The organism is Streptomyces sp. NPDC040405 (assembly GCF_055595765.1).
In genome coordinates, this window is the sequence record NZ_JBVIVI010000012.1 from 17,952 (window position 1) to 131,261 (window position 113,310).

Genomic DNA, 113,310 nt, shown 5'->3' on the forward strand with positions numbered 1-113,310 from the left:
CCCTCCCCTCCCCCCCTCCCCCCCCCCCCCCCCCCCCCCCCCCCCCCCCCCCCCCCCCCCCCCCCGCTCACCCGCCCCCCCCCCCCCCCCCCCCCCCCCGCGCAACGAATCGCCGTACCGCGCCGAAAACGCGTAACGGATCCACAGCGAGCGCGCAACGATCGCGGCTTGTCGGCCGTTCTCGGCGCAACGTACCGTTTTCTGCGTACGTCACGTCTCCCCAGAGGTCTCCATGCCGCCGCTGCGCACCGCCCTGCTCCAGAGCTCCGGTCACCCCGGCGACCCCGCCCGCAACCTCAAGGCCCTCGACGCCGCCGCCGAGCGCGCCGCCGCGGACGGGGCCGGGCTGCTGGTCACGTCCGAGATGTTCCTCACCGGCTACGCCATCGGCGACGGTGTGCACCGGATGGCCGAGCCCGCCGACGGGCCGAGCGGCCGGGCCGTCGCCGAGATCGCCGCCGAGCACGGCATCGCCGTCCTCTACGGCTACCCGGAGCGCGCCGGGGAGGCCGTCCACAACTCCGCCCGGCTGGTCGGCCCCGACGGCGCCCCGCTCGCCAACTACCGCAAGACCCATCTCTTCGGCTGCTTCGAGAACGACTGGTTCACCCCCGGCGACACCCCCGTCGTCCAGGCCGAGCTGGGCGGGCTCACGATCGGCATCATGATCTGCTACGACGTGGAGTTCCCGGAGAACGTCCGGGCCCACGCCCTGGCCGGGACCGATCTGCTGCTCGTGCCGACCGCGCAGATGCACCCCTTCCAGTTCGTCGCCGAATCCCTCGTCCCGGTACGGGCCTTCGAGAGCCAGATGTACATCGCGTACGTCAACCGCAGCGGCCCCGAGGGCGAGTTCGACTTCATCGGGCTGAGCTGTCTGGCCGGGCCCGACGGCACCATGCGCGCCCGGGCCGGGCGCTCCGAGGAACTGGTCCTCGGCGAAGCCGACCCCAGGCTGCTGGCCACCTCGCGCCGGATCAACACGTATCTGCGCGACCGCCGCCCCGGGCTGTACGGGTCCCTCGGCTGACCTTTTACGTCTTCCTCACCCTCACCCTCGCCCTCGCTCGATCCGCAAGGAGTCCGTACCCGATGACGTCCACGGTGCCCACCGCCGTCCACGACGAGCACGAGTCCGCGCACGCCGACACCCTCCCGCCCGTCACCATGTTCGGCCCGGACTTCCCGTACGCCTACGACGACTTCCTCGCCCACCCCGCGGGCCTCGGCCAGATACCGGCGACCGAGCACGGCGCCGAGGTCGCGGTCATCGGCGGCGGCCTGTCCGGCATCGTGACCGCGTACGAGCTGATGAAGATGGGCCTCAAGCCCGTCGTGTACGAGGCCGACCGGATCGGCGGGCGGCTGCGCACCGTCGGGTTCGAGGGCTGCGACGAGGAACTGACCGCCGAGATGGGCGCGATGCGGTTCCCGCCGTCCTCCACCGCGCTCCAGCACTACATCGACCTGGTCGGCCTCACCACCGAGCCGTTCCCCAACCCGCTGGCCCCGGACACCCCCTCCACCGTCGTCGACCTCAAGGGCGAGTCCCACTACGCCCGCACCATCGACGACCTGCCGCAGGTCTACCGCGAGGTCGCCGAGGCATGGAACGCCTGTCTGGAGGAGGGTGCCGACTTCTCCGACATGAACCAGGCCATCCGCGAACGCGACGTCCCGCGCATCCGCGAGATCTGGGCGCGGCTGGTGGAGAAGCTCGACAACCAGACGTTCTACGGCTTCCTCTGCGACTCCTCCGCCTTCACGTCCTTCCGCCACCGGGAGATCTTCGGCCAGGTCGGGTTCGGCACCGGCGGCTGGGACACCGACTTCCCCAACTCCATCCTGGAGATCCTCCGCGTCGTCTACACCGAGGCCGACGACCACCACCGCGGCATCGTCGGCGGCAGCCAGCAGCTTCCGCTGCGGCTGTGGGAGCGCGAGCCGGAGAAGATCGTCCACTGGGCGCAGGGCACCTCGCTGTCCTCCCTGCACGACGGCGCACCCCGCCCGGCCGTGACCCGGCTGCACCGCGCCGCGGGCGACCGGATCGTGGTGACGGACGCGGGCGGTGACATCCGCTCGTACCAGGCCGTCGTCTTCACCGCGCAGTCCTGGATGCTGCTCTCCAAGATCGACTGCGATGACTCGCTCTTCCCGATCGACCACTGGACGGCGATCGAGCGCACCCACTACATGGAGTCCAGCAAGCTCTTCGTCCCCGTCGACCGGCCGTTCTGGCTGGACACGGACGAGGAGACCGGCCGCGACACGATGAGCATGACGCTCACCGACCGGATGACCCGCGGTACGTACCTTCTGGACAACGGCCCGGACCGGCCCGCCGTCATCTGCCTCTCGTACACCTGGTGCGACGACAGCCTCAAGTGGCTGCCGCTGTCCGCGAACGAGCGGATGGAGGTCATGCTGAAGTCGCTGTCGGAGATCTATCCGAAGGTCGACATCCGCAAGCACATCATCGGCAGCCCGGTCACGGTGTCCTGGGAGAACGAGCCGTACTTCATGGGCGCGTTCAAGGCCAACCTGCCCGGCCACTACCGCTACCAGCGGCGGCTGTTCACCCACTTCATGCAGGACCGGCTGCCGGACGGCCAGCGCGGCATCTTCCTCGCGGGCGACGACATCTCCTGGACCGCGGGCTGGGCCGAGGGCGCCGTACAGACCGCGCTCAACGCGGTGTGGGGTGTGATGCACCGCTTCGGCGGCGCCACCGATCCGGGCAACCCGGGGCCGGGCGACGTGTACGACGAGATCGCGCCCGTCGAACTCCCCGAGGACTGAGGGTCCTCCTCAGCCGGAGGACGGCAGGGGAGTGAGCAGACAGCGCCCGACGAGCCCCACGCTCTTGTCGATCCGCTCCGCGAACTCCTCCACCAGCTCCGGCAGCGCCCGCAGCGCCCACAAGGCGCGGAACGCCGCCCATGCGGCGTCCCGCGCCTTGTCCAGGCTCCACGAGCTGACGAGATGGGTGAGCGGATCGGCCGCCTCCAGCACATCCGGGCCGGGCATCAGCTCCTCGCGGATCCGCTCCTCCATTCCGCCCAGCAGCGCCCCGACCCGCTCGAAGTCGCCTTCCATGGCGGCCGGTTCGGCGCCCCGGGCGCGGCAGGTGTCCACCAGCGCGAGCGCCAGGTCATGGCCGATGTGCGCGTTGATCCCGGCCATCGCGAACTGCACCGGGCGGACGGCGGGGTGGCCGCGCAGTTCGAACAGCGGCCGCCAGCAGGCCGGTGGCCGCCGCTGTTCGAGCTGAGCGTCGACCGCCGCCAGATAGCGGCAGGCGAACCGTACGTCCAACTCCTCGGTGGCGGCCGCGTCCTGGAAGTAGCCGGTGCCGAGGCGGCGGCCGACCTCCTCGGTGACCGACAGATACACCCGGTTGAAGACCGCCACCCCGTCCTCGGGCGGCAGCGCCGCGCCGAGCGCGCTCATGCGCGCCACGACGCTTCGTACGGTGCGCGGCGTCTCCAGCCGCTGGGCGGGCATCGTCATGGGGGACAGCGTGGCAGCGCGCACCCCGGCCCGGTAGTTGGTGTGCCGTCACATCCCCCGTACGGCCCAGCGGTTCATGAGGACTGCTACAGCACGCCCGCGTCCCGGGCCGTCCAGACCGTCGGGTACAGCGGACGCCAGCCCAGCTCCTCGCGCAGCCGCAGATTGGAGGTGCACCCGAACCAGGTGTCGCCGTCCGTCCGCTGGGTCATGCCCTCGGGCACGGGCACGCCGTTGAGCTGGTGCAATTCGACGGCGGTCACCGGGGCGTCGTCCACGATGTTGTACTTGCGGCCCGACGCGGAGCCGCCCGCCGAACCGCCCGGTGCGCGCAGCAGCCGCAGCAGCGCCTGCGTCACATCCGCGTGGTGGACCATGGCCAGCCGCTGGTTCCCCGGCCAGTTCGCGGTCAGCCGGAGCGCCTCGGCCAGATGCGGGTCGCCGTCCCCGTACACAAAGGACAGGCTGCCGATCCGCAGGTCCAGGCCGTGATCGCGGTGCAGCGCCAGCAACTCCCGCTCCGCCTCCGCCTTCGAGGCGGGGTACGCACCCCACAGCACGCCGCCGGGCACGCTCTCGTCGTCCTCCACCAGCGGTCGCCCGCGCGAGGCGCCGTACACGAGATTGGTGCTGACCTGGACGAACCGGCTCGTGCCCGCCTCGACCGCGGCCCGGCCGAGCGCCACCGCCGCGTCCCGGTTGACCGCCCACGCCTCCTCGTCCGGCACCCCGCGGAACGCCGCCGCGATGTTGACCACGGCGTGCGCACCCTCCATCGCCCTCCGCAGATCCTTCTCCTCGCGCAGATCCCCCACCGCGACCTGCGCGCCGAGCGCCGCGAACGGCGCGCCGCGCTCCTCGTCGCGGACCAGCACCCGCACCTCGGTACCGGACCGGGCCCCTTCCAGCAGCCGCTTCGCGAACCGCTGCCCCACCCGGCCCGTCACACCCGTCACCAGAATCAACGGCATTCGATCAGCCATCCTTCGTTGTCGATCGGTTGGCCGTAAGCCTGTGCCGCGTGGCGGCGAGCCGGGAGAGACCCGCGTATCCAGGGATCGGCAGACCCTGGATACGGAACGGCCGCGGCGCGACGATGGAGCCGTGCACCGTATGGAACTCGCGGACTTCCTGCGCCGCTGCCGCGCCCGCCTCGTCCCCGCCGACGTGGGGCTGACCTCCGGCCCGCGGCGGCGTACGCCCGGGTTGCGCCGGGAGGAGGTCGCCCAGCTCACCGGCATGTCCCCGGACTACTACACCCGGCTGGAACAGGCCCGCGGGCCGCGCCCCTCCCGTCACATGCTCACCGCGCTCGCGCGTGCGCTCCGGCTCACCGACGACGAGCGCGACCACCTCTTCCACCTGGCCGGCGAGGAGCCGCCGCGCGACCGGACCACGTCCGGGCATGTGCGCCCCGGCCTGCTGCGGGTTCTGGACCGGCTGTACGACACCCCGGCGCACGTGATCACCGACTGGGGCGAGGTGCTGGCCCAGAACGCGATGGCGGCCGCCCTGATCGGCGACATCACCGCACGCCCGCCGGGCGACCGCAACATCGTGCGCAGCTTCTTCACCCGGCGGCCGGAGGACTCCGGCATCTTCCCGCTGTCGGACATGGGCGAGCACGCCCGCACCCATGTCGCCAACCTCCGCGCCGTGGTCGCCGCCCGCCCCGACGACCCGGGCCCGGCGGCGCTGGTCGCCGAACTGCGCGCCGTCAGCGCGGAGTTCGCGGCGCTGTGGGAGGCCCACGAGGTCGCCTTGCGGCGCACGATGGTCAAGCGCTTCGTCCACCCCGTGGTGGGGGAGCTGGAGCTGGAGTGCGAGATCCTGCTGAGCGCGGAACACGCCCAGCGCCTGATCGTCCACACGGCCACCCCGGGCAGCGAGTCCGCCGAACGACTGGACCTGCTGCGCGTGGTGGGCCTCCAGCCCCTGACGCCCAGCGGCTGACCGCCGCCCCGGGCCCGTCCCGGGGCGGGGGAAGGCCCTACGGCGTGCGGCCGTCGTCGTCGTACGTGCTGGTCCCCGCGTCCAGCAGCGGCTCCCGCGACGGCTTCAGATGGGCCGGTGCCAGCGCCCGCAGCACGTGGTAGCCGACGATCACCACGATCGTCCCGAGCGCGATGCCGCTCAGCTCGAAGTTGTCGCTGATCTTCAGGTTCACGCCCCCGACGCCGATGACCACACCCGCCGCCACGGGCACCAGGTTCAGCGGGTTCCGCAGGTCCACGTCGTTGTGCACCCAGATCTGCGCGCCGAGCAGCCCGATCATGCCGTAAAGGATCACCGTGATGCCGCCCAGCACCCCGCCCGGCACCGCCGCCACGACCGCGCCGAACTTCGGGCACAGGCCGAAGAGGAGGGCGAATCCGGCCGCGGCCCAGTAGGCGGCGGTGGAGTAGACGCGGGTGGCGGCCATGACGCCGATGTTCTCGGAGTACGTGGTGGTGGCCGGGCCGCCGACCGCGGTCGACAGCACGGTCGCGGCGCCGTCCGCCGCGATCGCCGTGCCGAGCTGGTCGTCGAGCGGGTCGCCGACCATCTCGCCGACGGCCTTCACATGCCCGGCGTTCTCGGCGATCAGCGCGATGACGACCGGCAGCGCGACCAGGATCGCCGACCAGTGGAACTCGGGCGCGTGCAGGGACGGCAGGCCGACCCAGTCGGCCTCGGCGACGCCGGACAGGTCCAGCCGCCAGTGGTCGGTGACCCGCCCGCTGCCACCGATCGAGTGGATCTTGCCGAAGACGCGGTCGAAGATCCAGGAGATCGCGTAGCCGAAGAGGAGCCCGAGGAAGATCGCGATCCGCGACCAGAAGCCGCGCAGACAGACCACGGACGCCGCGGTGACCAGCATGGTCAGCAGCGCGGTCCACTGGTCGGCGGGCCAGTACGTCGTGGCGGTCACCGGCGCGAGGTTGAAGCCGATCAGCATGACCACCGCACCGGTCACCACGGGCGGCATCGCCGCGTGGATGATGCGCGCCCCGAAGCGCCGTACCGCGAGCCCGCTCAGCAGCAGCGCGGCGCCCACCACCAGGATCGCCCCGGTGACGGCGGCGCTGCCGCCGCCCTGCGCCCGGATCACCGCGGCCACGCCGACGAAGGACAGGCTGCACCCCAGATAGCTGGGCACCCGGCCGCGGGTGGCCAGCAGGAACAGCATGGTCGCGACCCCGGACATCATGATCGCGAGATTGGGGTCGAGGCCCATCAGCACGGGGGCGACGAAGCTGGCGCCGAACATGGCCACGACGTGCTGTGCGCCGAGGCCCGCCGTCCTCGGCCACGACAGCCGCTCATCCGGCCGGACGACGGCTCCCGGGGCGGGGGTGCGCCCGTCGCCGTGCAGGGTCCAGCGCACGCCGAGGCCCATGACTGCTCCACTTCATTTCCGCATACAGAGAATCGGAGCAATGTTAGTGGGGCGTGTTGGCCGGAATTACGTGGCTCGATCCGCGGCCGGGAGCCGAACCCGACGATTGATCGACAACTGGGCAACAGTCCCCCTGCCGCACTGGAGTTGGCGTCGCGCGGGGTGTGAGGGTGGCGCGCATGGCACTGCGATCCACCTCCCACGCCCTCGCCGTCGGCGCCGTCTGCCTGGCGCTCGTCCCGCTCACTGGATGCGGTCCGGACGGCGGCGAACCGTCCTCCTCCAAGGGGCAGCCCAGCGCTCCTGCCGAGAGCCGGGCGCCGGGCCATGGAAAGGGGTCGAAGGACCCGGACGACCTCAACGGGGACGGCCACCGTGACCTCGTGGTGCCCGCTCCCGCCCGGCGCGATCCGCAGAAGGTCAACCGCGATGAGCGGGTCGCGGTGATCTACGGCTCGGCGAAGGGCCTCGACCCCGCGACCCGCACCGTCCACGGCCGCCGCGATCTGGGCCTGCCCGCCACCGGCGTGGCCACCCCCGGCGCCGGGGGTGACCACGTCCCCACGGACGACGTGGTGACGGCCGATCTGGACGGCGACGGCTTCGCGGACGTCGTCACGACCGTGGAGGGGGAGATGGCGGAGGACGGGAACATCAGCGCCGCGCACACCGTCCCGCACATCTCCTGGGGCGGCCCCGGCGGGCCGGAGAAGGGGGCCGGGGCGGCCCCGGTGCGGCTGCCGGAGAGCGTGTCGAAGCTGGGCGTGACCTCGGTGGTGCGCGGCGACTTCGACGGGGACGGCCACCACGACCTCGCGGCGCTCGCCCAGAACCAGTCCTCCGCGGTGGTGCTGTACGGCCCGTTCACCCGCTCCGGCGAGCCGGAGCGCACCGACACCAGCCTGCCGTTCACGGACGGAGACCTGGCCGCGGACGACATCGACCCCTCCGGCAAGGCCCGCGCGACCTCCCTGCTGGTCCATGCCGTCAGCGACGGTGAGCAGTCCGCCAACACCCTCTACCCGGCCCGCCGCGGCACCGGCCTGTCCGCCGGGGGCAAGCGGCTGCGCGCCGGAAACGCCCACGCGTTCGGCGACTTCGACGGCGACGGGGCACGCGATGTGGCCATCGGGGACGACGGCTCCCGCAACGACGAACCCGGCAACGAGACCGAGCCGCCGGACGTCTCCGGCTCGCTGACCGTCTACCCCGGCAGCGGCGGCGCCCCGGTCAAGCACCGTTCACCCACGGCGTCCAAGGAGGGGGAAGGGTACGAAGGGGCGGGCGGCTACGCGGCCGCCGACCCGGACGGCGACGGCCGCGACGGCATCCTGGTCGCCACCTACGAGGGCGCCACGCTCGTCGACGGCGACCGGCGCACCCCGGTCCTGCGCAAGGGGCCCGCGAAGGCCGACGGCCGGAAGGTGCGCGCGAAGGACCGGCCCGCCCGGCCCGTGGGGGCGGCCGACTTCGATGGTGACGGAAAAGACGAACCCATCCTGAACTGGGGAACGGGCGACACCACCGGACCGTACGGCCCGCAGCCCACCCGCTGGTGGATCACCGACGGCACGACCGCCCGGGACAAGACCTCCTTCGCCACCACCACGTTCGTGACGGACCAAACGGACCAGGAAACGGACCAGGAAACGGACTAGGGGGACGTCGTATCGGGGGCGCGGTCCGCCCGGCGGGGGCCGGAAGTGCCGCCCGGGATCCCGGAAGCGGACCCGCGCAGCACCCCTGCCCCGGCCACCAGCCCCAGCGCCAACGCCGTGACCAGGCCGAACGACACGGTCAGCGAGGTCATGTCGGCGATCGAGCCGATCGCCGCCGGGGCGATCAGACCCGAGGTGTACGTGATCGTCGCGACGCCCGCGATCGCCTGGCTCGGGGCCGGGCCGCTGCGCCCGGCGGCGGCGAAGGCGAGCGGGACGACGACCGCGATGCCCAGGCCGATGAGGCCGAAACCGGCGATCGCGGTCACCGGACCGGCGGCCGTGACCACCAGCGCCCCGCCGAGCGTGGCCAGCACGCCGCTCGCCCGTACGGTCCGCACCGGGCCGATCCGGCCCACCACCGCGTCACCGGCGAACCGGGCCGCGGCCATGGTGCAGGAGAAGGCCGTGGTGCAGGCGGCGGCGACGCCGGGGGAGGAGCCGATGACCTCGCGCAGATAGACCGCCGACCAGTCCAGGCTCGCGCCCTCGGCGAACACCGCGCAGAACCCCACCGCGCCGATGACCAGCGCGGAACGGGGCGGCAGGGAGAAGCGGGGCGGCGGATGCTCCTCGGGCGCGCTGCGCAGGTCGAGGACCCAGCGGCAGGCGCCGGTGCCCAGCAGGATGAGCACGGCGGCGGCGATCGCGAGGTGCACCCGGGCGTCGGTCCCGGCGTGAGCGGCGACCGTGCCCGCCGCCGACCCGATTAGCGCTCCCGCGCTCCACATTCCGTGCAGCCCGGACATGATCGGGCGGCCGAGCCGTTTCTCGGTCTCCACGCCGAGGGCGTTCATGGCGACATCGGCCATCCCGGCGGTCGCGCCGTACACGAAGAGCGCCCCGCACAGCCAGGGCAGACCGGGGGAGAGCGGGGGCAGGACCAGGGCCAGGCACCACAGGGCGATCAGCCCGCGCAGCGCGGCGCGGGCGCCGAAGCGGTGGCTGATCGCCCCGGCCAGCGGCATCGCACACGAGGCGCCGATGGCGGGGAAGGCCAGCGCGAGCCCGAGCTGGCCCGCGCTGATGCCCAACTGCTCCTGCACCCAGGGGACACGGGTGGCGAAGTTGCCGGTGACCGCGCCGTGCACCGCGAACACCGTGGCGACGGCCATGCGGGCGCGCCGTACGTCACGCGTGGACGGTTCCGTACCGCTGCTCATCGCTGCTCGTCGCTGTTCATGTCCGTACTCTGCGCATGCCCCGCGGTCCGGCTCAAGGGTGATTTCCGTGCGATCTCTTGTCGTGGTCATGATCCCGCCCTACTCTGACCCTCAATCTTGATTCTGAATATGGTTCAGATATCTGATTGGAGTGCTCGATGATCGCTACTCCAGCGGACCGTGGGCGGTTGGCCCGCGCACTCATCGCCCTCGCCGTCCTGCTCGCCCTCCTGGCCATCCCGGCGGCGCCCTCCGCCCACGGCGCCGACCGCGCCCGGTGGTCCCGCCCGGTGCCGGACACGGTCGTGCTCGACGGCCCCCGACTCGCCGTCACCAAGCTGAAACTGCAGCTCGGAGACCGTGGGCTGAAGCGAACCCTGCGCGATCTGACCACCCAGGCCGACCAGTGGATGCCCCAGGGGCCGTGGACCGTCACCGACAAGGACCAGGTGCCGCCGAGCGGTGACAAGCACGACTACTTCAGCCAGGCCCCCTACTGGTGGCCGAGCAAGCCCAAGACCGACGACAATCCGTATGGCTGCCCCTATGTTCAGAAGGATGGCCAACGGAACCCCGATGTGGACAAGATGACGGACCGCCCCGAGGTCGGGAAGGTCTTCGAATCCGTCTACGAGCTGTCCCTCGCCTGGTACTACACCGGCAAGCGCGGCTACGCCGAACACGCCGCCGACATCCTGCGCACCTGGTTCGTCACCCCGGCGACCCGGATGAACCCCAGCCTGAACCACGCCCAGTTCATCCCCTGCAAGTACGACGGCCGCTCCATCGGCATCATCGACTTCTCCCAGGGCTTCACCAGCCTGCTGGACGCCGCCGCCATCCTCGACACCGGCGCCCCGGGCTGGACCAAGGGCGACCACGCGGGCTTCCGCACCTGGAACAAGCAGTTCCTGAACTGGCTGGTGAACAGCGACTTCGGCAAGGAGGAAAGCGCCGCCGACAACAACCACGGCACCTTCTCCGACATGCAGGTCGCCGCCATCGCCGCCGCCGTCGGCGACCGGGACCTGGCCCGCAAGGTGCTGCGCGAGGCCCGCGCCAAGCGCATCGACACCCAGATCGCGGCCGACGGCAGCCAGCCCCAGGAACTCGCCCGCACCCGCAGCTTCCACTACTCCACGTTCAACCTCGTCGCCTACACCCGGATGGCGGCCGTGGGGCGGCACGTCGGCGTCGACCTGTGGCGCTACACCGGTCCCACCGGCTCGAACCTCTTCAAGGCCGTCGACTTCCTGCTGCCCGCGGCCACCGGGGCGAAGCCATGGCCGTACCCCGATCTGGAGTTCAAGGCGTACGCCGCGAGCGACCTGGTGCACGCGGCGGCCGACGCGGGCGACCGCCGGGCCCGCGCGGCCCTCGGCAAGCTCCAGGCCCCGCCGGGCGGCGACCTCTGGGCGCTGCGCCCCGCGGTGGAACAGCTCGACAGCATCGCCCAGGGGTAGGCGGTTTCTCCCCCGCCCGTACGGGCGCGCCGGGCAGCGGGCCGCTGCCCGGCGATCGGCCCGGCGCCGAGGCCCGGGGCCGGGTGGGTGAGACAGCCCACATCGGCCCCGTCTCCCACCTGCGCTGATCGCCGTGGCACACTGGGTCCGTACCAGTGACGTCAGCGCACTCCGGGGTCGGTGAAAATCCGAACCGGCGGTTACAGTCCGCGACCCGTCCGCCGCCAGCGGTCGGTTGACCAGGTGAAATTCCTGGACCGACGGTTAAAGTCCGGATGGGAGGCAGTGCGCGGCGGTAGCGACATCACCGGTGCGCCGTCTTTGCGGCGGCCGCGCTCTCGGCGCGGGCCGTACGCAGCGATCCCGGCGCCCCGGCGAAGGCGTTCCCGTTCCATGTCGTTTCCGACAGCCCCGGAGTCCGTGCCCGAAGAGGCAGGAGGACCCGGTGGCCCCCGCAGCCGAAGCAGCGGCAACCGCAGCGGCGGAAGCCCGCGCCATGCGCCGCGCCGTCGCGCTCGCCGCCCGAGGTCTCGGCCACACCAGCCCCAACCCCGTCGTCGGCTGCGTCATCCTCGACGCCGCGGGACAGCCGGTGGGCGAGGGCTGGCACCGGCAGGCCGGGGGCCCGCACGCCGAGGTGCACGCCCTGCGCGAGGCGGGGGAGCGGGCCCGCGGCGGCACCGCGCTGGTCACCCTCGAACCCTGCAACCACACCGGCCGCACCGGACCCTGCGCCCGGGCGCTCGTCGACGCCGGGATCGCCCGCGTCCGCTACGCGGTCGCAGACCCCACCGCCCAGGCCCGCGGCGGCGCCGCGGCCCTCGCCGCGGCCGGAGTCGACGTCGCGGAAGGGCCGCTGGCGGAGGAGGCGGCGGCGGTCAACGAAGCCTGGCTGACCGCGATGCGCCGCGGCCGCCCCTTCGTGCTGTGGAAGTACGCAGCCACCCTGGACGGCCGCAGCGCCGCGGCCGACGGCACCAGCCGCTGGATCACCTCGTCCGCCGCCCGCGCCGATGTGCACCGGCTGCGCGCCGAGGCGGACGCCGTGCTCGTCGGCTCCGGCACCCTGCGCGCCGACGATCCGCACCTCGCCGTACGCGACCGGGACGGCGCCACCCAGCCGCTGCGGGTCGCCGTCGACACCGACGCGACCGCCCTCAAGCCGGACGCGCGCATCCTGGACGACGCCGCGCCCACGCTCATCGCCGTGGCCGAGGACGCCGACACCGGGCACCTCCCGAAGGGAGTGGCGACCGTACGGCTGCCCCGCGCGGCAGCGGGGCGCGGGCGCGGGCTCGACATCGCCGCGCTCCTCGCCGCCCTCCACGACCGCGGCGTCCGCTCCGTCCTGCTGGAGGGCGGGCCCACCCTCGCCGGGGCGTTCCTCGCCGCGGGCGCCGTCGACAAGGTCGTCGGCTATCTCGCCCCCGTACTGCTCGGCGCGGGCCCCGCGGTCCTCGCCGACGCCGGAATCACCACGATCGCGCAGGCGTTGCGCCTCGATACGGCCGACGTCACCCGGCTCGGCCCCGATCTGCGCATCACCGCCGTCCCCACCGCCCCCGTCGCACCCACCACCACCCTCGCCGAGGAGAACTGACGTGTTCACCGGAATTGTCGAAGAACTGGGTGAGATCGTCGCCGTCGAGAACCTGGGCGACGCGTCCCGCTTCCAGGTACGCGGCCCTGTCGTCACCGAGGGCGCGCGGCACGGCGACTCGATCGCCGTCAACGGTGTCTGTCTCACCGTCGTCGACACCGGGGAAGGCCAGTTCAGCGCCGATGTGATGGCGGAGACCCTGAACCGCTCCAGCCTCGGCGCGCTCACCGTCGGCTCCCGCGTCAACCTGGAGCGCCCCATGGCGCTCGGCGGGCGGCTCGGCGGCCACCTCGTACAGGGCCATGTGGACGGCACCGGCACCGTCGTCGAGCGCAAGCCGTCCGAGCACTGGGAGATCGTCACGATCTCGCTGCCGTCCGAACTCGCCCGCTATGTGGTCGAGAAGGGCTCGATCACGGTCGACGGCATCAGCCTGACCGTCGTGGACGCGGGCGCCGACCACTTCACCGTCAGCCTCATCCCGACGACGCTCGACCTCACCACCCTCGGGGTCAAGCAGTCCGGCGACCCGGTCAACCTCGAAGTGGACGTCCTCGCCAAATACGTCGAGCGCCTGCTCACCCACGGAGACCCCGGCACGGCCGTCGGTCCGTACACGGACACGGACAAGGAAGCGATCGAATGATCTCCCTCGACTGGCTGGGCGCCGAGGCCGGGCAGATATTCGGCCAGCACATCCTGTGGTCGGACGCGATCGGCAACACCATCGGCCTGGCCGCCCTCGCCCTCGGCCGCCGCCGCTCCCTGTGGACCTGGCCCGCCCAGCTCGCCTCCGGCGTCATCCTGGTCGCCGCCTACGCCTCCGCCCACCTCAGCGGTGGCGTCGGCAAGCAGCTCCTGGTCATCGGCGTCGCCGCCTGGGGCTGGCGGCAGTGGCGGCGGGGCCGCCGCGACGAGGGCGGCGCGGTCGCCGTCCGCTTCGCCACCGGCCGCGAGCGCGCGGCGCTCCTCACCGGCCTGGCGGTCGGCACGCTCGCCGTGGGCGCCCTGTTCGCCGCGGTTCCCCAGCTGTCCTGGAACCCCTGGCCCGACGCCTACATCTTCGTCGGCACCCTCGCCGCGATGGTCGCCCAGGCCCGCGGCCTGATCGAGTTCTGGTTCGCGTGGATGCTGGTCGACGTGGTCGGCGTCCCGCTCGCCTTCAGCAGCGGACTGGCCTTCTCCGGCCTCGTCTACGTCATCTACTTCGCGCTCGTCCTGTGGGGCGCGCGCGACTGGTGGCTGCGCTCCCGTACCGAGGCACCCCGCACCGAAAAGCCCCGGACGCCCCCGAGCGCGACCACACCCGCAATGGAAGGAGTGTCAGTGTCATGAGCGAGCCCTACGCGACGACGCAGCCGCGACCGGCGGCCGAGGACGACGCCCCCGCGGGCGCGTGGCCGCCCGACGAACTGGCGCTGGACACCGTCGAGCGGGCGATCGCCGACATCGCGGCGGGCCGCCCCGTCGTGGTCGTGGACGACGAGGACCGGGAGAACGAGGGCGACCTCATCGCCGCCGCCGAGACGATCACCCCGGAGATCGTCGCCTTCATGATGAACGAGTGCCGCGGACTGATCTGCGCCCCCATGGAGGCCGCCGACCTCGACCGGCTGCGGCTCCCGCAGATGGTCGAGGACAACACCGAGTCCATGGGGACCGCCTTCACCGTCTCCGTCGACGCCACCGCCGAACACGGCGTCAGCACCGGCATCTCCGCCGCCGACCGGGCCGCCACGCTGCGCCTGCTGGCCGACGCGGACACCACCCCCGGCGACTTCGTGCGCCCCGGCCACATCTTCCCGCTGCGCGCCCGCCCCGGCGGCGTGCTCGCCCGCGACGGCCACACCGAGGCCGGGGTCGACCTCGCCCGGCTGGCCGGACTCCGCCCGGCGGCCGTGATCTGCGAGATCGCGGGCGAGGACGGCGTGATGCTGCGCCTGCCCGAGCTGGTCGCCTTCGCCCACAAGCACGACCTCGCGATCATTTCCATCGACGACCTGATCGCGTACCGCAAGGCCGCCGAGCCCGCCGTCCGGCGCGAGGCCACCACCCGGCTGCCCACCGCCTTCGGCGACTTCCAGGCGTACGGCTACCGCGCGATCGCCGACGGCGTCGAGCACATCGCCCTCGTACAGGGCGACCTCGGCGACGGCGAGGACGTGCTGGTCCGGGTCCACTCCGAGTGCCTGACCGGCGACGTCTTCCACTCGCTGCGCTGCGACTGCGGCCCCCAGCTGCACGCCTCCCTGGAGCGGGTGACCGCCGAGGGCCGCGGCGTGGTGCTGTATCTGCGCGGCCACGAGGGGCGCGGCATCGGGCTGCTGTCCAAGCTGCGGGCGTACCAGCTCCAGGAGCTGGGCCGGGACACGCTGGACGCCAATCTGGAGCTGGGCCTGCCCGCCGACGCGCGCGACTACGCGGCGGGCGCCGAGATCCTGGCCGACCTGGGCGTGCACTCCGTGCGGCTGATGACCAACAACCCCGAGAAGACCACCGCCCTGGTCCGTCATGGGCTGCGGGTCACCGGCCGGGAGCCGATGCCCGTCCAGGCCGGGGAGCACAATCTGCGCTATCTGCGGACCAAGCGGGACCGGATGGGGCACGACCTGCCCTGGCTGGAGGGCGACCGCCGGGCGGAGAGCCCGGAGCCCGTGTCCGCCTGCGGCAACCAGTAGAACCACCCGTACGTACGAAAGACCTTGAGGAGTGACGTGAGCGGTAAGGGTGCCCCCGAACTGTCCGTGGAGAACTGCGGGGACCTGCGTGTGGCCGTCATCGCCGCGCAGTGGCACGAGAAGGTGATGGACGGCCTGGTCGACGGCGCCCGGCGGGCCCTCGGCGAGCTGGGCATCGCCGAGCCGACCGTGCTGCGGGTGCCCGGCAGCTTCGAGCTGCCGGTCGTCGCCAAGGTCCTCGCCGACCGCGGCTACGACGCGGTCGTGGCGCTGGGCGTCGTGATCCGGGGCGGCACGCCCCACTTCGACTATGTGTGCCAGGGCGTCACCCAGGGCCTCACCCAGGTCAGCGTGGACACCGGAGTCCCCATCGGCTTCGGCGTGCTGACCTGCGACACCGAGCAGCAGGCCCTGGACCGGGCCGGGATCGCCGGGTCCAGCGAGGACAAGGGGCACGAGGCGGTCACCGCCGCCGTGGCCACCGCCGTCACCCTGAGGTCGGTGGCGTAGCCCTGCGCGAAGTTGTGCTGTCCGGCACAAGTAGGATGGCGCACACCATGTCCAAGAAGACGTTCGAGGAGCTCTTCGCCGAGCTCCAGCAGAAGGCCGCCACGGCCGACCCCGCCACCTCCCGTACCGCCGAGCTGCTCCAGTCCGGTGTGCACGCGATCGGCAAGAAGGTCGTCGAGGAGGCCGCCGAGGTGTGGATGGCCGCCGAGTACGAGAGCGACGCGGCGGCCGCCGAGGAGATCTCGCAGCTCCTCTACCACCTCCAGGTGATGATGGTCGCCAAGGGACTCACCCTCGACGATGTCTACGCCCACCTGTAGAACCACCCCGTTCACCACCCACCCCTCGTACGAAGGAAACACCCCTCATGCTGCGCATCGCCGTCCCCAACAAGGGTTCACTGTCCGAGCCTGCGTCGGCGATGCTCCATGAGGCGGGCTACCGGCAGCGCAAGGACCGCAGGGAACTCGTCCTGGTCGACTCCGACAACGACGTCGAGTTCTTCTTCCTGCGCCCGCGCGACATCGCCGTGTACGTCGGCTCCGGCCGCCTCGACATCGGCATCACCGGCCGCGACCTGCTGCTCGACTCCGGCTCCCAGGCCGAGGAGATCCTGCAGCTCGGCTTCGCCGGGTCCACGTTCCGCTACGCCACCCGGCCCGGCACGGCCACCGATGTGAGCGAGTTCGGCGGGATGACGGTCGCCACCTCCTTCTCCGGCCTGGTCACCAAGCACCTCGCCGACCACGGGGTGGACGCGGCCGTCGTCCACCTCGACGGCGCCGTGGAGACCGCCATCCAGCTCGGCGTCGCCGAGATCATCGCGGATGTCGTGGAGACCGGCACCACCCTGCGGAACGCCGGGCTGGACATCATCGGCGAGCCGATCCTCGAGTCGGAGGCGGTCGTGATCCGCCGCACCGGCGCGCCCGCGGACGACCCCAAGGTGCGCCAGTTCCTCCGCCGTATGCAGGGCGTCCTGGTGGCCCGGCGCTACGTGATGATGGACTACGACATCCGGGTCGAGCAGGTCGAGCGGGCCGTGGCGCTCACCCCCGGCCTCGAATCGCCCACCGTCTCGCCGCTGCACCACGAGGGCTGGGTCGCGGTCCGCTCGATGGTCCCCTCCAAGGACGCCCAGCGGATCATGGACGAGCTGTACGAGCTGGGCGCGCGGGCGATCCTCACCACGGGCATCCACGCCTGCCGCCTCTGAGCGCCCTGGTTCCTTCCTTCCCCTCCCTCCCTCTCACGAGAGACCCCTCACACGTGTCCGCCGCCGCCCCGTCGCCCGCCCTTCCGGTCACCTTCCGGCCGACCGTCACCCGGATCATCCTGCTGACCGTCGGCGCGGCCCTCGTCGTCGTCCTCACCGCGATCGGACTGCGCCTGGAGAACCTGTCTCCGGGCCAGCAGGCCAGCTTCATCATCACCGGCCTGCTGTTCTTCGCGGTGCTGGCGCTGTTCAGCCGCCCCAAGGTGGTGGCCGACGAGACCGGGGTGACCGTGGTCAACCTCGTCACCACCCGTCGGCTGGAGTGGGCCGAGGTGCTGCGGGTCAATCTGCGGCCCGGTGACGCCTGGGTCCATCTGGACCTCGCCGACGGCACCAGCCTGCCCGCGATGGGCATCCAGCTGGGCATGGCGAAGGCGCGGGCGATCGATGACGCCCGCGTCCTGCGGGCCCTGGCCGAACGCCACGGCACGGGTGGCGGCAGGTCGTGACCGTGGGGGCCTGCCCGTAACCGCCCAACCTTGTTTACTCTGTTGCCGGGGCCGAACGATGCCCCGCCCCGCCTCGACCTGTCCGCGCGCCGCGCGCGCAGCCGGCGGGCCTCCCCTGCGACCCAAGGAGTGACTCCCTCCAGAGATGGACGGATCGTCCTGTAGTACCTGCGCCGCCGCTGACCCCGAGGCGGCGGCATGAGCGTCACCCTGTCTCTCCTGCTGCTCTCCGCGGCACTTGTCCTCATCCTCGCCAACGGCTTCTTCGTGGCCGCCGAATTCGGCCTGGTCACGGTCGAGCGGCCGGACGCCGAGCGGGCCGCCGAAGAAGGCGACCGGCGCGCCCGGACCGTCGTCGAGTCGCTGCGCGAGCTGTCCTTCCAGCTCTCCGGCACCCAGCTCGGCATCACCATCACCTCCCTGGTGGTCGGCATGCTCGCCGAGCCCGCGCTCGGCCATCTGCTGACCACGCCGCTGTCCGCGGTGGGGCTGCCGCACGGCGCCGTCTCCGGCGTCGCCGTCGTCCTCGGCATGCTCGTGGCATCCGCCGTGCAGATGGTGATCGGCGAACTCGTGCCCAAGAACTGGGCGGTCTCCCGGCCGCTGCAGGTCGCCCGCTTCGTCGCGGGGCCGCAGTCCGCCTTCGCCCACTTCTTCCGGCCCGTCATCGCCCTGCTCAACACGGTCGCCAACCGGCTGGTGCGGACGCTGGGCGTCGAGCCCACCGAGGAGCTGGCGTCCGCCCGTACCCCCGGTGAGCTGGTCTCACTGGCCCGCCACTCGGCGCGGGCCGGGGCGATCGAGCAGGACACCGCGGATCTGTTCGTCCGCACCCTCTCGCTCGGCGACCTCACCGCCCAGCATGTGATGACCCCGCGGGTGCGGGTCAGCGCGCTCCAGTCCACGGCGACCGCCGTGGATGTGCTCAACCTCACCCGGGCCACCGGACTCTCCCGGTTCCCGGTCTACCGCGACCGCCTCGACGAGGTCATCGGCATGGTTCACCTCAAGGACGCCCTCGCGGTGCCCGCGGACGGCCGGCTGCGCACCCCCGTGGGGTCCATCGCCCAGCCCCCGCTGCTGGTTCCCGAGACGCTGCCCGTCCAGCCGCTGCTGGAGCGGCTGCGCAGCGAGCAGCCCATAGCCGTGGTCGTCGACGAGTACGGCGGCACGGCCGGTGTCGTCACGCTGGAGGACATCGTCGAGGAGCTGGTCGGCGAGGTCCGCGACGAGCACGACGACGAGGCCGCCGACACGCCCGACCTGGCCCAGACCGTCGCCGAGGACGGCCGGCCCGTATGGGACGCCGACGGAGCCTGCCGCGTCGACACCCTGCGCCGGATCGGGCTGGAGGCGCCCGACGGGCCGTACGAGACGGTGGCCGGTCTGGTCGCCGATCTGCTCGCCCGGATCCCCGTCCCCGGGGACACCGCCGAGCTGCCCGGCTGGAAGCTGGCCGTCCGGCAGGTCGGCCATCACCGGGCGGAGCGGGTACGGATCGTCAGGACCGGAGCGGGTACGAGTGCCGGAGCCGGTTCCGTGACCGGTTCTGGTTCCGTGACCGGTGCCGGTTCCGCCTCCGGTGCCGGTTCTGCCGCCGCTGTCGCCGTAGTCGAGAAGGAAACTGAGCGATGAGCCTCGTCCAACTCCTCTTCGCCGCTCTTCTGGTCCTCGCCAACGGATTCTTCGTCGGCGCCGAGTTCGCCCTGGTCTCCGTACGCCGCAGCCAGATCGAGCCACGGGCGGCCGAGGGCTCCGCGCGGGCCCGTACCGTGCTCACCGGGCTGGAGAGCCTGCCGCAGATGATGGCCGCCGCACAGTTCGGCATCACCGTCTGCTCGCTGACCCTCGGCGCGGTCGCCGAGCCGACCGTCGCCAAGCTGCTGGAGCCGGTCTTCCACGCGGTGCACCTGCCCGCGGGGCTCGTCCATCCGCTCGGCTACGCCATAGCGCTCGCCGTCGTCGTCTGCCTGCATCTGGTGATCGGCGAGATGGTGCCGAAGAACCTGGCCATGGCGGCGCCCGAGAAGACCGCGCTGTGGCTCGCCCCCGGCCTGGTCGCTTTCGCTCGGCTGTGCCGTCCGGTCACCGCGATGCTGGGCGCGTGCTCCCGGCTGGTGCTGCGGCTCTTCCGGGTCGAGCCCAAGGACGAGATCGAGGCCGTCTTCACCAGCGAGCAGCTGACCCATTTGGTCGAGGACTCCCGGCAGGCCGGGCTCCTCGACGACGGGGAGCACGAACGGCTCGCCGACGCCCTCGAACTGGGCAGCCGCCCGGTCACCGACGTCCTCCTCGACCCGGCGGGCCTGGTCACCGTCGACCCCTCGGTCACGCCCCGGCGGATCGAGGAGCTGACGGTACGGACCGGCTACTCGCGCTTCCCGGTTCGCGGCGCCGGTGGCGGCTTCATGGGCTACGTGCACGTGAAGGACGTCCTGGATCTGGAGGCCCCCGAGGGGGCGGTCCCGCAGCGGGTCTGGCATCCGATCGAGACCCTGGGCGCCGAACTGCCCCTGGACGACGCGCTCACCGCGATGCGGCGGGCGGCCTCGCACCTGGCGGCCGTGGCCGACGCGTCCGGCAAGGTGCTGGGGCTGGTCGCGCTGGAAGACGTGCTGGAGATGCTGGTGGGCGAGGTCCGCGACCCGTCCCACCGGGACAGCGGCCGCGGTCGCCTCGCGGCCGAGCCGCGCGGCGGGACGCCGGTCAAGGCCCCCGCTTCGGCTTCGGCCCAGGCGTCGGCTTCGGCCTCGGCCCCGGCTTCCGAGGAGCCCGCGATGGTGTCCCGCTAGGCCCCGATAGGTCCTACTCGGGCCTACCAGGTCCTACGGCAGTGGGGGGTCCTCCGGGTCGCGGTACATGGGACCGCGGCCCGACAGGACCTCCCCGTACGCCTGCATCAGATCCGGCAGCCGCAGCGTCGCCAGGTCGTCCCGGGTCGGAATGCCCGTCCACCCCGACAGCCGCAGATCCCGGTAGGCGCAGCTCTTCTCGTACAGGGTGCGCAGGAAGCGCCCGTTCCCCAGCTCGTCTATCCAGCCCTGCTCGACCACGTGCCCGCTGATGCTGCGCAGCTCCTCCAGGGACTCCTCGTCCCACACGTCGCCGTTCTCCGCGGCCAGCACCTCGCCGATGCGGGTGAGTTCGAGCGGACGGTAGCTGGGGAAGTCGACGCGCGTGGTGAAGCGGGAGCCGAGGCCGGGATTGGCGGCCAGGAGGCGGTCCATGCCTTCGGGGTAGCCCGCGAGTATGACGACGAGCCGGTCGCGGTTGTCCTCGGCGCGTTTGAGCAGCACCTGAAGCGCCTCGTCGCCGTACGCGTCGCCCTTGCTGTAGCCGGAGTTGGACAGGCTGTACGCCTCGTCGACGAAGAGGACCCCGCCGAGCGCCGAGTCGATCAGCTCGTTGGCCTTGACCGCGGTCTGGCCGAGGTATTCGCCGACCAGATCGGCGCGCCCGGCCTCGACCAGATGGTCGCCGCCGAGCAGTCCGAGCGCGTAGAAGACCCGGCCGAGGATGCGGGCGACGGTGGTCTTGCCGGTGCCGGAGGGGCCGGAGAAGACGAAGTGCCGCTTCGGCGGCTGGACCGGAAGGCCCTGCCCGGCCCGCAGCCGGGCCATGTGGAGCTGCGCGGACAGCGCCCGCACCTGCCGCTTCACCGGTTCCAGGCCGACCATGCGCTCCAGCTCCTGCAGCGCGCTCTCCAGCAGGGCGGGGTCGGAGGGCCCGGGCTGGGCGGGCAGGCCGCCGCGGTCGCGCGTGCTGTTCGCGCCGGACACGGGGGTGGCCATGAGCGGCGGGACCTCGGCGCCGTCGCCGCCGGTGCGCAGATCGCGGCCGTCGGCCGGGTCGGCGGCGGGCGACAGCGTGTCGGCGGGGTCGGTGACGGTGCCGTCGGTGGCGTCCTGGCTGCTGACGCCGGACAGGGTCACGGCCGCGAGGTCGGCCGTCTCGTCCAGCCCGTCGGACTCCGCTATGGCGGCCAGCCTTGCGGAGGTGTCCATGAAGGTGGGGTCGATGCGGTGCACCGCGCGGTAGAGGGGGAGGGCCGCGGCACTGCGCCCGGTGCCCTCATGGGCGCGGGCCAGCCAGTAGCGCAGCTCCTTGCGCTGCGGCTGTTCGCTGCGGCAGCGCATCAGGGCGGCGGAGAGCAGCGGTTCCGCCTGGCCGTACATCTCCAGCCGGACCCGGGCCATGCCGCCGAAGAGCCCGGCCTCGATGCCGAGGAAGGCGTCGTCCACCAGCGGTTCGGTGTGCCGGACCAGCTGCTCCCAGTCCTTGACCAGATACGCGCGGCAGGCGTGCAGGAAGCGCGCCTGCGGATCGGCCTCCACGGGCGGGCACCCGGCCAGCGCCCGGTCCAGCTCGGGGACATGACGGCCGTCGAGCCAGTGCGAGGCGTGCGCCAGCAGCAGGTCCCGGCTGGTCTCCAGCACGGGCTGGACCCACCAGCCCAGCCAGTACCAGGAGTTGAGGGTGCGCCGATGCCGGGTGCGCTGTTCGCCGAAGCGATCGCGGTGCCGGTACATGCGTAACAGCGCGGTCGCCGTGTCGGCACGCAGCGCGTGCAGGCCGAGCCATGCGTCGGCCATGCCCGGATCGTGCCGCACCGCGGCCCGGAACTCCTCCTCGGCCTGTGCGTAGGCGCCCATCGTGTAGGCGTCCACGGCACGCAGCCAGGCGAGATCGGCCGGGGTATGCGAACCCTGCATGCCGAAATCCATCACGTCCCCCACAACCCCTGCCCCCGTGGATGCCGCCGGGGCGGCTGCCCTTTTCGCATCGTACCTGCGCAGGCCGCACGGGCCGAGAGTGCCGCACTGTTGTTCGTCGCAATCGCACAAGGCTTGGCGGGCGTGCGCGGGGGCGTGTAAGGGGCGCGCGCGGCCGGAAGAGATAGGTGACCGAGGGTGACGATACGGACCCGTACGGCAGTCGGTAAATGGCGTCGAACCGGGCGCGGACAGGACGAAGCCCCCGATCACGGGGGAACAACCGGGGGCTTCGCGTACTGGGGCGACTCGTACGAGTCGCACATTGAGAACGTAAGACCTGTATGGGCCCCGGGTCAAGCCGAGTTGAAGGGCGTGTGGCGGGCCCGGCGCGGGGTGTGGCCGGTCCGAATCCGCCCCCTCACGCTGGGTGACGCCAAGGGGTGATTCGGGTGGTCGCGGCGGGCCCCGTGAGCAACGCGTACCCCTCTTTTCGCTGCGCTATCAGGGTTTCCGCATGGGGGCGCGACGGGTCGGCGGCGAAATGTGCGCGCTCGAACGGCTGCCAGCCGTCCCAGAATGTGGACAGTCCGGGGCCGTCGCGCAGCCTCCCGCGCCGCCAGGCGTCCTCGTCGGACAGCTCCATCCACGCCAGATGGGCCAGCCGCGGGCGTACGGCGCGGCGCCCGGCGCCGACGCCTTCGAGCAGGACGACCGGCGCGGGGTCCAGCCGCCGCCGGGTGTCCGCGAAGCGGCGCCCGACCCAGTCGTACGGGGCATACCGGGCGGCTTCGCCGCGGCTCAACGGAGTCAGGATGTGCTCCTGCAACCGCCCGGCCCACCCGAACGGCTCCTCGTGCGTGGCGAGATCGTCCGTATGGACGACCGGCGCGCCGCCCAGTGCCTCCGCCAGCCGCCCGGCGAAGGTCGTCTTCCCGGAACCGGCGTGTCCGTCGACGGCGACGAGCCGGACCGGCCCGCAGGACGGCGGCAGGGCGCGCAGTCGCCGCGCGAACGCGCGAAGCGTCTCGGCGGGGCGGTCGGCGGTCTCCATGGGGCGCCACTCTACGACTACCCGGGGGTATTCACTCCATTGGTCCACACCAATATTGATCTGCGGGCAGGGCGGGAAGCACTGGCCTGACACCACTCGCAGCGGCCATAGTTGTGCGACTGTCGCGCATCCGCCGCCGCTGGACGACGACTGGGGGAGCCCCGTATGACCAGTTCCGGATTCACGCCCCGCCGCTCCGTGATCGCCGCCGCCCTCGGCGCCGCGGGCGCGGCCGCCGTACCGATGGCCTCCACCGCCGCCGCCTCCGGGCCCGCCCCGGGGTCCGCCTCCGGGTCCGCCTCCGGACCGGCGAAGAAGGCGGGCGCGACCGCCGAGTACCACGGCTGGACCAGCCACGCCGACTGGCTGACCGGCGCCGCCAAGGGCGTCCGCGCCGAGGCCGGCGCCCGCCCCGGCATCGTCATCTCCCGCCCGGCCGGTACCGCCGACTACACCGACCCGCACACCGGCACCAAGGCCGCCTGGGAGTACGCCACCTGGACCTCCCCGAAGCGCAAGCTCTCCGTCCCCGCGACCGAGGCCATCGTCTCCTGGAACGCCCGCACCCCGGCGGGCACCTGGATCCAGGCCGAGCTGAAGGGCACCTACTCCGACGGCTCGGCGACCCCCTGGTACGTGATGGGCCGCTGGACCTCCGGCGACGGCGCGGACTCCATCCGGCGCACCTCGGTGGACGACCAGAGCGACGACAAGAGCTCGGTCTGGACCGACACCCTCGCCGTCGACGACCCGGCGAGCGGCCTCCGCCTGACGGCGTACCAGCTGCGCCTGACCCTCTACCGCAAGCCCGGCACCACCCGCACCCCCACCGTGTGGCGGGTCGGCGCGATGGGCTCCGACGTCCCCGACCGCTTCGAGGTGCCCGCCTCCGAGCCCGGCCTGCCCAAGGGCCGGGAACTCCCCGTACCGCCCTACTCGCAGGAGATCCACAAGGGCCAGTACCCGGAGTACGACAACGGCGGCGAAGCCTGGTGCAGCCCCACCTCCTCGCAGATGATCATCGAGTTCTGGGGCCGCAAGCCCACCCCCGAGGACCTGTCCTGGGTCAACCCCGACTACGCCGACCCCCAGGTCTGCCACGCCGCCCGGGCCACCTTCGACTACCAGTACGACGGCTGCGGCAACTGGCCCTTCAACGCCGCCTACGCCGCCACATACCGTGACATGCAGGGCGTGGTCACCCGGCTCGGCTCACTGACCGACGTCGAGAAGCTGATCGCCGCGGGCATTCCGGTGATCACCTCGCAGTCCTTCCTCAAGAACGAGCTGGACGGCGCGGGCTACGGCACCGCGGGCCACCTCATGACCGTCATCGGCTTCACCCCCACCGGCGACATCATCGCGAACGACCCGGCCTCCCCGGATAACAAGTCCGTCCGCCGGGTCTACAAGCGCAGGCAGTGGGAGAACATCTGGCTGCGCACCAAGCGGTACAACGCCGACGGCAAGGTCGTCTCCGGCACCGGCGGCGTCTGCTACCTGTATTTCCCGGCCAAGCCGGGATCGGCCCAGCGGCGCGCGCTGCGGGGGCTGGGCATCGTGTGACCGGGCCCGCATCCCGCTCCTTCACGCCATGGTCTTCAGCGAGCCCGGCTACAGGGACCGCAACCAGAGGCTGACCTGGACCGGCGGTGAGTGCGAGGTCGTCTCCCTATCGAGTCCCGCGAGTGACGTTCAGTGTTGAATCTAGTGCGATTAGTGACGGTCTCCCTAGGGTCCAAAGAGGTGTCAACATCGCATCTCTGGAGGATTCGTGGCAAACTTCCGCACTCGGTTGGCCTTGCTGGGTTCGGCCGCAGCTCTGGCCGCAGGCACTCTCGTGCCCGCGCAACTCGCCGGAGCGCAGCCCTCCGCTGCCGCGGCGGCCTACCAGTGGGTCGCTCTGGGTGACTCCTACACCGCCGGGGTCATCCCGGCCGCTGGCGACACCTTCGAAGTGCCGCGTGACGGCTGCGAGCGCACCGACCAGTCCTACCCGCAGGTCATCGACCGCGACCTCGGCTCGCTCTTCGACCTGACCAACGTCAGCTGCGGCGCCGCCACCATCGAGAACGTCACCTTCAGGGCTCAGGGGCCGATCGGCCGTCACCTGCCGCCCCTCTCCGAGGACCCCGACTACCCCTTCCCTGCAGTGCCTCCCCAGTCCGCGGCGGTGGGCCCCGGCACCGACGTGGTCACCGTCGGCGCGGGCGGTAACACCCTCGGCTTCGCCGACATCCTTCTCCAGTGCCTGCAACTGGGCGGGGGCAGTGGCGGCGCGGGCACCCCCTGCCGGGATGACCTGGCCGACGACATCCCCAGTCGGCTGAACAAGGTGAGCGGGGACTACGACGAGATGCTCACCGTGCTGCACGAGCGCGCCCCGCACGCGAAGATCCTGACCGTCGGCTACCCCACGGTCATCCCCACGGACACCTCCAAGTGCCAGTACAACAACCTGGAACAGTTCGCCTCGATCACCCAGGGCGACCTGGACTGGCTGCGCCAGGGCGTCCTCGAACCCCTGAACAAGGTCATCGAGAAGTCGGCCGGCACCCAGGACGCCGCCCGCTTCGTCGACCTCTACGACTCCTCCCGCAACCACAGCGTCTGTGACACCGGCAAGTGGGTGGAAGGCATCTTCACGCGCATCCCCGACCAGCCGGCCGTCGTACACCCCAACGCCCGCGGCCACCGCAACGCCGCCGATCATGTCGCGGCCGCGATGCTGGAAGCCATCGGCGTGGGCTGACCCCACACGCTGCATCCCCGCCCACGAACCGCCTCCGGCGCCATGCCGGAGGCGGTTCCGGAATCCAGGCGCCGCGTGCAGAAGCCCGAGGCCGACGACATCGCCGACCACGAGCGCCACCCGGGCGGAACCTGCGGTCGATTCACCGGCGAAGTCAGGTTTCGGCAGGGCGAGTTCCTCTATCGTCTGATTCGGGTGCTCAATCCGGTTGACGGGGGGAATGTCATGGGGCGTTGGTGGCACAGGGCCGGGGGCCGGGAGGGTGTTTCTCCGGGGGGTGCATCGCTGGGCGGTGGGTCCGTGGTGAACCAGATCAGCGGTGGGGTCTATCTGAACGCGGTGGTCCAGGGCCGCACCATCCATCTGCATCTGCCACCGGTCGTCACCTCGGCGACCGGCGGGCTGCCGCCCGTCACGCCCGCCTTCGTCGGCCGCGACGGCCAACTGGACGAGATCCTTGGCCGCTTGGCCCCCGGCCGACAGGGCACGCCGGGCGGAGCGGGCGGCTCGATCACGGTGCTGACCGGCCTGGGCGGGGTCGGCAAGTCCGAGCTTGCGTTGCAGGCGGCCTGCCGCGCACTCGCCGAACCCGGCTGGTTTCCCGGCGGTGTGCTGTTCCTGAACCTGTTCGGCTACGACGACGAACGTCGTCTGACGCCGGACAAGGCTCTGGACGTGCTGCTGCGCCGTCTTGCCGTCCCGGCCGAGCACCTCACCACGGATGAGGAGAGCCTCGGCGCGCTGTACCGCACCATCCTCAAGGGCTACGGCGACCAGGGCCGGCGCATGCTCATCGTGCTGGACAACGCCTCCAGCAGCGAGCAGGTCCGGGCACTGCTGCCCTCCGATGACACCACCGCCGTCCTGGTCACCTCCCGCCATACCCTCACCTTTCACCTGGGCGAGCGGCTGCGCGATCTTGACGTACTCGAGCCCACGGACGGTGTCGAGCTGATCCGCACCGTGCTCCGTCGAGCCGCTCCGGGTGATGGCCGGGTGGCCGCGGAGCCCGCGCAGGCTGTCAGGCTCACCGAGCTGTGCGCCGGGTTACCCCTCGCCCTGCGGGTCGTCGCGGCACAGCTCGCCGAAGCCGCCGACCGGCCCCTGGCCGACCTTGTCCGGATGCTGGAGGACACCCACCGCCGTCTGGACCGTCTCAGCCGCCGTACCGATACGGCCGTGCGGGCCGCCTTCGACCTTTCCTACCGGGCCCTGGCCCCTGACCAGGCGCGGCTGTTCCGGCTTCTGTCCCTCGGCCAGGGGCCCGACCTGGCCACCGAGGCCGCGGCCTGCCTCTTCGGGGGAGCGCCCGACGACGTGCAGGAGATCCTCGACGATCTCGCCCGGGCTCATCTCGTGAGCCACGGCGTCTCCTACGGCCGTTGGCGCCTGCACGATCTGGTCCGGCTGTTCGCCCATGAGCAAGGCCGGGCCCGGATCGAGGACGACCGGCCGATGGAGGCACTCGGCCGCCTCTTCGATCACTACCACCGCACCACCGAGGCTGCTGACAGCCACTTCCAGCCCGGTCACGAAGCCGCGGGGCGGTTCCCGGATCTCGCGGCGGCCCTGGACTGGCTGGATGCGGAGCGCCCCAATCTCGTCGCCACGGTCCACACGGCCCACGCTCAGGGGCGGCCCGACGTCAGCGGCAACCTGGCCTTCGCACTCACTCGGTACTTCGACCGTCGGCGCCACGTTGGCGACTGGATCGAGGTCAGCACGACCGCGCTGGGCCTGTGCCCCATGGACGAGGCGCACGAAAGCATGGCCGCCGCCCTGGGCAACTACGGTGCGGCACTGGCCGCGGCCCGGCGCTTCGAAGACGCCATCAAGGCGCACAGCTGGGCGCTGGGCATCAAGAGAAAGCTCGGCGACCAGCAGGGAATGGCCGAATCGCTCAACAGCGTGGCCGGTAGCCGGAGCGAACTACGCCAATTCGAGGAGGCCGTTCAGGGGTACCGGGCGGCCGTGCGGATTTTCGGCGAACTCGGTGACCACGACGGCCAGTCCTACGCCCTCACCAACCTCGGCAACACCCTGATGCAGCTGTGGCGCATCGACGAGGCTCTGGAGGCTCACGCACTGGCGGCCGAGCTCCCACAGGCGACGGGTGACCGTCATCGTGAAGCCGTGGCGCGCAACAGCCTTGGCCTGTGCCTGATACGGGCGCACCGGCCGGAGGAGGCCATCGGTGTCCTCACCGGGGGCATCGAAGCCTTCCGTGACACCCATGACCGCCACGGTGAGGGCCTGGCCCACACCAACCTCGGGCTGGCCCTTGCCGCGCTCGACCGCCCCGACGAGGCGGTGGCCGAGCACACGCTGGCCGCCGACATGCTCCACGAGAGCGGCGATCCCCACGGCGAAGGAATCGCCCTGAACAACCTCGGCTGCGCGCTGTGGAGGACGGGGGAACTTGCCCGGGCCTTCGAAGCCCACGACCGGGCCACCGATCTCTTCCGGCAGACCGGGGACCGCAAGTCGGAAGCCGACGTCCGTAACAACGTTGGGACGGCCCTCAGGGAGACGGGACGGTACGAGGCAGCCGTCGCCGCCCATGCCGAAGCCGCCGCCATCTACCAGGAGGTCTCGGAACGCCACGGTGAAGCGGAAGCCGAGGAGAAAAGGGCGGCGGTGCTGCTGGAACTGAACCGGTACGAGGAGGCGGCCCGCGCCGGGGCCAGGGCCGTCGGAATCCTCCAGGAGACCGGGGACCGCTATGGGGAAGCCGTGGCGCTCACCAACCGCGGTGTCGCCTTGATCGAGTTGCGCCGGTTCCAGGAGGCCGTGGATGCGGCGAAGAAGGCGATCCTCATCTTCCGCGAGCTGGAGAGCACGCAGGAGGAGACCGCCGCGCTGAGGGTCCTGCTCCACGCGGGCAACGGGCGCGACACCATGAGCTGACCGGGCGGTCTCGTGGTCGCCGCCGCTATCCTCGGACCGTGGGGAGCCGGTGGAAAGGCCATGTCGCGCGCCATCCGCTCTGGGGATCCGTCGAGTTGACGCTCGCCTGGCATGTGGTGCTGGTGTTGTTCGCCAAGGTGATCCTGCCTCCGCTGGCGCCGTCCTGGTTTCCCGACCTCGGCGCCACCGTGGTCAACGCGGTCTGCTTCGTGGCCGTCTGGTGCGTGCTGTGGCGGTGGGGGTGGCTGCGGGCGGCGGGGGTGGGGACGCTCGGGAGGGGGCGGCGCTGGTGGCTGGGCGTGCCCATGCTTCTCGTCGCGTGTTCGTACGCGGTCGCGGGCATCGAGGGCAGCGCGAGCGTGATCGTCGGCTCGCTGGTGTCGTTGCTGTGGGTGGGCATCAACGAGGAGACCTACAGCCGGGGCCTGGTGCAGCAGGTGCTCGGCCCGCTCGGGGCGATGCGCGCGGCGGTCGGCGTCGGCGTGCTGTTCGGCGTCGGCCACTTCCAGAACTACCTGTTCTTCGGCGCCTCGTTGGACGACACGCTGTGGCAGATGCTCTCCGCTGGGTTCTTCGGCTTCGCCTGCGCCGCGCTGCGCTACGCGATCGGCTCCGTCTGGCCCCTGGTTCTCGTCCATATGCTGGACGACTTCTTCCAGATCCGTTCGCCGGGTGCGGCTCCGGACTGGTGGGAGGCGGTCGTGTACGTCTTCTACGTGGCGTACGGGGTGTGGCTGGTGCGGCGCTACGGCACGCGCCCCGAGCGGGCCGGGGCGCCCGGCTGACGCCGCGGCACCGGGCTACGCGGCGGCGCGCACCTCCTGGGCGGCGTCGCCGTGGAGCGCCACCCGGACCAGGGCCGCGGCGAGCCGGGGGAGGTCCTTGCCGGGCACCAGCTTCTCCAGGGACGCGGCGCTCTTCGGCAGGCCGACGCGCTCGGCGCCCTGCTGCGCCTTCCGGTCGATGTACGGGGCGAACTCCGGCCACACGCCCTGCGCCTCCCGCAGGAAGATGTCGACCCCGGCCGGTCCGATGCCGGTGATCTCCCGCAGCAGTTTCCGCGGGTCCCCGGCGTCGCGCAGCCGCCGCAGGTCTCCCTGGTACTCGCGCAGCAGCAGCTCGGCCGCCTCGCCGAGCTGGGTCGCGGTCCGCTCGTCGTAACGGCGGTAGCCGCCCTCGCCCAGCGCGTCGACCCGCTGCTGCCAGGTGGCGTCGGCCATCCTCCGCGGATCGCGCATCCCGGCGTCGAAGAGGGCGCGCGCGGAGGCCACCGCGATGTCCGCCTTGATCCGGGCGGAGAGCAGATGGGCCAGTACCAGCAGCTGGTAGAGGGGGCCGGGGGTGTTCCGCAGGGTGATTCCGGCCTCGGCCGCGTACGTCGTGCCCTGCCGGTCCAGCAGACTGCGCACCACGCTCGTGTGCCTGTCCTGCTCGCTCATCGTCAAGACCACCTCCTCGGGGCGCGACTCAGTCCGGGTCGCTGTGCATGATCTTCCAGATGCGGGTGGCCACCTGGAGGTTGAGCCTGCTGTCCACGTCCGTCAGATCGCTGCCGCTGATCTCGCGGATCCGCTGGAGCCGGTAGCGCAGCGTGGAGCGGTGGATGACCAGGGCGGCGGCCGTCTCGCTGTAGTTGCCGCCGCGGTCGAAGTACGCGGTCAGCGTCTGGACCAGGGTCGTCCGGTGCAGCGCGTCGTAGTCCAGCAGCGGGCCCAGCCACTCCCGTACGAACTGCTCCACCTCCCGCTGATCCTTTCCGGTACGCAGAATGCGGTACAGGCCCAGGTCGTCGAAGAAGGTGATGCCGTACGCGCTGTGCGAGCCCTGCCGGACCTCCAGCGCGCGCAGCGCCTCCTGATACGAACGGGGTACCTCATGCGGGGCGTCGCAGCAGCCGCCGACCCCGACCGCCCCGGCCGGTGAGCCCAGCTCCCGGCTGAGTGCCGTGTGCAGCGCGTGCTCGGCCGGACGGCCCCGCGCCACCAGCACCGCCGTACCGGAACGGCGCGTCGGCAGCACCCGCAGCCCCAGCCCCGAGGCCGCCCGGCCGACCGCGCGCACGAACCCGTCGTCCGCCGGTCCGTCCGCCCAGCGCACGGCGACCACATGGTGCGGGCCGTGCAGATCGTGGCCGACCGCCTCGGCGCGGGCGTAGGCGCTGGTGTCGTCCGCGCCCATGAGCAGGTCGTCCACCAGCTCGCGCCGCAGCCGCAGCTCCAGTTCGGCCAGCTCCCGCAGATGCGCCAGCTCCAGGGCGAGCGCGGCCGCGGCGTGGTCCAGGGCGCGTACGGCCCGCTCGTCGGCCCGGCCCTCGGGGTCCACCAGGCACAGCGCACCCAGCGGCTCGCCCCGCGGCGCGGCGACTGCGACCAGCCGGTCCCGCACCCGGGCCGGGCGGGCCCGGCGGGCGGCGTCGCGCAGCAGCTCCTCGCGCTGCGCCGGATCGGGCTTGGGGTACGGATCGGGGCGCCCGGGCCCCGCCCAGGCCCGCAGATTGCCGAACCGGTCCTCGACGGCGGCGGGCAGACCGGTGACCCGGTGCAGCGCCCGGGCGATCCCCGCCTCCCCGTCGCCGCGGGCGGCGGCCCGGGCGAGGGCGTCGTGCACCTCGTGCAGATGGCCCAGGTCGGTCAGGGAGCGGTCCAGCCGCCGCCGGATCGCCTCCCGCTCGCCCCGGGCCCGGCGCAGCTCGGCGGCCTGGGCGCGCTCACGGCGGTGGGCGGCGGCGATGGACAGCGCCGCGGAGGTCTGGTGCACCAGGAGGGACAGCAGGAACCGCTCGTCCTCGCCCGGCCGGTCCCGGGAGCTGACCACCAGCGCGCCGCGCAATCCGTCGGGCGTACGCAGCCCATCCGCTGCCCGCAGCCCGTCCGGCTCGCACAATCCATCCCGCGTCCCCTGCCCGTCCGGCTCCCGCAGGGCGAACGCCCACCCCCAGCCCCGCCGGGGGAAGCGCACCGGCCCGTCCCGGCCCGCCAGCTCCCGTACCCGCGCGTCCAGGGCCGCGGTCGCCCGGAAGCCGTCGTCCGGGCAGCGCACCAAGCCGTCGCCGAGCAGCAGATAGCCCGCTTCGGCGCGGCCCGGGCCGACGGTACTGACCTGGGCCATCGCCCGGCGCAGTATCTCCGTCTCGTCCCGGCTGTCGAACATGGTCAGACAGCGCAGCATCAGCTCATCGGCGACACCTGTTGGGGCCATGCGGTCACTCCGGGCGTCCTCGGCGCTCTGCCTCCTCGGCCTCACTCCGTGCCGGAGTACCCGAATAAGGGCGAATCACCGCAAGAGGGCGAATTCAGGGTCGTCATTTCGACCTCGGGGAGGCAGGCGCACCCCCGTCCCGCCTTGTCACCCTGACGGCGTGGGCCTCCGTCCCGCCAATGGTCCGGCCAATGGTCCCCGCCGATGGCCCGGCCCATGACCCGGCAACGAGGAGGGTGAACGCCATGGCCGCCGAGCCCGACCCCCATCTGTCCATGGTGCGCCCGGTCGCCCCGCACACCCCGCAGGGGTGTGAGGAGTGCCTGCGCCTGGGATCGCCCTGGGTGCATCTGCGGCTCTGCCTGACCTGCGGACACGTCGGCTGCTGCGACTCCTCGCCGCTCAAGCACGCCCGCGCCCATGCGGCCGTGGCGAGCCATCCCATGGTCGAGCCCTTCGAGGCGGGCGAGGAATGGCGGTGGTGCTACATCCACGAGGCCCTGGTCTGACCTGCCGACAACCATCACCACGGAGGTGAAGGACGATGAGCATGCCCGTCCGACGACAACGGGGCGCAGGCCCCCTCGAACGCCCCCGGGGCTGGAGCCGCAACCCCCTGGCGGAATTCGACGAACTGCTCAGCCAGATGGGCGGACTCCTCGAATCCACCGTCGGCGCCGCCGCACCCGCCCTCTCCGCGTGGGCACCCGCCGCCGACGTCAGCGAGGCCGACGACGCCTACCGGGTCGAAGTCGACCTTCCCGGCGTCCGGCGTGACGACGTGGACGTGGAGGTGAGCGGCCAGGAGCTGACCGTCTCCGGCGAGATCGGGGAACGCGAGCGCGAGGGCGTGCTGCGCCGCAGCACCCGCCGCACCGGGCGGTTCGAGTACCGGATGCTGCTGCCCGCCGAGGTCGACACCGCGGCCGTCAAGGCCGGGATGGCCGACGGTGTGCTCACCATCACCGTCCCGAAGGCGGAGGCCGTGAAACCCCGTCATATCGCGATCACCGAGAGCGGGGAGACCGCGGGCGGGCAGCAGGCCGAAGCCGGGAGAACGCGAGTGACGGATGAGGCCACCGAGGGCACCGAGGCCCAAGGGGCCGATGAGACCCGTACATCCGGCTGGGGGTTCCGCAGTCGCGACCGCTGAACCCCACCCGGAACCCCAACCCGAAGCCCCTTGAACCCACCTCGTCACGGCGGCGCCCCATCCGGGCGCCGCCGTGGCGATGCCCGGCTTCTCCCGGCTTCTCCCGGCTCCGCGGCCACATCCGGATGGTCAATGTCCATTTTTCCTTTCCTCAGCCAACGGTTGATCAGTAATCTCGCCTCAGCAGCGGGTTGCCCTGCCGCTCTTCGTCGTGCTCCACTGCCCCGAGGACGCGGACGACCCCGAGGGCGGCCCCGGAAGCCGGAAGAGGGCGAAGGAAGTGCGGGACTTGAAGGCCACCTGGCGGCCGGCGGGCATCTACACCACAGGCGCGGACATCGACGCCACAGGCGAGGACGGACCAGCCCCAGGTGGCGTCCCCCCGGCGAGGACCGCGATATGACCTCGACGCCGGGTGGGCCGAGACCTCGCGACGGTGCCGGGGACGACGAGGCGGACGACGACGGGCTGCGGCGGTTCGCGGCCATCTGGAGCCGGGCCGTCCACCCGATGGCGGCCACCGCCATGTCCCTCGACCAGTTCGCGGGCTATCTGCTGCCGCTCGCCCGCCGGCTGAGCGAGGCCCTGCACACCGACCCCTTCGACACCGCCGACGCCTACGAGGTGGGCGCCGCGCTGGTGGACGCCCAGTGCGACGAGCCCGAGGCGCTGCCCGCGATCCTGGGCATCATCGACGCGTACCTGGTGCTCTACTCCCCGCCGCACCCGTCGATGAGCGACGAGGACGTACGGGCCCGCTGCGCCCGCCTTCAGCACGCACTCGCCGCCGGTTTCGTCCGGGAGCTGCGCGAACGTGAGCGCGACGAGCGGAAGGCCGTCTCCCGCGCCGCGCTGACCGCGCGCCTGGAGGCCGAGAAGGCGCTGCACGCGAGCGAGGCCAAGTTCCAGGCCGTGTTCGAGGGCGCGGTGATCGGCGTGGGGATCGCCGGACTCGACGGCGAAGTCCTCGTCGTCAACGACGCGATGGCCAGGATGTTCGGCGGCGCCTCCTTCTTCCGCCCCGGCCGCAACGTCACCGAGTTCGTCCACCCCGACGACGCCCCGGGCGTCCACGAGCTGTACCGCGAGCTGGTCACGGGCGAGCGCGACCACTTCCGCATCGAGAAGCCGCACTACCGCGACGACGGCAGCGTGCTGTGGACCAATCTCACCGTCACCCTGCTCCGTGACTCCGGCGGTGCGCCCCAGTATCAGCTCGCGCTCGCCGAGGACATCACCGAGCACCGGCTGCTGCGCGAGCGGCTGCGCTACGAGGCCACCCATGATGAGCTGACCGGGCTGCCCAACCGCACGCTGTTCCTGGAACGCCTCGACCAGGTGCTCGCCGCCGCGGCCGACGCCCAGCGCTTCGGCGTGTGCTACCTGGACCTCGACGGCTTCAAGGCCGTCAACGACAGCCTTGGGCACGTGGCGGGGGACCGGATGCTGCGGGCCGTCGCCGAGCGGCTGCAGGGGTGCGTGACCTCCCCGCACGAGCTGATCGCCCGGGTCGGCGGCGACGAGTTCCTGGCGCTGGTCACCGGGCCCGCCGCGCAGGCGGACGGCACCGCGATGGCCCGCCGGATGCTCGCCGCGCTCGTCGACCCCGTCCAGGTCGAGGGCCGTGAGCTGCGGGTACGGGCCAGCATCGGCGTCGTCGACGGGCGGGCCGGGGAGATCTGCCGGGCCGAGGTGCTGCGCAGCGCCGACATCACCATGTACCGGGCCAAGGCCGCGGGCGGCAACCGCTACGAACTCGCCGACGCCGACGAGAGCGCCCGGGTGATCGCCCGTCACAGCCTCAGCAACGGGCTGCCGTCCGCCCTGGAGAACGGCGAGTTCTTCATCGAGTACCAGCCGCTGGTACGGCTCACCGACGGCACCGTACGCGGCGCGGAGGCGCTGGTGCGCTGGCTCCACCCGGTGCACGGGGTGCTCGGCCCCGACCAGTTCATCCCGCTCGCCGAGGACACCGGCCTCATCGTGCCGCTCGGCCGCTGGGTGCTGGAGCAGGCCGCCCGGCAGGCCCGCGACTGGCAGGACGGCGCTGAGGGCGAGGCCGAGCGGCTGCGGGTCAACGTCAATCTGTCGCCCTGCCAGCTGAGCCATCCCACGCTGGTGTCCGACACCGTGGCGGTCCTGGAGAACGCCGGGCTGTGCCCGAGCGCCCTGTGCCTGGAGGTCACCGAGAACGACCTCATCGGCGCCGACGAGGACGCCCTGCGGCCGCTGCGGCAACTCGCCGACCTGGGCGTGGACATCGCCCTGGACGACTTCGGCACCGGCTACTCCAACCTCTCCTACCTGCGCCGTCTCCCCGTCAGCACCCTCAAGCTGGACCGCTCCTTCACCCGCGGTATGCAGCGCGCCCCCGCCGACCCCGTCGACGTCAAGATCGTTGAGGGCATCGTCTCGCTGGCCCACACGCTCGACCTGGCGGTCACGGTGGAGGGCGTCGAGACGGCGGTGCAGGCCGAGCATCTGCGGATGCTGGGCTGCGACACCGCCCAGGGCTGGTACTACGCCCGCCCCGGCCCCCCGGAGCGGCTGCACACCCTGGCACTGGCCGACGCCAGCTGACCGCCGTACGGGCGGGCCGGTCGCCCGGCCCGCCCGCGTGTCCTCCTACGGCCTACGGCGCGCCCTGCTCCGGCGCGTCCAGCAGCCGGGAGCGGATCAGGAAGCGGACGCCCTCCGGCGCCTCCAGCGAGAAGCCGCTGCCGCGTCCCGGCACCACGTCCACCGTCAGATGCGTATGCCGCCACCGCTCGAACTGCGACGCGGACATCCAGAAGCCCACCGGCTCCTCGACCCCGGCCACTTCCAGCTCGCCGAGCAGCACATCGGACGCGCCCGTACGGAACTCGCCCAGCGGGAAGCACATGGGCGCGCTGCCGTCGCAGCAGCCGCCCGACTGATGGAACATCAGCGGCCCGTGCTCGGCCCGCAGCCGCCGGATCAGGTCGGCGGCGGACTCGGTCAGGGCGATGCGTGAGATCTCCGTCATCACTTCTCCGTCGTCACGGTCACGTCGTCACGGCCACGTTGTCATGGCTACCGGCCGGTCTAGAAGAAGCCCAGCTTCTTGGGGGAGTAGCTGACCAGCAGGTTCTTCGTCTGCTGGTAGTGGTCCAGCATCATCTTGTGGGTCTCGCGGCCGATCCCCGACTGCTTGTACCCGCCGAAGGCGGCGTGCGCCGGGTAGGCGTGGTAGCAGTTCGTCCACACCCGGCCCGCCTGGATCGCCCGTCCGGCCCGGTACGCGGCCGTGCCGTTCCGGGTCCAGACGCCCGCGCCCAGCCCGTACAGCGTGTCGTTGGCGATCTCGATCGCGTCCGAGAAGTCCGCGAACCGGGCCACGGCCACCACCGGCCCGAAGATCTCCTCCTGGAAGACGCGCATGTGGTTGCCGCCCTCGAAGATGGTGGGGCGCACGTAGTAGCCGCCCTCCAGCTCGCCGCCCAGCTCGGCGCGGGTGCCGCCGGTGAGGACGCGGGCGCCCTCCTGCTTGCCGATGTCCAGGTAGGAGAGGATCTTCTCCAGCTGGTCGTTGGACGCCTGAGCGCCCATCATGGTGTCGGTGTCCAGCGGATGGCCCTGGGTGATCTTCTCCGTACGGGCCACGGCCGCGTCCATGAAGTCCTGGTAGTGGCCGTCCTGGATCAGCGCACGCGACGGACACGTGCACACCTCGCCCTGGTTGAGGGCGAACATCGTGAAGCCCTCGAGGGCCTTGTCGAGGAAGTCGTCGTCGGCGGCCGAGACGTCGTCGAAGAAGATGTTCGGGCTCTTGCCGCCGAGTTCGAGGGTGACCGGGATCAGGTTCTCGCTCGCGTACTGCATGATCAGCCGGCCGGTGGTGGTCTCGCCGGTGAAGGCGACCTTGGCGATGCGCGGGTTGGAGGCCAGCGGCTTTCCGGCCTCCACCCCGAAGCCGTTGATGATGTTGACGACGCCCGGGGGCAGCAGGTCGGCCACCCGGTTCATCCAGACGTGGAGCGAGGCGGGCGTCTGTTCGGCGGGCTTGATGACCACCGCGTTGCCCGCGGCCAGCGCCGGGGCGAGCTTCCAGGTGGCCATCAGGATCGGGAAGTTCCACGGGATGATCTGGGCGACCACGCCCAGCGGCTCGTGGAAGTGGTAGGCGACCGTGTCGTCGTCGATCTCGGAGAGGCTGCCCTCCTGGGCCCGGATCACCCCCGCGAAGTAGCGGAAGTGGTCGATGGCCAGCGGGATGTCGGCGGCCAGGGTCTCCCGTACCGGCTTGCCGTTCTCCCAGCTCTCCGCGACCGCCAGCTCTTCGAGATGCTGCTCCATGCGGTCGGCGATCTTCAGCAGCACCGCGGCGCGCTCGGCGGGCGCGGTACGGCCCCAGGCGGGCGCGGCCGCGTGCGCGGCGTCCAGGGCCCGCTCGACGTCCTCGGCGGTGCCCCGGGCGATCTCGGTGAACGGCTGCCCGTTGACCGGGGTGGGGTTCTCGAAGTAGCGGCCCTTGGCGGGCGGTACGTACTCGCCGCCGATCCAGTGGTCGTAGCGCGGCTGGTAGGTGACAACCGATCCCTCGGAGCCGGGGTTTGCGTAACGCGTCATGGGGGCGGCCTTCCCTGTCGTACCTGCGGGCTCCGCCCGCCGACGGGACGGGCGGAGATGAGGGGAGGCTAGACGCGGCAACGTTGCGCCGACGTTGCGTCCCTGTGACCGGCTTCACGGTGACCGGTGTCCCGGGCGCCGCCGTCCATGCCGCCGCCCGCCAGGCCGTACACCTCGCGCAGCCGCCGCACCCGCGCCGCCGGGGCCGTCCGGCCGGGGGAGTGCGGCGGATGGGCGGCCAGCAGCGCTTCCGCCACCTCGAGGTCGTCCTCGCCCCACGGTGTCTGCGCCCAGCGCCGCAGCAGCTCCGGGTCGCCGCGGGACAGCACGGCCCGCCGCAGCCCGTCCTCCAGCGTCCGCCGCATCCGGCACACCCCGGGCGCCTCCGACATCGGCAGCAGCGGGCCCGGATACGCCCGCAGCGCCGTGGACACCTCTCCGGCCGCCAGGTCCTCGGCCGCCGCGCTCACATCGGTCCGCACCGGCGCGCACAGCCGGTACGGGCGCGAGCCCAGCAGCGGGCCTACCAGCCGCCGCAGCCGGGACAGCTCGGCGCGCAGCGTCACCGGCGAGCGGTGGTCGGCCCGCGGCCCGTACAGCTCCAGCGCCAGGCGGTCGCCGCTCAGGCCCTCCGGATGGCCCGCGAGCAGCACCATGATCTCGCTGTGCCGCCGCCCGAGCCGCAGCCGGTGCCCCTCGGTGACCAGCAGCGCCTCGTCGCGGCCCAGCGCCGTCAGTGCGACGCGCGGCCCGCGCGCCGGGGGCGCCAGGGCTGCGAGCTGCGCCTCGGCGGCGCGGGCGGTCGCCTGGACCAGGGCGAGGCTGTGCGGGGCGGCCAGATGGTCGCCGCCGGTGAGGTCCACCGCGCCCAGCAGCCGCCCGGAGTGCGGGTCGTGGAGGGGCGCCGCGGCGCAGGTCCACGGCTGCACGCTGCGGTTGAAGTGCTCCGTGGCGAAAATCTGCACCGCGTGGTCGACGGTGAGCGCGGTACCGGGGGCGTTGGTCCCGGCGTGGCGCTCGTCCCAGCGCGCCCCGGCCACGAAGTTCATCCGCTCGGCCCGGTGCCGTACGCCGCTGTGCCCCTCCACCCACAGCATGCGGCCGAGGTGGTCGCAGACCGCGAGGAGATGGGCGCCGTCGTGCGCGATGCTTCCCAGCAGCTCGCGGAAGAGCGGCATCACCCCGGCCAGCGGATGGTCCGCGCGGTACGCCTCCAGCGCGTCGTCGGTCAGATCGATCGGTGCCACGCACTCCTGCGTCACCCGGGCGTCGGCCGAGCGGCGCCAGGAGTCCGCCACCACCGGGCGGACGGTCGGGCCCACGGCTCCCTCCGTCAGGAACGCCTCGTGCGCGCGGCGCACCGCGCGGGTGCGCTCCGCCGGATCGGTGCCGGATGCCATCGCCAGCCAGGGATTGACCACGGGGCCTCGCTCAACGGTACGAAAGGGTCGGGTGGGACGGAGGGTCAGGTGGGCGGGGAGGTGAGGACGGTGCAGCTGCTGAGCGCGGGGGCGGGCGCGTAGCCGGGCGGTGAGGCGTAGCCGCAGGAGTGGCAGATCTTCCACCCGTCCTGGTTGACGGCGAGTTGGCCGCCACAGCTCGGGCACTGCTCGGAACTCATGATCGATCCTTTGGTTCATGCGCAACGGGCCGGTCAGGGCCACCCCAGCGCTCAGATTTCCTTGTGAGGCGGATGCCCCGCAATAGTCAGAACAAGCCGCGTTGCGATACGGCTGCGGTGCCGGATCGGTTCAGCGGAGCGCGGGTTTTCGGCGCATGCGTGAGGCATGTGCGAGAGGCGCTTGCGCGCGTGGCTACTGGCGGGTACGAAGGAGCCGGGAGCACATGGCTCCCGGCTCCGTCAGCTGATCGTTTACGTCGGTTGATACCTCAGCTGATCGCCTTGATCAGCTCTCCGCCGGTGGTATCGCCGCTCAGCTCCCAGAAGAAGGTGCCGCCGAGGCCCTGCTGCTGCTTGTAGGTCATCTTCCCGGCGATGGTGGCGGGGGTGTCGTAGCTCCACCACTCGTTGCCGCACTTCGCGTAGGCCGTTCCGGCGACCGTGCCGGTGGCCGGGCACTTGCTCTTGAGCACCTTGTAGTCCTCGATGCCCGCCTCGTACGTACCCGGCGCGGCGCCGGTCGCGGTGCCGCCGGGGGCGGCCTGGCTGACGCCGGTCCAGCCGCGTCCGTAGAAGCCGACGCCCAGCAGCAGCTTCGAGGCCGGGACGCCGAGCCCCTTGAGCTTCTGGATCGCGGCGTCGGTGTAGAAGCCCTGCTGGGGCAGGCCGCTGTAGGAGGTGAGGGGCGAGTGCGGGGCGGTCGGGCCCTGGGCCGCCCAGGCGCCGAAGAAGTCGTACGTCATCGGGTTGTACCAGTCCACGTAACTCGCGGCGCCCGCGTAGTCGGCGGCGTCGATCTTGCCGCCGGACGAGGCGTCGGCCGTGATCGCGGCGGTGACCAGGTTGTTCTGGCCGAACTTGGCGCGCATCGCGGACATCACGTTCTTGAACGCGGCCCGGCCGCTGGTGTCGCAGGTGTTGCCGCAGGCGTTGGGGTACTCCCAGTCGATGTCGATGCCGTCGAAGACGTCCGCCCAGCGCGGGTCCTCGACCAGGTTGTAGCAGGACTCGGCGAAGGCCGCGGGGTTCTTGGCCGCCTCGCCGAACCCGGACGACCAGGTCCAGCCGCCGAAGGACCACAGGACCTTGAGGTTCGGGTGGAGCTTCTTGAGCTTGCGCAGCTGGTTGAAGTTGCCGCGCAGGGCGCCCGCGTCCCAGGTGTCGGCCTTGCCGTCGACGCTGCCCGCCGCGTCGTACGCCTTGTCGTAGTCGGCGTAGGCGTCACCTATCGCGCATTTGCCGCCGGTGACGTTGCCGAAGGCATAGTTGATGTGGGTGAGCTTGGCGGCGGAGCCGGAGGTCTCCACGTTCTTGACGTGGTAGTTCCGCTGGTAGATGCCCCATTCGGTGAAGTAGCCGACGACCTTGTTGCCGGCCGCCTCCGGAGCCTTGGCGGTGGTGGGGGATGCCGCAGCCGGGGCGGCGCCGGGGCTGGCCGTCGCCGCGCCCGCCAGCAGGGTGGCGGTCAGTACCGCCGTCGAGAGGGCCGCGAGAGCGGCACGCAGTCCGCGTGGTCTGAGCATGGGTTCTCCTCGGTGGGGGGTGAGGGGAGATGAAGTGCCCGACGACCTGTCCCGATATTGACATGCACGCGCAGGGCAGGGTGGGAGAACGGTAGAAGGACTAGACCAGTGGGGTCAATGGTCTGGGCCAATCCCATCCGGGCAACACCCGGACGGGCGAACTTTGTTGAAGATCGATACACCGGTGACGAGGGCCCCCGGATCGGGCATACTCCAACCGCCACGGTGCAGGTCATCACCCGTTCGCAATCCGGCGGGACGACCGGCGATGAGGCAGGACACGGGCGGCGCCGCCCCACCGGGCGCGCATGCCGCCGCCGCGCCTACAGGGAGAGGAGAGCGCCGCCATGACCGACCACGGCCCGCAGCCGGTGGAACGCGAACTGCCCACTGAGGAAGCCCGCGACCTGATTTCGCTCGTCCGCGAGCTGACCGAGCGGGAGATCCGCCCCCGCGCCGCCGAGGAGGAGGCCGCGGGGCATTTCCCCCGCGAACTGTTCGCCCTGCTGTCCGAATCGGGGCTGCTGGGGCTGGTCTACCCCGAGGAGTTCGGCGGCGGGGGGCAGCCGTACGGGGTCTACCTCCAGGTCCTGGAGGAGCTGGCCGCGGCCCGGCTCACCGTCGGCCTCGGCGTCAGCGTCCACACCCTGGCCTGTCACGGCCTCGCCGGGTACGGCAGCAAGGAGCAGCTGGCCGAGCACCTGCCGGCGATGCTCGGCGGCGGGCTGCTCGGGGCGTACTGCCTCTCCGAGCCCTCCTCCGGGTCCGATGCCGCCGCCCTCACCACCCGGGCCACCCGGGAGGGCGACAGCTGGACGCTGGAGGGCGGCAAGGCGTGGATCACCCACGGCGGCATCGCCGACTTCTACACCGTCCTCGCCCGCACCGGCCCCGAGCGCACCCGGGGCATCAGCGCGTTCCTGGTGCCCGGCGACGCGCCCGGGCTGTCCGCCGCCGCCCCCGAGCGCAAGATGGGCATGAACGGGTCGCCCACCGCGCAGATCCACCTCGACCGGGTCCGGGTCCCCGACGGCCGCCGGATCGGCGAGGAGGGCCAGGGCTTCGCCATCGCCCTGTCCGCCCTCGACGCGGGCCGGCTGGGCATCGCGGCCTGCGCGATCGGCCTCGCGCAGGCGGCGCTGGACGAGGCGCTCGCGTACACCGCGCAGCGCAAGCAGTTCGGCCATCCGATAGCCGACTTCCAGGGGCTGCGCTTCATGCTGGCCGACATGGCCACCCAGATCGAGGCCGGGCGCGCCCTCTACCTGGCCGCCGCCCGGCTGCGGGACACGGGGCGGCCGTTCTCCAAGCAGGCGGCCATGGCGAAGCTGTTCTGCACCGACACCGCGATGCGCGTCACCACCGACGCGGTCCAGCTGTTCGGCGGCTACGGCTACACGGCGGACTTCCCGGTCGAGCGCTATATGCGCGAGGCCAAGGTCCTGCAGATCGTGGAGGGCACCAACCAGATCCAGCGCGTGGTCATCGCACGCAGCGTCGCGGGTCCGGAGAGCCGGTAGAGACCGGCGGAAGCCGGTAGGTGAGCGGTCGGGGGGCGCGGCACTGCCGGGCCCCCTCCGTTTGCGTGGGTGCTACGCGTGGGACGCGGCGTGGCGCACCGTCATCGGCGTGCTGATCGGGCGCGAGCCCGGGCCGCCGATGTGCGAGAACGGCTGCTTCCGCCAGTCGAGGCCCTCCGGCAGCGTCAGCAGCAGCGCCGCGTCCTGCTCGTGGGCGTCGAGCGAGGCGTCGGCGGCGACGGCGTCCGCCACCCCGCGCCCCGTACCGGCGCACACCGTCAGTCCGAACGGGTTCCACGGAGACGGGCACAGCGCGTGCTCCGGGAGAACGTCCTCGTCCGCGAGCAGGGCGATGGGCTGCGCGCAGTCCGGGCAGGTGACCCGGAACATTTCGTACGTCTCGTAGGTTTCGACGTCGCCTTCGTCGAGGCGCTCAACGTAGGGCATGAGATTTCCCCCTCGGGTGGGCTGGCCAGGCGCGTCGGCCTCGACCACAGCAAGCATTTCCCTTGCCGCCGCATAGGTAATCGCCGCATCCCATAGGACACCCATGAGGAGATGTGGTGTTCGTCACATGCCCCGTGCAGATGCGGTGCGTACGGAGCCGATCCGCGGGGTGCGCCCGCTGTGCTGAGACGCCTCCGACCACATAAGGTGATCGGCTGTGGAGGAGTTGGACAGACAAATCGTGGAGCTGCTCGTCAAGGACGGGCGGATGAGCTACACGGACCTGGGCAAGGCCACCGGCCTGTCCACATCGGCCGTGCATCAGCGAGTCCGCCGTCTCGAACAGCGGGGTGTGATCCGCGGTTACGCGGCGGTCGTGGACCCGGAGGCCGTGGGGTTGCCCCTGACCGCCTTCATCTCGGTCAAACCCTTCGACCCCAGCGCGCCCGACGACATCTCCGAGCGGCTCGCCGAGGTGCCCGAGATCGAGGCGTGCCACAGCGTCGCGGGCGACGAGAACTACATCCTCAAGGTGCGGGTCGCCACCCCGCTGGAGCTGGAGCATCTGCTCAGCCGGATCCGTTCGCTGGCCGGTGTCTCCACCCGCACCACCGTCGTCCTGTCCACTCCGTACGAGTCGCGCCCGCCGCGCGTCTGACCGACCCCGTACGGGCCCGGCCGGACAGGTAGCTCCCCGGCGCCCGGAACGTCCGAAAACCGACCCCGCGAGGCAGCCCGCCGTGAACGACCCGACCCCCGCCCAGGCCGATGAAGGCCGTACCGTCCTGCTGCGCGGAGGCGAGGTGCACAGCCCCGCCGACCCGTTCGCGACCGCGATGATCGTCGAGGGCGACACCATCGCCTGGGTCGGCTCCGAGGGCGCCGCGGACGGCTTCGCGGACGGCGTGGACGAGGTGGTGCGGCTGGACGGGGCGCTGGTCACCCCCGCGTTCACCGATGCGCATGTGCACACGACCGCCACCGGACTCGCCCTGACCGGCCTCGATCTGACGGGCGCGCCCACCCTCGCCGACGCGCTGGAGCGGGTCCGTGTGTACGCCGCCGACCACCCCGCCGAGCAGATGCTTCTCGGCCATGGCTGGGACGCCAGCGGCTGGCCCGGGGGCCGCCCGCCCTCCCGCGCCGAACTGGACGAGGCCACCGGCGGCCGGCCCTGCTACCTCAGCCGGTCCGACGTGCACTCCGCGGTGGTCACCACCGCGCTGCTCGACCGCGTCCCGGACATCACCGCACGCACCGGCTACCGCCCCGACGCGCCGCTGACCGCCGACGCCCACCACGCCGTACGCGCCGCCGCGTACGCGAGCGTGACGGCGCGGCAGCGCGAGGACGCCCAGCGCGCCGCCCTCGCCCACGCCGCCTCGGTGGGCATCGGGTCGGTCCACGAATGCGCGGGCCCCGGCATCTCCGGCGAGGACGACCTCACCGGGCTGCTGCGGCTCGCCGCCGAGGAGCCAGGACCCCGGGTCCACGGCTACTGGGCCGAGGCCGTGACCGGCGCCGCCGATCTGGCGAAGGTGCGCGCGCTGGGCGCCGCGGGCGCCGCCGGAGACCTCTTCGTGGACGGCTCCCTCGGCTCCCACACCGCCTGCCTCCACGAGCCCTACGCCGACGCGCCGCACACCGGCACCGCCTATCTGGACGCGGCCGCCGTCGCCGCCCATGTCGCCGTCTGCACCGAGGGCGGCGTCCAGGCCGGGTTCCACGCGATCGGCGACGCTGCCGTGTCCGCCGTCGTCGAGGGCGTACGGGCCGCCGCCGACAAGGTGGGCCTGGCCCGGGTCCGCGCCGCCCGGCACCGCGTCGAACACGCCGAGATGCTCACCCCCGAGGCCATCGCCGCCTTCGCCGACCTCGGCCTCACCGCCTCCGTCCAGCCCGCCTTCGACGCCGCCTGGGGCGGCGAGGAGGGCATGTACGCGGCGCGCCTCGGCCCCGAGCGGGCCCGCACCCTCAACCCGTACGCGGCGCTGCTGCGCGCCGGAGTGCCCCTCGCGCTCGGCTCCGACAGCCCCGTCACCCCGCTGGACCCGTGGGGCACCGTGCGCGCCGCCGCCTTCCACCGCACCCCCGAGCACCGCGTCTCCGCCCGCGCCGCCTTCACCGCCCACACCCGCGGCGGCTGGCGGGCCATCGGACGGGACGACGCGGGCGTCCTGGTGCCCGGCGCGCCCGCCGACTACGCGGTGTGGCGCACCGGGGAACTCGTCGTCCAGGTCCCCGACACGCGGGTGGCGGGCTGGTCGACCGATCCGCGCTCCGGCACGCCCGGGCTGCCCGACCTCACCCCCGGTCGCCAACTGCCCGTGTGCGTGCGCACGGTGGTGGGCGGACGCACCGTGCACAGCCGTCCGGACGAGTGACGCGACCGCGCCGCGTACCGCCGAACGATGTGCCACCGGCCTGTCGCGGCAGCTGAACATTGTCCGTACTGACCTGGTCATTTGAGGAAACCACGCAGGTCATGCGACTGTTGACAGGGTCCGGTCGGTGGCCGGTAGGTTCGGCCCCGTCCACCACTGGACACCCGACCGGGGAATCTTCACGCAGTCGTCGAACGCCGCTGGGCCAGAGGGAGACGCGCCGCCCAGGCCGTCACCACTGGGAGCCAGGTCCAGCGCACGGGGGCGAGGAAGGGTCGCCGGGTCGGCAGGTGCGACCCGGGAGGGGCCCGGACGCTCAGTAGACAACGGCTCTCGGTCGACCCGCAGCCAGCGGGTCCCAGGCCGGCCCGAAGGGCGTCGGGCCCCCATCCGCACGCACACGGCGGACCGCCCCCCGCGAGGGGGCGGCATCCGCCGAAATCCGGAACCGATCCGGACAGGTCCGCACAGGGAACCCCGGTCTTCTTCCCTGCGTTCCGCACCTCGGGGACACAGCCGCGCGCCCGCGTTATACGGTCACCTCATCACAGCTTGATTTGCAGGAAGGCCGCACCGTGCCCTCGGGTTCCGACACCACCGCCGAAGCCGCCTCGTCCGGCCCGGCCGAAGAACGACCGGACGGGCCGCGGACGCCTGCCGCCGCACCCCGTACGGACGACCCGGGCGACGCAGCTGCGGAGGCGTCCACGCCCCCTGGGGACCGCCCCGGCCGGTGGCGCCGCCTGGGCGCCCTCGCCCGCCGCGAGGCGGGGCGCAGCGCGCTCGCGGCCGTCGCCGGGCTCGCGCTCGGGTTCGCCTTCCCGCCGTTCGGGGTCTGGCCGCTGTCCCTGCTGGCCGTGGCGGCCCTGAGCCTGCTCACCTACGGCCGCACCGCCCGCCAGGGCGCCTGGACGGGGTTCGCGTTCGGGCTGCCGTTCTTCGTGCTGCTGCTGAAGTGGCTGAGCGTGATCGGCTGGGACGCGGTCATCGGCCTGTCCGTCATCGAATCGCTCTTCCTGGTGCTGATGGGCGCCGGGTTCGCGCTGGTCTCCCGGCTGCCGGTGCCGTCCCTGTGGCCGCTGTGGACGGCCTGTCTGTGGGTCGCCGAGGAGCTGGCCCGGGACCGGGTGCCGTTCGGCGGCTTCCCCTGGGGGCGGCTGGCCTTCGCCAACACCGGGTCGCCGTTCACCCTGCTCGCCGCGCTCGGCGGCGCCCCGCTGGTCACCTTCGGCGTCGCGCTGACCGGCGGACTGCTGGCCTCCGCCGCGCTCGCCCTGTGGCGGCTGCGGGCGGCCGGGCGGCTCTCGGCGCGGGGCGCGCTGCCCGCCGCCGGCGCCGTCATCGTCGCGGCCGCCGTGACCGCGGCCGGATACGCGGTGCCGATCCCGACACGCGCGGACGACAGCGTGGACGTCGCCGTCGTGCAGGGCAATGTGCAGCAGGCGGGCATGGACTTCCTGGGCCGCCCCATGAAGATCCTCAACAACCATGTGAACGCCACGCTCGACCTGGCCAAGGACGTCAAGGCCGGCCGGATCAAGAAGCCCGACCTCGTCATATGGCCGGAGAACTCCTCGGACCTGGACCCCTTCCAGTACCGGGAGGCCTACGCCCGGATCGACGAGGCGGTGCGGGCCATCGGCGTACCGGTGCTGGTCGGCGCCCTGGTCGACCACCCCTCCAAGCCGGGGTACGTGTTCAACGAGGGCATCGTCTGGGACCCCAAGGACGGCCCCGGCGCGCAGTACACCAAGCAGCACCCGGTGCCGTTCGGCGAGTACGTGCCGTTCCGCAAGGAACTGAGCAAGGTCATCACCCGGCTGCAGCGCATCCCCCGCGACTTCTACCCCGGCGACCACACCGGGCTGCTGCAGGTCGGCCCGGCCCGGCTGGGCGATGTGATCTGCTTCGAGGTCGCGTACGACGAGATCGTGCGCGACACGGTCAACGCGGGCGCCCGCGCGATCGTCGTCCAGACCAACAACGCCACCTACGGCGAGAGCGGCCAGCCCGAACAGCAGCTGGTCATGTCCCGGCTGCGGGCCATCGAGCACGGCCGACCGGTGATCACCGCGGCCACCAGCGGGATCAGCGCGGTCGTCGCGCCGGATGGCACGATCGAGCAGCGGACGAAAGAATTCACGCAAGATGTGCTCACCGCGCGCATCCCGTTGCGTGACGGCACGACCCTCGCCGACCGCGTCGGTGCGACCCCGGAGTGGGTGCTCGCTATGGTGGGCGTTCTGTCCTGCGCGGCCGCGATCATGATCGGCCGTCGGGGACGTACGGACAAGAAGGGGCAGTAGCCGTGAGCGACGCACGCGAGGCCGACCAGCCGCGCCGGAGCGAGGCCGAGGAGCCGGCCACCGAGGCCGACCAGCCGCGCACCGAGGCCGAGGGGCCCGGCACCGAAGACGGGGGTCCGGAGCCGCGCCGCACCGGCCAGGACGACGGCGGACGGCGGAAGTACGGTCCGCTCGGCACCGTCCTGGTGATCATTCCGACCTATAACGAGGCGGAGAACATCGCGCCGATCGTCGCCCGGGTCCGGGAGTCCGTGCCGGACGCCCACATCCTCGTCGCCGACGACAACAGCCCGGACGGCACCGGCAAGGTCGCCGACGAGCTGGCGGTGGAGGACGACCACGTCAAGGTCCTGCACCGCAAGGGCAAGGAGGGCCTGGGCGCCGCCTATCTGGCGGGCTTCCGCTGGGGCATCGAGCACGGCTACGGCGTCCTGGTGGAGATGGACGCGGACGGCTCGCACCAGCCCGAGGAACTGCCCCGGCTGCTCACCGCGCTCAAGGGCGCGGACCTGGTGATCGGCTCGCGCTGGGTGCCGGGTGGACGCATCGTCAACTGGCCCAAGTCCCGCGAGTTCATCTCCCGGGGCGGCAGCACGTACTCCCGGCTCATGCTCGACGTGCCGATCCGCGACATGACGGCGGGTTACCGGGCCTTCCGCAAGGAGACGCTGGAAGGGCTCGGCATGGAGGCCGTCGCCTCCCAGGGCTACTGCTTCCAGATCGACCTGGCCTGGCGCGCCGTCAAGGCGGGCTTCCACGTCATCGAGGTCCCCGTCACGTTCATCGAGCGCGAGCGCGGGGAGAGCAAGATGAGCCGGGACATCGTCACCGAGGCGGCCTGGCGCGTCATGTCCTGGGGCGTGGGCTCCCGGGTGAACAAGCTGCTGGGGCGCAAGGAGCCGTAGGCCCTCCTCCTGGGGCCGTGCGCGCTCGGAGTAGTCCCACGGGCGTCCCTTAGCCACCTGCCGGACACTGAAGGCGGAAGGAGGCGGAACATGCCCAAGACGACCATGAAGAGCAGCAAGAGCGCACAGCGCAGGACGATGGCCCCCAAGGGTGCGAAGTCCGGCAGCATGGAGGCGCGCACCAAGGAGGACCTGTACCGCCAGGCCCAGAAGGCCGGCATCGAGGGCAGGTCGCAGATGTCGAAGAGTCAGCTGATCTCCGCTCTGCGCCGTAACCGCTGACGCCGAGACATCCACATCCCAGACGCCGACACGATCCGCTAGCGGATCCCGGGGCGGACGCCGTGCGTCCGCCCTGCGGCCTTCCCGGCGAGGCCGGATCCACGACCCGGGGTCCGTGCGCCGCTCGGGCCCGGGCACACTGGGAGACATGACGACCGGCGCATCCCAGCAGAGCGACCCGACCCGCCCGAAGGGTTCACGTGCCCGCACCTTCGTACCGCTGGGCATCGCCGCCTGGCTGGTGCTGGAGATCTGGCTGCTCACCCTGGTCGCGGGGGCGGCCGGGGGGCTCACCGTCTTCCTGCTGCTGATCGCGGGCGCGGTCGGCGGCGCGGCCGTCGTCAAGCGGGCGGGGCGCCGGGCCTGGCAGAACCTGGCCCGGACCATGCAGCCGGGCGCCGAGCCCGCCGAGCAGCCCGGGCGCACCGGCAACTCGTTCACCATGCTCGGCGGGCTGCTGCTGATGATCCCGGGGCTGCTCTCGGACGTGGCCGCGCTGCTGTGCCTGTTCCCGCCGACGGCGGCGCTGCTGCGGCGGCGCGCCGAGGCGGCGCTGTCGCGCCGGATGGGCTACATGCCGGGCGCCCTGGGCGACCCGTTCCGCCAGGGCGGACAGGGCGGATACGGCGGCCGGGCCGGGCGGCCGGGGCCGGGCGAGGGCTCGCGGGACGGCGAGGTCATCCAGGGCGAGGTGGTCCGGGACGACGAGGGCCGGGGCGACGAGGGCCGGAACGAGATCGTCCGGGACGACAAGGACTGAGCGGGCACACCGCGTACAAGGGCCGGGGCCACTGCTCAGCAGTGGCCCCGGCCCTTGTACATCAGTTGTGCGTCAGTGCTGCCGTGCGGATCAGGCAGACTTGCGGCTCGTGTCGCGCGGATGCACGGCGATGTTCATGGCGCCCGAGCGCAGGATCGCCAGCCGTTCGGCCAGCACCTCCTCCAGCTCTTCACGGGTGCGCCGCTCCATGAGCATGTCCCAGTGCGTTCGCGCGGGCTTGCCCTTCTTCTCCTCAGGACCCTCGCCGTCCACCAGGAGTGCCATGGCGCCGCACGCCTTGCACTCCCACTCCGGCGGGATCTCCGCCTCTACCGAGAACGGCATCTCGAATCGATGTCCGTTCTGGCATGCGTACTCCACCGCCTGGCGCGGGGCCAGATCGATGCCGCGGTCGGTCTCGTAGCTGGTCACCACGAGTCGCGTGCCGCGAAGAGCTCGCTCACTCATGAATCGTGCCTCCCGGGCTTCTCGCCCACAGGACAGGTGTCGCTGTCGTCGTCATCCGGTCAACGTCCGGTCGGCGGTGAAGATTCCCGTTCTGGGACATGCGTCGCCCGTCGTGCCGCCCCGTTGTTGTACCCACAGGCGCCCGGTTTGTCACATCTGGCAGCAGATGTCACCCAGCGTTTCTCATGCTTCAGCGCGCAGTAACGGTCCGCCTGGTGGGCCAAAGGCGTACACTACCGCTCCACGTGTGCGAGGGCTAAATCAGGTCACGGACCGGACTCCGTGGACCGCCCTGCGCCACCACCGGTGAACTCTCCGTCGTCGCGCCGGGAGCGCCGCCGGCCTCGTCGCCGGTGGCTGAGGGTATCGCGAACAGGGTCAGGAAGTATTGCGAAAGCGGCCCGATGGCCAGCGCGTACAGTACCGTGCCCACCCCCACCGAGCCGCCCAGCGCGAATCCCGTGGCCAGCACGGCCACCTCGATCCCGGTCCGCACCAGCCGGACCGACCGGCCGGTGCGCTGATGCAGCCCCGTCATCAGGCCGTCCCGCGGCCCCGGCCCGAACCGCGCCGAGATGTAGAGGCCGGTGGCCGCGCCGCCCACCACGATCGAGACCAGCAGCAGAGGAGCGCGCAGCGCCAGCGCGTCCGGCTGCGGCACGAGCCACAGGGTGGCGTCCACTGTGACTCCGATCACCATCACGTTCGACACCGTGCCGAGCCCCGGCCGCTGCCGCAGCGGAATCCACAGCAGGAGCACGGCGGCCCCGACGATCATCGTCACCGTGCCGAACGACAGCGAGGTGCGCTTGGCGATCCCCTGGTGGAACACGTCCCACGGATCGAGCCCGAGCGCGGCGCGCACCTGGAGCCCCATGCCCACGCCGTACAGCACGAGCCCTCCGTAGAGCTGGACGAGACGACGGGCGAGCCGGGATCCCCCCGAGGGTTCCTTGGACAACGTGTACTCCTGGTGGTGGGTGGCCAGTTCGGCGTGGACTGGTGCCATTGGCCGATGACATGCCACTCTGATGCCTGGAACCAGTCCAGTTCCATGGCCAATCCGGGAAAGGTGGACCGCATCCGATGAGTCCGTGGACCTCCGCGGTGGGGGCACCTCAACTGGCCCGCCTGCTCGGCAACCAGCACACCCGCGACTCCCGGGGCGACGCGACGGTGCCGAGCCCGGCCGACGGCCCGGCCGCGAGCCCCGCCACGTCGCTCAACGGCGGCCGCCGCGTCCCCGCCTACCGCGCGCTCGCCGACGGCGTACGGCTGCTCCTGCTGGAGGGCCGGGTTCCGGTCGCCGCCCGCCTCCCCGCCGAGCGCGAACTCGCCGCGGCGCTCGCCGTCAGCCGCACCACCGTCGCCGCCGCCTACGAGGCGCTGCGCGGCGAGGGGTTCCTGGAGTCGCGGCGCGGCGCGGGCAGCTGGACCGCGATGCCCGCCGGGAGCCCGCTGCCCACCCGCGGACTCGACCCGCTGCCCCCGGAGACCGCCGCCTCCGTCATCGACCTCGGCTGCGCCGCGCTCCCCGCCCCCGAACCCTGGCTGACCCGCGCGACCCGCGGCGCCCTGGAGGAGCTGCCGCCGTACGCCCACACCCACGGCGACTACCCCGCGGGCCTGCCCGCCCTGCGCCAGGCCCTGGCTGACCGCTACACCGCCCGCGGCGTACCGACCATGCCCGAACAGATCATGGTGACCACCGGTGCCATGGGCGCCGTCGCCGCCACCTGTCGGCTCATGGTCCGTCCGGGTGAGCGGGTCGCCGTCGAATCGCCCAGCTACGCCAATGTGCTCCAGCTGATGCGGGAAGCGGGCGCCCGGCTGGTGCCCGTCGCGATGGCCGACCGGCTCGCGGGCTGGGACATCCCCGCCTGGTGCCAGGTCCTCGGTGCCGCCGCGCCGCGCATGGCCTACGTGGTCGCGGACTTCCACAACCCCACCGGCGCGCTCGCCACCGAGGAGCAGCGCCGCGGCCTCGTGGACGCCGCCCGCGCGGCCGGTACCGTCCTGATCGCCGACGAGACCATGTCCGAGCTGCGGCTGGACGACGACATCGAGATGCCCCGGCCGGTCTCCGCGTTCGACCCGGCGGGCAGCACCGTCGTCACCGTCGGCTCCGCGAGCAAGTCGTTCTGGGCCGGGCTGCGCATCGGCTGGGTCCGGGCCGCGCCCGAGGTCGTCCGCAGCCTGGTCGCCGCCCGCGCCTACGCCGACCTGGGCACGCCGGTCATCGAACAGCTCGCCGTCGCCTGGCTGCTGAACACCGGCGGCTGGGAGGAGGCCATCGGGATCCGCCGCGCCCTGGCGCGCGACAACCGGGACGCGCTCGTGGCCGCCGTACGACGCCACCTCCCCGACTGGGAGTTCACCGTCCCGCACGGCGGCCTCACCCTCTGGGCCCGCACCGGCGGCCTCTCCGGGTCCCGCATCGCGGAGGCGGGCGCCCGGCTGGGCGTCCGCGTCCCCTCGGGCCCGCGCTTCGGCGTGGACGGCGCCTTCGAGGGCTACGTCCGGCTCCCCTTCACGGTGGGCGGCGCGGTCGCCGACAAGGCCGCCGAGCGGCTGGCGGCCGCCGCGGACCTGGTGGCGACGGGCGCCACGACGGAGGCGGAGACGCCCCGCACCTGGGTGGCCTGACGCCGAACGCCGCGGAGCCCGGGCGCGGTCACCCCTTCGTGGCCACCATCCGCTCGTCCGGGGAGCCCGCCTCCGGCCCCGGCAGCAGCCGCAGCACCGCCCGCCGCTGTCCCTCGCTCGTCGCGTCGTCGTACGGATCGGGCGTGGCCGGTACCTGGAGCCGGTGCACCGGGCCCGCGCCGAGCCGGGCGTACCCGCGGCCCGCCGGTACCTCCGGCACCGGAGTGGTGGGCGGTGGGGCGCCCAGCGCGGCGGTGGTCTGTTCGAGTGAGGCCGGGCCGAGGACCACCCGGGCGCGGGTGTGGAACCGTACGGCCTCGCTCAGGGCCTCCGTCGCGTCGAGCTGATCGGCCACCACGACCCGTACGTTCGCCGCCCGCCCGTGCCGCAACGGCACCTGGAGCAGCTCCTGCGGATCCGTACGGCCGTCCGCCGCCGCCACATGGCTGAGCGCCGACGGCCGGTCCAGCACGATCCACAGCGGGCGCTGGACGTCCTCCGGCGGCGGGTGGCCGAACTGGCGGGCGCGGTTGGCGGCGAGCAGCCGCCGCTCGGTCTCGTGTCCGGCCCACTCCAGCGTCGCCAGCACCCCGGCGAGCCCGCATTCGACGGCCAGCACCCCGGACCGGCCGCCGAGGCACGCGTATTCGCCGGATCCGCTGCCGTCCACCACCAGCACATCGCCGTGCGGCAGCGCCTGCAGCAGGATGGAGCGGAGCAGCGTGGTGGTGCCGCTGCCGGGGCGGCCGAGCACCAGCAGATGCGGTTCGGTGGAGCGCGGACCGGTGCGCCAGACGACGGGCGGCACGTCCCGGGTCGTCGCCGCGTCGGCCGTATCGTCCGCGTCGGAGCCGTCCGGGTCCTGCGCCGTCTCGTCGTCGATGCCCTCCAGTACCGGCAGGGTCCGCCGCACGGACGACGCGTCCGTGAAGCCGAGCACCGTCTCGCCCGGCGCGGTCACGAAGCGCTGGGCGCAGATCGCGGTGGACAGGGCGGGCAGCACCGCCAGGGTGAGCCGGTTCGCCTCCTCGTCCCAGGTGAACAGGTACTCCCGGTCGCGCCCGGACTTCGCGTACAGCACCTGTTCGATGCGGGCCCGGGGCTCGGCCTCGCCGTCCGTGAAGTACGCGGGGTACCGCAGCAGCAGCCGGGTCAGCCGGCCGTCCTCGTCGAAGTCGAACGACTCGAAGGGGCGCGACCACTCGCCGCCGTGGCTGTAGAGCGGGTCCGGGTCCTCGGCGGCGGCGAAGTACGGCACCAGCGCCTCGTAGATCAGGCGCAGCCGCTCGATCCCGTCGGCGCCGGGCCCGGGGGAGGCGGGGGCGCGCACCCGTCCGGCCCAGCCCGCGGCGCCGAGCAGGCCGATCGCGGAGGCCAGCGGCCCGTACGGCAGCAGGAAGACGACGAACACGCAGGCGGCCGCGACGAAGAACGCGGGCCCCCGCTGTTCGCCCGGAAGCTCGGCCCACCGGCGCCGCCCGCCCGCGGCGAGCACCCGCAGCCCGCGGGAGAGGGCGAACAGCGGGTGGAGCACGTCGGCGGCGCTGTCGGCCGCGGTGCGGGCGAACTCGCGGCCGCGGCGGAACGGGGCGCGCCCGGCGCCGCCGATGCGGAGCCGGGGGAGCGGTGGCAGGCCCACGTCAGATCTTGATCCCGCCCAGCAGACTGGCGAGGCTCGCCCCGCCGGCCTTGATGCTCGGGGCGATGGCGGTGCTCGCGAGGTAGAAGCCGAACAGGGCGCATACGACGCCGTGGGATGCCTTGAGGCCGTCTTTGCGGAAGAAGATGAAGACGACGATGCCGAGCAGGACGACACCGGAAATGGACAGGATCATCTCGGTCTCCTGGCTGGTGGGGGACGCTCACCATGAGTCATTCCAGGGTCACAGCATGTATCCATCCGAGGAAAGGTGCAAATGGGGAGATTGGCAGCGCAAGCGCCACAATGGTCACGTGCCGGTGATCACATGCACAGGTGGCGCGTGTGCGGGTAGCGGCATGCACAGGCAGTGAACGCACAGCTAGCGAAGCCGGAGGCGATACGCGATGAGCGCACCGAACCCCGAGAGCGAGCCCGCTCACGACCCGGAGGTGCTGCAACTGGCGGCCAAGGTCTTCGACCTGGCCCGGCACGGCGACACCGACACCCTCGCCGCCTATGTGGACGCGGGCGTCCCGGCCAACCTCACCAACGACAAGGGGGATTCGCTGCTCATCCTGGCCGCCTACCACGGCCATGCCGCGGCCGTATCCGCCCTGCTGGAGCGGGGTGCCGACCCCAACCGCGTCAACGAGCGGGGGCAGACCCCCATCGCCGGGGCGGCCTTCAAGGGGGAGGAGGAGGTGCTGCGGGTCCTGCTGGCCGCCGGTGCCGACCCGCGCGCGGGCTCGCCTTCGGCGGTCGACACGGCGCGCATGTTCGGGCGGGAGGACCTGCTCGCGCTGTTCGGGCCCGCGGACGCGTAGTTCCGGACTCGTGGCTCCGGGCTCGTGGGTCCGGGCTCGTGGTTCAGGGCTCGTGGTTCCGGGCCGGGCCGATCCTGCCTGTAGATCGAAGGGGGTTGGTCCAGACCTGTTGACATGAGCAGCGCAGCGCTGGAGATTATGCGCGCACCTTCCCTCCCGGAACCGGCCCTCGCGCCGGTTCCGGGACCCCCCACACACAGGAAGGCAATCGGCGCCATGCGAAGGACGCTGCGCACCACCCTGGTCGGCCTGCTCTCGGCAACCGCGCTCGCCGCCACCCCGTGGTTCACCGCCCCGGCCGCGGCCGGACCACCCGCCCCCACCGCCGCTTTCACCGACAACTTCGACGGCCCGGCGGGCGGCGCGGTCGACGCGGGCAAATGGGGTTACGAGACCGGCGACAACGTCAACAACCATGAGCGGCAGTACTACACGGACGGCACCAAGAACGCCGCGCTCGACGGTCAGGGCAACCTCGTCATCACCGCCCGCAAGGAGAACCCCGCCAACTACTCCTGCTGGTACGGCCGCTGCGAGTACACCTCCGCCCGCCTCTCCACCGCCCGTACCTTCACCACCGCCTACGGCCATGTCGAGTCCCGCATGAAACTCCCGCGCGGCCAGGGCATGTGGCCCGCGTTCTGGATGCTCGGCAACGACATCGGCAGCGCGGGCTGGCCCAACTGCGGTGAGATCGACGTCATGGAGAACGTCGGCTACGAGCCGAGCACCGTCCATGGCACGATCCACGGCCCCGGCTACTCCGGCTCGGGCGGCATCGGCGCCGGGTACACCCTGCCGGGCGGGGCGAAGTTCGCCGACGCGTTCCACACGTTCGCCGTCGACTGGTCGCCCAACAAGATCACATGGTCGGTGGACGGCAACGTCTACCAGACCCGCACCCCCGCCGATCTGAACGGCAACCGCTGGGCCTTCGACCACCCCTTCTATCTCATCCTCAACCTCGCGGTCGGCGGCTACTGGCCCGGCGACCCGGACGGCGGCACCACCTTCCCGCAGCAGCTGGTGGTCGACTACGTGAAGGTGACGGGCGGCAACTGACGCCCTGTCCCCGGGCGGTGTCCCCGGGCGGCCGTAACCTTGTCGCCCATGGAGACCATGCCCTTCATGGAGACCTGTGACCGGATCGAGGCCGCCGACGGCCGCATACGGGCCTTCGTCCCCGAGCCCGGCCGTCGCGAGCGCCTGGCGCGCGAGGCGCGGTCGGCGGCCGAGCGGTGGCCCGATCCCGCCGACCGGCCGCCGCTGTACGGGGTGCCGGTGGGCGTCAAGGACATCGTGCACGTCGACGGGCTGCCCACGCGCGCCGGTTCGGCCGTCCCCGCCGAGGCGCTGGCCGGACCACAGGCGTCGCTGATCGACCGGCTGCGGTCGGCGGGCGCGCTGGTGGCGGGCAAGACCGTCACCGCCGAGTTCGCCGTCACCGCGCCCGGCCCGACCCGTAATCCGCACGATGTGGACCACACCCCCGGCGGCTCCAGCAGCGGTTCGGCGGCGGCCGTCGCCGCGGGCATGGTGCCGCTCGCCCTCGGCACGCAGACGATCGGCTCGATGATCCGCCCGGCCGCGTACTGCGGGGTCGTCGGCTTCAAGCCGACCCACGGCCGCATCCCGTCCGACGGCGTCATCCCCAACGCGCCGACCTTCGACACGGTGGGCCTCTTCGCCCCGGACACCGCCGGGCTGAGCGCGGCGGCGGCCGTGCTGTGCGACGACTGGCGGCCGGGGGCGGACGGCGGGGGCCCGGGGGAGGAGCGCCGGCCGTCGCTCGCCGTGCCGACCGGCCCGTATCTCGACCGGGCGGAGGCGGAGGCGGCGCACGCCTTCGAGGAGCAGGCGCGGCGGCTGGCCGACGCCGGATTCCCGGTGCGCCGGATCCCCTTCCCGGCCGACTTCGACGCCCTGGTCGCCCACCAGCGGGTGATCGACCGTTACGAGGTCGCCCGCAGCCATGCCGGGTGGTTCCCGCGCTACGGCGAGCTGTACCGGGAGCAGACCGCCACGAAGATCCGGCGGGGGCAGCAGATCGGCCACGAGGCGTACGCGTCGGCCCTGCGCGGCCGCGACCGGTTCCGGGACCGGCTGCTGGCGGCGATGGACGAGGAGGGCATCGACCTGTGGATCGCCCCGGGCGCCACGGGCCCGGCGCCGCGCGGCCTGGCCTCCACCGGTGACTCGGTCATGTCCCTGCCCTGGAGCGTCGCCGGAGTGCCGGTCCTCGGCCTGCCCGCGGGCCGGGCGGGCAACTCGCTCCCGCTGGGCATGCAGTGCGCGGCCAGGCCGGGGGCGGACGAGCGGCTGCTGCGCTGGGGCCCCGGAATCGAGTTGGTCCTCGGCGGCCCTTCCGCACCCGTATGATCGGTATCCAGTCCCATGTACCGAGTTGGGGGCGCGATGTCTGCCACGTGGTGGCTTATGCAGGGTGAGGCCACGGTCGGCGAGTTACGGCAGTACGGAGTCGACCAGCCGGTATTCCTGTGCCACTTCACGCCCGGCCCGGCGTGGGAGACCGCCCGGGACAAGTTCGAGTCGTGGTCGGCGCTGCGCGGCCCCGACCCCGACGGCAGCCGTACCGCCCAGGTCATCAGATCCATCATGGACCTCGAACTGCGGCTGGTCCCCGCGGACGGCAGCCCCTCGATGGCGCTGTTCACGGAGTGCATCCTGCGGATCGACGGTCACACGGCCCGCTTGCGCTACTGAGAGCCCCGCTGCCCCCGCTGCCGGGCCCTCGCTGACTAGCCGTCCGTCTTGCCGAGGACGAGGACCTGGATGGCCAGCACCGCGGCCCCCCGCGCCCAGTCGTTGAAGTCGGAGACCTTGGTCTCCAGGTCGACCGGATCCGCCAGCGGATGGCGATGGGCGGCGATGGCCCGCTGGATGGTCCCGCCCGCCACGTCGACCAGGCCGACCCCCTCCCCGGCGAGCAGGATCTTCTGCGGCATCGCGAAGTTGGCGATCTGCGCCACCAGGATGCCCAGCCCCCGCGCCGCCTCCTCGATCACCCGGCCCGTGACCGGATCGCCGGACGCCGCCATGGCGAGGATGCCGGGATAGTCGATCTCGCGGCCCAGCGCGGCCTGCACCTGGTAGCGGATGCTGGGGATGGACAGCAGGGCGACCGCGCTGCCGCGCTCCCCGTCCGGGGTGAGGGGGCCGTTCGGATCGATGATCCAGCGCTTCCCGAGGCCGTGGCCGTCCTCCGCGCCGCGGACCAGGGTGCCGCCGATGACCAGGCCGTATCCGATGCCCGCGCCGATCGTGAGCACGACGAAGCGGTCCAGCCCGCGCCCCGCGCCGAACCAGGTCTCGGCCTCGGTGAGGGCCACCACATCGTTCTCCACCACCACCGGCAGCCCGGTGCGCCGCTCCAGCAGCTCGGCGAACGGCACGTCGTCCCAGCCCAGGAAGGCGGAGTCGACGACGGTGGACCGGCCCCGGACATGGCCGCCCACGCCGACGCCGATCCCGGCCAGCCGGGGAAAGTCGCCGCTGAAGTCCTGGACGAGCGCATGCAGGAGATCCACGATCTCCTCGGGGTCATGGGTGCCGAGCGGACGGGTCCGCTGGGCCACGACCTCGCTCTTGAGCGTGGTGACCACCCCGTAGACCGCATCGCCGGTGATCTTGAACCCGGCGAAATAGCGGGACTCGGCCACGATGTCCAGCGGCTGGGAGGGGCGCCCCTGCCCGTTGGGCCTGACCGGGCGGGCCGAGGACGGCCACGCCTCCTCGACCAGCAGCCCGGACTCGATCAGCGGTTTGGTCAGCCGGGTGAGGCTGCCCGCCGAAAGATCCAGCCGCCTGGCGATCTCGCCCCGGGAGAGCGGTCCGTGCATCAGCACCTCGATCGCCACCGCCCGCTCGGCGGGACTCAGCGGTGCCCAACTGGCCGCCAGCGCACTCATCGAGCCGTCTTCATCCACATCCCGGAGCCTATATATGTTTCTCTACGAAAACAATGTCGGGGGTGCGGGCTGTGGACAATCGGGCCACAGCGACTTATGCACAGGTCTTGACAGCTCTATTTTTTCGTCACGAAACTAATCGGCCATGGACCACGTCATGGACAAGGGAGTCTTATGGCCATCGCCTCGCCCCAACGCGAGGGCGCCCGCGGCGACGGGCTGCTCGCGGCGGTATTCATCGCACCCGCCCTCTTCGGGTTCCTCGTCTTCCTCCTCTGGCCCACCCTGCGCGGCATCTATCTGAGCTTCACCCGCTTCAACCTGCTGACCCCGCCCGAGTGGGTGGGCCTGGACAACTACGCGCGCATGGTCAACGACCCGATCTTCTGGGACTCGTTGCGCGTCACCGTCATCTACGTGGTCATGAACATCGGCGTGCAGACCGTCGTCGCCCTGCTCATCGCCGTCCTGATGCAGCGGCTGACCCAGTCGGCGCTGGTGCGCGGCATCGTGCTCACCCCGTACCTGGTCTCGAACGTCGTCACCGGCATCGTCTTCCTGTGGATGCTCGACACCCAGCTCGGCATCGGCAACCAGCTCCTCGGCGCCCTCGGCCTCGGCCACATCGCCTTCTTCGGGAGCCAGGAGTGGGCGATCCCCACCATCGCGCTCGTCAACGTCTGGCGGCATGTGGGCTACACGGCCCTGCTGCTCTTCGCCGGGCTCCAGGCGATCCCCAAGGACATGTACGAGGCGGGGCGGATCGACGGGGCGGGGGAGTGGCGGATGTTCTGGCGGATCTCGCTACCGCTGCTGCGGCCGATCCTCGCGCTCGTGCTCATCATGACCGTCATCGGGTCGTTCCAGGTGTTCGACACCGTCGCGGTCACCACCGCCGGAGGCCCGGCCAACGCCACCAACGTGCTGCAGTACTACATCTACGGCGCCGCGTTCGGGCGCTTCCAGTTCGGCTACGCCTCGGCGATGTCCGTCGCGCTGCTGGTCGTCCTCAGCGTGATCACCATCGTCCAGTACCGGCTCACCAAGGCCGGCCAGACCGACCTCGGCTAGGGAGCCCGTCATGGCATTGGCGACATCCACGAAACTCGGTGCCCCCAGCCCGGCCGCCGCCCGGACCGAGCTCAGGGCGCGGCGCCGCAGGCCCTCGCCCGGCCGCGTCGTCGCCTGGGTCCTCATGGGCGGGGTCATGGTGGTGACACTCTTCCCCTTCTACTGGATCCTGCGGACCGCGCTGTCCACCAACACCGCGCTCGCCGCCCACCCCTCCTCCCTGCTGCCCGTCGACATCAGCCTGGGCGGCTTCGCCCGGGTCTTCGGCCTCCAGAGCACCAAGGACGCCCTCGCCCAGGGCGGCTCCGGCGGCAGCCTCGACTTCTGGCGCTACCTGCTCAACTCGATTCTTGTCTCCACCGTGATCACCGGCTGCCAGGTCCTCTTCTCCGCCATGGCCGCCTACGCCTTCGCCCGCCTCCGCTGGCGCGGCCGGGACACCGTGTTCGGGCTGGTGCTCGCCGGGCTCATGGTGCCCGCCGTCTTCACCCTGCTGCCGAACTTCGTCCTCATCAAGCAGCTCGGCCTGGTCGACAGCCTGCTGGGCATCGCGCTGCCCACGATGTTCATGACGCCGTTCGCCGTCTTCTTCCTCCGCCAGTTCTTCATGAACATCCCCGCCGAGATCGAGGAGGCCGCGCTGCTGGACGGGGCGGGAAAGATCCGGGTCTTCTTCCGGCTCATCCTGCCGATGGCGGGAGCGCCGATCGCGACCCTCGCCGTTCTCACCTATATGACGTCATGGAACGACTACTTCTGGCCGCTCATGGTGTCCTACAGCGACAGCTCCCGGGTGCTCACCGTCGCGCTGAGCATCTTCCGCGCCCAGTCGCCGCAGACCGGGGTGGACTGGGCCGGGCTGATGTCGGCGACGCTGGTCGCCGCGCTCCCGATGCTCCTTCTGTTCGCCGCCTTCGCCCGGCGCATCGTCAACTCCGTCGGCTTCACCGGAATCAAGTAGGAGGCAGCGATGACATCGGCACGGACCCTCCGCGCCCTCCGTACCGCGGTCGCGCTCGGCGGAGCCGGGGCGCTCACCCTCGTGGCGGGCTGCGCACCACAGGGCTCCTCCTCGGTCTCCGCGCAGCGGACCGTCAGCTACTGGCTCTGGGACGCCAATCAGCTGCCCGCCTACCAGGCGTGCGCCAAGGACTTCGAGAAGAAGAACCCCGGGCTCACCGTCAAGATCACCCAGATGGGCTGGGACGACTACTGGACCAAGCTCACGGCCGCCTTCATCGCGGACACCGCGCCCGACGTCTTCACCGACCACGTCTCCAAATTCGCCCAGTTCGCCGACCTCGGGGTGCTCGCCCCGCTCGATGAGCTGCCCGGCACCAAGGGCATCGAGAACGCCGACTACCAGCCCGGTCTCGGCGCCTCGTGGATCGGGCAGGACGGCCATCGCTACGGCGCCCCGAAGGACTGGGACACCGTCGGCTTCTTCTACAACAAGAAGATGACCAAGGCGGCCGGGGTCTCGGACAAGAAGCTCAACTCGCTCGCCTGGAACCCCCGGGACGGCGGCAGCTTCGAGAAGACGATCGCCCATCTCACCGTCGACCGGAACGGGGTCCGGGGCGACGAGCCGGGCTTCGACAAGAACCACGTACGCACCTACGGCCTCGCCACCAACGACGCGGGCCAATCGGACGGCCAGACCCAGTGGAGCGCCTTCGCCGCCTCGGCCGGCTGGCGCTACACCGACAAGCGGCAGTGGGGCGATCACTACAACTACGACAAGCCCGCCTTCAAGGACGCCATCCGCTGGTACTTCGGGCTCGCGAAGAAGGGCTACCTCGCGCCGTTCACGGACTTCTCCGAATCCAACGGCCCGGAGGTGCAGCTCGGGGCGAAGAAGGCCGCCCTCGCGATGCACGGCTCCTGGATGATCTCCACATTCGCCGGGCTGAAGGGAGTCGACGTCGGTACCGCTCTGACCCCTGTCGGTCCGTCGGGTCACCGCGCCACCATGATGAACGGCCTCGCCGACTCCATCAGCAAGCACGCGAAGAACAAGGAGGGTGCCGAGAAGTGGGTGGCCTATCTCGCCTCGAACGCATGCCAGAAGACGGTCGGTGACCACGGCATCGTCTTCCCCGCGACCCGGGCGGGCACGGCGGCGGCCGTGGCCGCGTACCGGAAGGACGGCATCGACACGACGGCCTTCACCAAGCCCGTCGCCGACCGCACCACCTTTCCCTTCCCCATCACCGACTACGCCGCCGACGTCAGCGCCCTGATGACCCCCGCGATGCAGGACATCTACGCCAACGGGGCCTCCGTCCCGGGCGTGCTCGACCGCACCAACCAGCAGATCAACTTCCTCTTCGACCAGGACCGATGAAAGGGCCCTCCATGCCGTTCACCCTTGGCATCGTCGGCGCCGGGCAGTTCGCCGGCCAGTTCGCCAAGCTCTTCCAGGCCCACCCGGGCGTCGGGGACGTCACCGTCACCGATCTGCTGCCCGAGCGCGCGGACCGGCTGGTCTCCCAGTACGGGCTGGCCGGGACCCACTCCTCGTTCGAGGCCATGCTGGAATCCGATGTGGACGCCGTCGCGCTGTTCACCCAGCGCTGGACCCACGGCCCCCTCGTCGTCCGGGCCCTGCGCGCCGGAAAGCATGTGTACTCCGCCGTGCCGATGGCGGTCAGCGAGGAGGAGATCGCGGCCATCATCGAGGCCGTCCGGGAGACCGGGCTGACGTACATGATGGGCGAGACCAGCCAGTACAACCCGGCCACCGTCTACGCCCGGGAGAAGGTCACCGAGGGCGGCTTCGGGCGGCTCTTCTACGCCGAGGGCGACTACGTCCACGACATGGACCTCGGCTTCTACGAGGCGTACCAGTACAGCGGCGGCGAGAACTGGAAGTCCACCGCGAGCTATCCGCCGCTGCTCTACCCCACCCACTCGGTCGGCGGGGTGCTGGGCGCCTGGCGGACGCACGCGGTGAGCGTGTCCGCGATAGGCGTCCGGGACGAGCGGGGAGACGGGGTCTTCGACCAGGAGGTCAGCCAGTTCGACAACGACTTCTCCAACGCGACCGCGCTCTTCGAGGCCGCCGGGGGCGGGTCGTTCCGTATCAACGAGTTCCGGCGGGTGGGCTACCCCTCGCACATCCGTGAGTCGCGGTTCCGCTTCTTCGGCACCGAGGGCAGTCTCGAACAGCTCGCCACCGTCAGCTTCTGGCAGGACAAGAAGGGCGTGCAGGACGTGTCCGCGCACCTCCAGCCCGCGCCGACGCTGTCGCCCGACGATCCGTCGCTCGCCGAGGTCGCCCCCGCGCTGCGGGACGCCTTCACCTCGGGCAGCGCGCCCGTGCACGACCGCTCGGGGCTGCCGAAGGAGTTCGCCGAGCTGCCCAACGGGCACGAGGGCAGCCACCACTTCCTCGTCGACGACTTCGTCACCGCCGTCAACACCCGCACCCTGCCCACGGTGAACGCCTGGGTCGCGGCCCGCTACACCCTGCCGGGCATCGTCGCCCACCGGTCCGCGCTCCAGGGCGGCGTCCGCCTGGACATACCGGACTTCGGTGACGCCCCCGCGTAACCGGCGTAACGAGGAGCCGGACCGCCGGGGGCATCGCCCCACGGGGCGGCGGTCCGGCCGTATAGCTTGATCCTCATGGACATCGGTGATGTGGTCGAGGACTTCGAACTTCCGGACGAGAGCGGCGCCACGCGTACCCTGAGCGGGCTGCTCGCGGACGGCCCGGTCGTGCTGTTCTTCTATCCGGCGGCCTTCACGCCCGGCTGCACGAAGCAGGCATGCCACTTCCGCGACATCGCGGCGGAGTTCAAGGAGCTGGGCGCCCAGCCGGTCGGTGTGAGCGCCGATGTGGTCGAAAAGCAGGCGGAGTTCGCCCGTGCGTACTCCTTCGGCTATCCGCTGCTGTCGGATCCGGAGGGGACGGTACGGGAGCGGTTCGGGGTGAAGCGCGGTATCGCGGCCGTGCCGACCAAGCGGGTCACCTTTGTGATCGACACCGACCGCCGGGTGCTGGAGATCGTCAAGAGCGAGTTCCGGATGGGGGTGCACGCGGACCGGGCGCTCGACGCGCTCCGGCGCCGGGCGGCGGCGTCCCCGGGGGACCCGGCGCAGAACTGAAAACACTTGCACGGGCGGCGTGTTGGGTCGCCCGGCAAACCTTGGTGAGACCTCTAGCAAGCGCTTGCCGAGCGGCGTAGGGTCGGGCCGCCCGACCCTACGCCCCGCCATCGGCGCCCGCCGCACGCGCCGAGCTGAGGAGCCTGAAATGAGACGCGCCGGTACCGCACTGCTGGCCGCCACCGCCTGCCTCGCCCTGCTGCCCGGCGCCCCGGCGTGGGCCGGACCCTCCGGCCACCACCCCGGCGACCGCCCCGGTCACGGACTCCGGAACTGCACCGGCACCGCCCCCGTCGTCTGCCACTTCGACGTCGCCCCGGGGACGTACGACGTCACGGCCGTCCTCGGCGGTGCCGACGCGGGCAGCACCGCCGTGACCGCCGAGTCGCGGCGCACGCTGCTGCCCGCCACACCGACCGCCGCCCGGCAGCGGCTGACGAGGACCTTCACCGTCGATGTGCGCGAACCGGAAGGAGAGCCGACCGGCCCGAGCGGATCCCCCGGGCTCGATCTCTCCTTCGGCGGCGACGCGCCCCGCCTCGCCGGTCTCAAGGTCACCGCGAGCCGCCGTACGCAGCTCTTCCTCGCCGGGGACTCGACCGCCTGCGATCAGATCGCCGCCCCGTACACCGGCTGGGGGCAGCAGCTGCCGCAGTTCTTCCGCAAGGGCCTGTCGGTCGCCAACTACGCCGACTCCGGCGAGGGTTCCGGCTCCTTCCTCGCCGACCCCCGGCTCTTTCCCACCATGCGGCCACTGATCCGCAAGGGCGACACCGTGCTGATCCAGTTCGCCCACAACGACAAGCAGACGACCGCCGCCGACTACCGCGCCAACCTCACCACGCTGCTCGACGGAGTGCGGGCGCGCGGCGGCAAGCCCGTCCTCGTCACGCCCATCGTGCGCCGCTGGTTCAACGAGGACGGCACCCTCGACAACGGCACCGCACTGCACATCAACGGCCTCGGCGTGAACCTGCCCGCCGAGATGCGCGCCCTCGCCGCCGAGCGGCGCGTCCCCCTCGTCGACCTCACCGCCCTCACCCGGCAGCTGGTGGAACGGCTCGGCCCGGAGGACTCCAAGGCGCTCTACCTCTACAACGAGGCCCGGGACAACACCCACACCTCCGCCCAGGGCGCCACCGAGTTCGCCCGGCTCGTGCTCGGCGAGCTGCGCGCCCAGCGTCTGGTCCCCGGCGGGGTGATCCGGTGACGTACCTCCAAGAACCCCAGGGGCCCCAGGGGGCTCTCCCCTTCCCGCTGCCCGCCGAGGACCGCGCCACCAGCCCGTACACCGGCTGGACCCGCGCCCACTGGGAGGCCGCCGCCGACGGGCTGCTCGCCGCCGTCACCCCGTACGCCACCCCCGGCCGGGCCCTCTACCAGCTGCCGGGCCTCCGGCCGAGCTGGTCGGGCGCCCGCTCCGATGGACTCGAAGGATTCGCCCGCACCTTCCTGCTGGCCGCGTTCCGCGTCGCGGGCGCGCGCGGCGCCGACCCGCACGGCCTGCTGGAGCGGTACGCGGACGGCTTCGCCACCGGCACCCGGCGGCCCGGCGGTGACGGCCCCGAGGACTGGCCCCGGATCGCCGACCGGAGCCAGCCCCTGGTCGAATCGGCCTCGATCGCGCTCGGGCTGCGGATCACCCGCCCCTGGCTGTGGGACCGGCTGGACGACGGCGTACGCCAGCGCGTCGGCGCCTGGCTCACGGACGCGCTCACCGCCACCCCCGTGCCCACCAACTGGGAGCTGTTCCCGGTGGCCGTCGGCGGCTTCCTCGCCGAGGCCGACGTGACACCGGAGGCCGCCCGCGCCGCCGTATCCCGGGGCCTGGAGCGCATCGAGCCCTGGTACACGGGCGACGGCTGGTACAGCGACGGCGCCAACCGCGCCTTCGACTACTACAACGGCTGGGCCCTGCACCTCTATCCCGCCCTGGAGGCATGGCTGTCCGGCGGCGCCGAACGGCTCGCCCGCTACGGGCAGCGGCTGGCCGCCCATCTCGCCGACTACGCCCATCTCTTCGGCGGCGACGGCGCCCCGCTCCACCAGGGCCGCTCGCTCATCTACCGGTTCGCCGCCGCCGCCCCGCTGTGGCTCGGGGCCCTCACCGGGCACACCCCGCTCGCCCCCGGCACCACCCGCCGCCTCGCCTCCGGCGCCCTGCGCTACTTCCTCGACCGGGGCGCGGCATCCGGCAGCGGGCTGCTGTCGCCGGGCTGGCACGGCCGGTACGAGGGCCTGGCGCAGCCCTACTCCGGCCCCGCGTCCCCCTATTGGGCCGCCAAGGGCTTCCTCGGGCTGCTGCTCCCGGACGACCACGCGGTGTGGACGGCGCGCGAGGAGCCGGGGCCCGCCACCGCCGACGGCGACGTCGTCCGCGCGGTGTCCGGACCGAACTGGCTGCTCCAGTCCACCGCGGCCGACGGCCTCGTACGCCTCCACAACCACGGCAGCGAACACCTTCCGCCGCCCGGCGACCCCGACCAGGACGACCCGTACTACGCCCGGCTCGCCTACTCCACGGCCACCGGCCCCGTCCCCTACGGTGCCGCGCCCGACAACCACTTCGGCCTGCTGAGCGGCGACCGCGTCTCCCTGCGGACCCACCTGGAGCCCCTGGGCGCGGGTGAGGGCTGGGCCGCCTCCCGCCATCGCGCCCGGGTGGTGGGGGAGGAGCGGCCGGACGAGGTCCGGATCACCGGCCTGGTGCTGGCGCACGGCGCCGCGGAGATCCGCGTCCATCTGGTGGCGGGCGCGGCCCCGGGCCACGCCGTACGCCAGACAGGCTGGGCGGCGTCCCCGGACGACGGACCGTGCTCCGAACTCCTCCCGCTGCACGGCCTGCTGACCGCGGATCCGCTGCCCGCCGCCGACACGGCCTTCACCGGCCGTGCCGTCGCCCCCGCCCTCACCGGCGAGACCACCGGCTGCGCCGCCGGTGACCTGTTCGTCTGCCTGGCCCGGCTGACGGCCGAACCGGATCCGCCCCCGCTCAAGACGCTGGCCCGCGTGGACGTGGCGCCCGCCGCCGGGGGCTACGAGGTCCGGGTCGCCTGGTGGGACGGCGCCGCCTACCGTGCCCGTCTGTCGGCGGAGGAGGTACGGGTCGACCCGTCGATCCCCGCGCCGGCCGGCCGGAGCTGACCCACGGCTACGGGGCGGGCGGCAGCGTGCCGCCGAGGCGTTCGGACAGGGCCCGGGTCGAGGCGAGGAGGCTCTCGCCGATTTCGGCGACCCGGTCCCGGGTGACGCGGGAGGCGGGACCGGAGACGCTGATCGCGGTGGCGACCGCCCCGCTGTGGTCGAAGACCGGCGCCGCGACGCAGCGGATCTCCTCCTCGTTCTCCACGTCGTCGATCGCGTACCCCCGCTCCCGTATGGCGCCCAGCTCGGCGCGCAGCCGCTCGGCGGTGGTGAGGGTGGCGGGGGTGCGGGGCGGCATGCCCCGCGCGATCACCTGGTCCACCACGGCGGGGGACGCGTAGGCGAGAAAGGCTTTTCCGACGGCGGTGCAATACGCGGGCTGGCGGCTGCCGATGCGTGAATGCATGCGCACCGGCTGGGGGCTTTCGACCTTGTCGATATAGACGATCTCCGGTGGATCGAAGACCACCAAGTGGACCGTTTCCCCTATGCCGTCGACGAGTTCATGCAGATGCGGGGCGGCGGCTTCGCGGAAGTCGAGCCGCTCCAAATAGACTTGGCCGAGGAACGCGTTCTGCGGACCGAGCCGATAGCGCCCGCTCTCGGCGTCCTGGTCCACCAGGCGCACCTCGCGCAGCGGTGCCAGCAGCCGCAGGACGGTGCTCTTGCTCAGCCCCAGGCCCCCGGCCAGGTCGGTGAGGGTCGCGCCGCGCGGATGCCCGCGGTCCTCGGCCAGGAACATCACGATGGACAGCGCCCGGCGCAGCGACGACGAGGTGTTGCGCCCAGGGCCGGTCCCGGCGGGGCGGTCGTCCTGGCCGCCGGGGGCGGTGTCCGGCCGAGATGTCATGCCGGGAAGGTAGCCGACCTCCACGTTTTTGCATAGCAGCATCGGATGCCGGAATTCGAAATCAACCATTGACGGCCTTGACCGGCTCGGTTAGCTTGTGCGCACTCAATACGGAATTCGATTCTGCATTGCAGAATCCCCAGAGCCCGACGGTCATCGCCGATCGCGGCCTCGATGATCTGTCTCGCTCTTTCTCACCCCCGAAGGGAGTCCCGCCATGGGACGACGACGCCTTCATGCCCGCAGAATGGCCGCGATATCCGTCAGCGCCCTCGCCGCCACCTCCCTGCTCGCCGCCTGCTCCGCCAGCCAGAGCCCGGCCTCGCAGTCGAAGAATTCCACCCTCCAGAAGGTGACCCGCAGCGGCACGCTGCGGGTGGCCAGCTGTCTGACGTTCCCGCCCTTCGGCTCGACGGACAAGGCCAACAAGCCCCAGGGCTTCGACGTCGATGTCGCCAAGGCCATGGCCAAGGCGCTGGGCGTCAAGGCGAAGATCGTCGACACCACCTCCGCGAACCGCATCCCCAATCTGCGCACGCACAAGGTCGACGCCGTGGTCTGCAACTTCACCACCACCGCCGAGCGCGCCAAGCAGGTCGCCTTCAGCGATCCGTACATCGTCGCCGGTGAGGTGCTGATGGTGAAGAAGTCCAGCGACATCGCGAGCCTCAAGGACCTCTCTGGCAAGAAGGTGGCCGTCACCAAGGGCTCCACCAACGGCGCGGCCGTGAAGGACGGCAACCCGAAGGCGCGGATCCAGGAGTACGACACCTCGGCGGCCGCCGTGCTCGCGGTCAAGCAGGGCCAGGCCGACGCCATGGTCGAGGACTCCAACTTCCTCAACTACCAGGCCAAGCTCGACCCCTCCCTCAAGGTCACCAAGGACTCCGTCGTACCGCTGGAGTACAACGCGATCGGGGTGGGCCAGGGCGACCCCGACTGGTTGCAGTGGATCAACACCTGGCTGCGTGAGTTCAACACCTCCGGCCAGAGCGCGGCCCTCTACAAGAAGTGGTTCGGCGTCAAGCCCGTCTACCCGCTGAACCCGTCCTACTGAGCCCTGCCGGGCGGCGGCCCCCCGGCCGCCGCCCCCGTGGAGGAACCCCATGTTCGCCGACTGGACGTACGCACTCCAGGACTGGCCCACCTACCTCGGCGCGGCCTGGCTGACCCTGAAGCTGTCCCTCGCCGCCTTCGTCCTCGCCTGCGCCCTCGGGCTGCTCGGCGCCCTCGCCCGCCGGTCGCGCCACGCCCTCGTCCGCGCCCCGGCCGCCGTGTACGTCGAGGTCATCCGCAACACCCCGGTGCTGCTCCAGATGTTCGTCGCCTACTTCGCCCTGCCCTCGGCCGGGCTGCGGCTCAGCCCCGTACAGGCGGGCATCGCGGCGCTCGGCGTCAACGTCGGCGCGTACCTCACCGAGATCTTCCGGGCCGGTATCCAGGCCGTCCCGCGCGGCCAGCGCGAGGCGTCCCGGGTGCTCGCCCTCAGCCCCTTCCGGACCTTCACGCACGTCGTGCTCCCGCAGGCGCTGCGCAACGTCTACCCGGCCGTGATCAACCAGCTCGTCCAGATCATCCTGGGCTCGTCGCTGCTCTCGGCCATCTCCGTCCCCGAACTCACCGGCACCGCCATGGTGATCAACTCCCGCAATCTGCTCACCATCCAGGTGTTCGGCATCGCCGCGGTGCTCTACCTGGTGCTCACCAACGTGGTCGTGCTGGTGGCGGAGCTGATCGGCCGCGCGGCCTTCAAACCGCCGCTGCGCCCGATCCGCCCCCACCAGTCGGTCCTGGCGGGTCTGCGGACCGCGGCCCGCCGTCTCGTTCCGATCCGCAAGGAGGCGTGATGGACTGGTCGGTCCTGTGGTCCAACCGGGACCTGTACGCCTCCGGGCTGTGGTCCACCGTCGGGCTGTCCGCCGCGGCCATCGCCGCCTGCACGCTGCTCGGCCTGGTCATCGCGGCCATCCGCACCAGCCGGATCCCCGTCCTGGCCCAGCTCGCCCGCATCTATTTGGAGATCTTCCGGGGCACCCCGCTGCTGGTGCAGATGCTCTTCATCTACTTCGGCGCCGCCTACCTCGGCATCGGGAACATCTCCGTCTTCGGCGCCGCCCTCCTCGCGCTCACCCTCTTCCAGGGCGCCTACGTCGCGGAGATCTTCCGCTCCGGCATCGAAGCCGTACCGCGCGGCCAGTGGGAGGCGGCGCGGGTCCTGGGCCTGAGCCGGATCCAGACCTTCGGGGCGGTGATCCTGCCCCAGACCCGGGCCATCGTGCTGCCCCCGCTGGTGGGCCAGTACCTCTCGCTCGTCAAGGACACCTCGATCGCCGTCGTCATCGGCTACGCCGAACTGCTCCGCGAGGGCCAGGCCATCGTGGACCGGGACGGGCACCCGGGCATGGCGTACCTGGCCATCGCCGTCCTGTACTTCGTCATCTGTTCCCCGCTGTCGGTCGTCGTCCGGCGCATGGAGAGAAAGGCCGTGACCGCCTGATGATCACCAAATCCCCCGAGGAACGGCCCGCGGCCACCACCGCCCAGGTCGCCCTGTCCGGCGTGCACAAGCGCTTCGGCGACCTGGAGGTCCTCAAGGGCGTCGACATCGAGGTCGGCGCCGGTGAGGTCGTCGTGCTCATCGGGGCCAGCGGCTCCGGCAAGAGCACCCTGCTGCGGATCATGTGCGACCTGGAACGCGCCGACCGCGGCGAGGTCTGGGTCAACGGAGTCCCGCTGCACGACCGCAGGCGCGCTCCCGAGATCTTCGGCCACGTCGGCATGGTCTTCCAGCAGTTCAACCTGTTCCCGCACCGCACCGCGCTGGGCAATGTGACCCTCGCCCTGCTGAAGGTGCGCAAGATCAGTCGTAAGGCGGCCGACGAGCGGGGCCGGGAGGTGCTGGCCCGGGTCGGGCTCGCCGACAAGGCGGACGCCTACCCGGCCCAGCTGTCCGGCGGTCAGCAGCAGCGTGTGGCCATCGCCCGCGCGCTCGCCATGGACCCCGCGGTCATGTTCTTCGACGAACCCACCTCCGCCCTCGACCCGGAGCTGGTCGGCGAGGTCACCGGCGTCATGCGGTCCCTGGCCGACGAGGGCATGACCATGGTGGTCGTCACCCACGAGATGCGGTTCGCCCGGGACACCGCCGACCACGTGGTCTTCATGGACGGCGGTGTCGTCCTCGAACAGGGCACGCCCGAGCGCGTCTTCGGCAGCCCGGCCGAGGCCCGTACCCAGCAGTTCCTGCACCGGGTGCTGGACACCTGACCCCGGCCGGGGGCCGCCGGATCAGCCCAGCGCGGTGAAGCTGAACGAGAACTCCGCCGGGGCCGCGAGCAGCCGGTGCGGCTCCAGCACCCCCGGCCCGCAGGACTGGCTGCCGATGCCCTGCTGGCCATGGTCGAGGTTCACCCACACCGTGTCGGGCGACGCGGCCAGATCCGGGGTGTGCTCGGCCGCGTCCAGCTGCTCCGTGGTCCAGCGGCGGGCCGTGAACCAGAACGGCGGGTGGCCCTCGATCCCCAGGCCCGTGCCGTCCGGGGAGGTCAGCTGCGCCCAGCGCACATCGGCCCGCGCCCCGTTCTCCTGCGGCCGCACGTACGGCGTCTGCAGCGCGTCCACCGACAGCGCCCAGCGCCCCAGCCGGGAGGCGGCCCGGGTGTCCGGGTACGCCTCGCCGGGACCGCCGCCGAACCACTCCGCGGCGCCCAGCCCGGCCGGTACCCCGAGCCGTACGCCCAGCCGGGGCAGCGGGCAGGTCCACGTCCCGAGCGGGGTGACGGAGACGCCCAGCCGCAGCCGGTCCCCCTCCGCGGTCCAGCGGTAGACCGCCGTCAGCCCGATGTCGGTCGCCGCGGGGGCGACCCGGGTACGGACGGTCAGCTCCCGGTCCGCGAGCTCGACCGCGTCGACCCGGTGCCGGAGCCGGTGCAGGCCCAGTTCCCGCCAGATCAGCCCGTAGCGCTCGTCGGGCTGCCAGGACGCGCCGTTGTCGTTGTCGGTGGGGGCGCGCCAGATGTCGAGCCGGGGGCCGGTGAGCGCAAGCCCGCCGAGCGCGGTCAGGGTGCCGGTGGCGGCGTCGAAGGTGCCCGGGCCGAGGGCGATCCGGCCCCCGTCGCGGCGCGGCGCCACCGTCGCCGCACGAGCGCCGGGTGCGGCGGCGGGTGCGGCCGCCACGCCGGGCAGCTGGGCCCAGGCCACCGGATGCCCCGCCTCGCCCCACGCCGTGGCGGCGGCGAGCCGCGCCTCGATCGTCCAGTGGGTCTCGTCGCCCGGCGCGGTGGCCGTGGGCGCGGGCAGCTTGAGGTCGGCGGACTCGCCGGGGGCCAGCGGCGGGACCGTCAGCCCGCCGGAGCCGACCACCACGCCCTCGGCCTCGTAGGCCCAGGTGAAGGCGAGATGGGACAGATCGGTGAAGTCGTGGCCGTTGGTGATCCGGACCGTCCCCGAAGCCCCGTCGCCCTCGATCCGCACCGGCTCGATGACCTTCTTGTACTCGATCAGCCCCGGGGACGGAGTGCGGTCGGGGAAGAGGAGTCCGTCGCAGACGAAGTTGCCGTCGTGCAGCTCCTCGCCGAAGTCCCCGCCGTACGCGTAGTAGAGCGTGCCGTTCGGCGTGTGCCGGGCGAAGCCGTGGTCGATCCACTCCCATACGAACCCGCCCTGCAGCCGCTCATGCGCCTCGAACAGCCGCTGGTATTCGCTCAGTCCGCCCGGTCCGTTGCCCATGGCGTGCGCGTACTCGCACTGGATGAACGGCAGGGTCCGGCGCCGCGCGTCCAGCGCGGCGTCGCCCCACGGCGCCTCGTCACGGGTGCCGATCCGCGCGACCTCCTCGTGCGGCGCGTACATCCGGGAGTAGATCCCGGTGTCGGCACAGGACAGATCGCCCTCGTAGTGGATCACCCGGGAGGCGTCGCGCTCCCGGATCCAGCCGGCCATCGCGGACAGCCCGCGGCCGGTGCCGCACTCGTTGCCCAGCGACCACATCACGATGGACGGGTGGTTCTTGTCGCGCTCGACCATCCGCGCGGCGCGGTCGATCAGCGCGGGGGTCCAGCGGTCGTCGTCGACCGGGTTGTTCCGCCAGTCGAGGTCGACGAAGCCATGGGTCTCCAGGTCGCATTCGTCGATGACCCACAGCCCCAGCTCGTCGCACAGGTCGAGGAAGGCGGGGTGCGGCGGATAGTGGCTGGTGCGCACGGCGTTGATGTTGTGCCGCTTCATCAGCTCCAGATCGCGGCGCATGGTCGCCGCGTCCAGCGCGCGGCCGGTCTCCGGGTGGAACTCATGCCGGTTGACGCCCCGGAACAGCACCCGCTGGCCATTGACCTTGAACACCCCGTCCTCGACCAGGACCGTACGGAAGCCGATCCGCAGGGCGATGGTCTCGCCCGCGGTGGTCAGCGTGCCCTCGTACAGCCGTGGCGTCTCCGCCGTCCACGGCTCGACGGCGACGGTGGCGCTCTCCCCGGTGGCCAGGTCGAGCCCCAGCTCGGGCACGGTGACCCGGCCGCCGCCCGGCTCGGCGTCGACCCGCAGCGTGCCCGCGCCGCCGAGATGGTCGTACGAGGCGTGCACGAAGAAGTCGGCCACGGCGCCCGCGGGGCGGTGCAGCAGCGTCACCTCGCGGAAGATCCCCGGCAGCCACCACTGGTCCTGGTCCTCCAGATAGCTGCCGGAGGACCACTGGTGCACGCGCACCGCCAGCGTGTTCCCCGACGGCTTCAGCAGACTTCCGACCGCGAACTCGTGCGGCAGCCGGCTGCCCTTGAACGTGCCCAGCTCCTCCCCGTTGAGCCAGACCCGGGCGCAGGACTCGACGCCCTCGAAGCGCAGCACCGCGTCCCCGCCGTCCGGCCAGTCGCCGGGCAGATCGAAGACGCGCAGATGGTCACCGGTCGGGTTCTCGGTGGGCACCCTCGGCGGGTCGACCGGGAACGGATAGTTCACATTGGTGTAGATCGGCGCGCCGTGGCCGTGCAGCACCCAGTGCGCGGGCACCGGGATCTCGTCCCAGCCGGACGCGTCGTAGCCCGGTCGGGCGAAGGAGTCGTCCTCGGTGGCCGCGGTCGGCGACAGCCGGAACGCCCAGGTGCCGACGAGGCTCAGCCGGGCGGCGCCGGAGCCGGGGGCCCAGGCGCGCGGCGGCAGGCATCCGGTGCCGGGGGAGACGTCCTCGTAGTAGGGAAGCGGCGGTGTGTGCGCGCGCGAGTTCATCGACTCTCCTCGGTCAGCCCTTGATACCGGTCTGTGCCACACCCTGCACGAGCCAGCGCTGGAGAAACACGAAGACGAGCACAAGTGGCAGGATCGATACGGCAGTTGCCATGAAGATCAGGTGGATGTTGATCGTCTGTGCGGTCATGTACGAGGACAGCGCGACCTGCACGGTCCACGAGCTCTGATCCTGACCGATCACCAGGGGCCACAGGAAGGCGTTCCAGCCGCTGATGAAGGTGATCACCGAGATGGCGGCGAAGAAGTTGAGCGAGTTGGGCACGACGATGCGCCAGTACGCGCCCCAGTAGCCCAGCCCGTCGACCCGGGCCGCCTCCTCCAGCTCCTTGGGGAACCCCAGGAAGTACTGGCGGAAGAGGAACGCGGTGAAGCCGCTGAACAGGCCGGGGATGATCAGACCGCGCAGCGAGGAGACCCAGCCGAGGGACGAGACCAGGACATAGCTCGGTACGAAGGTCACCGCCGCCGGGACCATGAGCGTGAACAGGACCGTGTACAGCACCTTGTTGGCGTGCTTGTACGGGATGCGGGCCAGCCCGTATCCGGCCAGCGAGCACACCAGCAGCGTGCCCAGCGTGTGCAGCACGGCCACCACGGTGGAGTTCCACAGCGCCCGGGCGAACGGTACGGACGGGTCGTCGAACAGCTCCTTGACGTTCCCCCACTGGAGATCGCCGGGCAGGAACTTCCAGTCCTCGCCGGTGATGTCCGGGTCGGTCGACAGGGCGTTGCGGATGATCAGATAGAACGGGACGAGGAACAGCAGCGTCGCCACGCCGAGCGCGAGATAGAGCCCGGTGCTGCTCATGACGGAGCGCGGGGTGCGCTTCTTGACCGGTGCCGTGAGGGTCACTTGTCGTCACCCCTTCCGAGGCCGAGGAGCTTGCCCTGCACCAGGGTGACCATGGCGATCAGCAGGGCGAGGATGAGGGCGCCCGCGCTGGCGTGCCCGTAGTCCTGGTTGGCGCCGAGCGCCTGGAGGTACAGCTCGACCAGCGGCGGGCGGCCCCAGGTGGCGCGGCCCTCGTCCAGGATGTTGTAGAACTCGTCGAACGCCTGGTAGGCGGCGATGAGCAGCAGCAGGACGACCGCCACCGAGGTGGCGCGCAGCTGCGGCAGGGTGATGTGGCGGAACGTCTGCCACCCGGACTTGGCGCCGTCGACGGCCGCCGCCTCGTACAGCTCGCGCGGGATGTTCTGGAGCGCGGCCAGGAACAGGATCATGTAGAACCCGCACTGGAGCCACAGCCGGGCGGTGCAGATCACCAGCCAGTACCAGGGCGGATGGGGCGAGGCGAGCCAGGCGACGGAGTCGACGCCGAACCACCCCAGCACGGTGTTGACCATGCCGTAGTGCAGCCCGTTGAACATCGACATCTTCCAGACCAGCGAGGCCACGACGAAGCTGCACGCGGTCGGCAGGAAGAACACCGAGCGGAAGAACGCCTTCATGAAGCGGATGCGGTGTACCAGCAGCGCGAGGGCGAGGGAGAGCGCGTAGGTGATCGGGACGATGATCGCGGCGAAGACCGTGAAGTTGATCAGGCTGTCCACGAAGTCGCCGTCGCCGAGCATGTCGGCGTAGTTGCCGAGCCCGACGAACTCGGTGGGCGCGACGGTGCCCTTCGCGTTGTACAGGCTCAGCCAGAGGCTCCAGCCGATCGGTACGTAGACGAAGACGATCAGCCCGATCAGGAACGGGCCGGTGAACAGCCAGAAGTTGAGGGCGCGGCCGCGGCTGCCGCCGAGTCCGCGCAGCCGTCGCCCGGCCGGGGCCGCCTTGCGGGGCGTGCGGCCGGGGGCGGCGCTCTGGGTGGGTGTGGTGGTCGCCATGTCAGAGTTCCGGCCGCGGCCTAACCGAGCTTCTTCAGCTCGCGCTCGATCTTCTTATCGGCCTTGTCGAGTTCGGCCGCCGGATTCTTGCTGTCGCGCACCGAGTTGACCACCGCGTCGAGCACGATGTTGAACATGCCCTCGGTCCAGTACGGGTCGTCGAAGATGCCGTGGCTGTTGAACAGCTCGACGGCCTCGGCGGCGACCCCGTCCTTGAGCTTGTCCGCCCCGGCGGCGATGCTCTTGCGCGCGGGAATGTGGAACCCGTAGTCCAGCGCCCATTCCTGCTGGTACTTCTTCTGTTCGATCCACAGCCACTTGACGAATTCCTTGGCCCCGTCGACGTCCTTGGCCTTGGCGGAGACGTAGGTGGACCAGCCGCCGTTGTAGACCACCGGGCGGCCCTTCTTCCCGGACTTGGGGAAGGGGAAGATGCCGAAGTCGTCGCCGAACGCCTTCTGGATCGCCGGTATCGCCCATATGCCGCACCACTGGATCGCGCACAGCCCCTGGACGAAGCTGGTCGGGTCCCAGGTCTCGGTCGGCGCGCCCAGCAGCAGCGACTTGCTCTGGTACAGCTCCCGCGCCTTGGTGAGGGTCTGCTCCAGCTCGTCCGTGTGGTAGGCGATCTTGTGGTCCTCGGTGAGGTAATGGGTGCCGTTGGACCAGACGAGCGGCTTGCTGATGGTCTTCAGGTTCTGGCCGATGTACAGCCCCTTGACCTTGCCCTTGGTCAGCTTATGGGCGGCGTCGATCAGTTCGTCGAACGTGGTCGGCGGCTTGACCCCGGCGTCTTCGAAGAGGGACTTGCGGTAGAAGAAGAACTGCGGGTCGTCGATCATGCGGATTCCGTAGATCTTTCCGTCCACGGAATTCGCCGTGAGGTCCTCCGGCAGGAAGTCGTCCTTGACGTCGGCGATGATGTCGTCGAGCGGGACGATCTGCTTCGAGCGCACCAATTGCAGATCGGGGTGGTATTCGAAGACATCGGGGCGGCCCGAACCCAGCAGGGAGGTCGCCAGCTTGGATTCGTACTCGCCCGGCACCCATTCGATGGTGACCTTCGCCTTGTCGTACGCGTCGGCGAACTTCTTGGCGGCCTGCTGGGTGCCCTGCTCTCCGTAGGCGTGGTACATCTGCTTGATCGACTTGCCACCGCCGCTGGCGCGGCCGGTGTTCGAACCGCAGGCGGCGAGCCCGCCCAGGGCGGCCACCCCGCCGACGGCGCGCAGCACGCTGCGGCGGTCCCAGTCCCTGGCGTCCCTGGCTCTGTTCATTGCCGACATCTGGCGTCCTTGTCTCGGTTCACGATCACGGTGCGACGGTCTCGGTACACGATCAGGTTCACGATCAGGCGCACGGCCAAGTGCGTTGGTGCAGCGGGACGTTAGCCATAGACGAAGACTTCGGCAAGGGGTTGGACGAAGTGCCCGGCGGGAGTTTTGGGGCGGTTCGAGCGTTCGAACGAAACGGGGTGTGGGATCGCTCCCACGCCCCCGGTGCCGCCGTTTACGAAGGGGTGCCGCGGGTCCTCGCGGTCGCCGCGCGGCGGTGCTTCAGCCCGGCGGACGTCAGCGACCCCTCCAGCACGAAGGTCGCCGCCCCGAGGCTCACGGGGTTCGACGGGATCGGGCACAGCACGATCTCGGTGCTCGCCAGCGGACGGCCCAGCGCCCGCCCGGCCACCGCCTCGCGCACCTCGGCCAGCAGTCCTTCGCCCAGCGCGGCCGCGACCCAGCTGCTGAGCACGATCACTTCCGGGTTGAGCAGATTGACCAGGTCGGCGAGGCCCGCCCCGAGATAGCGGGCGGTGTCGCGGACCGCCCGTACGGCCACCGGGTCCCCGGCCGCCAGCCCCCGCCCCAGGGCCTCGATGGTCGCCGTCTGGTCGTCCGGGTGCAGCAGCGGGCTGTCCGGGCTCAGTTCGCGCAGATTCCGCATGATGCCGGGCGCGCCGACGTACGTCTCCACACAGCCCCGGTTGCCGCAGTGGCACTGCCGCCCGTCCAGGATGAGGGTGGTGTGCCCCCACTCCCCGGCGCTGTTGCTGACCCCGCGGTGCAGCGTCCCGCCGAGCGCGAGCCCGGCGCCCACGCCCGTACCGAGGTTCACCACCACCGCGTCGCCCCGCCCGCGCGCCGCGCCGAACCACTGCTCGGCCACGGTGCACGCGCGCAGCGGGTTGTCGAGGTACAGGCGGTACGGGATGTGATCGGCCAGCATCCGCAGCAGCGGTACGTCGTGCCAGTCCCAGTTGGGCGCGAAGACCGACACCCCGCCCTCCCGGTCCACCTGCCCGGGCATGCTGACGCCGACGCCCAGCACCCGGTCGGGCGCGATCTCCGCCTGCCCGACCACGGACGCCACGGCGGCGGCGATGTGCGCCACCACCTTGGTCGGGTCGTTCTCCTCGGGGCGCTCCGGGCGCAACTCCTCGTCGGCGCGGGCGAGCACGGTCAGCGCGAGGTCGAACAGCTCGACATGGATGTACGTCTCCGCGACGTCCACCCCGATCAGCGCGCCCCCGGAGGAGTTGACGGCGACCAGGCCGCGCGGCCGGCCGCCGTCGGAGTCCTCGTACCCGACCTCGACCAGCATGCCCAGCTCCAGCAGCTCGCCGACGAGGTTGGCGACCGTGGCCAGGCTCAGCCCGGTCGCCGCGGCGACCTCCTGCCGGGACACCGGGGATTCGGCGACGATGTGGCGCAGCACCCCGTAGCGGTTGGCGGTGCGGATGTCGCGGGACGTGCGCTTCACGCCGGAATCCCCTCCGTGGCTCTCTCGGCTGATGCCGCGCCAGGCTAGAGCGTGCGCCGGACCATGGACAACCCCTTCGCACAACCCTTGTACGAACCGTCAGAGGTGAAAGGTGACGTGGTGAACCGCCGGAGCCGGGAGCCCGGGCGGGGGCTAGGCGGGGGCCGGGCGGGGGCGGCAACTCTAGCGGGCCTCGAGCACCTGCCGTACGACGGGCCCGGCGGCGTCGCCCCCGTGTCCGCCCGCCGTGACCACGGCCGCCGCGGCCATGTCGTCCCGGTAGGCCGTGAACCAGGCGTTGGTCGTGGCTTGGCCGTCGATCTCGGCCGAGCCGGTCTTGGCGCCGATGTCGCCGCCGAGGCCCGCCATCGCCCTCGCCGCCGTGCCGCTCGTCGCCGTCAGCCGCATCATGCCCTTGAGCTGCTGCGCCGCCGCCGGGCTCAGGCCGCGCTCGCCGGTGGCGAGGCTACGGTCGTCCATCGACCGCGGTACCAGCACCGGCTGTTGGAACGTGCCCGTCCGCACGGTGGCCGCCACCGACGCCATCGTGAGCGGATTCATCTGCACCGTGCCCTGCCCGATGACCGCCGCGGCCTTGCCGTCCCCGCCCTCCGTCGGCACCGAGCCGTCGAACGTCGTGACACCCACCTGCCAGTCCAGCCCGATGCCGAACACCGCCCGCGCCTCGTCCGCGATCCCGCCGTCGGGTATGGAACCCGCGAGCGAGACGAACGCGGTGTTGCAGGAGGCCGCGAAGTCCTGCGCGAAGGTGGCGCTCGGGTTCTCGCTGTCCTCGACGTTGTGGAACGTCATGCCCTGCGCGTACGCCGCCGTCTTCGGGCACGGTACCCGCTGGGCGGGCGTCACCTTGCCCGACTCCAGCAGCGTGGCGGCCGTGATGATCTTGAACGTGGACCCGGGCGCCGTCTGTCCCTGTAACGCCGCGTTGAACTCGGCCTTGTCCGCGTTGGCCACCGCGAGGATCTCCCCGGTGCTGGGCTTGAGCGCCACCACGGACGCCCCCTTCCGCCCGCTCACGGCCGACTCCGCGCGCCGCTGCGCCTTCTGATCGAGCGTCGTGCGCACGCTCCCGGGCTTGCCCTTCGTCACCACATGCAGCGTCGCCCCGGCCGTGCCGTCGGACTTGACCGCCGCCACCTCGACCCGGGACGCGCCACCGGCCTTGTCGCCGTATCTCGCCCGCAGCGCGTCCAGCACCGGGTCGAGGGACGGATAGCGGCCCTGCTTCAGCACCTGGCCGCTCCGGTCCAGCACCCGGACCGGCTGATCGTCCGCCATGCCCGTCTGTAACGTTTCACCGGCTGCCAGTTCGGGATGGATGACCGCGGGCTTCCAGTCCACCAGCGGCTTCCCCGTCGTCCGGCCCCGCACGATGGTCAGCTTCGAGTCGTACGTCCAGGTCGAGCGCTTTCCCTGATAGGCGATCTCCGCCTCTACCCGGAACGGCACCGTGCTGCTGTCGGCCTTGCCCGCCGTGAGCGTCACCTTCTCCACCCGGCCGTCCTCGCGGTAGCGGCTCAGCGCGGTGGTCGCGCTCTGGGCGTCGTTGGTGAACGCGGCGGCCCTCAGGTCGTTCTGATCCGCCCACGCGGCCAGGAACTCCCGCGCCGTGTCCTTGACGTCGGAGGGCGTCACCGCGCCGTCCGGAACCGACGGTCCACTGCCGCCGGTCAACCCCGTGTAGAGGTTGTACCCCCCGATCCCCGCAACTCCGATGAACCCCGCTAACGCCGTACCGAGTACGACTCTCCCCGCTGCACGCATGGCGTGACCCGCCCCCAGGTGTGGTCGGCGCCCCGCTTCTCAGGCCGCCTGCTCCATCTCACCGCGCAGCGCCCGCGTGTACACCCCGAGCAGCCTCCCGTACTCCGCCCGCTCGGCAGGCCGCAGAGGCCGCCCGGCCCGGGCCCGCAGAAACACGCGGATCGCCTCGTTGGCCTGGTCGGTGGAGGTGGTCAGTAAGGCAGGGCTCTGGGGAGTAGGAGTCGGACGCATGACCAATAGAGTAGGGGCAGCCACTGACAAGCGCTGTGGCCTAAACCTCTCAACTGGGCTGTTACCGCCGGTATGTGAGGAACAACGCATCGGCCGCACGGGTGTTCCCTCGCCGCCCCGCCCGGCATATGCCCCGACCCCGCCGTGTCCCTTGCGGGCGCTGACCAGCGGCGTTTCGGCGAGCATCGCGTCAGACCTTCCGTACGACCACCCCGGCGGCGGTCAGCCGGTCCGTCTCCTCGTCCGCCGCGGTGTCGTCCGTCACGACGGCGTCCAGGGCGGAGGCGGCGGTGACGAACGCCAGGGCGGTGCGGGCGAGTTTGGCGGCCTCCGCGGCGGCGATCACGCGGCGGGACGAGGCGATGGCGGCGCGCTTCACGGCCGCGTCGTCCATGTCGTAAGCGGTCAGCCCGTCCGCGGAGTTGAGCCCGCAGCAGCCGATGACCGCGGTGTCGAAGCGCAGCGCGGCCAGCGACGCCAAGGTCAGCGGGCCGGTCAGTGCCAGCTCGCCCTGCCGGGGCCGCCCGCCGGGCACCAGCAGCGTCACCCGCGGGGCCCCGGACAGTGCGTTCACGGCGGGCAGGGACAGCGGCATCACGGTCAGCCGACGGCCCTCCAGCGCCCGGGCCACCTCCAGGCAGGTGGTGCCGCTGTCGAGGACGACGGATTCCCCGTCCGCGATCAGCCCGGCGACCGCCGCGGCGATGCGCCGCTTGGCCTCCTGCCCCTCCTGGGCGCGCAGGGCGAACGGCGGCTCCTCGCCGCGCAGCAGCAGGCTCCGCGCCCCTCCCCGGTAGCGCTCCAGGACGCCCTGCCCGGCCAGCACCTCCAGGTCGCGCCGGATGGTCATCTCCGAAGCGCCGGTGAGCGCGGCCAGTTCCGCGACCCCGACGCGGCCCGCGCTCCGTACGGCCTCGGTGATCTGCCTCAGTCGATCTGTGCCTGCCATGACGGTATTGAACACTCGTGATGTTCGAAAGGCAACTTTATGAACACGATAGTTGTTCGCTACGCTCATGGCATGGAGTGCACGGAGAGTTCGCTGCGGGCCGCCCGGGTGGCCACCTTCACCTACTTCGCCCTGAACGGCTTCCTCATGGGGATGTGGATCGTCCACATCCCCGGCATCGAGCACCGCGCCGGGACCGGCCACGCCGTATTCGGCTGGCTCCTGCTCCTCCTCGGCGCGGGAGCCTTCGTGGCCATGCAGATCGCCGGTCCCCTCACCGACCGCTTCGGCGCCCGCGTCGTCGTACCGGTCGGCGCGGCACTGTGCGGCGCCACCCTGATCCTGCCGGGCCTGGCCACGAACGTCTGGACGCTGGGGGCGGCGCTCCTGGTGCTCGGAGTGGGCAACGGCTGTCTGGACGTCAGCATGAACGCCCACGCCGTCCAGGTCGAACACGGCTACGGGCGGCCGGTCATGTCCGCCTTCCACGCCACGTACTCGCTCGGCGGTGTCCTCGCCTCGCTCGTCGGCGCCCGTACGCTCGCCTGGGGCTGGAGCCCCGCGGCGACCCTCACCGCGGCGGCGGCCCTCGGCCTCGCCGTGGCCGCGGCGGCGTCCCCCGCGCTGCTACGGCCCGCCCCCGCCCCCGCCCCGGGCCCCGATGTCGCTGTGGTGAAGACCCGGTACCGGACGCCCCGCCGCATCTGGGCGCTGGCCGCCCTGGCGCTGATGATCATGCTGTGCGAGGGCGTGGCCAACGACTGGAGCGTGCTCCACCTGCGCAACGTCCTGGACGCCCCCGCCGCCACCGCCGCCCTCGCCTTCGGGGCCTTCGCCACCGCCATGACGGCCGGCCGCCTGCTCGCCGACCGCGTGGCCGCCCGGGTCGGCCCGGTGGCCATCCTCCGCTACGGCGCCTCCGCCGCCGCCCTCGGCATGACCGTGGCCGCGCTCTCGCCCTGGATCCCCCTGGCCCTGCTCGGCTGGACCGTGTTCGGCGCCGGACTCTCCGGCTGCGTCCCCCAGCTCTTCAGCGCCGCGGGCCACACCGACCAGGCCGCCGCCGGCGCCAACGTCTCCCGCGTCGCGGGCCTCGGCTACCTCGGCATGCTCGCGGGCCCCGCCGTCATCGGCCCCCTGACCCACCTCGTACCACTGAACCTGACCTTCTTCCTCCCCGTCGCCTTCTGCGCCATCGCCGCGTGCGCGGCGGGCATCCTGCGGCCCCCGGCGCCGGAACCGCAGCCCGGAAAACCGCTTGCCCCCGCCGCCGTCCAACGGTCGGATGAGGCCCCATGACCCCAGCGCCCCTTATCGACGGCACCCTCGTACGACGGCTGATCGCCGGACAATTCCCGCAATGGGCGGGGCTGGACGTCGAACGGTTCCCGTCCGGCGGCACCGTCAACGGCGTGTACCGGCTGGGCGATGCCATGGCCGTACGGCTTCCGCTGGTCGCGGGCGGAGCCTCGGACGTCACGACGGAGCGGACGTGGCTGCCCCGCCTCGCGCCCCACCTGCCCACGCTCATCCCCGAGGTGCTCGGAACCGGGGAGCCCGCCGAGGGCTACCCGTGGCCGTGGTCGGTGCACCGGTGGCTGACGGGGCAGAACCCCGAGGAGGGCGCTCTGACCGAACCCATCCTCCTGGCCAAGGACCTGGCCGAGTTCGTGGCGGCGATGCGCGATGTGTCCCTGCCGGACGCCCCGAAGGCCTACCGGGGTGGTCCACTCACTTCGCTCGACGCGTCGACCCGGGGCGCGATCGAGCAACTGCGGGCCATCCCGGAGGAGGGCGTCGACTGCGACGCAGCCCTCGCCGTATGGGACGACGCCCTGCGGACCCCGGACTGGCCCGGCCCGCCGGTATGGCTGCACGCTGACCTCATGCCGGGCAATCTGCTGGTGGACGCCGGGGGCCGACTCACCTCGGTGATCGACTTCGGCTGCATGGGGGTGGGCGATCCGGCCTGCGACCTGTTCCCGGCCTGGGGTCTCCTGCCTGCCTCTGCTCGGGATGCCTTCCGCGACGCGCTAGCCGTAGACGACGAGACCTGGACCCGCGGCCGCGCCCGCACCCTCTCCCAGGCCCTGATCGCCCTACCGGACCACCGGAACACGAACCCGGCGATGGCGCGCAACGCCCGCCACGTGATCCGGGCGGTGCTGGAGGGGGGCTGAGCCGCTACCCCCAGCCGAGGGCTTCCCCACAGCGGCCGGTGAAGTCGCTGAGCGTCGCCAACACGATGTGCGCCCCGGCTCCCTGTAGTTCCGTGGCGGAGCTACGCCCGCTGGCGACACCCACGGCCAAGGCGTCGGCATCGAGGGCACCGCGCACATCGTGCGGCGTATCGCCGATGACCACGGTCCGCTTGCCGTCGAAGCCGTGCCCGTACTTCTCGGACGCTCGCTTGCGCGCCCGACGCACGAGGTCGGCCCGATCGTTCCCGTCGTCGCCGTAGCCGCCGACCTCGAAGTCGAACCCGCCGCCCAGCCCGAGCGCGGCCAGCTTGGTGACGGCGACGGGGCGAAGATTGCCGGTAACCGCCGATTGCACGGCGCGCCGCCCGGCGCACGCCGCGATGGCCTCCCGGGCCCCCGGCAGTACGACGCCGACCTCCCGCATGCGCCCCTTCAGCTCTTCGGCTGCCGCCGTCAGTGCGGCATAGAAGTCGCCGAACAGCTCTTCCGGCTCGTCGATGCCGTTGAGACGCAGCGTCTCCACCATGATGGACTGCTCCGTACGCCCCGCCATGTCCGCCAGTTCTCCGAGTGGCTTGCCCACCACCTTCTCGAAGGCCCGCTCATAGAGGCTGCGGCTCACCCCGCCCTTGATACTCACCAACGTCTGGTCCACGTCCCAGAGGATCAGGGCGGGCTCGGGGGCGCGGTCGGCAGGCATGGCGACAGCGGCCAGGTCCGCGTTGCCACCCTTGGTGCCGCCCTCGCCACCGCTCACCGCTCGCCCTCCCCGATCGACACGGCTTTATCCAACCAGCACCGTACGACACCCGGTCACCGGGAGCGACGAAGGGTAGGCAGGGTGTTCGAATTCGTGGCGAGGGTCTCAGTCCGCTGCGAGGATGACTTCCAGGGTGCGGGGGCCGTGGACGCCTTCCACGCGGTCCAGCTCGATGTCGCTCGTCGCCGACGGGCCCGAGATCCACGTCAACGGGCTTGCCGGGTCGAGGCGTTCGAGGGCTTGGGGGACCGAGTCCACGACCTGGGCCGGGACGCGGATCACGCAGATGTGGTGGTCGGGGACGAGGGAGATGCGGCGGCGGCCCTGGTCGGTGTCGGCGTTCAGGACGATGGTGCCGGTTTCGGCGATGGCCACCGCGCAGGCGGTGACCACGCTGGACACGTCGTCCAGGTCGTGGGGGGTCTGGTCGGGGGAGTCCGTCAGCCGTACGACGTCCGTCGCCGACAGCCATTCGGCGGGGAGGCCGGACGGGGCGACGACGCTCGTCGCGCCGCGTGCGGTGAGCAAGTCCGCGATCAGGCTGGGCAGGGTGGAGGCCGTGGTGCGGTGGACGATCGCGCGGTAGTCGGCGAGGTTCTCGGCGAGCAGGTCGACGGTCTGGGCGGTGGTGCGGTCGCCGTGTACGCGGTGGTACGTACGGTCGACCGCGACCTCGGGCGGCGTCTCGGCGCGCGGGACATCCGCCAGGGCGCGGCGGATACGGGCCATCACCAGGGCTCGGGAGCCGGTCGGGGCGCTCATGAGGTCTTCCTCGGGTCGTGGTCAGCAGGCGACGAGCCCCGCGTGCGTTGCCACCAGTCGCGGAACGACTCCGCCGGTACCTTCGGCAGCTCCCGGGTGTCGCTCCACGCCCGCCCCGGCCCGGGCAGGCGGCGCGGGTGGAAGCGGCGGGTGCGGGCGGCCAGGCGCTGGCCGGTGCGCAGCACGCCGGGGTGGTCGAGGGCCCAGCCCGCGGCCCGCATGGCGGCCCGCTCCGCGGCGTGGCCCTTGGCGGGCTTGATGAGCGTACGGGTGCCACGGACGGAGACGGGACCGCCCTCGACCACGCGCTCGCGCAGATGGACCAGGATCTCGGGGATGTCGATGGCCACCGGGCACACCTCGTAACACGCGCCGCACAGCGAGGAGGCGTACGGCAGCGAGGCGTCCAACTCGCTCTGGGTGCCGCGCAGTTGCGGGGTGAGGATGGCGCCGATCGGGCCGGGGTACGCCGAGCCGTACGCATGGCCGCCCGCCCGCTCGTACACCGGGCACACGTTCAGACACGCCGAACAGCGGATGCAGCGCAGCGCCTGGCGGCCCACGGTGTCCGCGAGGGTGTCGGTGCGGCCGTTGTCCAGCAGGACGAGGTGGAAGGTGCGCGGGCCGTCGCCGTCCGTGGTGCCGGTCCAGGTGGAGGTGTACGGGTTCATCCGCTCCGCGGTCGAGGAGCGGGGGAGGAGCTGGAGGAACACCTCCAGGTCCTGGAAGGTGGGGACCACCTTCTCGATGCCGACGACGGAGATCAGCGTCTCGGGGAGGGTCAGACACATCCGGCCGTTGCCCTCGGACTCGACGACGACCAGGGTGCCGGTCTCCGCGATCATGAAGTTGGCGCCGGAGATGCCCACCTTGGCGTTCAGGAACTTCTCGCGGAGGTGGAGGCGCGCCGCCTCGGCCAGATCGGCGGGCGCGTCGGTCAGCCCCTCCGGGGCCGGGCGGCCCCACCCGGCCATCCGCTCCGTGAAGATGTCGCGGATCTCGCCGCGGTTGCGGTGGATCGCCGGGACCAGGATGTGGGACGGGAGGTCGTCGCCGAGCTGCACGATCAGCTCGGCGAGATCGGTTTCGTACGCCGTGATCCCGGCGGTGGCGAGGGCGCCGTTCAGCCCGATCTCCTGCGTCGCCATCGACTTGACCTTGACGACCTCGCGCTCGCCCGTGGCCCGTACCAGCTCGGTGACGATGCGGTTCGCCTCGTCCGCGTCCGCCGCCCAGTGCACCTGGCCACCGGCCGCCGTGACCGTGCTCTCCAGCTGCTCCAGATAGTGGTCGAGGTGGCGCAGCGTACGGTCCTTGATGGCCGCGCCCGCGGCGCGCAGCTGCTGCCAGTCGTCCAGCTCGGACACGGCCGTGGCGCGCTTCGCGCGGATGGTGTGCGTGGCGTGGCGCAGGTTTGCGCGCAGCTGGGTGTTACGGGTGGAGGCGTCGGCCGCCGCCGGGAAGGCGGGCATCCCCAGATAGGTGGCTTCGTGGGTTCCGCTCACCAGACGTCCCCTTCCGTGCTGGCCAGGATCTCGGCGATGTGCACAGGGCGGACCGTCGAACCCTGGCGGGCGAGCGTGCCGCCGATGTGCATCTGGCAGGAATTGTCGACCGTGCAGACCGCCTCGGCGCCGGTCGCCGTGATGTTGCGTGCCTTGTCCGCGCCCATCGCCGCCGACACCGCCGCGTTCTTGACCGCGAACGTGCCACCGAAACCGCAGCACTCCTCCGCGCCCTCCAGCTCCACCAGGTCCAGCCCCTCGACCGCGGTGAGCAGCGCGCGCGGCCGGTCGCCGAGGTGGAGCATCCGCAGCCCGTGGCAGGTGGGGTGGTACGTCACGGTGTGGGGGTAGTACGCGCCCACGTCGGTGACTTTGAGGACGTCGGTCAGGAACTCGGTGAGTTCGTAGGTTTTGGGGACGACCGTGGCCGCCAGGTCGGTCAGGTCCTGGCCGCGGCCCTCGGCGGCGGCCTTCGCACCCATCCTCGGATAGTTGTCGCGCACCATCGCGGCACACGATCCGGAGGGCGTGACGATGTAGTCGTAGTCCCGGAACGCGGTGGCGTAGCGGCGGAGGAGGGGTTCCGTGTCATGGCGGTAGCCGGTATTGAACTGCGGCTGGCCGCAGCAGCTCTGTTCGGGCGGGAAGTCCACCTCCACGCCCAGCCGCTCCAGCAGGGTGACCACGGCCTGGCCGGTGCGCGGATAGAGCGTGTCGTTGACGCAGGTGATGAAGAGCGCTACCCGCACCATTCCTCCTCGGCTGCCTCGGTCTCGGTGACCTGTGCGCCTTCCAGGCGGGAGGCTGCCCTGTCCCACGCCGAATGATCACCCCTGGGCTCATACTGCCTCAGTGGCTGGGTGCTGTGAAGAAGTGCGCGCACGTCGGACAGCCCGCCGCTGATCGTTCCGGCCGTACGCGCCTGCACCAGGATGTTCCCGAGGGCCGCCGCCTCGGCCGGGCCCGCGACCACCGGGAGGCCGCAGGCGTCGGCGGTGAGCTGGCACAGCAGCGTGTTGTGCGCGCCACCGCCGACGATGTGCACGGTGTCGACCGTACGGCCGGACAGCCGGACCGCGTCCTCGATCGCGCGGCGGTGCGCCAGGGCGAGGGAGTCCAGCACACAGCGGGTCGCCTCGGCGGGGGTACGGGGTGCTGGCTGGCCGGTGCGGTGGCAGGCGGCGGCGATGCGGTCGGGCATGTCGCCGGGCGCGATGAACGCGGGGTCGCCCGCGTCCACGACGGAGCGCAAGGGGGTGGCCTCGGCCGCCGCCTTGAGGAGAGCGGGGAGGTGATGCTCTCTGCCGGTGTTTTCCCAGGTGCGCAGGCATTCCTGGAGCATCCACAGGCCCATGATGTTGCGCAGATAGCGCACCGTGCCGTCCACGCCCAGCTCATTGGTGAAGTTCGCCCGTCGGCTCGCCTCGGTGAGCACCGGCGCGTCCAGCTCCAGCCCGGCCAGCGACCAGGTGCCGGTGGCGATGTACGCGAAGCGGGGGCTCGTGGCGGGGACCCCGACGACGGCGGAGGCGGTGTCGTGCGAGCCGACCGCCGTCAGGGGGGTGTGGTGGCGGAGGCCGGTTGCGGCGAGGACGTCCGGGAGGAGGTGTCCGGCGGGGGTGCCGGGGTTCCGCAGGGGCGGGAAGAGGGACAGGTCGATGCCCAGGGTGTCCGCGACGTGGGTGGACCAGGTGCGGGTGCGCGGGTCGATGAGCTGGGTGGTCGACGCGTTCGTCAGCTCGGTGCCCGCCTCGCCCGTCAGCCAGTACGAGATGAGGTCGGGGATCAGGAGCAGACGGTGGGCGGCGGCCAGGGCGGGGGTGCCCCGGGCGGCGATGAGCTGGTAGATCGTGTTGAAGGGGAGGTGCTGCAGGCCGGTGGCCGCGTACAGGGCGGGGGGCGGGATCGCCGCCGAGACCGTGTCCGCGGCGGTGGCGGTGCGGGTGTCGCGGTAGTGGACGGGGTTGGCGAGGAGCGCGCCGGTGGCGTCGAGGAGGCCGTAGTCGACGGCCCAGGTGTCGATACCGATGCTGGTCAGGGGGGTGGTGGCGGTGTGCGCTGCTGCTTTGAGGCCGTTCAGGACGCCCTGGTAGAGGGACAGGATGTTCCAGTGCAGGGTGCCGTTGAGGCGGACCGGGTCGTTGGCGAAGCGGTGCACCTCGTGGAGCGTCAGGGTGTCCGGGGTGACCTGGCCGACCATGACGCGGCCGCTGGACGCACCGAGGTCTACGGCGGCGAAGCGGTGTTCTGTGGGTGGCGGCACGTTGACCTCGTGGTGGGTGGGGCGGTCATGTGGTTGCGGGGCGGGGCCTGCGCCCCCGACCCCCTCGCGCGCGCGTCAGCGCAGGAACGCCGCCGCGACCCCCGCGTCGACCGGGATGTGCAGGCCCGTGGTGTGGGACAGGTCGCCGCCGGTGAGCGCAAAGACCGCGTTCGCCACGTGGGACGGGAGCACCTCGCGCTTGAGCAGGGTGCGCTGGGCGTAGAACTCGCCCAGCTTCTCCTCGGGCACCCCGTACACCGCGGCGCGCTTGGCGCCCCAGCCGCCCGCGAAGATGCCGCTGCCCTGGACGACGCCATCGGGGTTCACCCCGTTGACGCGGATGCCGTGGCCGCCCAACTCTGCGGCCAGGAGGCGTACTTGGTGCGCCTGGTCGGCCTTGGTGGCGGAGTACGCGATGTTGTTCGGGCCCGCGAAGACCGCGTTCTTGGAGGCGATGTACACGATGTCGCCGCCCATGTTCTGGGCGATGAACACGCGGGCCGCCTCGCGGGAGGCCAGGAAGGAGCCGCGCGCCATGATGTCGTGCTGGAGGTCCCAGTCCTTGGCGGTCGTTTCGAGGAGCGGCTTGGAGATGCTGATCCCGGCGTTGTTGACCAGCAGGTCCACGCCGCCGAAGGCCAGGACCGCGGTGGTGAACGCTTCGGTGATGTCGTCTTCGTCGGTGACGTCCGCCGTGATGGCGATGGCCTTGTCGGGGCCGCCCAGTTCGGTGGCGACTGAGGCTGCCGAATCCGGGTTCAGATCCGCCACCACCACGCACGCGCCCTCGGCCACCAGGCGGTGGGCAATCGCCTTGCCGATGCCCGAGCCCGCCCCGGTCACCAGGGCCACGCGGGTGGCGAGGGGCTTGGGCTTCGGCATGCGCTGGAGCTTGGCCTCTTCGAGCGCCCAGTACTCGATGCGGAACTTCTCCGACTCCTCGATGGGGGCGTAGGAGGAGACCGCCTCGGCGCCCCGCATCACGTTGATCGCGTTGACGTAGAACTCGCCCGCGACCCGGGCCGTCTGCTTGTCCTTGCCGTAGCTGAACATCCCCACCCCGGGGATCAGCACGATCGCCGGGTCCGCGCCGCGCATCGCCGGGGAGTCGGGGGTGGCGTGGCGGTCGTAGTAGGCGGCGTAGTCGGCGCGGTAGGTGGTGTGGAGGTCTTTGAGGCGAGTGATGGTCTCGTCTAGGGGAGTGTCCGGGGGGAGGTCCAGGACCAGGGGGCGGACCTTCGTACGGAGGAAGTGGTCCGGGCACGAGGTGCCCAGTGCCGCCAGGCGGGGGTGTTCGGCGCGGGAGACGAAGTCCAGGACGGTGTCGCTGTCCGTGAAGTGGCCCACCTGTGGGCGGTCGGTGGAGGCCAGGCCGCGGATCACGGGCGCGAGGGCGGCGGCGCGGGCGCGGCGCTCGGACTCGGGGAGCGGGGCGTGGACGACGGGGCCGAAGGGGTCCGCCTTGCCGCGTTCGGCGAGGAACTCCTCGGCGGTGCGGATGATGCGGAGGGAGTTCGCCTCGCACTCGTCGGAGGTGGCGCCCCAGGCGGTGATGCCGTGGCCGCCGAGGATGCAGCCGATGGCCTGCGGGTTGGCCTTCTTGATGGCGGCGATGTCCAGGCCCAGCTGGAAGCCGGGGCGGCGCCAGGGCACCCAGACCACCTGGTTGCCGAAACACTCCTTCGTGAGCGCCTCGCCGTCGGCGGCGCAGGCCAGGGCGATGCCGGAGTCGGGATGGAGGTGGTCCACATGGGCAGCGTCGACCAGGCCGTGCATGGCGGTGTCGATGGACGGCGCCGCGCCGCCCTTGCCGTGGAGGCAGTAGTCGAACGCGGCGACCATCTCGTCCTCGCGCTCCACCCCCGGGTAGACGCCGGTGAGCGCGCGGAGGCGGTCCAGGCGGAGCGCGGCGAGGCCCGCGGGGGCGAGGGTGCCCAGGTCGCCGCCCGAGCCCTTGACCCACATCAGCTCGACGTCCTGGCCGGTGACGGGGTCGGTGTCGGTGCCCTTGGCGGAGGTGTTCCCGCCCGCGTAGTTGGTGTTGCGCGGATCGGCACCGAGGCGGTGGCTCCGCTCCAGCAGCGTGGCCGCGGTGGGGTGGAGTTCTGCGGTCATGTCGTCCTCATGTGTGTGGTGGTGCGGCCAACGGTGGATCAGCGGATTTCGCGGTGCACGCCGCAGGCGCTACGCGCCCCACCCGGCCTGCTGGCCGCCCACGCGCTCCGCGACGATCCGTTCCGCCCAGCCGGACGCCCGGTACGCGGCCATCGGGTCGGGGCCGATGCCCAGCTCCTCGCGGACCTCGGCGAGGAGGGGGCGTACGTCGGTGTTGTACGCGTCCATCAGCACCGCGTTGGCGCCGAGGACGTCGCCCGACCGCTGGGTGGCGGCCAGGGCGTCGCGGTCGACCAGGAGGGCCTTGGCGGTGGCCTCCTGGACGTTCATCACGGAGCGGATGATCGCCGGGATCTTCGGCTCGATGTTGTGGCACTGGTCGAGCATGAAGGCGATGTCCGGTGTGAGACCGCCGCCGCGGATGACCTCGTACATGATGCGGAAGAGCTGGAAGGGGTCGGCGGCGCCGACCATGAGGTCGTCGTCGGCGTAGAAGCGGGAGTTGAAGTCGAAGGCGCCGAGCTTCTTCTCGCGGAGGAGCAGGGCGACGATGAACTCGATGTTGGTGCCCGGGGCGTGGTGGCCGGTGTCCACGCAGACCCGGGCCTTGGGGCCGAGCTTCAGGCAGTGGGCGTAGGCGGTGCCCCAGTCGGGGACGTCCGTGGTGTAGAAGGCGGGCTCGAAGAACTTGTACTCCAGAAGCAGCCGCTGGTCGTCCCCGAGGCGGTCGTAGACGGTGCTCAGGGCCTCGGCCAGGCGGTCCTGGCGGGCGGCGATGTCGTCCTGGCCGGGGTAGTTGGTGCCGTCCGAGAACCAGAGCTTGAGGTCGCGGGAGCCGGTGGCGTCCATGATGTCGACGCACTCCAGCAGGTGGTCCACGGCCTTGCGGCGGACCGCCGGGTCGGGGTGGGTGACCGAGCCCAGCTTGTAGTCGTCGTCCTGGAAGACGTTGGAGTTGATGGCGCCCAGCCCGAGCCCGCGCTCCTCGGCGTGCTTCGCGAGCGCCGCGTAGTCGTCGACCTTGTCCCAGGGGATGTGCAGGGCGACGGTGGGGGCGACGCCGGTGAGGGCGTGCACCTGGGCGGCGTCGTCCAGCTTCTCCTGCGGAGTGCGGGGGACACCGGGCTGGGCGAACACCTTGAAGCGTGTTCCGGAGTTGCCGTACGCCCATGACGGCGTTTCGATCGCCTGGCTCTTGAGGGCCGCCTTCACGGCCGGAACGTCAGACATGGGTCTCCTCGATGTGAAACGATTCAAGAAAGCTAATCGCGCAGGTTGGCGCGCGTCAAGAAGTGGTGTGACCCCGATCCGGCGGCATACACCGCGCAGCCGTCCGCCAGGCGCAGGAAGCGGGCGCCGCGCTGGGTCACGTCGGCCTCGCGGCGGGCGGGGACCCAGATCTCGGCGGTGGTGTTGACGGGCAGGGAAGCGGTGAGCTCGAAGTCCTCGCCCCGCCGGGACCAGCGGGTGGTGATCGGGCCGTAGAGGGAGTCGTAGCGGCCCTCGGCCGCGCGCACCTCGCCACCGGGGCGGGGCCTGATGCGGATCGCGCGGAAGCCGGGGGCGGCCGGGGCGATGCCGGTGATGTTCTGGTACATCCACTCGCCGACCGAGCCGTAGGCGTAGTGGTTGAAGGAGTTCATCCCGACGTCCTGGAAGCTTCCGTCGGGTTTGATGGAGTCCCACCGCTCCCACATCGTGGTCGCGCCCCGGTCGATCTGGTAGCCCCAGGAGGGGAAGGTGCGCTGCTTCAGGAGGCGGTGGGCGATGTCGGTGTGGCCGGTGTCGGTGAGCGTCGGCAGCAGCCGGGGCGTGCCGAGGAAGCCGGTGGACAGATGGCCGTCACGGCCCTCGATGAGGGCGACAAGGCGGTCGGCCGCAGGGGTGCGGAGGGCGGCGGGGAGCAGGTCCATGGAGAGGGCCAGGACGTAACCCGTCTGGGTGTCGCCCTTGATCCGGCCCTCGGCGGAGACGTACGCCTTGGCGAATGCCGCCTTGACGCGGGTCAGGAGGGACTCGTACGGCGCGGGGTCCTCGTCCAGGACGTGCGCGGTGCGGGCGACGAGGTCGGTGGCGTGGGCGAAGTACGCGGTGCCGATGACGTCCTTGGGCGTTTCGTCGTCCACGTTGAGCCAGTCGCCGTAGCCCTCGGCGGGGCGCAGGAGATCGGTGCTGTGCTTCTCCAGATAGGTGATCCAGCGTTGCATGGCGGGCCAGTTCTCGCGCAGGACCCGGGTGTCGCCGTACGCCTGGTAGAGGTTCCACGGAACGGTCACCCCGGCGTCGCCCCAGCCCGCGGTGCCGCTGCCGAGGCCGCTGACGACCGGGGCCACATCGGGGAAGGCGCCGTCCTCGCTCTGGCCGTCGCGCATGTCCTGGAGCCACTTGGTGAGGAAGCGGGCCGACTCCATGGTGTACGCGGCCGTGCTGGAGAACACGTTGATGTCGCCGGTCCAGCCGAGCCGTTCGTCCCGGGCCGGGGTGTCGGTGGGGATGGACAGGAAGTTGCCGCGCTGGCCCCAGGTGATGTTGGAGTGCAACTGGTTGAGCAGGGGCACGTCGGTGTGGAAGGACATGGTGAACGGGGCGGCGGTGTGCATGACCCGCCCGGTCACCGCGTCGAGGGGAGGCTTCCCGGGGTAGCCCGTGACCTCGACGTAGCGGAAGCCGTGGAAGGTGAAGCGCGGCTCGTAGGTTTCCCGGCCGCCGCCCTTCAGGGTGTACGTGTCGACGGCGCGCGCGGTGCGCAGGTTGGCGGTGTACGCGGTGCCGTCCGGGTTGAGCACCTCGGCGTGGCGGATCCGGACCGTCCGTCCGGCCGGGCCGGAGACCTTGAGGCGGACGCTGCCGACCATGTTCTGGCCCAGGTCGTACAGGAACACACCGGGGGTGGGTTCGGTGCGCTTGACGGGGGTGATCTCGCGTTCCACGCGGGTCGGCGCGTCGGTCCGGGCCACGACCTCGGCGGTGATGTCCGCGGCCGTGGTGGCGGGCCGCCAGCCGGTGTCGTCGAAGCCCGGTGAGGTCCAGCCCGGGGTCTCCCGGCGGGCGTCGTACTCCTCGCCCATCAGGAGATCGGCCGTCTGCAGGGGGCCGGTGGCCGCGTGCCACTGCTGATCGGTGGTGACGCGCTCGGTGCTGCCGTCGGTGTAGACCACCTCCAGCTGGGCGAGCAGCGCGGGGTGGGTGCCGTACTGGTCCTGGCCCAGCCAGGCGACGTTTCCGGAGTACCAGCCGGGCGCGAGGGTCACTCCGAGGGCGTTGGCTCCGCGGCGGAGGGTGTCGGTGACGTCGTACGTCTGGTACGGCACGCGTGTGCGGTAGTCGGTCCAGCCCGGGGTCAGCTGGTCGCGGCCGACGCGGGCGCCGTTGATGTGGGCTTCGTAGAGCCCGAACGCCGTGGCGTAGAGCCGGGCGCGCGCGACGGGCTTGGTGAGCCGGAAGGCGCGGCGCAGCTGGGCGGGGGCCTGGAGGGGGACCACCTTGCCCCATGGCCCGCTGCCCCAGGGCGCGAGCTGCTTGGCGTCTGTCCAGTCGCTGTCGTCGTGGCCGGGGGAGGCCCAGGCGGCGGGGGGCTTCTCGTCGGTCGCTCGCCAGGTGGCGTCCGTGTGGTGGTGGGTGGTGCCGTCCTCGGTGGTGAGTTCCAGGGTGGCCAGCAGCCCGGCCGGGCCCTTCGTGGCGTTGGTGGCGGAGATCGCGAGAGTCGCGGCGCCCCGGCGGAGGAATTCGGTGACGTCGACGGTGGCCGGGTGGGCCCACGCCTTCTGTACCTCCAGCACCTCGCGGGCGGCGACTTCGGTGCCGTTGACGTAGGCCGTGAAGCCGTTGTCGGCCGTCACCACCAGGCGTGCGCGGCGGACGGTGCCGGTGGCGTGGACGGTGGTACGGAACCACCGGGTGGCCGCGGGCGCCTCGTTGGCCGGGTCGCCCTCGGGGAACCAGATCCAGGAGGCTCCGTCCAGCGCCGGGGGCGCGGTCACCTCGGTGGGCGCGGCGATCCAGCGGGCCTGCCACTGCCCGGTGTTCAGCAGCCCGGTCTCCCACCAGGCGGGGGCGGACCAGGGGGACGGGCGGCCGTGGCCGTCCCAGACGCGGACCGACCAGTGGTAGCGGGTGCGCGGGCGCAGCGCCGGGCCGTCGTAGGGGACCAGGACCGAGTGGCGCGAGGTCGTCTTGCCGCTGTCCCAGACGTCGGGGGAGCCGAGCTTGTCCGGGGAGGTGGCGACCCGGATCCGGTACGCGCTCTGCACCTGGTCGCGGGCATCGGATCCGAGGATCCAACTGAGCCGGGGGCGGGGCGTGTCGAGGCCGAGCGGGTGGGCGGCGTACTCGACCGTCGTGGACCGCACCCGCAGCCCCGGCCCGCCTGAAGCAGGGGCGGAGGCGGCGGCGGAGGGGGCGAGGGCGGGCAGACCCGTGAGGGCCGTACCCGTAACGGCGGTGGTGGCGAGCAGATGGCGCCTGCTGATCACGAGCACCTCCAGGGCGACTGGATGAAAAACGATTCAATCCAAGGCGCCTGGAACGTAGGGGCGATGACCGGGGCGCGTCAAGAGGTCGCGCCTGCACAGGATTTACCTGCCGCGCACCCCCTTGACGGGTGCATGGCTCGGAGCTAGCTTCCCGGAATCCAGATTGAAACATTTCATTCGCGTGCTTCAGGAGACTCCGTGAGCCAGCCTGTTCCGGTCCTCGCCCTCAAGGGGGTGAACAAGTCCTTCGGCGCCGTACGGGCCCTCCGGGACATCTCGCTCGACCTCTTCGCCGGGGAGGCGCACGCCCTGGCCGGGGAGAACGGCGCGGGCAAGTCGACGCTCATCAAGGCGCTGGCCGGAGTGCACCGGCCGGACTCCGGGCAGGTGCTGCTGGACGGGCGGCCGGTGGTCTTCCACGGCCCGGCGGACGCCCGTGACGTGGGTATCGCCGTGATCTACCAGGAGCCGACGCTCTTCCCCGACCTGTCGATCGCCGAGAACATCTTCATGGGCCGTCAGCCCCGCCGGCCGCTGCGCCGGATCGACCACAAGGCGGTGCGGGCGCAGGTCGCCGGTCTGATGGCGCGGCTCGGTGTCGACCTCGACCCGGACCGGCCCGCGCGCGGGCTGTCCATCGCCGACCAGCAGATCGTGGAGATCGCCAAGGCGCTCTCCTTCGAGGCCCGCGTACTGATCATGGACGAGCCGACGGCCGCGCTGACCGGAAGCGAGACCGCCCGGCTCTTCGCGGTGGTCGAGGCGCTGCGGGCGGAGGGCGCGGTGGTGCTGTTCATCTCGCACCGGCTGGAGGAGATCTTCGAGCTGTGCCAGCGGGTCACCACGCTGCGGGACGGGCGCTGGGTGGCGTCCGAGCCGCTGGACGGGCTGACGCAGGACGACCTCGTACGCCGCATGGTCGGCCGGGATCTGGAGGAGCTGTACCCGAAGCAGCCGACCCAGGTCGGCGAGACCGCGCTGTCCGTGCGCCGACTGACCCGGGAGGGTGTCTTCCGGGATGTGTCGTTCGACGTGCGGCGCGGGGAGATCGTCGCGCTCGCGGGGCTGGTCGGCGCCGGGCGCAGCGAGGTCGCGCAGGCCGTCTTCGGGGTGGACCGGGCGGACGCGGGCGAGGTGCGGGTGGACGGCACGGTGCTGCGGCCGGGTTCGCCGACCGCAGCCATGGACGCCGGGCTCGCGCTCGTTCCCGAGGACCGGCGCCAGCGCGGCCTGGTCATGGAGATGTCCATCGAACGCAACATCGGGCTGACCGGTCTGGACCGGCTGGGCCGCGCGGGGATGGTGAAGCGCGCGCTGGAGCGCGGGCGGGCGTCGGACTGGGCGGTGCGGCTTCAGCTGAAGTACGGCAGCCTCGGCGACCGGGTCGGGGTGCTGTCCGGCGGCAACCAGCAGAAGGTCGTGCTGGCGAAGTGGCTGGCCACCGAACCGGCGGTGCTCATCGTGGACGAGCCGACGCGCGGCATCGACGTCGGGACGAAGGCCGAGGTGCACCGGCTGCTGTCGTCGCTGGCTGCCGACGGGCTCGCGGTGCTGATGATCTCCTCCGATCTGCCGGAGGTGCTCGGCATGGCGGACCGGGTGCTGGTGATGCACGAGGGCCGGTTGGTGGCCGAGATCCCGCGCGCCGAGGCCACCGAGGAGTCGGTGATGGCCGCGGCCACCGGTCTCAAGGAGAGGGCGGCATGACGGTCACGGTCGAGAAACCCGCACCCGCGCCGGACACGGACCGCTCGGCGCGCTCGCTGGTCGACGCGGTCTTCCGGGCGCGGGAGATCAGCATCGCGGGCGCGCTGGTGCTGCTGGTGCTGTTCACCTGGGTCGCCGAGCCCCGCTTCCTGAACGACCAGGGCATCAAGGACTTGCTGCTGAACGCCGCGATCCTGGTGCTGCTCGCGGTCGGGCAGTCCGTCGTGGTCGTCACCCGCAACATCGACCTGTCGGTGGGGTCCGTGGTGGGCCTGTCCGCCTTCGCCTGCGGGAAGTTCGTCTCGGGGACGGACCACGGGGTGCTGACGGTGCTGCTGCTCGGCGTCGTCGTCGGCGCGGTCTGCGGCCTCGTCAGCGGATCGCTCGTCAGCTTCGGCAAGGTGCCCGCGCTGGTGGTCACGCTCGGGATGCTCTACATCATCCAGGGCCTCGACTACTGGTGGGCGCAAGGCGAGCAGATCAACGCCGCCGACGTGCCGCAGTCCGTGCTGGACCTGGGCAGCGGCAGCGTTCTGGGGCTCCCGTATCTGCCGCTGATCTCCTTCGCGGTGCTCGCCGGGACCGCGTACTTCCTGCGCATGTACCGCAGCGGCCGCGAGCTGTACGCCATCGGCTCCAGCCCCGATGCCGCCCGGCTCGCCGGGGTGCCGATCCGGCGCCGGGTGCTCGCCGCGTACCTCTTCTCCGGCGCCGTGTCGGGTTTCGCGGGCGCGCTGTGGCTGGCCCGCTTCGGGACCGTCGTCGCCGACAACGCGCACGGCTGGGAGCTGACCGTGGTCAGCGCGGTGGTGGTCGGCGGGGTCGCCATCGTCGGCGGCACCGGCACCGTGTGGGGCGCGGCGCTGGGCGCGCTGCTGCTCACCACGATCGGCAGCGCACTGGCCGTGCTGAAGGTCGACTCCTTCTGGGCGGACGCCATCGCGGGCGCGCTGCTGCTGGCCGCCATCAGCGTGGACCGGATCGTGAACGTGCGCATGACCCGTGCGCTGAGGAAGAGGAGCGCGCGATGAAGCCGAGGTGGGACACCGCGGTCGGGGTGCTGCTGGTGGCCGTCTTCGTCACCGGGCTCGCTACGACGGACGGTTTCGCGAGCCGCGACAACCTCGCCTTCGCCTTCAACGACATCGCCGAGGTCGCCCTGATGGCGCTGCCGATGACGCTGCTGGTGGTGGCCGGGCAGGTCGATCTGTCGGTGGCCTCCATGCTCGGCCTGTCCAGCGCGCTGACCGGTGAACTGTGGGACAAGGGCTGGGCGTTCGAGACCATCGTGCCGGTCGTGCTGCTGGTCGGCGTGGCCGGTGGGCTGCTCAACGGCTGGCTGGTCACCCGGGTCGGGCTGCCGTCGCTCGCCGTCACCATCGGCACGCTCGCGCTGTACCGGGGGCTGGCCTCGGTGGTGCTCGGCTCGAACGCCATCACCGACTTCCCCGAGACGTACGCGAAGTGGGCGGTCGACACCACCACCGTGCCCGGGACCTTCCTCACCTATCCGGTGGCGCTGTTCCTCGTGCTGGCCGTCGTCGCCGCCGTGGTGCTGCACTCCACCGGGCTCGGCCGGTCGCTGTTCGCCATCGGCGCCCAGGAGGACGCCGCGTACTTCGCGGGCATCCGGGTCAAGCGGATCAAGCTGCTGCTGTTCGTGGTGGCGGGGCTCGTCTCGGCCTTCGCCGGGGTGGTGTTCACCCTGCGGTACGGGAGCGCCCGCGCCGACAACGGCCAGGGCTTCGAGATGCTGGTCATCGCCGCCGTACTGCTGGGCGGCGTCGACTTCGACGGCGGCAAGGGGACCCTGTTCGGCGCGGTCGCCGGGGTGCTGCTCATCGGCGTCCTGAAGAACCTGCTGACCCTCAACGACGTGGCCAACGAGGTCCAGGTGATCGTCACCGGGCTGCTGCTGGTGGCGTCCGTCCTCACACCTCGCATGATCACCACGGTGAGCGCCCGGCGTCAGCGGCGCACCGCGGCCACGAGTTGACACAGATACAGCTGAAAGGTCACCCATGATCCAGCGCTCTTCCTCGCGCCGCCGCGCCGTCGCCACCGCCGCCGCGGTCTGTGCCCTCGCCGTCACCCTCGCGGGCTGCGGCGGCACCACCAAGAAGGACACCGACAACAGCGGCCCCGCCAAGAGCGATGCCAAGGCCGACCCCGACGCCCCGCTGAAGAAGGGGCTGAAGCTCGCCTTCCTGCCCAAGCAGATCAACAACCCGTACCTGAAGATCCTGGACACCTCCGGGATCGCCGCCGCCAAGGACTTCGGCGGCAAGGGCAAGGAGGTCGGCCCGTCCGACGCCAGCGCCTCCTCCCAGGTGTCGTACATCAACTCCCTGATCCAGCAGCGGCAGGACGCCATCCTCATCGCCGCCAACGACCCCAACGCGGTGTGCGGCCCGCTCAAGCAGGCCATGAAGAAGAACATCAAGGTCGTCGCGTACGACTCGGACACCGCCCCGGCCTGCCGCCAACTGTTCATCAACCAGGCCAGCTCGGAGGAGATCGGCCGCAGCCAGGTCAAGCACCTGGCCGAACAGCTCGACTACAAGGGCGAGATCGCGATCCTCTCGGCCACCCAGAACGCGACCAACCAGAACACCTGGATCGGGTTCATGAAGGACGAGCTGAAGAAGCCCGCCTACAAGAACATGAAGCTGGTCAAGACGGTGTACGGGGACGACGACGACCAGAAGTCGTTCCAGGAGACCCAGGGATTGCTGAAGGCGTACCCCAAGCTCAAGGGCATCATCTCGCCCACCACGGTCGGCATCGCCGCGGCCGCCCGCTACATCAGCGACTCCTCGTACAAGGGCAAGGTCGTGCTGAACGGCCTCGGCACGCCCAACCAGATGCGCAAGTACATCAAGGACGGCACCGTCGAGCAGTTCGCGCTGTGGGACCCCAAGAAGCTGGGATACCTCGGTTCGTACGCCGCCGCCGCGCTGGTCTCCGGGCAGATCACCGGGGCCGAGGGGGAGAAGTTCAAGGCCGGGAAGCTCGGTGAGTACACGGTCGGCAAGGACGGCGAGATCATCCTCGGCCCGCCCACCGTCTTCGACAAGTCCAACATCGACAAGTTCCATTTCTGAGGCGGCCCGCGAGATGCAGCGTGTGTGCTTTCTGCTGAAGGTCCGCCAGGAGCGGCTGGCCGAGTACCGCGAGCGGCACGAGGCCGTATGGCCGGAGATGCTGGAGGCGCTGTCGGCCGCCGGATGGCACAACTACTCGCTCTTCCTGCGGGAGGACGGGCTGCTGGTCGGCTATCTGGAGACCGAGGACTTCGCGGCGGCGCAGGCCGCGATGGCGGCCACCGAGATCAACGCGCGGTGGCAGGCCGAAATGGGCGCCTTCTTCGAGGAGTTGGACGGCGCCAAGCCGGACGAGGCCATGAAGCCGCTCACCGAAGTGTTCCACCTCGCCTAGGACACCAGGACACGTAGGAGACAAACGAACATGAGACCCCTGGCCGTAGCCGTGCTGGCCACCGCCCTCCTCACCGCCGCCGTCCCCACCGGGAGCGCGGTCACCCCGGCCGGAAGCGCGGCCCCCGGCCCGGCGGTCAGCAAGGTGGCCGACACCCAGCTCGACTCCCAGGCCATCTTCTTCGAGTCGTACAACGGCCTGGTCAACAACAACGCGTTCCAGAAGAACGGGCTGCTGACCTACAAGGGCTACCAGTACGCCGTCTGGTACACCGGCGACCGCACCGCTGTCATCGGGCGCCGTGCGCTGGGCCGGGCGGACTGGCAGACCGTCCGGCTGGCGCACAAGCTCACCGCCGACGACTCCCACAATGTGATCTCCATGGGGATCTCGCGCGTCGACGGCCGGCTGCACCTCAACATGGACTCGCACAGCAGCGGCTTCTTCTATGTGAAGTCGGTGGCCGGGCTGCTGGACGACCCCGCCGGACAGGCGTGGAACAGCGCCCAGTTCGGCGGCGTGCAGACCACCCTGGACGGGCTCGCGCTCACCTCACAGTTCACGTATCCGCAGTTCGTGGCCACCCCCGAGGGCCGCCTTCAGCTCAGCTACCGCGTCGGCGTCTCCGGGAACGGCCGCAACGCGCTCGCCGAGTACGACGGCACCAAGTGGACCGCGCTCGGCGAATGGTCCGCGTCCACGGGGACGTACACCAGCGAGCACGGCTCCAGCACCGCCCGCAACATGTATCTGCACGGCATCGACTACGGAGCCGACGGGCGGTTGCACGCCTTCTACACCTGGCGCGAGCAGAACAACGCGGTGATGTGCGATGCCGGTGGCCTCACCAACCACGACACCGGCTACGTCTACAGCACCGACCGCGGCCGCACCTGGCGCAACGCGGCGGGCACCGTGGTCGGCACCACCGGCGGCGCCGACAAGGTGACCGTCAACGACACCGGCACGGTCGTCGATCCGCTGAACCCCGACCACTCGCTGATGAACCAGGAGAGCCAGGCCACCGACTCCGCCGGGCGCCCGCACGCCGTCATCAGCTACGTCCCCGGCCGCTTCGGCCAGTGCACCACCGACTACGTGGCCGACCGGACGGCCAACGGCCGCGCCTTCCACCTCTTCAAGAACGCCTCGGGCGCCTGGAAGAAGACCGAGATCCCGGTGGCCCTCAACTCCAGCCAGCGCACCCATCTCGCCTTCGACAAGTACGACAACGCCTACGCCGTCATGCCGTACGGCCGCATCGTCGCCGCGTCCAGCGCGTCGGGATACACCGACTGGAAGACGGTCTTCGACGGCAGCGGGCTGAACGCGTTCGGCGAGGTCGTCGTGGACGACACCCGCCTCGCCCAGGACGGCGTGCTCTCGTTCATGTACCAGCGGAAGTCGAGCGGCACCACGCCCTCGGCCCTCCGCGTCATCGACTTCCGGCTGCCGTCCTGACGGGCGTGGGCATCAAGGAGGTGGCGAAGGAGGCCGGGGTCTCGGTCGGCACGGTCTCCAATGTCATCAACCGCCCGGACTCGGTGTCCGAGGAGACCCGGGCCCGGGTGCTGTCCACCATCGAGCGGCTGGGGTACGTACGCAGCGAGTCGGCGCGCCAGCTGCGCGCGGGCCACAGCCGCATCGTCGGGCTGCTGGTGCTGGACATGGCGAACCCCTTCTTCGTGGACGTGGCGGGTGGCGCCGAGCGCGCTTCGCGCGAGGCGGGCCTCGGGGTGATGGTGTGCAACAGCGCGCAGAGCGCCGAGGAGGAGGCCGACTACCTCTCGCTCTTCACCGAGCAGCGGGTACGTGGCGTCCTCGTCACCCCCGCCGACGCCACCGGGCGCAACCTGGAGTCGTTCCGGCGGCACGGCATCCCGTTCGTCTACGTCGACCGCGAGGTGCCGAGCCGCGAGGGCTGTTCGGTGTCGGTGGACGACATCGAGGGCGGCACGCTCGCCGCCCGCCACCTCCTCGGCCAGGGGCATCGCGTGCTGGCGTACGTCAGCGGCCCGATGCACCTCGCCCAGTGCCGCGACCGCCGCACCGGCGCGCTGAGCGCCCTGCGGGAGGAGGGGGTCGCCGAGGCCGCGCTGCGCCATGTGGAGGTGGAGCGGCTGGACGTGGCGGGCGGCCGGGACGCGGGGGCGCGGCTGCTGGGCATGGCGCCCCGGCCGACGGCGGTGTTCTGCGCGAACGACCTGCTGGCGCTGGGGGTGTTGCAGGCGCTGTACGCGGCCGGGGTGTCGGTGCCGGGGGAGGTGGCGTTGGTGGGGTACGACGACATCGAGTTCGCGGCGGCCGCGGCGGTGCCGCTGACCTCGGTGCGCCGGCCCGCGTTCCGGATGGGGCGTACGGCGGCGGAGCTGCTGATCGAGGAGACGGGCGAGGCGGCCGACGCCCACCGCCACCGGCGGATAGTGCTGCGGCCCGAACTCGTCGTCCGCGGTTCGAGCCTGGCCCGAACCGCTCACGGCGTGTGACGGTGGCGGCGGGGTGGAAGAAATCCGCACCGCACACGCCATAGCATGGGTCCCGCGGCCGAGGTGGGCCGCGGGAAGGCGGAGGCCGAGGTCGTGGGACGCATGGTGGGGATCAAGGACGTCGCGCGGCAGGCGGGAGTGTCCGTCGGCACCGTCTCGAACGTGATCAACCGGCCGGAGATGGTCGCCGAGGCCACCCGCGACCGGGTGCAGGCCGCGATCGAGCGGCTCGGCTATGTACGCAGCGAATCCGCGCGCCAGCTGCGCGCCGGGCGCAGCCGGATCATCTCGCTGCTGGTGCTCGACATGGCGAACCCTTTCTTCGTGGACGTGGCCAGCGGCGCCGAGCGCGCCGCCCGGGACGCGGGCCTCGGGGTGATGGTGTGCAACAGCGCGCAGAGCGCCGACGAGGAGGCCGACTACCTGGGGCTCTTCGCCGAGCACCGGGTGCGCGGCGTCCTGGTGACCCCCGCCGACGCCACCGGCGGCAACCTGGACAACTTCCGCCGCCACGACATCCCCTTCGTCCTCGTGGACCGCGAGGTGCCGAGCCGCGAGGGCTGTTCGGTGTCGGTGGACGACATCGAGGGCGGCACGCTCGCCGTCCGCCATCTGATCGCCCAGGGACACCGCGGGCTGCTGTACGTCAGCGGCCCGATGCACCTGCCGCAGTGCCAGGACCGCCGCGCCGGGGCGCTCGCCGCGCTCGCCGAGGAGGGGCTGCCGCCGGAGGCGCTGCAGCACATCGAGGCCGAGCGGCTGGACGTGGCGGCGGGTCGCGACGCGGGGGCGCGGCTGCTGGGCATCTCCCCCCGGCCGACCGCGGTGTTCTGCGCGAACGACCTGCTGGCGCTGGGTGTGCTCCAGGCTCTCTTCGCGGCCGGGGTGTCGGTGCCGGGGGAGGTGGCGTTGGTGGGGTACGACGACATCGAGTTCGCGGCGGCCGCGGCGGTGCCGCTCACGTCGGTGCGGCAGCCCGCGTTCCGGATGGGGCGTACGGCGGCGGAGCTGCTGATCGAGGAGACGGGCGAGGACGCCGACGCCCACCGCCACCAGCGGATCGTCCTCCAGCCGGAACTGGTCGTACGGGACTCGACGCTGGCGGCGAAGCCGGGCGCGTGAGCCGCGGGCTGTTTCCGCCCGTCAGACCGCAGCCGGGACGGATGCCGTGTCCAGCAGTGTCCGGATCTCCCGCACCGCGGCGTGGCCCGCCCGGTTCGCCCCGATCGTGCTCGCCGACGGCCCGTAGCCGACCAGATGCACCCGTGAATCCCGGACGGCCCGGGTGCCCTCCACCGCGATCCCGCCGCCCGGTTCGCGCAGCCGCAGCGGGGCGAGATGGTCGATCGCGGCGCGGAAACCGGTGGCCCAGAGGATGACGTCCGCCGCCACCGTGCGGCCGTCCGCCCAGCTCACCCCGTCCGGGGTGATCCGGTCGAACATCGGCAGCCGGTCCAGCGTGCCCCGCGCCCGGGCCCGCTCCATCGCCTCCGTCATGGGCAGCCCGGTCACCGACACCACGCTCTGCGGCGGCAGCCCCCGCCGTACCCGCTCCTCCACCAGCGACACCGCGGCCCGCCCCTGGTCCGCGCCGAACGGTCCGCTGCGGAAGACCGGCGGGCGGCGGGTGACCCAGGTGGTCGAGGCCGCCACCTCGGCGATCTCCAGCAGATGCTGCACCCCGGACGTGCCGCCCCCGACGACGATCACCCGCTGCCCGGCGAACGCCTCCGGACCCGGGTACCGCGCGGTGTGCACCTGCCGCCCCCGGAACGTCTCCTGCCCCGGGTAGCGCGGCCAGAAGGGGCGGTCCCAGGTGCCGGTCGCGTTGATCAGCGCACGGGCGGACCACGTACCGGCCGAGGTCTCGACCAGCAGCCTGCCGTCGTCGCCGTCGCGTACGGCGGCGACGTGTACCGGCCGTACAACCCGCAGGTCGAAGGCGCGCTCATAGCGTGCGAAGTACGCCGGGATCACCTCGGACGACGCCCGCTCGGGAGGGGCGTCGTCGCTGGTCAGCCGCATCCCGGGCAGGTCGTACATCCCGTGCACCTTGCCGTACGTCAGCGACGGCCACCGGAACTGCCACGCCCCGCCGGGCGCGGGGGAGTGGTCGAGCACCACGAATCCGGTGCCCGGCTCGTACCCGGCCCGCCGCAGGTGATACGCCCCGGACAACCCGGCCTGCCCGGCTCCCACGACCACGACGTCCACGTTGTTCATGCTTCGGCTAACTCTGTTCCGGCGCCGGATCTTCCCGGTCCGCCAGCCGCATGCCCCGGCTCGATCAGGGCGGTTCATCGCTCATGACACCGGCTGCTCGGTCCAGATGCACTTTCCGTCGGCGGTGTAGCGGGTGCCCCAGCGCTGGGAGAGCGCGGCCACCAGCTGCAGCCCGCGCCCGCCCTCGTCCGTCTCCGCGGCATGGCGGATCCGGGGCGTGGTCAAACTGCCGTCGGAAACCTCGCAGATCAGCTCCTCACCGCGCAGCAGACGCAGCCCGACGGGGCTTTTGGCGTGCCGGACGGCGTTCGCGACCAGCTCGCTGACCAGTAGCTCCGCGGTAATGATGAGCGGGTCGAGGTGCCAGCGGGCCAACTGGTCGCGGACATGGTCGCGTGCCTCGCTCGCGGCGATCGGCCCGTCGGACAGTGGCCAGGCGGCGATGTCCTCGGGGGCCGTCGCGTGAGTACGGGCGATCAGCAGCGCGGCGTCGTCCTGCGTGAGCTCCTTCTCGGGCAGCAGCTCCGCCAGGACGTCGTCGCACAGCCGCTCCAGGGGTTCCCTCCCGCTCCGGACCGTGAACGCGCCGGACAGCGCGTTCGCCAGGTGCCGCATGCCGCGGTCGATGTCCCGGGTGGGCGATTCGATGAGCCCGTCGGTGTACAGCACCAGCAGACTGCCCTCGGGGAGGGAGACCTCGACCGTCTCGAACGGCGGCCTGGCCGCGCCCAGTGGAGGGTTGGGGGCGTGGTCGGGGAACTGGACGGCGCCCCCGGGGAGGATGATCCCCGGCGGAGGATGCCCGGCGCGGGCGAAGGAGCAGGTGGTGGTGGCGGGGTCGTACACCGCGTACAGACAGGTGGCGTAGAAGTCGTCCCCGAGGTCGTTGACCAGGTCGTTGAGGCGGGTGAGGAGTTCGGCGGGCGGGAAATCCAGATCCGCGAGCGTGCGCACGGCCGTGCGCAGCCGCCCCATGGTGGCGGCCTCGGACAGGCCGTGCCCCATCACGTCGCCGATCACCAGTGCCACCCGGGCGCCGGACAGCGGGATCACGTCGTACCAGTCGCCGCCGACGTCGATGCCCTCGCTGGCGGGCAGGTAGCGCGCGGCGGTGGTGACCGTGGTCAGCGGCGGCAGGGTCCGCGGCAGGAGTCCCCGCTGGAGCTCCTTGGCCCGGTTGTGCTCCGTGTCGTACAGCCTGGCTCGCTCGATGGCCTGTGCCATGAGCCCGCTGAGGGCGGTGAGAAGGGCCCGCTCCTCCCCGTCGAGGTGGCGCGGCTCGGTGAAGGAGATCACCGAGCAGCCGACGCAGCGGCCCGAGACGGTCAGTGGCAGAAAGGCCCAGGCGGCCTTGTCGGCCGCGGCCGGGCGCCAGGCCATCGCCGGATAGCGCGCGATGTACTCCTCCACCGAACCGACGAAGGCCGGTGTCCTGCTGTAGTACACCTCCGCGATCGGGGAGATGTCACCGATCGGGGACCCGTCGATGGAGTCGAGGAACGCCCGTGGATATCCGACGGCTCCGGCGACCCGTATCACCTTCCCTTCGATGAGCTGGACGACGAGGCCGGAGGCGCCGAACGGCCGCAGCACCCGGTCGGCGATGGCCTTCACCACGTCCTGCATGGTCAGGGCCTCCGCGAGGGCGTTGGTCAGCTCGGTGATCCGGGCGGTGCGCTCGGCCGCCGCGCGTTCCGCCGCCGCGCGCTCCTCCTCGCGTGACCGGCGCTCGGTGACATCGGTGGCGTAGACCGTCAGCCCTTCCGGCACCGGGACCAGCCGCATGTGGTACCAGCGCTCGTTGGCGGGCCACCGCACGTCGAATCCGATGGGTGTGCCGCTGTCGGCGGCCTGTCGGCAGTGGGCCTCGATGCCCGGTTCCGCGGCATCGACGCCGAGCTGGGCGAAGGCGTCCCACAGCGTCCGGCCGTGCAGCGTCCGGGGGGTGCCGAGCAGTCGCTCCGCCTCGACGTTCACGAAGGTGATCCGCCACTCGCTGTCGACCGCGAGGAACGCGTCGCTCATATGGCGCAGCGCACGGTTCACGGCATCCCGGGCGATCCGGCTCTCGGTGGTGTCGCATACCGTGCCGACCATGCCCGCGGGCTGACCGTCCGGCCCGAGCAGGACCCGCCCCCGCGCGCTGACCCAGCTCGTGGTCCCGTCGGGTCGGCAGATCCGGTACTCCACGCTGAAGACTCTGCGGTGGCGGATCGCCTGCTCGGCCTCGACCAGCACCGAGGGCAGATCATCGGGGTGGACCCGGCCGGTCCAGTTCTCGAACGGCTGCTTCGGGGTGCCCGGATCCATGCCGAAGAGAGCCAGGGTCGGCTCGTCCCACACCAGCTCTCCGGTGGTCAGGTTCCACTCCCAGGACCCCACCCTGAGCGCTTTGAGTGCCTGCCGCAGACGGGCGGCGGGCGGCTCCTGCCGCACTTGGCCATTCCAGCGCGCGTCGTCCCGGTCCTCCCCCCGGTCCGGGGAGGGGGCCGGTGCGTGCTCCCGCAGCCGCAGCGCGGCCCACGCGGCGAGTGTCTCGACCGACTCCCGCTGCCGACGCGTGGGCGCCTCTGCACGGTCCGTCAGCACGGACAGCACGCCCGCCACCCCGCCCGGGGTGACCAGCGGAACCGCCAGCAGCCCGCAGTCGGCGGGCAGCGCCGGGCCGCGAGCGGCGCCGGTACGGGCGGGTGCCCATACCGGCGCCCCGTCGGCCACCGCGCGGGCCGGGGCGGTGGCGCCGGACTCCTCGATCTTCTCCCAGTGCCGGGCGACCGTACGCGCGAGCCCATGCGCCGCCATGAGCAGCAGCCCCGGGCTGACCGGGCCCCGCAGATGCACCATGCCGCCCAGCCCGCCCGATTCCGTGACCGCGTGGTCCAGCGCGAAGCCCAGCAGCTCGGCGTCGCCCAGCTCATCGCCCGCCGTGATGATCGTGCGCAGCCGGGCGGTACCGGCCTGGTCCAAGGGGTCCTGCTCGGCCATGGCTCACCTCCCGCCGCGAGCGCGCGCGGAACCGGGGTGACCCGCCGGATATGCCCCGGAACATCACTATTCAAAGTACTCGCGTCCGAGACCTGGGCGAGGAAGCCCTTGTCAGCGGCCCCCGGCGACCAGCAGCGGCGCGGCGCCCGGGGCCGGGGTGTTCGCCACCAGACCGCGCGAGGCCAGCTCCGGGGTCACGCCCTCGCCGAACCAGTACGCCTCCTCCAGGTGCGGGTAGCCGGAGAGGATGAAGTGCTCGATGCCGAGCGCGTGGTACTCCTCGATCCGGTCGGCGATCTCCGCATGGCTGCCGACCAGCGCCGTTCCCGCGCCGCCACGCACCAGCCCGATCCCCGCCCACAGGTTGGGCGAGATCTCCAGCCGGTCGCGTGAGCCGCCGTGCAGCGCCAGCATCCGCTGCTGGCCCACCGACTCGCTGCGCCCCAGCGCCTGTTGGGCCCCGGCGACCGCCTCCGGCCCGAGGTCGTCGAGCAGCCGGTCGGCGACGGCCCACGCCTCGCGCGAGGAGTCGCGGGCGATGGTGTGCAGCCGGATGCCGAAGCGGACCTCCCGGCCCTCCCGCTCCGCCAGCCCCCGGATCCAGTCGATCTTCTCCTTGACCTGGGCGGGTGGTTCGCCCCAGGTCAGATAGACGTCCGTGTGCCGGGCGGCGACCGGTCCGGCGGCCGGGGAGGAGCCGCCGAAGAAGATCTGCGGCAGCGGGTCCGGCGGCACGGCGGTCAGTCCGCCCGCGACCTGGTAGTGCTCGCCGTCGAAGTCGTAGGGCTTGCCGCCCCACACACCCCGTACGACCTCCAGGAACTCCGCCGTGCGGGCGTATCGCTGGTCATGGTCGAGATGATCGCCGAAGCGCCGCTGCTCGGCGGAGTCACCGCCGGTGACGATGTTGAGCAGCAGCCGTCCCCGGGTGATCCGCTGGTACGTCGCGGCCATCTGTGCGGCCAGCACCGGTGAGATCAGCCCCGGCCGGAAGGCCACCAGGAACTTCAGCCGCTCGGTGTGCTGGGCGAGCGCGGCCGTCGTCAGCCAGGCGTCCTCGCACCAGGTGCCGGTCGGGGTCAGCACCGCCTCGAACCCCAGGTGCTCGGCGGCCTTGGCGATCTGCGCGAGGTAGTCGATGTCCGGCGTCCGGACGCCGGACACCGGGGTGATGCGCGAGCGGTCACCGCCGGTGTAGGCGTGCCGGTCGACCAGGGTGCGCCCGTCGCCGCTCGTGGGCAGGAACCAGTGGAGATGGGCGGACATCAGGAGCCCTTCGCGAAGGTGCGCGGCGCGGTGCTGGACGGCGGCAGACCGCCGTTGAAGCGGGTGTCCACGTAGTCGGCGAAGTCGAAGCGGCGCGGGGTGAGCTTCAGCTTGGCGAACGTGTCGGCGATCTGCTGCTCGGAGGCGATGGCGGGCTTGTCGACGGCGGTGTACACCCGGGTGCCGTTGGTGCGCTTCACCGAGTCCAGCGCCACGTCGTACGGCAGCCCGGTCTCCTTGCCCCACACCTTGGCCCACGCCTCGGGGTGCTTGTAGACCCAGTTCTGGGCCCGGCGCAGCCGCTCCAGGTAGTCCTTGATGACCTTCGTCTTCTTCTTGTCGTCGAGCGAGGACGGGTTGGCGACCTGGAAGTTGAGGCCGTTGGTCACCCCCTTGCCGGTGGTGATGGCCCGCGCGTCCGCCTGGCGTTCCGCCTGTGCGGTGTACGGGTCCCAGATGGCCCAGGCGTCCACCTTGCCGCCCTTGAAGGCCGCCAGCGCGTCGGCGGGCTGCAGGAAACTGACCTTGACGTCCTTGATCGAGAGCCCGGCCTTCGCGAGCGAGGCGACGAGTTGGTAGTGGGCCGAACTGCCCTGCGCCACCGCCACCGTCTTGCCCTTGAGGTCGGCGGTCTTCTTCAGCGGCGAGCCCTTCTTCACCACGATCGCCTCGCCGTCGGCCGTGCCGTGCTTGGCGCCCACGATCTTGATCTTGGACTTGGCGGCCGCGGCGAAGACGGGCGGGGTGTTGCCGACGCCGCCGATGTCCACGGCCTTGGCGCTGACGGCCTCCAGGATCGGCGGGCCGGAGGTGAACGTCGACCACTTGATCTTGTACGGGAGGTTCTTGAGCGCACCGGCGGCGCGCAGCACCGCCTCGTCGTTGCCCTTCTGGTCGCCGACGTTGAGCGTCACATCGCCCTTGCCGTCGACGTGGCCGCCGGAGCCGGAGGACGCGTTCTGCGTGTGCGAGCTGACGCATGCGGACAGCGGCAGGGCGAGGGAGATGAGCAGGGCCGGGACGAATCGCCGTCTCATGTCTGCGGGGTCCGATCGTGAGTGTTCGTACAGAGGGAAGTGCGGGGGCGGGCGGGGGTTACGCGACCTTCTCGACCTCGGCGGCCTCGGGTGCCTCCACGCCCAGCCGGTCCAGGAGTTGGGTGCGCAGATCCGCGATGCAGGGGTCGCCGATGTCACGCGGCCGGTCCCGGTTCACCCGGGTCTCGTGGGCGATGACACCGCCGTCCATCACCAGCACCCGGTCGGCGAGCAGCAACGCCTCCTCGACGTCGTGCGTCACCAGCAGCACCGCGCAGCCGCGGCTCTGCCACAGGTCGGCCACCAGCCGCTGTGCGGTGATCCGGGTGAGCGCGTCCAGCGCGCCGAACGGCTCGTCGAGCAGCAGCAGATCGGGTTCGCGCACCAGCGCCCGGGCCAGCGAGGCACGCTGCGCCTCGCCACCGGAGAGCGTCTTGGGCCAGGCGTCGGTGCGGTGGCCGAGGCCGACCTCGTTCAGCGCCTTTTCCGCGACCTCCCGCCCGGGGCGGCCGGGCAGCCCGAGCAGCACATTGCGCCACACCCTCTTCCACGGCATCAGCCGCGGCGCCTGGAAGGCGACGGCCTTGCGCCGCGGCACCAGCACCTCGCCCTCGATCTCCCGGTCGAGCCCGGCCAGTACGCGCAGCAGCGTCGACTTGCCGCAGCCGCTGCGGCCGAGCAGTGCCACGAACTCGCCCTTCCGGACGGTCAGTTCGAGGTCGTCGATGACGGCCCGGCCGTCGAAGGAGCGGGTGAGCGAGCTGACCCGTACGGCGGCGTCGTCCGTCGTTTCCTTCGTGAGCGGGTTCACTTGCCGGTGAAGGTCGGTCGCCATTGCAGCAGCAGCCTCTCCAGAGTGCGGACGATGAAATCGGCGAGCAGGCCGAGGGCGGCGTAGACGATGAGGCAGACCACGATCACGTCGGTCTGGAAGAACTCCCGCGCACGGTTGAGCAGAAAGCCGATCCCGTCGTCCGCGTTGATCGTCTCGCCGAAGACCAGCGCCAGCCAGGCGGTGGCCAGCGAGTACCGCAGCCCGGTCATGGCCCCGGGCAGCGCCCCCGGCAGCACCACATGGCGGATCAGCCCCCAGCGCCCGAGCCCGAGGGAGTTCCCGGCCTCGATGAGCTGCGCGTCCACGCCACGGATGCCCGCGTACACGTTCAGATAGAGGTGGAAGGCGACGCCGAGCGCGATCAGCGCGATCTTCGGCGCTTCGCCGATGCCCATCCAGATGATGAACAGCGGGATCATCCCGACCCAGGGGATGCTGCGCAGCATCTGCACGGTCGCGTCGACCAGGTCCTCACCGAGCCGCGACAGCCCGGAGACCAGCGCCAGTCCGACCCCGACGACCCCGCCGATCACCAGCCCGTTCAGCACCCGCTGCACCGACACCAGCATGGCGTGCGGCAGCGTGCCGTCCTCGAGCAGACCGGAGGCGGTACCGGCGATGGTGCCGGGCGAGGCGAGCATGTCGGAGGGCAGCACACCGGTCGCGCTGCACACCTGCCAGAGCGCCAGCAGAAGGAGGGGACCGGTCGTGCGGCGCAGCCATCGGGGTACGGTGCGGCGGCGCGCGGACAGGGGCACGACCGGTTCGAGAAGAACCGGGGACACGGGGACTCCAGGGAGGGGATACGCCTCGGCGCCCGCACGGCATGACGGTTCAGTGGTCAGCGCGGCACGACGAGCACGAGAAAGAGGGGGAGGTACGCGAAAAGGTCAGCAGGCGCCGGGACACG

98 protein-coding genes and 1 riboswitch (1 of these 99 cut by a window edge) are annotated in these 113,310 nt (G+C 71.8%); of the genes, 55 read left to right on the top strand and 43 right to left on the bottom strand.

What is annotated here, in order from left to right; genetic code table 11:
- The first annotated feature begins 232 nt into the window (after nt 1-232).
- Nucleotides 233-1,030 carry a carbon-nitrogen hydrolase family protein gene (locus ACZ59A_RS36175; RefSeq protein WP_468046623.1) on the top strand — a complete coding sequence of 266 codons (798 nt, stop codon included), beginning with the start codon at nt 233-235 and terminating at the stop codon, nt 1,028-1,030.
- A 62-nt stretch (nt 1,031-1,092) separates the two neighbouring features.
- A complete protein-coding gene (locus ACZ59A_RS36180) occupies nt 1,093-2,802 on the top strand; it encodes a flavin monoamine oxidase family protein (protein WP_470967740.1) in 1,710 nt (569 codons plus the stop codon).
- Nucleotides 2,803-2,811: 9 nt separating this feature from the next.
- Here ACZ59A_RS36180 and ACZ59A_RS36185 read toward each other — a convergent pair whose 3' ends face one another.
- Both ACZ59A_RS36185 and ACZ59A_RS36190 read right to left on the bottom strand, forming a co-directional pair.
- Nucleotides 2,812-3,513, bottom strand: coding sequence for a DUF5995 family protein (locus tag ACZ59A_RS36185; RefSeq protein WP_470967743.1), 702 nt, complete (start codon nt 3,511-3,513; stop codon nt 2,812-2,814).
- Between the two features lie 86 nt (nt 3,514-3,599).
- Complete coding sequence (locus tag ACZ59A_RS36190; protein ID WP_470967745.1) at nt 3,600-4,484, bottom strand: NAD-dependent epimerase/dehydratase family protein; 885 nt, start codon at nt 4,482-4,484, stop codon at nt 3,600-3,602.
- A gap of 133 nt (nt 4,485-4,617) precedes the next feature.
- On the opposite strand from ACZ59A_RS36190, the gene ACZ59A_RS36195 reads away from it, so the two are divergent.
- Nucleotides 4,618-5,466, top strand: a complete 849-nt coding sequence (locus ACZ59A_RS36195) for a helix-turn-helix transcriptional regulator (protein ID WP_470967747.1) — start codon at nt 4,618-4,620, stop codon at nt 5,464-5,466.
- A 37-nt stretch (nt 5,467-5,503) separates the two neighbouring features.
- Here the strand turns inward: ACZ59A_RS36195 and ACZ59A_RS36200 are convergent, their stop codons facing one another.
- Nucleotides 5,504-6,892, bottom strand: coding sequence for a uracil-xanthine permease family protein (locus tag ACZ59A_RS36200; protein ID WP_470967750.1), 1,389 nt, complete (start codon nt 6,890-6,892; stop codon nt 5,504-5,506).
- Nucleotides 6,893-7,071: 179 nt separating this feature from the next.
- On the opposite strand from ACZ59A_RS36200, the gene ACZ59A_RS36205 reads away from it, so the two are divergent.
- Nucleotides 7,072-8,550 (top strand): hypothetical protein, encoded by a 1,479-nt coding sequence (locus ACZ59A_RS36205; RefSeq protein WP_470967752.1) that lies wholly within the window; start codon nt 7,072-7,074, stop codon nt 8,548-8,550.
- On the opposite strand, the gene ACZ59A_RS36210 is transcribed toward ACZ59A_RS36205, so the two are convergent.
- The gene (locus tag ACZ59A_RS36210) at nt 8,547-9,773 is read right to left on the bottom strand and encodes an MFS transporter (protein WP_470967755.1); all 1,227 of its coding nucleotides are present in this window, start codon (nt 9,771-9,773) and stop codon (nt 8,547-8,549) included. The genes ACZ59A_RS36205 and ACZ59A_RS36210 overlap by 4 nt on opposite strands.
- 158 nt (nt 9,774-9,931) lie before the next feature.
- Here ACZ59A_RS36210 and ACZ59A_RS36215 point away from each other — a divergent pair, with 158 nt between their 5' ends.
- The 11 genes from ACZ59A_RS36215 to ACZ59A_RS36265 all read left to right on the top strand — a co-directional run bounded on the left by ACZ59A_RS36215 (nt 9,932) and on the right by ACZ59A_RS36265 (nt 20,541).
- The gene (locus tag ACZ59A_RS36215; protein ID WP_470967757.1) at nt 9,932-11,236 is read left to right on the top strand and encodes an alginate lyase family protein; all 1,305 of its coding nucleotides are present in this window, start codon (nt 9,932-9,934) and stop codon (nt 11,234-11,236) included.
- 162 nt (nt 11,237-11,398) lie between these two features.
- Nucleotides 11,399-11,529: riboswitch (FMN riboswitch) on the top strand.
- A gap of 203 nt (nt 11,530-11,732) precedes the next feature.
- A complete protein-coding gene (gene ribD / locus ACZ59A_RS36220; protein WP_470968129.1) occupies nt 11,733-12,836 on the top strand; it encodes a bifunctional diaminohydroxyphosphoribosylaminopyrimidine deaminase/5-amino-6-(5-phosphoribosylamino)uracil reductase RibD in 1,104 nt (367 codons plus the stop codon).
- Nucleotide 12,837: 1 nt separating this feature from the next.
- Nucleotides 12,838-13,482: a riboflavin synthase gene (locus ACZ59A_RS36225; RefSeq protein WP_470967759.1), complete on the top strand. Its 645-nt coding sequence runs from the start codon at nt 12,838-12,840 to the stop codon at nt 13,480-13,482.
- Nucleotides 13,479-14,171: a nicotinamide mononucleotide transporter family protein gene (locus tag ACZ59A_RS36230; RefSeq protein ID WP_470967762.1), complete on the top strand. Its 693-nt coding sequence runs from the start codon at nt 13,479-13,481 to the stop codon at nt 14,169-14,171. Before ACZ59A_RS36225 ends, ACZ59A_RS36230 begins: the two co-directional genes overlap by 4 nt.
- Nucleotides 14,168-15,514 (top strand): bifunctional 3,4-dihydroxy-2-butanone-4-phosphate synthase/GTP cyclohydrolase II, encoded by a 1,347-nt coding sequence (locus ACZ59A_RS36235; RefSeq protein WP_470967764.1) that lies wholly within the window; start codon nt 14,168-14,170, stop codon nt 15,512-15,514. Before ACZ59A_RS36230 ends, ACZ59A_RS36235 begins: the two co-directional genes overlap by 4 nt.
- A gap of 36 nt (nt 15,515-15,550) precedes the next feature.
- Entirely contained in the window at nt 15,551-16,024 is a 474-nt protein-coding gene (gene ribH / locus ACZ59A_RS36240; RefSeq protein ID WP_468046647.1) for a 6,7-dimethyl-8-ribityllumazine synthase, read from the top strand.
- A 47-nt stretch (nt 16,025-16,071) separates the two neighbouring features.
- On the top strand, nt 16,072-16,344 hold the full coding sequence (locus ACZ59A_RS36245) for a phosphoribosyl-ATP diphosphatase (protein WP_039936817.1): 273 nt from the start codon (nt 16,072-16,074) through the stop codon (nt 16,342-16,344).
- A 47-nt stretch (nt 16,345-16,391) separates the two neighbouring features.
- Nucleotides 16,392-17,240, top strand: a complete 849-nt coding sequence (hisG, locus tag ACZ59A_RS36250; protein ID WP_470967768.1) for an ATP phosphoribosyltransferase — start codon at nt 16,392-16,394, stop codon at nt 17,238-17,240.
- 53 nt (nt 17,241-17,293) lie between these two features.
- Nucleotides 17,294-17,749: a PH domain-containing protein gene (locus ACZ59A_RS36255; protein WP_470967770.1), complete on the top strand. Its 456-nt coding sequence runs from the start codon at nt 17,294-17,296 to the stop codon at nt 17,747-17,749.
- Between the two features lie 198 nt (nt 17,750-17,947).
- Complete coding sequence (locus ACZ59A_RS36260; protein WP_470967773.1) at nt 17,948-19,384, top strand: hemolysin family protein; 1,437 nt, start codon at nt 17,948-17,950, stop codon at nt 19,382-19,384.
- On the top strand, nt 19,381-20,541 hold the full coding sequence (locus tag ACZ59A_RS36265; RefSeq protein ID WP_470967775.1) for a hemolysin family protein: 1,161 nt from the start codon (nt 19,381-19,383) through the stop codon (nt 20,539-20,541). The genes ACZ59A_RS36260 and ACZ59A_RS36265 overlap by 4 nt, the downstream gene beginning before the upstream one ends.
- Before the next feature lie 33 nt (nt 20,542-20,574).
- On the opposite strand, the gene ACZ59A_RS36270 is transcribed toward ACZ59A_RS36265, so the two are convergent.
- Nucleotides 20,575-22,473 (bottom strand): AAA family ATPase, encoded by a 1,899-nt coding sequence (locus tag ACZ59A_RS36270; protein WP_470967778.1) that lies wholly within the window; start codon nt 22,471-22,473, stop codon nt 20,575-20,577.
- Between the two features lie 409 nt (nt 22,474-22,882).
- Nucleotides 22,883-23,515 carry a uridine kinase family protein gene (locus ACZ59A_RS36275; RefSeq protein WP_470967780.1) on the bottom strand — a complete coding sequence of 211 codons (633 nt, stop codon included), beginning with the start codon at nt 23,513-23,515 and terminating at the stop codon, nt 22,883-22,885.
- Nucleotides 23,516-23,680: 165 nt separating this feature from the next.
- On the opposite strand from ACZ59A_RS36275, the gene ACZ59A_RS36280 reads away from it, so the two are divergent.
- From ACZ59A_RS36280 to ACZ59A_RS36295, 4 genes are all read left to right on the top strand, one after another.
- Nucleotides 23,681-25,081 (top strand): peptidase C39 family protein, encoded by a 1,401-nt coding sequence (locus tag ACZ59A_RS36280; RefSeq protein ID WP_470967782.1) that lies wholly within the window; start codon nt 23,681-23,683, stop codon nt 25,079-25,081.
- Nucleotides 25,082-25,355: 274 nt separating this feature from the next.
- Entirely contained in the window at nt 25,356-26,267 is a 912-nt protein-coding gene (locus ACZ59A_RS36285) for an SGNH/GDSL hydrolase family protein (RefSeq protein ID WP_470967784.1), read from the top strand.
- A gap of 303 nt (nt 26,268-26,570) precedes the next feature.
- Nucleotides 26,571-29,174, top strand: coding sequence for an ATP-binding protein (locus ACZ59A_RS36290; protein WP_470967786.1), 2,604 nt, complete (start codon nt 26,571-26,573; stop codon nt 29,172-29,174).
- 38 nt (nt 29,175-29,212) lie between these two features.
- Nucleotides 29,213-29,959 carry a CPBP family glutamic-type intramembrane protease gene (locus tag ACZ59A_RS36295; protein ID WP_470967789.1) on the top strand — a complete coding sequence of 249 codons (747 nt, stop codon included), beginning with the start codon at nt 29,213-29,215 and terminating at the stop codon, nt 29,957-29,959.
- Nucleotides 29,960-29,974: 15 nt separating this feature from the next.
- On the opposite strand, the gene ACZ59A_RS36300 is transcribed toward ACZ59A_RS36295, so the two are convergent.
- Entirely contained in the window at nt 29,975-30,613 is a 639-nt protein-coding gene (locus ACZ59A_RS36300) for an HhH-GDP family DNA glycosylase (RefSeq protein WP_470967791.1), read from the bottom strand.
- A 28-nt stretch (nt 30,614-30,641) separates the two neighbouring features.
- Nucleotides 30,642-32,372 (bottom strand): PucR family transcriptional regulator, encoded by a 1,731-nt coding sequence (locus tag ACZ59A_RS36305; protein ID WP_470967793.1) that lies wholly within the window; start codon nt 32,370-32,372, stop codon nt 30,642-30,644.
- 245 nt (nt 32,373-32,617) lie between these two features.
- Between ACZ59A_RS36305 and ACZ59A_RS36310 the strand changes: the two genes are divergently transcribed.
- The 3 genes from ACZ59A_RS36310 to ACZ59A_RS36320 all read left to right on the top strand — a co-directional run bounded on the left by ACZ59A_RS36310 (nt 32,618) and on the right by ACZ59A_RS36320 (nt 36,105).
- Entirely contained in the window at nt 32,618-32,881 is a 264-nt protein-coding gene (locus ACZ59A_RS36310) for a UBP-type zinc finger domain-containing protein (RefSeq protein WP_470967796.1), read from the top strand.
- A 35-nt stretch (nt 32,882-32,916) separates the two neighbouring features.
- On the top strand, nt 32,917-33,525 hold the full coding sequence (locus ACZ59A_RS36315; protein ID WP_470967798.1) for an Hsp20/alpha crystallin family protein: 609 nt from the start codon (nt 32,917-32,919) through the stop codon (nt 33,523-33,525).
- Between the two features lie 399 nt (nt 33,526-33,924).
- The gene (locus ACZ59A_RS36320) at nt 33,925-36,105 is read left to right on the top strand and encodes a putative bifunctional diguanylate cyclase/phosphodiesterase (protein ID WP_470967801.1); all 2,181 of its coding nucleotides are present in this window, start codon (nt 33,925-33,927) and stop codon (nt 36,103-36,105) included.
- A 52-nt stretch (nt 36,106-36,157) separates the two neighbouring features.
- Here the strand turns inward: ACZ59A_RS36320 and ACZ59A_RS36325 are convergent, their stop codons facing one another.
- The 5 genes from ACZ59A_RS36325 to ACZ59A_RS36345 all read right to left on the bottom strand — a co-directional run bounded on the left by ACZ59A_RS36325 (nt 36,158) and on the right by ACZ59A_RS36345 (nt 41,259).
- A complete protein-coding gene (locus ACZ59A_RS36325; RefSeq protein ID WP_470967803.1) occupies nt 36,158-36,532 on the bottom strand; it encodes a DUF779 domain-containing protein in 375 nt (124 codons plus the stop codon).
- A 59-nt stretch (nt 36,533-36,591) separates the two neighbouring features.
- On the bottom strand, nt 36,592-38,115 hold the full coding sequence (gene adh, locus ACZ59A_RS36330; RefSeq protein WP_470967806.1) for an aldehyde dehydrogenase: 1,524 nt from the start codon (nt 38,113-38,115) through the stop codon (nt 36,592-36,594).
- Between the two features lie 68 nt (nt 38,116-38,183).
- The gene (locus ACZ59A_RS36335) at nt 38,184-39,536 is read right to left on the bottom strand and encodes a GAF domain-containing protein (RefSeq protein ID WP_470967808.1); all 1,353 of its coding nucleotides are present in this window, start codon (nt 39,534-39,536) and stop codon (nt 38,184-38,186) included.
- A 44-nt stretch (nt 39,537-39,580) separates the two neighbouring features.
- Nucleotides 39,581-39,736 (bottom strand): hypothetical protein, encoded by a 156-nt coding sequence (locus ACZ59A_RS36340; RefSeq protein WP_470967811.1) that lies wholly within the window; start codon nt 39,734-39,736, stop codon nt 39,581-39,583.
- Between the two features lie 269 nt (nt 39,737-40,005).
- Nucleotides 40,006-41,259, bottom strand: a complete 1,254-nt coding sequence (locus tag ACZ59A_RS36345) for a glycoside hydrolase family 18 protein (RefSeq protein ID WP_470967813.1) — start codon at nt 41,257-41,259, stop codon at nt 40,006-40,008.
- 347 nt (nt 41,260-41,606) lie between these two features.
- Here ACZ59A_RS36345 and ACZ59A_RS36350 point away from each other — a divergent pair, with 347 nt between their 5' ends.
- A complete protein-coding gene (locus tag ACZ59A_RS36350) occupies nt 41,607-42,779 on the top strand; it encodes an acyl-CoA dehydrogenase family protein (RefSeq protein ID WP_470967816.1) in 1,173 nt (390 codons plus the stop codon).
- 72 nt (nt 42,780-42,851) lie between these two features.
- On the opposite strand, the gene ACZ59A_RS36355 is transcribed toward ACZ59A_RS36350, so the two are convergent.
- Nucleotides 42,852-43,283 carry a hypothetical protein gene (locus ACZ59A_RS36355; RefSeq protein WP_470967818.1) on the bottom strand — a complete coding sequence of 144 codons (432 nt, stop codon included), beginning with the start codon at nt 43,281-43,283 and terminating at the stop codon, nt 42,852-42,854.
- Between the two features lie 160 nt (nt 43,284-43,443).
- Here ACZ59A_RS36355 and ACZ59A_RS36360 point away from each other — a divergent pair, with 160 nt between their 5' ends.
- The 6 genes from ACZ59A_RS36360 to fxsA all read left to right on the top strand — a co-directional run bounded on the left by ACZ59A_RS36360 (nt 43,444) and on the right by fxsA (nt 49,863).
- Nucleotides 43,444-43,884, top strand: coding sequence for an Lrp/AsnC family transcriptional regulator (locus tag ACZ59A_RS36360; protein ID WP_216341691.1), 441 nt, complete (start codon nt 43,444-43,446; stop codon nt 43,882-43,884).
- A gap of 82 nt (nt 43,885-43,966) precedes the next feature.
- A complete protein-coding gene (locus tag ACZ59A_RS36365; protein ID WP_470967820.1) occupies nt 43,967-45,610 on the top strand; it encodes an amidohydrolase in 1,644 nt (547 codons plus the stop codon).
- A 575-nt stretch (nt 45,611-46,185) separates the two neighbouring features.
- Nucleotides 46,186-47,916: an apolipoprotein N-acyltransferase gene (lnt, locus tag ACZ59A_RS36370; protein WP_470967823.1), complete on the top strand. Its 1,731-nt coding sequence runs from the start codon at nt 46,186-46,188 to the stop codon at nt 47,914-47,916.
- Between the two features lie 182 nt (nt 47,917-48,098).
- The gene (locus ACZ59A_RS36375) at nt 48,099-48,821 is read left to right on the top strand and encodes a polyprenol monophosphomannose synthase (RefSeq protein ID WP_050800284.1); all 723 of its coding nucleotides are present in this window, start codon (nt 48,099-48,101) and stop codon (nt 48,819-48,821) included.
- A gap of 90 nt (nt 48,822-48,911) precedes the next feature.
- Nucleotides 48,912-49,103: a Rho termination factor N-terminal domain-containing protein gene (locus tag ACZ59A_RS36380; RefSeq protein ID WP_468046698.1), complete on the top strand. Its 192-nt coding sequence runs from the start codon at nt 48,912-48,914 to the stop codon at nt 49,101-49,103.
- A gap of 148 nt (nt 49,104-49,251) precedes the next feature.
- Nucleotides 49,252-49,863 carry an FxsA family membrane protein gene (gene fxsA / locus ACZ59A_RS36385; RefSeq protein ID WP_470967827.1) on the top strand — a complete coding sequence of 204 codons (612 nt, stop codon included), beginning with the start codon at nt 49,252-49,254 and terminating at the stop codon, nt 49,861-49,863.
- A gap of 90 nt (nt 49,864-49,953) precedes the next feature.
- Here fxsA and ACZ59A_RS36390 read toward each other — a convergent pair whose 3' ends face one another.
- Together ACZ59A_RS36390 and yczE are read right to left on the bottom strand one after the other, a co-directional pair.
- Nucleotides 49,954-50,331, bottom strand: coding sequence for an RNA polymerase-binding protein RbpA (locus ACZ59A_RS36390; RefSeq protein WP_009713547.1), 378 nt, complete (start codon nt 50,329-50,331; stop codon nt 49,954-49,956).
- A 256-nt stretch (nt 50,332-50,587) separates the two neighbouring features.
- On the bottom strand, nt 50,588-51,340 hold the full coding sequence (gene yczE / locus ACZ59A_RS36395; protein ID WP_470967830.1) for a membrane protein YczE: 753 nt from the start codon (nt 51,338-51,340) through the stop codon (nt 50,588-50,590).
- Between the two features lie 77 nt (nt 51,341-51,417).
- On the opposite strand from yczE, the gene ACZ59A_RS36400 reads away from it, so the two are divergent.
- A complete protein-coding gene (locus tag ACZ59A_RS36400) occupies nt 51,418-52,977 on the top strand; it encodes an SCO1417 family PLP biosynthesis transcription factor (RefSeq protein ID WP_470967832.1) in 1,560 nt (519 codons plus the stop codon).
- Nucleotides 52,978-53,005: 28 nt separating this feature from the next.
- Here ACZ59A_RS36400 and ACZ59A_RS36405 read toward each other — a convergent pair whose 3' ends face one another.
- Both ACZ59A_RS36405 and ACZ59A_RS36410 read right to left on the bottom strand, forming a co-directional pair.
- Nucleotides 53,006-54,616 carry a hypothetical protein gene (locus ACZ59A_RS36405; protein ID WP_470967835.1) on the bottom strand — a complete coding sequence of 537 codons (1,611 nt, stop codon included), beginning with the start codon at nt 54,614-54,616 and terminating at the stop codon, nt 53,006-53,008.
- Nucleotide 54,617: 1 nt separating this feature from the next.
- Nucleotides 54,618-54,812, bottom strand: a complete 195-nt coding sequence (locus ACZ59A_RS36410; protein WP_039936790.1) for a hypothetical protein — start codon at nt 54,810-54,812, stop codon at nt 54,618-54,620.
- A gap of 211 nt (nt 54,813-55,023) precedes the next feature.
- Here ACZ59A_RS36410 and ACZ59A_RS36415 point away from each other — a divergent pair, with 211 nt between their 5' ends.
- From ACZ59A_RS36415 to ACZ59A_RS36430, 4 genes are all read left to right on the top strand, one after another.
- The gene (locus ACZ59A_RS36415) at nt 55,024-55,443 is read left to right on the top strand and encodes an ankyrin repeat domain-containing protein (RefSeq protein ID WP_470967838.1); all 420 of its coding nucleotides are present in this window, start codon (nt 55,024-55,026) and stop codon (nt 55,441-55,443) included.
- Nucleotides 55,444-55,659: 216 nt separating this feature from the next.
- The gene (locus tag ACZ59A_RS36420) at nt 55,660-56,505 is read left to right on the top strand and encodes a glycoside hydrolase family 16 protein (protein ID WP_470967841.1); all 846 of its coding nucleotides are present in this window, start codon (nt 55,660-55,662) and stop codon (nt 56,503-56,505) included.
- A gap of 48 nt (nt 56,506-56,553) precedes the next feature.
- On the top strand, nt 56,554-57,822 hold the full coding sequence (locus tag ACZ59A_RS36425) for an amidase (protein ID WP_470967843.1): 1,269 nt from the start codon (nt 56,554-56,556) through the stop codon (nt 57,820-57,822).
- Nucleotides 57,823-57,858: 36 nt separating this feature from the next.
- Nucleotides 57,859-58,167 (top strand): hypothetical protein, encoded by a 309-nt coding sequence (locus tag ACZ59A_RS36430; RefSeq protein ID WP_470967846.1) that lies wholly within the window; start codon nt 57,859-57,861, stop codon nt 58,165-58,167.
- A gap of 35 nt (nt 58,168-58,202) precedes the next feature.
- On the opposite strand, the gene ACZ59A_RS36435 is transcribed toward ACZ59A_RS36430, so the two are convergent.
- The gene (locus ACZ59A_RS36435; protein ID WP_470968133.1) at nt 58,203-59,372 is read right to left on the bottom strand and encodes an ROK family transcriptional regulator; all 1,170 of its coding nucleotides are present in this window, start codon (nt 59,370-59,372) and stop codon (nt 58,203-58,205) included.
- 174 nt (nt 59,373-59,546) lie between these two features.
- Between ACZ59A_RS36435 and ACZ59A_RS36440 the strand changes: the two genes are divergently transcribed.
- The 7 genes from ACZ59A_RS36440 to ACZ59A_RS36470 all read left to right on the top strand — a co-directional run bounded on the left by ACZ59A_RS36440 (nt 59,547) and on the right by ACZ59A_RS36470 (nt 67,700).
- Complete coding sequence (locus ACZ59A_RS36440) at nt 59,547-60,443, top strand: carbohydrate ABC transporter permease (protein WP_470967848.1); 897 nt, start codon at nt 59,547-59,549, stop codon at nt 60,441-60,443.
- 10 nt (nt 60,444-60,453) lie between these two features.
- Nucleotides 60,454-61,404, top strand: coding sequence for a carbohydrate ABC transporter permease (locus ACZ59A_RS36445; protein WP_470967851.1), 951 nt, complete (start codon nt 60,454-60,456; stop codon nt 61,402-61,404).
- Nucleotides 61,405-61,413: 9 nt separating this feature from the next.
- Complete coding sequence (locus tag ACZ59A_RS36450) at nt 61,414-62,790, top strand: ABC transporter substrate-binding protein (protein ID WP_470967854.1); 1,377 nt, start codon at nt 61,414-61,416, stop codon at nt 62,788-62,790.
- An 11-nt stretch (nt 62,791-62,801) separates the two neighbouring features.
- Nucleotides 62,802-63,998, top strand: coding sequence for a Gfo/Idh/MocA family protein (locus ACZ59A_RS36455; protein ID WP_470967857.1), 1,197 nt, complete (start codon nt 62,802-62,804; stop codon nt 63,996-63,998).
- 75 nt (nt 63,999-64,073) lie between these two features.
- On the top strand, nt 64,074-64,556 hold the full coding sequence (locus ACZ59A_RS36460; RefSeq protein WP_470967860.1) for a peroxiredoxin: 483 nt from the start codon (nt 64,074-64,076) through the stop codon (nt 64,554-64,556).
- A gap of 148 nt (nt 64,557-64,704) precedes the next feature.
- Nucleotides 64,705-65,766 carry a rhamnogalacturonan acetylesterase gene (locus ACZ59A_RS36465; RefSeq protein WP_470967863.1) on the top strand — a complete coding sequence of 354 codons (1,062 nt, stop codon included), beginning with the start codon at nt 64,705-64,707 and terminating at the stop codon, nt 65,764-65,766.
- Complete coding sequence (locus ACZ59A_RS36470) at nt 65,763-67,700, top strand: DUF2264 domain-containing protein (protein WP_470967866.1); 1,938 nt, start codon at nt 65,763-65,765, stop codon at nt 67,698-67,700. The genes ACZ59A_RS36465 and ACZ59A_RS36470 overlap by 4 nt, the downstream gene beginning before the upstream one ends.
- Before the next feature lie 7 nt (nt 67,701-67,707).
- Here ACZ59A_RS36470 and ACZ59A_RS36475 read toward each other — a convergent pair whose 3' ends face one another.
- On the bottom strand, nt 67,708-68,550 hold the full coding sequence (locus tag ACZ59A_RS36475) for an IclR family transcriptional regulator (RefSeq protein ID WP_470967869.1): 843 nt from the start codon (nt 68,548-68,550) through the stop codon (nt 67,708-67,710).
- A 247-nt stretch (nt 68,551-68,797) separates the two neighbouring features.
- Between ACZ59A_RS36475 and ACZ59A_RS36480 the strand changes: the two genes are divergently transcribed.
- From ACZ59A_RS36480 to ACZ59A_RS36495, 4 genes are read left to right on the top strand one after another with little or no spacing between them, the layout of a single operon-like run.
- Complete coding sequence (locus ACZ59A_RS36480) at nt 68,798-69,607, top strand: ABC transporter substrate-binding protein (protein ID WP_470967871.1); 810 nt, start codon at nt 68,798-68,800, stop codon at nt 69,605-69,607.
- Nucleotides 69,608-69,656: 49 nt separating this feature from the next.
- Nucleotides 69,657-70,397 (top strand): amino acid ABC transporter permease, encoded by a 741-nt coding sequence (locus ACZ59A_RS36485; protein WP_470967873.1) that lies wholly within the window; start codon nt 69,657-69,659, stop codon nt 70,395-70,397.
- Nucleotides 70,397-71,047, top strand: a complete 651-nt coding sequence (locus tag ACZ59A_RS36490; protein ID WP_470967876.1) for an amino acid ABC transporter permease — start codon at nt 70,397-70,399, stop codon at nt 71,045-71,047. The genes ACZ59A_RS36485 and ACZ59A_RS36490 overlap by 1 nt, the downstream gene beginning before the upstream one ends.
- Nucleotides 71,047-71,817, top strand: coding sequence for an amino acid ABC transporter ATP-binding protein (locus ACZ59A_RS36495; RefSeq protein WP_468046739.1), 771 nt, complete (start codon nt 71,047-71,049; stop codon nt 71,815-71,817). Before ACZ59A_RS36490 ends, ACZ59A_RS36495 begins: the two co-directional genes overlap by 1 nt.
- Before the next feature lie 21 nt (nt 71,818-71,838).
- On the opposite strand, the gene ACZ59A_RS36500 is transcribed toward ACZ59A_RS36495, so the two are convergent.
- The 8 genes from ACZ59A_RS36500 to ACZ59A_RS36535 form a co-directional block, all read right to left on the bottom strand.
- Nucleotides 71,839-74,769, bottom strand: a complete 2,931-nt coding sequence (locus ACZ59A_RS36500; RefSeq protein WP_470967879.1) for a glycoside hydrolase family 2 TIM barrel-domain containing protein — start codon at nt 74,767-74,769, stop codon at nt 71,839-71,841.
- Between the two features lie 13 nt (nt 74,770-74,782).
- Nucleotides 74,783-75,643, bottom strand: a complete 861-nt coding sequence (locus ACZ59A_RS36505) for a carbohydrate ABC transporter permease (RefSeq protein WP_468046743.1) — start codon at nt 75,641-75,643, stop codon at nt 74,783-74,785.
- Nucleotides 75,640-76,623, bottom strand: coding sequence for a carbohydrate ABC transporter permease (locus ACZ59A_RS36510; protein WP_470967882.1), 984 nt, complete (start codon nt 76,621-76,623; stop codon nt 75,640-75,642). The genes ACZ59A_RS36505 and ACZ59A_RS36510 overlap by 4 nt, the downstream gene beginning before the upstream one ends.
- A 20-nt stretch (nt 76,624-76,643) precedes the next feature.
- Nucleotides 76,644-77,900, bottom strand: a complete 1,257-nt coding sequence (locus tag ACZ59A_RS36515; protein WP_470967884.1) for an ABC transporter substrate-binding protein — start codon at nt 77,898-77,900, stop codon at nt 76,644-76,646.
- A 232-nt stretch (nt 77,901-78,132) separates the two neighbouring features.
- Nucleotides 78,133-79,380: an ROK family protein gene (locus tag ACZ59A_RS36520; protein ID WP_470967887.1), complete on the bottom strand. Its 1,248-nt coding sequence runs from the start codon at nt 79,378-79,380 to the stop codon at nt 78,133-78,135.
- Nucleotides 79,381-79,563: 183 nt separating this feature from the next.
- Nucleotides 79,564-81,165 carry a penicillin-binding transpeptidase domain-containing protein gene (locus ACZ59A_RS36525; RefSeq protein ID WP_470967889.1) on the bottom strand — a complete coding sequence of 534 codons (1,602 nt, stop codon included), beginning with the start codon at nt 81,163-81,165 and terminating at the stop codon, nt 79,564-79,566.
- Between the two features lie 39 nt (nt 81,166-81,204).
- On the bottom strand, nt 81,205-81,396 hold the full coding sequence (locus ACZ59A_RS36530; protein WP_470967892.1) for a hypothetical protein: 192 nt from the start codon (nt 81,394-81,396) through the stop codon (nt 81,205-81,207).
- A 190-nt stretch (nt 81,397-81,586) separates the two neighbouring features.
- On the bottom strand, nt 81,587-82,345 hold the full coding sequence (locus ACZ59A_RS36535; protein WP_470967894.1) for a DeoR/GlpR family DNA-binding transcription regulator: 759 nt from the start codon (nt 82,343-82,345) through the stop codon (nt 81,587-81,589).
- A gap of 72 nt (nt 82,346-82,417) precedes the next feature.
- Here ACZ59A_RS36535 and ACZ59A_RS36540 point away from each other — a divergent pair, with 72 nt between their 5' ends.
- Nucleotides 82,418-83,644 carry an MFS transporter gene (locus ACZ59A_RS36540; RefSeq protein WP_470967896.1) on the top strand — a complete coding sequence of 409 codons (1,227 nt, stop codon included), beginning with the start codon at nt 82,418-82,420 and terminating at the stop codon, nt 83,642-83,644.
- Nucleotides 83,641-84,525 (top strand): aminoglycoside phosphotransferase family protein, encoded by an 885-nt coding sequence (locus tag ACZ59A_RS36545; RefSeq protein WP_470967899.1) that lies wholly within the window; start codon nt 83,641-83,643, stop codon nt 84,523-84,525. The genes ACZ59A_RS36540 and ACZ59A_RS36545 overlap by 4 nt, the downstream gene beginning before the upstream one ends.
- 4 nt (nt 84,526-84,529) lie before the next feature.
- On the opposite strand, the gene ACZ59A_RS36550 is transcribed toward ACZ59A_RS36545, so the two are convergent.
- The 8 genes from ACZ59A_RS36550 to ACZ59A_RS36585 all read right to left on the bottom strand — a co-directional run bounded on the left by ACZ59A_RS36550 (nt 84,530) and on the right by ACZ59A_RS36585 (nt 96,423).
- Nucleotides 84,530-85,303: a haloacid dehalogenase-like hydrolase gene (locus ACZ59A_RS36550; RefSeq protein WP_470967902.1), complete on the bottom strand. Its 774-nt coding sequence runs from the start codon at nt 85,301-85,303 to the stop codon at nt 84,530-84,532.
- Nucleotides 85,304-85,411: 108 nt separating this feature from the next.
- Entirely contained in the window at nt 85,412-86,068 is a 657-nt protein-coding gene (locus tag ACZ59A_RS36555) for a LutC/YkgG family protein (RefSeq protein ID WP_470967905.1), read from the bottom strand.
- Nucleotides 86,065-87,540: a lactate utilization protein B gene (locus tag ACZ59A_RS36560; protein ID WP_470968135.1), complete on the bottom strand. Its 1,476-nt coding sequence runs from the start codon at nt 87,538-87,540 to the stop codon at nt 86,065-86,067. The genes ACZ59A_RS36555 and ACZ59A_RS36560 overlap by 4 nt, the downstream gene beginning before the upstream one ends.
- Before the next feature lie 29 nt (nt 87,541-87,569).
- Nucleotides 87,570-88,322, bottom strand: a complete 753-nt coding sequence (locus ACZ59A_RS36565) for a (Fe-S)-binding protein (protein WP_470968138.1) — start codon at nt 88,320-88,322, stop codon at nt 87,570-87,572.
- A complete protein-coding gene (locus ACZ59A_RS36570) occupies nt 88,313-89,836 on the bottom strand; it encodes a rhamnulokinase (RefSeq protein WP_470967907.1) in 1,524 nt (507 codons plus the stop codon). Before ACZ59A_RS36570 ends, ACZ59A_RS36565 begins: the two co-directional genes overlap by 10 nt.
- A gap of 75 nt (nt 89,837-89,911) precedes the next feature.
- Complete coding sequence (locus ACZ59A_RS36575; protein WP_470967909.1) at nt 89,912-91,951, bottom strand: bifunctional aldolase/short-chain dehydrogenase; 2,040 nt, start codon at nt 91,949-91,951, stop codon at nt 89,912-89,914.
- 69 nt (nt 91,952-92,020) lie between these two features.
- Nucleotides 92,021-93,181, bottom strand: a complete 1,161-nt coding sequence (gene rhaI / locus ACZ59A_RS36580) for an L-rhamnose isomerase (RefSeq protein ID WP_470967912.1) — start codon at nt 93,179-93,181, stop codon at nt 92,021-92,023.
- Nucleotides 93,182-93,213: 32 nt separating this feature from the next.
- Entirely contained in the window at nt 93,214-96,423 is a 3,210-nt protein-coding gene (locus ACZ59A_RS36585) for an alpha-L-rhamnosidase (protein WP_470967914.1), read from the bottom strand.
- Nucleotides 96,424-96,621: 198 nt separating this feature from the next.
- Between ACZ59A_RS36585 and ACZ59A_RS36590 the strand changes: the two genes are divergently transcribed.
- The 8 genes from ACZ59A_RS36590 (at nt 96,622) to ACZ59A_RS36625 (ending at nt 105,176) form a co-directional block, all read left to right on the top strand.
- The gene (locus ACZ59A_RS36590; RefSeq protein WP_470967917.1) at nt 96,622-98,130 is read left to right on the top strand and encodes a sugar ABC transporter ATP-binding protein; all 1,509 of its coding nucleotides are present in this window, start codon (nt 96,622-96,624) and stop codon (nt 98,128-98,130) included.
- Nucleotides 98,127-99,161: an ABC transporter permease gene (locus ACZ59A_RS36595; protein WP_470967919.1), complete on the top strand. Its 1,035-nt coding sequence runs from the start codon at nt 98,127-98,129 to the stop codon at nt 99,159-99,161. The genes ACZ59A_RS36590 and ACZ59A_RS36595 overlap by 4 nt, the downstream gene beginning before the upstream one ends.
- The gene (locus ACZ59A_RS36600; RefSeq protein ID WP_470967922.1) at nt 99,158-100,126 is read left to right on the top strand and encodes an ABC transporter permease; all 969 of its coding nucleotides are present in this window, start codon (nt 99,158-99,160) and stop codon (nt 100,124-100,126) included. The genes ACZ59A_RS36595 and ACZ59A_RS36600 overlap by 4 nt, the downstream gene beginning before the upstream one ends.
- 25 nt (nt 100,127-100,151) lie before the next feature.
- Nucleotides 100,152-101,234, top strand: coding sequence for a rhamnose ABC transporter substrate-binding protein (gene rhaS / locus ACZ59A_RS36605; protein ID WP_470967924.1), 1,083 nt, complete (start codon nt 100,152-100,154; stop codon nt 101,232-101,234).
- A 13-nt stretch (nt 101,235-101,247) separates the two neighbouring features.
- Nucleotides 101,248-101,568, top strand: coding sequence for an L-rhamnose mutarotase (locus ACZ59A_RS36610; RefSeq protein ID WP_470967926.1), 321 nt, complete (start codon nt 101,248-101,250; stop codon nt 101,566-101,568).
- A gap of 30 nt (nt 101,569-101,598) precedes the next feature.
- Nucleotides 101,599-103,029 (top strand): BNR repeat-containing protein, encoded by a 1,431-nt coding sequence (locus ACZ59A_RS36615; protein ID WP_470967930.1) that lies wholly within the window; start codon nt 101,599-101,601, stop codon nt 103,027-103,029.
- The gene (locus ACZ59A_RS36620) at nt 103,026-104,054 is read left to right on the top strand and encodes a LacI family DNA-binding transcriptional regulator (protein ID WP_470968140.1); all 1,029 of its coding nucleotides are present in this window, start codon (nt 103,026-103,028) and stop codon (nt 104,052-104,054) included. The genes ACZ59A_RS36615 and ACZ59A_RS36620 overlap by 4 nt, the downstream gene beginning before the upstream one ends.
- Nucleotides 104,055-104,156: 102 nt before the next feature.
- Nucleotides 104,157-105,176: a LacI family DNA-binding transcriptional regulator gene (locus ACZ59A_RS36625; protein ID WP_470968143.1), complete on the top strand. Its 1,020-nt coding sequence runs from the start codon at nt 104,157-104,159 to the stop codon at nt 105,174-105,176.
- Nucleotides 105,177-105,197: 21 nt separating this feature from the next.
- Here the strand turns inward: ACZ59A_RS36625 and ACZ59A_RS36630 are convergent, their stop codons facing one another.
- The 7 genes from ACZ59A_RS36630 to ACZ59A_RS36660 all read right to left on the bottom strand — a co-directional run.
- Nucleotides 105,198-106,277 carry an NAD(P)-binding domain-containing protein gene (locus tag ACZ59A_RS36630; protein ID WP_470967933.1) on the bottom strand — a complete coding sequence of 360 codons (1,080 nt, stop codon included), beginning with the start codon at nt 106,275-106,277 and terminating at the stop codon, nt 105,198-105,200.
- Nucleotides 106,278-106,358: 81 nt separating this feature from the next.
- Nucleotides 106,359-109,262, bottom strand: a complete 2,904-nt coding sequence (locus ACZ59A_RS36635) for a SpoIIE family protein phosphatase (protein ID WP_470967936.1) — start codon at nt 109,260-109,262, stop codon at nt 106,359-106,361.
- 111 nt (nt 109,263-109,373) lie between these two features.
- Nucleotides 109,374-110,528 (bottom strand): LLM class flavin-dependent oxidoreductase, encoded by a 1,155-nt coding sequence (locus ACZ59A_RS36640; protein ID WP_470967938.1) that lies wholly within the window; start codon nt 110,526-110,528, stop codon nt 109,374-109,376.
- Nucleotides 110,528-111,565, bottom strand: coding sequence for an ABC transporter substrate-binding protein (locus ACZ59A_RS36645; protein WP_470967940.1), 1,038 nt, complete (start codon nt 111,563-111,565; stop codon nt 110,528-110,530). Before ACZ59A_RS36645 ends, ACZ59A_RS36640 begins: the two co-directional genes overlap by 1 nt.
- 58 nt (nt 111,566-111,623) lie before the next feature.
- Nucleotides 111,624-112,400, bottom strand: a complete 777-nt coding sequence (locus tag ACZ59A_RS36650; protein WP_470967942.1) for an ABC transporter ATP-binding protein — start codon at nt 112,398-112,400, stop codon at nt 111,624-111,626.
- Complete coding sequence (locus tag ACZ59A_RS36655) at nt 112,373-113,185, bottom strand: ABC transporter permease (RefSeq protein WP_470967944.1); 813 nt, start codon at nt 113,183-113,185, stop codon at nt 112,373-112,375. The genes ACZ59A_RS36650 and ACZ59A_RS36655 overlap by 28 nt, the downstream gene beginning before the upstream one ends.
- Nucleotides 113,186-113,290: 105 nt before the next feature.
- Nucleotides 113,291-113,310: the end of a putative leader peptide gene (locus ACZ59A_RS36660; protein WP_370593019.1), read on the bottom strand. The gene runs 64 nt beyond the window's last position; only the last 20 of its 84 coding nucleotides appear in the window; its start codon lies off the right edge, out of view; it ends in the stop codon at nt 113,291-113,293.

Bases quoted from the DNA above. Each gene is read 5' to 3' on its own strand.
- ACZ59A_RS36460 (WP_470967860.1), top strand. From the start codon at position 64,074: ATGGACATCGGTGATGTGGTCGAGGACTTCGAACTTCCGGACGAGAGC.
- adh (WP_470967806.1), bottom strand. From the start codon at position 38,115: ATGACGCGTTACGCAAACCCCGGCTCCGAGGGATCGGTTGTCACCTAC.
- ACZ59A_RS36485 (WP_470967873.1), top strand. From the start codon at position 69,657: ATGTTCGCCGACTGGACGTACGCACTCCAGGACTGGCCCACCTACCTC.
- rhaS (WP_470967924.1), top strand. From the start codon at position 100,152: ATGATCCAGCGCTCTTCCTCGCGCCGCCGCGCCGTCGCCACCGCCGCC.
- ACZ59A_RS36480 (WP_470967871.1), top strand. From the start codon at position 68,798: ATGGCCGCGATATCCGTCAGCGCCCTCGCCGCCACCTCCCTGCTCGCC.
- ACZ59A_RS36510 (WP_470967882.1), bottom strand. From the start codon at position 76,623: ATGGCGACCACCACACCCACCCAGAGCGCCGCCCCCGGCCGCACGCCC.
- ACZ59A_RS36545 (WP_470967899.1), top strand. From the start codon at position 83,641: ATGACCCCAGCGCCCCTTATCGACGGCACCCTCGTACGACGGCTGATC.
- ACZ59A_RS36210 (WP_470967755.1), bottom strand. From the start codon at position 9,773: ATGAGCAGCGGTACGGAACCGTCCACGCGTGACGTACGGCGCGCCCGC.
- ACZ59A_RS36435 (WP_470968133.1), bottom strand. From the start codon at position 59,372: ATGAGTGCGCTGGCGGCCAGTTGGGCACCGCTGAGTCCCGCCGAGCGG.
- ACZ59A_RS36190 (WP_470967745.1), bottom strand. From the start codon at position 4,484: ATGCCGTTGATTCTGGTGACGGGTGTGACGGGCCGGGTGGGGCAGCGG.
- ACZ59A_RS36185 (WP_470967743.1), bottom strand. From the start codon at position 3,513: ATGACGATGCCCGCCCAGCGGCTGGAGACGCCGCGCACCGTACGAAGC.
- ACZ59A_RS36525 (WP_470967889.1), bottom strand. From the start codon at position 81,165: ATGCGTGCAGCGGGGAGAGTCGTACTCGGTACGGCGTTAGCGGGGTTC.
- ACZ59A_RS36440 (WP_470967848.1), top strand. From the start codon at position 59,547: ATGGCCATCGCCTCGCCCCAACGCGAGGGCGCCCGCGGCGACGGGCTG.
- ACZ59A_RS36245 (WP_039936817.1), top strand. From the start codon at position 16,072: ATGTCCAAGAAGACGTTCGAGGAGCTCTTCGCCGAGCTCCAGCAGAAG.
- ribD (WP_470968129.1), top strand. From the start codon at position 11,733: ATGCGCCGCGCCGTCGCGCTCGCCGCCCGAGGTCTCGGCCACACCAGC.
- ACZ59A_RS36320 (WP_470967801.1), top strand. From the start codon at position 33,925: ATGACCTCGACGCCGGGTGGGCCGAGACCTCGCGACGGTGCCGGGGAC.
- ACZ59A_RS36450 (WP_470967854.1), top strand. From the start codon at position 61,414: ATGACATCGGCACGGACCCTCCGCGCCCTCCGTACCGCGGTCGCGCTC.
- ACZ59A_RS36325 (WP_470967803.1), bottom strand. From the start codon at position 36,532: ATGACGGAGATCTCACGCATCGCCCTGACCGAGTCCGCCGCCGACCTG.
- ACZ59A_RS36340 (WP_470967811.1), bottom strand. From the start codon at position 39,736: ATGAGTTCCGAGCAGTGCCCGAGCTGTGGCGGCCAACTCGCCGTCAAC.
- ACZ59A_RS36595 (WP_470967919.1), top strand. From the start codon at position 98,127: ATGACGGTCACGGTCGAGAAACCCGCACCCGCGCCGGACACGGACCGC.
- ACZ59A_RS36275 (WP_470967780.1), bottom strand. From the start codon at position 23,515: ATGGAGACCGCCGACCGCCCCGCCGAGACGCTTCGCGCGTTCGCGCGG.
- ACZ59A_RS36610 (WP_470967926.1), top strand. From the start codon at position 101,248: ATGCAGCGTGTGTGCTTTCTGCTGAAGGTCCGCCAGGAGCGGCTGGCC.
- ACZ59A_RS36270 (WP_470967778.1), bottom strand. From the start codon at position 22,473: ATGGATTTCGGCATGCAGGGTTCGCATACCCCGGCCGATCTCGCCTGG.
- ACZ59A_RS36355 (WP_470967818.1), bottom strand. From the start codon at position 43,283: ATGCTTGCTGTGGTCGAGGCCGACGCGCCTGGCCAGCCCACCCGAGGG.
- ACZ59A_RS36640 (WP_470967938.1), bottom strand. From the start codon at position 110,528: ATGTCCGCCCATCTCCACTGGTTCCTGCCCACGAGCGGCGACGGGCGC.
- ACZ59A_RS36410 (WP_039936790.1), bottom strand. From the start codon at position 54,812: ATGATCCTGTCCATTTCCGGTGTCGTCCTGCTCGGCATCGTCGTCTTC.
- ACZ59A_RS36215 (WP_470967757.1), top strand. From the start codon at position 9,932: ATGATCGCTACTCCAGCGGACCGTGGGCGGTTGGCCCGCGCACTCATC.
- ACZ59A_RS36475 (WP_470967869.1), bottom strand. From the start codon at position 68,550: ATGACATCTCGGCCGGACACCGCCCCCGGCGGCCAGGACGACCGCCCC.
- ACZ59A_RS36500 (WP_470967879.1), bottom strand. From the start codon at position 74,769: ATGAACTCGCGCGCGCACACACCGCCGCTTCCCTACTACGAGGACGTC.
- ACZ59A_RS36350 (WP_470967816.1), top strand. From the start codon at position 41,607: ATGACCGACCACGGCCCGCAGCCGGTGGAACGCGAACTGCCCACTGAG.
- ACZ59A_RS36455 (WP_470967857.1), top strand. From the start codon at position 62,802: ATGCCGTTCACCCTTGGCATCGTCGGCGCCGGGCAGTTCGCCGGCCAG.
- ACZ59A_RS36515 (WP_470967884.1), bottom strand. From the start codon at position 77,900: ATGAACAGAGCCAGGGACGCCAGGGACTGGGACCGCCGCAGCGTGCTG.
- ACZ59A_RS36615 (WP_470967930.1), top strand. From the start codon at position 101,599: ATGAGACCCCTGGCCGTAGCCGTGCTGGCCACCGCCCTCCTCACCGCC.
- ACZ59A_RS36175 (WP_468046623.1), top strand. From the start codon at position 233: ATGCCGCCGCTGCGCACCGCCCTGCTCCAGAGCTCCGGTCACCCCGGC.
- ACZ59A_RS36420 (WP_470967841.1), top strand. From the start codon at position 55,660: ATGCGAAGGACGCTGCGCACCACCCTGGTCGGCCTGCTCTCGGCAACC.
- ACZ59A_RS36305 (WP_470967793.1), bottom strand. From the start codon at position 32,372: ATGGCCCCAACAGGTGTCGCCGATGAGCTGATGCTGCGCTGTCTGACC.
- ACZ59A_RS36540 (WP_470967896.1), top strand. From the start codon at position 82,418: ATGGAGTGCACGGAGAGTTCGCTGCGGGCCGCCCGGGTGGCCACCTTC.
- ACZ59A_RS36300 (WP_470967791.1), bottom strand. From the start codon at position 30,613: ATGAGCGAGCAGGACAGGCACACGAGCGTGGTGCGCAGTCTGCTGGAC.
- rhaI (WP_470967912.1), bottom strand. From the start codon at position 93,181: ATGTCTGACGTTCCGGCCGTGAAGGCGGCCCTCAAGAGCCAGGCGATC.
- ACZ59A_RS36560 (WP_470968135.1), bottom strand. From the start codon at position 87,540: ATGCCCGCCTTCCCGGCGGCGGCCGACGCCTCCACCCGTAACACCCAG.
- ACZ59A_RS36345 (WP_470967813.1), bottom strand. From the start codon at position 41,259: ATGCTCAGACCACGCGGACTGCGTGCCGCTCTCGCGGCCCTCTCGACG.
- ACZ59A_RS36490 (WP_470967876.1), top strand. From the start codon at position 70,397: ATGGACTGGTCGGTCCTGTGGTCCAACCGGGACCTGTACGCCTCCGGG.
- ACZ59A_RS36205 (WP_470967752.1), top strand. From the start codon at position 7,072: ATGGCACTGCGATCCACCTCCCACGCCCTCGCCGTCGGCGCCGTCTGC.
- ACZ59A_RS36415 (WP_470967838.1), top strand. From the start codon at position 55,024: ATGAGCGCACCGAACCCCGAGAGCGAGCCCGCTCACGACCCGGAGGTG.
- ACZ59A_RS36495 (WP_468046739.1), top strand. From the start codon at position 71,047: ATGATCACCAAATCCCCCGAGGAACGGCCCGCGGCCACCACCGCCCAG.
- ACZ59A_RS36430 (WP_470967846.1), top strand. From the start codon at position 57,859: ATGTCTGCCACGTGGTGGCTTATGCAGGGTGAGGCCACGGTCGGCGAG.
- ACZ59A_RS36235 (WP_470967764.1), top strand. From the start codon at position 14,168: ATGAGCGAGCCCTACGCGACGACGCAGCCGCGACCGGCGGCCGAGGAC.
- ACZ59A_RS36390 (WP_009713547.1), bottom strand. From the start codon at position 50,331: ATGAGTGAGCGAGCTCTTCGCGGCACGCGACTCGTGGTGACCAGCTAC.
- ACZ59A_RS36650 (WP_470967942.1), bottom strand. From the start codon at position 112,400: ATGGCGACCGACCTTCACCGGCAAGTGAACCCGCTCACGAAGGAAACG.
- hisG (WP_470967768.1), top strand. From the start codon at position 16,392: ATGCTGCGCATCGCCGTCCCCAACAAGGGTTCACTGTCCGAGCCTGCG.
- ACZ59A_RS36180 (WP_470967740.1), top strand. From the start codon at position 1,093: ATGACGTCCACGGTGCCCACCGCCGTCCACGACGAGCACGAGTCCGCG.
- ACZ59A_RS36315 (WP_470967798.1), top strand. From the start codon at position 32,917: ATGAGCATGCCCGTCCGACGACAACGGGGCGCAGGCCCCCTCGAACGC.
- fxsA (WP_470967827.1), top strand. From the start codon at position 49,252: ATGACGACCGGCGCATCCCAGCAGAGCGACCCGACCCGCCCGAAGGGT.
- yczE (WP_470967830.1), bottom strand. From the start codon at position 51,340: ATGGCACCAGTCCACGCCGAACTGGCCACCCACCACCAGGAGTACACG.
- ACZ59A_RS36425 (WP_470967843.1), top strand. From the start codon at position 56,554: ATGGAGACCATGCCCTTCATGGAGACCTGTGACCGGATCGAGGCCGCC.
- ACZ59A_RS36260 (WP_470967773.1), top strand. From the start codon at position 17,948: ATGAGCGTCACCCTGTCTCTCCTGCTGCTCTCCGCGGCACTTGTCCTC.
- ACZ59A_RS36530 (WP_470967892.1), bottom strand. From the start codon at position 81,396: ATGCGTCCGACTCCTACTCCCCAGAGCCCTGCCTTACTGACCACCTCC.
- ACZ59A_RS36230 (WP_470967762.1), top strand. From the start codon at position 13,479: ATGATCTCCCTCGACTGGCTGGGCGCCGAGGCCGGGCAGATATTCGGC.
- ACZ59A_RS36575 (WP_470967909.1), bottom strand. From the start codon at position 91,951: ATGACCGCAGAACTCCACCCCACCGCGGCCACGCTGCTGGAGCGGAGC.
- ACZ59A_RS36400 (WP_470967832.1), top strand. From the start codon at position 51,418: ATGAGTCCGTGGACCTCCGCGGTGGGGGCACCTCAACTGGCCCGCCTG.
- ACZ59A_RS36645 (WP_470967940.1), bottom strand. From the start codon at position 111,565: ATGAGACGGCGATTCGTCCCGGCCCTGCTCATCTCCCTCGCCCTGCCG.
- ACZ59A_RS36630 (WP_470967933.1), bottom strand. From the start codon at position 106,277: ATGAACAACGTGGACGTCGTGGTCGTGGGAGCCGGGCAGGCCGGGTTG.
- ACZ59A_RS36635 (WP_470967936.1), bottom strand. From the start codon at position 109,262: ATGGCCGAGCAGGACCCCTTGGACCAGGCCGGTACCGCCCGGCTGCGC.
- ACZ59A_RS36625 (WP_470968143.1), top strand. From the start codon at position 104,157: ATGGTGGGGATCAAGGACGTCGCGCGGCAGGCGGGAGTGTCCGTCGGC.
- ACZ59A_RS36465 (WP_470967863.1), top strand. From the start codon at position 64,705: ATGAGACGCGCCGGTACCGCACTGCTGGCCGCCACCGCCTGCCTCGCC.
- ACZ59A_RS36265 (WP_470967775.1), top strand. From the start codon at position 19,381: ATGAGCCTCGTCCAACTCCTCTTCGCCGCTCTTCTGGTCCTCGCCAAC.
- ACZ59A_RS36600 (WP_470967922.1), top strand. From the start codon at position 99,158: ATGAAGCCGAGGTGGGACACCGCGGTCGGGGTGCTGCTGGTGGCCGTC.
- ACZ59A_RS36380 (WP_468046698.1), top strand. From the start codon at position 48,912: ATGCCCAAGACGACCATGAAGAGCAGCAAGAGCGCACAGCGCAGGACG.
- ACZ59A_RS36200 (WP_470967750.1), bottom strand. From the start codon at position 6,892: ATGGGCCTCGGCGTGCGCTGGACCCTGCACGGCGACGGGCGCACCCCC.
- ACZ59A_RS36310 (WP_470967796.1), top strand. From the start codon at position 32,618: ATGGCCGCCGAGCCCGACCCCCATCTGTCCATGGTGCGCCCGGTCGCC.
- ACZ59A_RS36535 (WP_470967894.1), bottom strand. From the start codon at position 82,345: ATGGCAGGCACAGATCGACTGAGGCAGATCACCGAGGCCGTACGGAGC.
- ACZ59A_RS36555 (WP_470967905.1), bottom strand. From the start codon at position 86,068: ATGAGCGCCCCGACCGGCTCCCGAGCCCTGGTGATGGCCCGTATCCGC.
- ACZ59A_RS36280 (WP_470967782.1), top strand. From the start codon at position 23,681: ATGACCAGTTCCGGATTCACGCCCCGCCGCTCCGTGATCGCCGCCGCC.
- ACZ59A_RS36445 (WP_470967851.1), top strand. From the start codon at position 60,454: ATGGCATTGGCGACATCCACGAAACTCGGTGCCCCCAGCCCGGCCGCC.